Consider the following 111197-nt stretch of genomic DNA (forward strand, 5'->3'; position numbering starts at 1 on the left):
ATGGGAGCTCGATTGTGTAGTATAGCTCATACTGTTCATTGTCTTGCAGTTTTTTCATGACCTGCTCTCTTACTGTAAACACAGCAAATGCTTCACGGCAAACATGTTGAGATAAGATTGCTACCTCTGGTATTTCACGCTTGGCACCTTTACCGTAGATCACTTCCTCAGTTTGAATATCACTAAAGCCATATACTTTAACGACAGAAGCTATATCTTCTGAAGCAAATGCCGGATCATCAATATAGGCTGCTAACAATAAATCAAAATCAACGCCAGCCAATTGAATACCATCACGCGCGAAGGCCACCTGCTGTTTTTTTACGTCAAAAACATATTTTTTCTTTGAAGCATCTTGTAGGTATGCTCGAATACTTTCGGATTGCACAACATCCTCATAGTTAATATAGTAGGCATTTTCTGCATCAACAATCGCTAAGCCCAACTGTGGTGCTGTGTGATAATGGACATTCTCAATTTCCAAATGGATAGCCATGCCATCTTTTAATTGCGTAGCATCTAAATCCGTAACAATTGTATAATTCAACTCTGCCGTCTCTTTTTCTTCAGAAGCATAGTCACTTTTTTCGATTAATGATTTGAAGTCAAGCTCATTCCATAAGGCAAATAACGCATCCATATTTGGTCCATCCCATTGTAAATCATCGATTGATATAGTAATTGGTGCTTCGCAATTTATTGTCGCAAGTACCTTACTCATCTTCGCCTGTTCTTCATTCGCTACAAGTTTTTCTTTTAATTTCCCTTTTTGTGCGTCAATATTTTCATAGACTTCATCGACTGTCGGATAGTTTGTTAACAGCTTAATGGCTGTTTTCTCACCGACACCTGGAACACCCGGAATATTATCAGATGTATCACCCATCAAACCCTTCATATCAACAATTTGCTGTGGTGTTAAGCCATATTTTTCTTTCACATATTGTGGTGTATATTTTTCAATATCTGTCATACCTTTACGTGTGATATAGACCGTTGTATTGTCTGAAGCTAGCTGCGTCAAGTCCTTATCACCAGATACAACAATGACAGGTAATCCTTTAGCATCTGCTTGCTTTACTAAAGTACCAATAATATCATCTGCTTCATACATTTCTAATTCATATTGCTTCATATTATAGGCTTCGACTAGCTTGCGAACATAGGGGAATTGCTCGGATAGTTCTGGTGGTGTTTTTTGACGCCCCCCTTTATATTCTTTGTATGTGCTATGACGGAATGTTACCTTTCCCGCATCAAATGCTACCAGCATATGCGTAGGGTTTTCCTCCGTTAAAATTTTTTGTAACATTGTCGTAAAACCATAGACTGAATTTGTATGGATTCCTTGTTCATTTGTTAGTAGTGGCAAAGCAAAAAAGGCACGATAAGCTAGGCTATTGCCATCTAATAATAGTAATTTTTCTTTTGTCATTCCTTCAACTCCCTAATCGTATATTCATCTATTATAGTTTACCATGCAAAGCGTACTAAATAAAAAAAACGAAATGTTCTCTACGTCATTATGGCGTAAAGTTCATTTCGTTTATCCTTATTTAGATGAATGAAGGGGGCTTCATAAGATGAGTATAACAATGACTTATGAAGCACTTATTATCGAATTGTAAAGCTAGTGTAAATTATTGTTCTTTGGCCAGAGGAATTAATATACGAATTGTCGTTCCTTCACCTTCTTGACTTTTTACGATAATTTTACCATGATGTGCTTCGACTAAATGTTTGACGATGGCTAATCCAAGTCCTGTACCACCTGAGTTACGACTACGCGCACGATCTACGCGGTAAAATCTTTCAAAAACTCGTGGTATTTCAGCTTTCTGAATACCAATCCCTTCATCAATCACTTCCATAACACCATAGTCATTATGTTTAGTTACATTTATATGCACTGTTTTATAGTCCAGTGAATAGGTTACAGCATTAACGATAAGATTGACCGCTACTTGAATCAAACGGTTCGCATCACCGAGGACAATCACTTCTTCATCATCGGTCACCTTTAATGTCATATGTTTTTGTTCAATTGGCATTTTAGCCATTTCAATACTACTTCGTACGATGGCATTTAAAGAAGTTGGAATAATATCAATTTTAAAACCTTCTCGTTCTATTTTTGATAATTCCAATAGGTCTTGCACTAGCATTTGAAGACGATTGCTTTCTTTATACATAATATCTAAAAAGGATAGTAAAGTGTCCTCGTCTTTGTAGGCCCCATCAATCAATGTCTCAGAGAACCCCTTAATCGATGTAATCGGCGTTCTCAGTTCATGCGATACATTAGCGACAAAATCTTTTCTTACTTGCTCAAGTTGCTTCAATTCGGTTATATCATGCATGACGATTACGACACCTAACCAATGACCATGTTCTCCAATAACGGGTGCACCATATACCTCCATATGACGTTTTCGCCCTTCGATACTAATTTCTATTTGTTTACGATAGGGTTGTTCTGTCATAAAAACATAGTCAACAAATTCCTCTAAATTTTCATCGACACCTAAATCACGAAATACATGTTTTTTAACATCTTGATTGCTCTTATTAAACAGCTTTAGAAAAAAACGATTGACGACAGAAATATCGCCTTCTCGCCCAATCATGATTAACGCACTCCCCATATTTTCAATAAGCGTTTTTAATCTTTCCTGTTCCATCTCACGTACCAACATCATATCTTGTAAATTACGCGCTAATGAGTTGATGGATTTACTCAGTTGTGAAGTGGCAACCTCCCCCATTTCATAGGCGCGCGCTCGATAGTTCCCCTTCGCTAATTCCAAGGCGGTATGCGTAACATGTTCTACTGATTTTGTAAGATTTTTTAAGAGGCGATCTGTTATAAAAAGTAATAGTAAAAAGGCAAAAACAAGCGCTACAATTAAAATGAGCCAAAATTGCAATTTAGCAGTCGCTATTTCCTCCAATAAAAAGCTTTTTGGCATTACTTTTTCTAATTCTTGTATTTGTTGCGCTGTTAATACAATATTATTGTCTTTCATAACAGCTACAATATCTTTTTCAGTTTTCATCAAGTTTTCATCAATCGTATTTTCTAAATAAACGGGAAAAAGCTGCCCTAAAATAAAACCAAGGCCAGCTAATATCATGCTATACAAAAAAGAAAAAGCTAATAATAAACGTGTTCTCAATGTTTTCATACGCCCTTCGGCTCCTCAAATTTATAGCCTAACCCACGTATTGTTTTTATATATTTTGGTTTTCTACTATTTTCTTCGATTTGATCGCGCAGATGACTAATATGCACATCGACAATACGCGTATCGCCGGCAAAGTCATAATGCCATACCGCACTCAAAAGTTGATCGCGGGTTAATACTCTATTTTTATTTTCTAATAAATACACCAGCAACTCAAATTCCTTCGGCGTGAATTCCAAATCCTTCTTGTCCAAAGAAGCTTCAAAACGTTCCGGGAAAACTTCTAGTTCGCCAATTTTAAACGTACGTTCTCCCTCAAATCCTTCAACTGAGCCTTTTGTCGTAGCCGGTTCAATAATTTTAGAGCGGCGTAAAACAGCCTTTACTCGAGCATTTACTTCGCGTGGACTAAATGGTTTCGTCATATAATCATCCGCACCAAGTTCTAAACCTAGAACTTTATCAAATTCATCATCTTTCGCAGTTAGCATAATAATCGGTACATTCATTTTTAATAGACGAAGCTCTTTACACACTTCCATACCATCTTTTTTAGGTAACATTAAATCCAATAAAATCAAGTCTGGTTTGTGAGCAATTGCCTTATTTAATCCTTCTTCGCCATCATTCGCGATGAGCACCTCATAACCTGCTTGTTTTAAATTATATTGTAATAACGTCGCGATTGATAATTCATCTTCTACTACTAAAATTGTATTTGTCATTTTTATTGCCTCCGAGTAATGTTTTGAAACCCCCATTTCAAACATTCTTCACCGCGTTTAGTCGATGATCGGCTTTTTCGGTGGTACTACATATATTTCTCCCATTATTACATCAGCACCTTCAGTATTGCGACCTTCTATTTTAATTTGAAGTTCAGATGTTTCAGGTAACTTATTAATAACAGTGAATTTAATTTGGATTGTTTCATAGTGATAGAGAGGCTGCGGGTAACTTAATCGCTGTGACGTGATAAAAGCACCTGGTCCCGGTAAATATTTTGATACGGCTGACGTGACGATACCATTGAGCATAATCGCTGGTACGACCGGTTTTTCATATTTCGTTAAAGCTGCGTAATCATGTTGGATATAGAGTGGATTATTATCATTTGTCAAACCTAAATAGAGCAGCAGATCCTTGTCTTCAATATTTTCTGTAATTTGTAATGAATTACCGATATCGATGTCATCGAATGTCTTACCTAGCTTATAATTTTTGCCCAGTAACACAGGATTCCCCCTTCTGTAAATCAGCTTAATCTCATAGTAACAATATTCACATGAAAAATCGAGTTCTACTTGAGGAAAACTGTAAAATTCTACATTATTTATTGGAATTTTACGCTCAATCATTTTAGTCCTAAAGAAAATGTTTTTTTATTGCTACAAAAATAGGTATTCCGTGGAATAGCTACAATAAAACAAATCAAAATCGTCACCTACTCATCTTTTAGCGTCCTAACTGATGGTGTGGTGCTTTTTTATACGGAAAATACTATAGCTCTCGTGTCCTGTAAAAGATTCGACTAGAAGTGCATTATGTGAAGATCTCAAAAATGATGTAGAAGCTAAAAATCGGCTCTGTGTCAAATGTTGAGGTGAATGAAATTGGATTTTCAATTTCATTCACCTTTTTCATTTAGCCCAGATGTAAACCAACTTCTTTATACTTTAATGTTAGTAAGATCTTCGCTCTCAATCGAGCAAATCTTTTATAACCATATGCATGTCGTTTCATTACTTTCGTTTTGTTATTAATACCTTCTAAAAAGCCATTCGAATTTTTGGCCCAATCAAACCATTTTTTGTATGTGATCATCATGTACTTTCGAAGTAATTGACTGACAAGCTAGACAAATATGTGAACGCTTCGGCATTTCTATAAAAAGAGCATACTTACCCTCAATTTCTTCCATTTTGGTGACTAAAATATCTTTTAATCCTGGGATAGTCATGATAGATTTCATGTAGCACAGCTCACCTTTCTACTGTTACTTATTATGCAGCATTTTAAGTATAGAAGATTGGGTGAACCTGTGCTTTTTTCTGTCTATTTTTAGGTATGTTCATCATGATTAAAAGAAATAGCGAGGACTCCTGCCGAAAAACAAGTAGTAAGCAATCCTTTATTTTCACCTACGGTGAAAATAAATAGTGCGTTACTTGTCGGCGGAAAGCTCTCGCTATTTCTAATTGTCTAAAACATGAATTGTTTTAATACCCCAACATATATAATAGAACCTAAAAATCACCAGCACGACTAACTGGTTTAACACAAAAAACTGCGACCTGTTTAATACTGGTCGCAGTTTCAAGATAATTTTCTTATGTGAGAACGTCCATGACAGCTTTTACCGCTGCTGCTGATTCATCTAACGCTTCTTTTTCAGTGGCAGTTAGTTCTAGCTCATAGATTTTCTCGATTCCACCTGCACCTAATAGTGTAGGTACACCAAGATAAATGGCATCATAACCATATTCACCTTCTAAATAAGCAATCGACGGTAAAATACGTTTTTGATCTTTAATAATCGCTTCTGCCATTTCTACTAATGCTGCTGCAGGTGCGTAATACGCTGAACCATTACCTAGTAGATTAACAATTTCTGCTCCACCTGTACGTGTACGGTTGACAATTTCTTCAAGCCGTTGTGCTTCAATCAAACTTTCTAACGGTATACCACCGGCAAATGAGTAACGTGTTAATGGAACCATTGTATCGCCGTGTCCACCTAAGACGAAGCCAGTAATATCTTTTACCGATACATTTAATTCTTCTGCTACAAATGCACGGAAACGGGCTGTATCGAGAACACCAGATTGACCGATGACGCGATTTTTTGGAAAACCAGTTTCTTTAAATACCGTATAAGTCATGGCATCTACGGGATTCGTTAAGACAATTACCGTAGCATTTGGGGAGTATTTTGCTATTTCCTTTGATACAATCTTCATAATTCCTTGATTGATTTGAACTAAATCATCGCGACTCATGCCTGGCTTTCTTGCGATCCCAGCTGTAATTAATACAATATCTGAATCTGCTGTATCTTCATAGTTTGACGTACCAAAAATCGAGGCGTCAAAACCTTGCACAGGTGAAGCTTCGTACATATCTAGCGCTTTACCCTTCGTGGCATTTTCTGCTTGTGGTACATCTACAAGTACAACGTCCGCCAGTTCTTTTTGTGCCACTAAAAATGCTGCTGTGGCCCCGGTAAAGCCACCACCAATTACTGAGATTTTTTTACGTTTCAAAGTCATATGCAAAACTCTCCTTTAAAAATGTATTTTTTTGTATAAAAAAAGGGAGTAGGGACAAGCCCAACTCCCTTTTAATAATTAACTATTAAAGGTTTTTGATTAATTCATTAGCGAATTCAGAACATTTAACTTCTGTAGCACCGTCCATAAGACGAGCAAAGTCATACGTTACAACTTTAGAAGAAATTGTTGATTCAACTGATGCAGTGATTAAGTTAGCAGCTTCGTTCCAGCCAAGGTGTTCTAACATAAGTACGCCTGAAAGAAGTACTGATGATGGATTCACTTTATCTTGACCTTCATACTTCGGTGCAGTACCGTGAGTAGCTTCGAAGATTGCATGTCCAGAAAGGTAGTTAATGTTTGCGCCTGGTGCGATACCGATACCACCAACTTGAGCAGCTAGTGCATCTGAAACGTAGTCACCATTCAAGTTCATTGTTGCAACAACATCAAACTCTTTAGGACGTGTAAGGATTTGTTGTAAGAAGATATCAGCGATAGAATCTTTAACTAAGATTTTACCAGAAGCTAAAGCATCTGCTTGCGCTTTGTTTGCTGCTTCTTCACCAGATTCAGCTTTGATTGCATCATATTGGTTCCAAGTGAATACTTGATCGCCGTATTCAGCTTCAGCTACTGCGTAACCCCATTTTTTGAATCCACCTTCAGTGAATTTCATGATGTTACCTTTGTGAACTAAAGTAAGAGTTGGACGGTTTTCTTTGATTGCATATTCGATAGCAGCGCGTACTAGACGTTCTGTACCTTCTTTAGAAACTGGTTTGATACCGATACCTGAAGTTTCAGGGAAGCGGATTTTGTTAACACCCATTTCATTTTGTAAGAAATCGATGATTTTTTTATTTTCAGGAGTACCAGCTTCATATTCGATACCAGCATAGATATCTTCCGTGTTTTCACGGAAGATTACCATGTCAACGTCTTCTGGACGTTTAACTGGAGATGGAACACCGTCAAAGTGACGAACTGGACGTAAGCAAACGTAAAGATCTAACTTTTGACGTAAAGCTACGTTTAGTGAAGTAATACCGCCACCGATTGGTGTTGTAAGTGGACCTTTGATTGCGATTAAGTATTCGTTGATTTTATCAAGAGTTTCTTGTGGTAACCATTCGCCAGTGTTGTCGAATGCTTTTTGGCCAGCTAAAACTTCTAACCATTCAATTTTCTTGTCGCCATTGTAAGCTTTGTTTACGGCTGCATCGATTACGCGTGAAGCTGCGTTCCAGATATCAGGACCGATACCGTCACCGATGATGAACGGGATTGTTGGATTGTTAGGTACTTTAAGTACACCATTTTCTACTACGATTTTTTCAGACATGAATATTGCGCCTCCTATAGTCATAATCATGGGGCTAGTGCTATAACAGCCCCGCCCCATGATAGTTTACATTATAACATAATAATTGTGAAGTCGGAATTAACGTTCTTCGATTGCAATATACGTTTGCATTCCAGGTCCAACATACTCAGCACGTGGACGGATTAAACGGTTATTTGCATACTGTTCTAAGATATGAGCTACCCAACCAGAAGTACGTGAAACAGCAAATACTGGCGTAAATAGATCATGTTCGATACCTAATGAGTCATATACTGAAGCTGAGAAGAAATCAACATTAGCTGGAAGACCCTTTTGAGTAACGATCATATCGTGAATTTTAACTGACATATCATAAAGTTCTGGTTTGCCAGTAAGTTTAGTTAATTTTTCAGACATAGCGCGTAAATGAGGTGCACGAGGGTCACCTTTACGATAAACGCGGTGGCCGAATCCCATGATTTTAACTTTATGATCAAGTTTATCTTGGATATATGATTCAACATTATCTACTGAACCAATTTCAGATAACATTTTCATCACTTGCTCATTAGCCCCACCGTGTAATGGACCTTTAAGAGCGCCAATTGCAGCAGTAACACCAGAATAAACATCAGATAGTGTCGCAACACATACACGTGCAGTGAATGTAGAAGCATTTAATTCATGATCCGCGTGTAAAACAAGTGCTTTATCAAAAGCTTCGATTTCGATTGCAGCTGGTTCTTCACCTTTAAGCATGTATAAGAAGTTAGCAGCATAGCCAAGCTCTGCTTTTGGAGCAATTGGTTCTAGACCTTTACGAACACGAGCAAAAGTAGTAACTACTGTAGCGATTTTCGCTTGTAGACGTACTGCTTTACGGTAGTTCGCTTCTGGTTCCATAACGTCTGCTTCATCATCAAATGTACCAAGCATTGATACCGCTGTGCGAAGTGCAGCCATCGGGTGAACTGTATTAAGTGGCATAGACTTGAATAAATCAACAATTGATGCAGGAATAGCCATGTTATCAGCTAATTGTTGTTTTAATTCAGCTAACTCGTCTGCTTTTGGTAGACGTGTGTGCCATAATAAGTAAATAACCTCTTCAAATGATGCGTTTACTGCTAAATCATCGATGTCATAACCTACGTAAGTTAATGTATCATCGATAATAGAACTGATTTTAGTTTCTGCAGCTACGATACCTTCTAAACCTTTAGTTGATGTCATTATATTTCTCTCCTTTAAACATTCTTCTTTGCAGTCAAAACATTGCTGAAATGAACTGCCCCAAAAATAGTATATGAACCTATAAGTAAATCGCTTACATGAACATTATAATCAATTTTGACGGCTTTGTGAATGAAAAGACATCTTTTTATTAAAATAGAACCTTTTATAGTTTATTTTATACACAAAGTAGAAAAACGTTGAGGTATAAAAATCATGTTTTACCCATTTTATGTACATATTAACCATATAACGGAACTTTTTAACGTATTTTATGTCTTTATGCGTCATTAATAGCCATTAAATGGCAACATAAAACCTACCTTCATTATTAAGTTGTTACTTTTTGCTATTTTTTACCGAAAAAACTATATTTTAAACCATTATTTCATTATTTTAAAATAAAAAGATTTTATGCGACATCCTTATTGACGAAGAAAAAAGACGCTAAAAAGATGGTTATGCCCTTTTAATTTTAGATTGCACTTTATATATAGGCGTTACACTACTCGTGTTCAAGCCACAAGTTCATATATATTTAGATGGTTTTATTTGACCTTTTTGCGATTAATAAGCACAACCAGTCCTCAAAAACCCTACGCGAAAGAAACCCACTTTTTCTATTTATTCGTTTCAGACAAATACTTTCCAGCAGGAGTCCTCGTCCTTTACTACACGAATCATTCAGCCTAAATGCAAAGCCATTTCTCGATCCTTCATATTCAATACAAGTGTTGCTCGAAAATGAGCAACGCATCTATATCCAAATACATTGCGTTTTAAAACCTTTTTTTATGATGAATACCTTCTAAAAAACCATTTAAACTCTCTACTTGCCCGTTTTTAAGCATACAAATCAGGGGCATTGTGCTTTTTACGTTAATACCACAAGCTCATGTCCCCTACGGAATTAGTTGAAGCGAGACCCGCAGAAAGCGTCGAGCCGAGATGATCTTGTTTGAAAACACCAACAACTAGTATAGAATCAAAAAAAGAAGCTCGGAATAGGCTTCCGAAACTTCTTTTAATGTTTATACACAACTACATTGCCATTACTATATTTCTTTTTAATCCAGCGATAAATTAGTGGTTTAAATAATTGACGTGTTGGTTTCAAAGCTAATAAAACGCCGATTATATCGGATAAGAAACCTGGTAATATGAGTAACACTCCAGCGATAAATAACAAGACACCATCAATCATTGCTGGGCCAGGTGGCTGTCTATTTGCCATCGCTTTTTGAAGCTGTTGTTTTGCTTTCATACCTTCAAAACGAATAAGGTACACTCCGAGTATACCTGTGACGACGATTAGGACAATCGTCCAAAGAGCGCCGATTATTTTGCCTGACAACAACACGAACACAATTTCCAATAACGGGATTAAAAGAATCAGCAAAAGAATTTTTCGCATTTGCATTCCTCCTCGTAAAGAGCAGCGGATTGCTACAACGATTTATAGGATACTTGAGTAACCTTGATAAATAACGCCAGATGTAGCATCCATCGAAATTTCTTGATCATTTTCAATCAATTTCGTTGCATCCTTCACTCCTACAATAACAGGAATTCCTAGTGATAGTCCAACAACTGCTGCGTGAGAAGTTAATCCACCTTCTTCAGTTATTAAACCAGCACAATTTGTCACGGCTGGCATCATTTCACGATCTGAACCAATCGTTACGATAATGCGGTCTTTGGTATCGATCGCATTTGCTTCTTCAGCATTTTTCACAACGAGTGCACGACCGTTTGCTACTGATTTGCCAATACCTTGACCTTTTGTAAGAATATCGCCAATAACATGAACTTTCATTAAGTTCGTAGTACCCGCTTGTCCAACTGGAACACCCGCAGTAATAACGACAACATCGCCATAAGATACGAAACCATATTTTAAGCTCTCTTGAACAGCTAATTCTAAAATACCATCTGTATTACGAACTTTTTGAGCGACGATTGGCATAACACCCCATACTAATGCAAGACGGCGTGCTGTTAATTCGGACGAAGTGATCGCAATTACAGCTACACCCGGACGATATTTTGCAATGGTTGTCGCTGTATAACCCGACTCAGTTGGTGCTAAAATAGCAGCTACTTGTAGATTAAGCGAAGTATATGCAACTGATTGAGCAATTGAATCTGTCATACTAATTCCTTGCTCTTTTGATTGTGCACGTACAATTGCTTTATGATCTAAAGTATCTTCAATGCGTTCAGCAATTTTCGCCATTGTTGCTACAGATTCTACAGGATATAATCCAGCAGCTGTTTCACCTGATAACATAATTGCATCCGTACCGTCTAAAATTGCATTGGCAACATCAGATGCTTCTGCACGAGTTGGACGTGGATTACGTTGCATTGAATCTAACATTTGAGTAGCTGTAATAACTGGTTTCCCTACTTTATTACATTTTTTAATTAGATTTTTCTGCACGACTGGTACTTCTTCAGCTGGAATTTCAACACCTAAATCTCCACGTGCAACCATTAAACCGTCAGAAACTTTCAAGATATCGTCGATGTTATCAACGCCCTCTTGATTTTCGATTTTCGGAATAATTTGAATATGGACTGCATTGTTCTGTTCTAATAGTTGACGAATTTCTAAGACATCTTTTGCACGACGAACAAATGATGCTGCGATGAAATCAACATTTTGTTCGATACCAAAACGAATATCACTCGCATCTTTATCCGTAATACCTGGTAATTGAACAGATACGCCTGGAACATTGACACCTTTTTTATTTTTTAATGTACCCGCATTTTCAACGATTGTGTGGATTAAACCTTTTGCAGTATCCGTTGAAGTAACACGTAATTCAATCAGACCATCATCCAGTAAAATAATTGAACCTTCTTGTACATCTTCGATTAATTTTTCATAAGAGATTGAGAATACTTCTGGAGTTCCTAATACTTCAGTCATTGAGATTGCAAGCTCTTGACCAGTTACTAGCTCGATTGCATCATTTTGCATTTGATGTGTACGGATTTCAGGACCTTTTGTATCCAACAAGATTGCAACAATTTTATTTAACTCTGCCGATGCTTCACGAATTGTTTTGATACGTTCTGCATGTTCTTCATGACTACCGTGAGAAAAATTTAAACGGGCAACATTCATACCTGCATTGATTAAATTTTTCAGCGTTTCTTTTGATTCACTAGCTGGACCAATTGTACATACAATTTTCGTTTTTCTCATTTCATTACCACTCCAATTTTATTAAATCGATAATTCTTTCGATAACTTATACATTTCTTCGTCAAAATGATGTACACCTTCGAATACTTCGTTGAAATCATAAGCTACGATTTCACGATTTCGAATACCAACAGCTTTACCACCTTGATTTGTACGTAATAATTCCACTGCCTTAGCACCCATTTGAGAGGCTAAAACACGATCGCGGGCAGTTGGTGACCCACCTCTTTGAATATGTCCTAGTACGGATACATGCGTTTCAATATCTGCTTCTTGTAACAATTTCTGCTGTAACTCTTGGCCAGACATGACACCTTCAGCCACGATAATGATACTATGTTTTTTACCACGTAATCTACCGCGTTTTAAACGACCAGCAATTTCTTGAATATCGAATGGATCTTCCGGTACTAATACCGTTTCAGCTCCACCTGCCAAACCTGCCCATAATGCTAAGTCCCCAGCATCTCGTCCCATCACTTCAATGATAAACGAGCGATCATGCGATGTTGCAGTATCGCGAATTTTATCGATTGAATCGATTACTGTATTTAATGCTGTATCAAAACCAATCGTATAATCTGTCCCAGAAATATCGTTATCGATCGTTCCCGGTACACCTACGCATGGATAGCCAAGATTCGTTAATGCTAGTGCACCGCGATATGAACCATCGCCACCAATAACAACTAACCCTTCAATTCCTTGCTTTTTAAGCTGTTCAATCCCTTTTAACTGGCCTTCTTTTTCTTTGAATTCCAAGCAGCGAGCTGAATATAATTTTGTGCCACCACGTTGAATAATATCCCCAACGTCGCCAAGCTCCAACTCTTTAATATTGCCCTCCATCAAACCTTGATAGCCATGAAAAATCCCAGCCACTTGCATATCATGATAAATTGCTTTACGTACAACGGCACGTACGGCTGCATTCATACCTGGTGAATCACCACCACTTGTTAATACACCAATTTTCTTCATGTTTTTCCCTCCTGCAAGTTTATACAATTACACATTATCACGAAAAAAAGTAATTTAATAGCAATGTGTTGAAAGAAATAGGCTGTCATCGGTAAATCGTATTCCCGATGAAACAGCCTTTACATTTCAGTTATACCCTATCATAACCGTTTACTATTACTTTGGAAATATTTTTTGAAAATATTTTATTCAGAAAATGTTCCAATCGCTCTAAATTTATCATAACGCTGTTGCACTAACTGTTCCTGTGACAGCGGATTTAACTCAGCTAATGATTTACGAATAGCCGCTGCGACAAACTCCGCTTCAACTTGTTGGTCTCTATGCGCCCCACCTAAAACTTCCGGAATAATATCATCAATAATATTCATTTCCTTTAAATTTGGTGCTGTAATTCTCATCGCTTCAGCAGCTTGCTGTGCCAGTGATGCATCCTTCCATAAAATAGAAGCCGCTCCTTCTGGTGAAATAACCGAGAATGTTGAATTTTCAAGCATATAAATATGATTGGCCACGCTAATCCCTAAAGCCCCACCACTACCGCCTTCACCAATGACAATCGAAATGACAGGTACCGTTAAACCAGCCATTTCTACTAAATTTCGAGCGATTGCTTCACTTTGACCACGTTCTTCAGCCGCTTTTCCTGGGTATGCGCCCTTTGTATCAACGAAGCAAATAACCGGACGTTGGAATTTTTCAGCTTGCTTCATTAGGCGCATTGCTTTGCGGTATCCTTCTGGATGTGGCATACCAAAATTACGGCGAATATTTTCTTTTGTCGCCTTGCCACGTTGGTGTCCTATGACAGTAACAGCTTGTCCATCTAATTGAGCAATTCCTCCGATTAAAGCTTCATCATCACCATAGTTTCGATCGCCATGAAATTCGATAAAATCAGAAAAAATTTCACCAATATAATCCAAAGTTGTTGGACGTTGTGGATGACGAGCAATTTGCACGCGATTCCAAGGTTCTAAATTCGAGTAAATTTCGACTTGTAATGACTGAAATTTTTCCTCCAATTTGAATATTTCCTCTGTAAAATCAATATTTGCTTCTATTGTCAATTTTTTTAATTCATCAATTTTAGCTTGCAGTTCAATCAGTGGTTTTTCAAAAGGTAAAATATGTTCCATGATTATTGTGCTCCCTTCGTGTGTAAACGTACGATCGTATCCAATGTTTTTTTCATATCTTCACGATGTACGATCTTATCCAGCTGTCCATGTTTTAATAAAAATTCAGCTGTTTGGAAGTCATCCGGTAATTTTTCACGAACGGTTTGCTCAATAACACGGCGACCTGCAAAACCGATTAATGCTTGTGGCTCCGCCATATTAATATCACCTACTGATGCAAAGCTTGCAGAAACGCCACCCGTTGTTGGATGCGTCATAATCGAAACATATAGTAAGCCTTCATTGCTATGGCGTTTTAATGCTACCGATGTTTTTGCCATTTGCATTAATGAAATAGCACCTTCTTGCATTCGAGCACCACCACTTGCTGTAAAGATGATGAAAGGAACTTGCAATTCAGTTGCTTTTTCAATCGCACGTGTGATCTTCTCACCAACAACTGATCCCATTGAACCCATACGGAAAAATGAATCCATAACAGCAATCACCACACGGTTGCCACCAATGTCACCTATACCAGTCAGTACTGCTTCATTTATACCCGTTTTTTTCATATCCGATTCTACTTTTTCAACATAACCCGGGAAGCCGAGTGGATTGACCGTTTTTAAATGGTCATCGATTGACACGAATGTCCCCTCATCAATAATTTGAGCTACGCGCTCAGCCGAAGTGATTTTATGGTGATGTTGACATTTCGGGCAAACAAGCAAATTTTTTTGAAATTCTTTGGTCACCATCACATGTTTACATTCCGTACATTGTGCCATAACGCCTTCTTTTATATCATTTATTTGTTGACTTCTTTTTATTTTATTTGGTTTGTTTTTTACGAACAAATCTTTAATACTCATATTATTCTCTCCCCTTTTTCAACAGTTCCATCCATTCAGCATAAGCCTGAACCGCTTGCGCAGGATTACCTGTTTTTAATTCGCTTAGAAATTTCGCAATAATTGTTTTTTCATCATCTTCAGACAATCCCTTATGCATTGATTTTCCAAATTGGTTTAATAACATCCAAATTTTAAATACGAGACGATTATGTGAAGACACCATCAGTTCTCTTACCAATATTTCACGTTCAATTGAACCATCGATGATTAAGTTATGTAGGAGACTTTCCCAAACAGGCAATTTTCTTAAGTCATCATTCGTGGCAATTTCAATAATTGCATCACGTTCGAGTATTTGTTGGGTATCATGAACATTTTCTACATCTTTTTCTTCTTGTAATATGAATGTCGACAATACTTCAACAAGTTTATGATTTCGATAATCTGCTAAAAAAGTACCGCCACCTCGTTTGGTCTCAATTAGCCCAAGTAGTTCCATACTGCGTAATGCTTCTCTGACAGACGAACGTCCTACGCCTAAGCGCTCAGCTAATACCCTTTCAGATGGTAGTTTGCCACCAGGCTCAATTTCTTCAACTCGAATAATTTCTCGGAGTTCCTTCACTATTTGCACAAACATTTTTGGTGGTGATTTTTCAGCACTCATTGTATCGACTCCTCATTATCCAAAAAGTGGTCTGACCACTTTTTACTAGCATACAAAATTTTATTTCGATAGTAAAGTAAAATCTATAAAAAATTAAAGATCCTCGCTTCTTCTACGTAGCTACTCTCTGAATTTACGTCATAAAAAAGCCGAGAATTCAACTGTTTATAACAGTTTGAATTCTCAGCTTTTATTTTTAAGTGAGTAGTTCTATTTTTTTCACAACAAGCTGTGGTGCATGATTTCGATATTCTATAAAACCTTCTGCGTAGATTAACTGACCTTCTTGCAACATGTCTTCAAAAGGTTGGAATGTTTGAGGAAATAATGTAGCTGATACAGTTCCTTCATCATCTTCCAACTGTAAAAAGGCCATTTGCTCACCTTTTTTTGTACGAATTTTCTTTATTTCTACAATGTTCGCAATGCATTTTAAATAACTGCGCTCTTTAATAGAAGAAACTCTTGCTAAAGAGGTTACCGGGCGCTGTAAATCCGCTTTAATCTTCGTCACTGGGTGTGTTGAAATATAAAAACCTAACACCTCTTTTTCGAAATTAAGTTTGTCTGATTCGCTCAGAATATCGGCCTTCGCATGCTTTGGTACACCATATACTGCTGTGTCATAGAACAACGTACTTTCCTCTGTTGGTGAGTAGAGTGCGGCTAGTTTTTCAGCACGATCAATCGTTGCTAATAACACGCTGCGTTGCTGACCAAAATCATCTAATGCACCCGCTTTTACAAGTGGTTCCACTGCCTTACGTTTAAAATGCAGTGCTGACATTGACAACGCCATATCAAAAATCGTTTTAAACGGTGCACGATTATTCTCTTTACGCAATGCTTGTAATCTAGTCAAAAACGTGTTGGGAACACCTTTAATACTACCTAACGCTAAACGGATTTTACCTTCTTCTACACGGTAACCACGTCCACTTTTGATAATGGAGGGCGGTAATATTTCAATACCGCTTGTTTTTGCTTCACGCAAAATCTGCTGTTGCTTCTCTTTATCACCAAGTGCACTTGTCAAGATGGCCGCGTAGAAATATGGTGCAAAATTGGCTTTCAAGTAGGCCATTTGGTACGTAATCATACTATATGCAACGGCATGGCTTTTTGGAAAACCATAGTTTGCAAATCGCACGATCAAATCATATACCTCATCCGCTACTTGTTGTGAAAACCCTTTTTGTAGTGCACCTGCGACAAAACGTTGACGTTCGGCATCTAGACTCTTTTTATTCTTTTTACTAACAGCTCGACGCAGTAAATCTGCTTCTCCTAATGAAAAACCAGCCATAACAGCTGCGATACGCATGATTTGCTCTTGATAGACGATAACGCCAAAGGTTTCACCTAGAATCGGCTCAAGCACCTTATGGGGCATCTGGACAGGTTCTTGATGATGTTTCCGACGACTATATACAGGGATGAAATCCATCGGTCCTGGACGATAGAGCGCGTTGACAGCGACAATATCAGCAAATGTTGTCGGTTTTATTTCCTTTAAAGCAGCGCGCATACCAGATGATTCTAATTGAAAAACACCTGTCGTATCGCCACTTTGTAGTAATTGAAAGGTTTTAGTATCCTGTAGGGGGATTTTATTGAAATCTAAAAATCGTTTTTCATTGTAGAAAATTAAACTACGGATATGATCTAAAACGGTTAAATTTCGCAGCCCCAGAAAATCCATTTTTAAAAGACCAATTTCTTCAATTTCCTTCATTGGCCATTGTGTAATATACAGATGATCGCCACCTTTTTCTATAGGCGCAATATCTGGCAATGGAATCGGTGACAAGACGACCCCTGCTGCATGGGTAGAAGCATTACGATTTAGCCCCTCTAATTTCAATGCAATCTGCAACCATTTCTGGCGCAGCGGTTCGTCGCCTATCCACTCGGTTAGCTGTGGCATGGCGTCGTGTAACGTTAGTGTATTTCTTCCTTGTAGTAAGCTTGATATTTTTGATAGTTCATCCATTGAAAATCCAAGTACGCGTGCAACATCACGCGCTACCGCTTTTGCAGATAATGTTCCGAATGTAATAATTTGTGTAGCATATTGTATACCATATTTCTCCGCAACATAATCGATGACATCTTGGCGTTTAGCATCTGCAAAATCGACATCAATATCTGGTAATGTCACACGTTGTGGATTTAAAAAACGTTCGAATAATAAATCATAATGCAATGGGTCGACATTGGTAATTTCTAAGCAGTAGGCTACTAAAGAACTTGCTGATGAACCGCGACCCGGTCCTGTTAAAATACGCTTTGAACGTGCAAATTGAATATAATCTGCAACGATGAGAAAATAATCCTCATAGCCCATTTCACTAATTACGGACATCTCATATGCTAAACGTTCCTCATAAGGTACTTGCCCGCTAAAACCACGTTTTTTCAATCCTTCTATACATTGTTCTTGAAATAATACAGCAGATGATTGATCGCTTGTCCCTTTATAAATAGGCATATAATGTTTATCAAAAGCCAAATCTACTTGGCATGATGCAAGCATTTTCTTTTCATTTTCCAACCATTGAGGTTGATCGCGATAACGCGCTACGTAATCATCCATTGTCGGTAAATAGTACATTTGCTGTCTCATCGATAGCGGTTCTCGATCTTCTATACGCATCCCCTGCTGAATCGCTAAAGCTGCCTCATATGCAGCAACATCTTGCTGAGCCATAAACGTTACTTTTTGTGTAGACATAATAGAGATGCCCGCCTGTTCAGCTAGTTGTTGCCAACTAGATTCATATTCGGCAATTTTTCCAGCTACTCGCTCGATACCGATAAAACAGTCTGCTTGAAATAGACTATGAAATTGCAGCATATAGTCTGCATGTGATAGCTGCCACATCTCATCCATAACAGGTAGCATGGCAATTAATCCTTGCTGATAACCTTGTAACCATTTTAGTGGTAGGTCCCCCTGTTCTCTGAGGGCAATAGCAGATGATATTTTAAGTAAATGATGATAACCTTTTTTATTTTTTGCATACAAAATAAGTGGGAGACGAACGTCTTCTTCAAGTGTAACGACTACTGTCAAACCTAGCACAGCATGAATATTATTTTTCGTCATTTCTTTGTAAAATTGTAGAAGACCATAAAGTTTTGGATCAGTAATAGCAACGGAAGATTGCTCATATTGTTGCAATATAGTAGATAGCTCCTCAACGCGCACAATGCTGTCTAACATACTTGCTGATGTAATTATTTGTGAATAATGAGCATGCATAACGTTGCCTCCCTCCTTTTTTAATAATTTGAACAAATCGCTTTCAGTTCAGCGATTAGTTCATCCGCCTCAGCCCAATCGTAAATCGTTGCACCCGAAGCATATGGGTGGCCGCCACCTCGATATTTTTTAGCCAATGTATTAATGACCATACCTTTTGAACGTAAACGAATGCGTATTTGATTCTTTTCTTCGACGAAAATAGCCCAAGCCAAAATACCTTTAACATGCCCGAGTGAACTAACTAAAGCACTTGTCTCACTTGCTGTCACACCAAATTTATTTAGTATATCTAGTGGCAGCTTAATATAGGCTGCACCATGCTCATCCATAACGAAATTTTGATAAATATATCCTTGTAATTGAACAAGTCCCGCACTCAATTCATACATTCCATCAAAAAGGGCTGTGCGATCAAATTTATATTGTACAAGTCGACTAACTGTTGAGAAAGTTTCCTCCGTTGCACTCGGATAAATAAAACGACCTGTATCGCCTACGATTCCAGCAAATAGGAAACGTGCAGCATCTTGATTCATTCGCCAAGACAATTGCAATTCCGCTTCCTCAAAAAGATTAAAAATCATCTCAGAACATGAGCTAGCATCCGTATTTACCCATGTGAGATCTCCATAGGCATCATCGTTTGGATGATGATCAATTTTGATAAGCATTGCACCATTTAAATAACGCTGATCATCGATTCGCTCTTGATTTGCTGTGTCGGTAACAATGACTAACGCACCATTATATACTTCATCTGCAACAATATCTGGTTGGCCTAGATAACTTAATGATGTATCGTGTTGACCCGTACGATATACCTTTTTATGTGGATAATTCAATTCGATTAATGCACCTAAACCCATCTGCGAACCGTATGCATCTTCATCTGGGCGTATATGTCGATGAATAATAATTGTGTCATATTTTTGAATAGCTTCAATAATTGCAGTTTTCATTTGGTGGGCTCCTTTTCATTCACTCGCTTTCACCCCTAAAAACATGTAAAATAAACTTTATATAGAAAGTATGGCATTTATTAGTACATAATAGGAGGAATAGAATGAACATTATTAATATTATTTTAGCAGTTTTTATTATACTTGCGGTTGTTTCTTATTTATATTTCAAAACAAAACAATTCCGTACGGCGCTACCAATTCGCAAAAAATGGTATCAAAATCGCGCCGGTCAGTCATTAGGTGCTTTCGTCATGCTATTTGGCATCAATCAAATAGTACTCTATCAATCAGCCATTACGATAATAGTATGTATTATTTTTATTGCTCTCGGTTCTTTGACGATTGCTCATTATTCAAAGCGAGTAAAACATTACGGTCAATTCATTAAAGAAGAAGCCGCACTAAATCAATAATAAAAGCTATCTCATGCAATGAATGATTCATTCAATTGTAGAGATAGCTTTATTTTTTTATCGCTCTAATAATTGGAAAGTAACTAAGGCCTTACATACGAGTACTTCATCGCTATATACTTCGAAATCTATCTTCACAAACTTGCGACTCATATCTAATATTTTTGGTAATACTTGAATGGTTTTTTCCATTTGTACAGGCTTCATGAAATAAATCGTCATATTTTCGACAACGCTATCTCCACGCTTTGTCTTTTTCAGTGCTTGTGCACCTGACTCGACAAGTAACGTCGTAAAAGCACCATATGAAATAGCACCAAATTGATTGGTCATCTGTGGTGTTACGGTAAATTCTACTGTCGTATCTTCATCGTCGACATCCAACTTCATCTCATTTTTAACGAGATCATCAATTGTTTCACCATGCTGTGGCTGACGTTGTGCCATCTGCATTGCTTTTAAAACATCTTGACGACTGACAACACCTTGTAAAAGCCCATGATCATCTGTAACAGGTAACAAATCGATACCTTCCCAAATCATACGGTGTCCAGCAGTTGCTACACTTGTTTTCATCGTGACAGTAATTGGATTTCTTGTCATCAAACGATCGATGGAATCGACTTCTTGTTTGCCAATCACATCTTTTGATGTCACGATTCCGACGGTTTTCTTTTGTTTGTCAACTACAGGATAACCGCCATGTGTCGTGCGTGAATTTAATTCATTAAACTCACGTACTGTATCTGTCGAGCGCAAATAGGAGGTATCTTCGATTGCCACGACAATATCCTCGATTAAAAGAATTTCTTTTTTTATAAGCTGATCGTATATTGCACGGTTAATCATCGTCGCGACGGTAAACGTATCATAGCTTGAAGAAATAATAGGTAAATCCAATTCATCTGCCAAAGCTTTGGCCTCGTCATCTGCTTCAAAACCACCTGTTAGTAATACCGCTGCACCCGCTTCTAATGCTTTCGCATGTGCATTCGTACGATTTCCGACTATTAATAAACTGCCGGCATCTGTATAGCGCATCATATCGTCTAACTTCATCGCACCAATAACAAATTTCGTTAGCGTTTTATGCAGACCACTTTTACCACCCAATACTTGGCCATCAACAATATTAACGATTTCTGCAAACGTTAAACGTTCAATATTTTCTTTTTTCTTTTTTTCAATACGAATTGTACCTACGCGCTCAATCGTACTTACGAGCCTTCTATTTTCAGCCTCTTTAATCGCTCGATAAGCCGTTCCTTCGCTGACCGACATATCTTTCGCAATTTGGCGTACAGAAATTTTGTCACCAACTGGTAGCGTTTCGATATACTGAATTATCTTTTCATGTTTTGTTGCCAAAAAAATCACCTATTTTCCAACGTCATTGTAACTTTAGTGTACCATATTTCTCATGAATTTGACTTGTTTTTCATGACATAAAGTTATTAATTAGTACAGTTAGTAAGCTTTTTTTTAAAAAAAGTAGCTGTTTTTAAATTTCCAGAGACTGTCCTGGCAACATTATATGCACATCTGCATCTTTTACAAGCTCTTTAAATTTATGTGGATCCTGCTTTATTACAGGAAAAGTATTGTAATGAATTGGTACAACGTTTTTAGGGTGTAAAAATGTCGTTGCTACTGCTGCATCCTCAATCCCCATCGTAAAGTTGTCACCGATTGGTAAAAAGGCAATATCAATCTCATTCATCTCCCCAATCAACTTCATATCTCCGAATAATGCGGTGTCTCCGGCATGATAAACCGTTTTGCCCTCTGCTTTAAATAGAATACCACTAGGCATCCCCGTATAAATCATGTCATTATTCTCCTTTACATAACATGAGCCATGAAATGCTTGCGTTAATTTTACTGTACCAAAATCAAAATTATATGCACCGCCAACACCCATATTATGCACCCGTACACCTTGCCATGATAAATAATCCGCCAATTCATTTGGTGCGACAACTAATGCGTTATTTGCTTTGGCAATTTGCACCGTATCACCTACATGATCATTGTGACCATGCGTCAATAAAATAACATCTGGACTTTGATCTTCCACCTTTAAATCCGTTAAGCTATTACCGGTAATAAAAGGATCAATTAAAATAGTTTTACCTGCTGTTTGAATCTTGACAACAGAGTGGCCATGGTAAGAAATTTTCATTTGTATTCCTCCTCATATATTAATAGTAAACAATATCCGTAAAATTACTCATTTCGGTGAAACTTTGATAAACTGTTCATTGAGTATTACTTGAATTACTAATCAGTAAAGCTTGTTAAACGAAATTTCGAATGTCTCATCTTATTAGTACCATATTTCAGTGAAATATTGAAATGATTTACACGATTCAATCAATTTTCTCTTAAAGACACTACTATGCCAAATTTGAAGACTACCATTCCGTTTTTTAAATTTAAGGAGGCGCTTGAACATGACATCAAAAATTGAAGTTATTCAAAATCATTTAAAAGAACAAAATCTTGAAGCTGCATTTATTACAACACCGGAAAACGTATTTTACTTATCTGGATTTAATAGTGATCCACATGAACGACTATTAGGAATTATGATTTTCAAAGATGCTGCACCATTTATGATTTGCCCTAAAATGGAAGTACCAGATGCTAAGGCTGCTGGCTGGAAATTTGAAGTAATCGGTCATGATGATCAAGAAAATGCTTGGGAACTATTAGCAAACAATGCTGCTAAAACAACTCCAGCTATGACAACTTTAGCAATCGAAAAGTCACATTTAACGGTTGAACGTTTAGAAACATTACAACGTTTTTATCCAAACACAAACTTTACTGGAATCGATCAATTATTAACAGATATGCGTATTGTTAAATCTCAAGATGAACTAGTAAAATTACGTGAAGCAGCTAAACTTGCTGATTTTGCTATCCAAGTAGGGTGTGACGAATTAGCAGAAGGTAAAACAGAACTTGAAGTGTTATCTGCAATCGAAGCTGCCGTTCTGAAAAAGGGCTATTATATGTCGTTTGATACAATGGTATTAACCGGCTTAAATGCTGCTTCTCCACATGGTACACCGGGCAACACGAAAATCAAAAAAGGGGATCTAGTATTATTTGATTTGGGTGTTGTATATGAAGGGTACTGTTCAGATATCACACGTACCGTTGCATTCGGTGAACCTGCAGCTGACCAAAAGGCCGTTTATGAAGCCGTATTAAATGCCAATAAAGCAGCCATCGCATTAGCTAAACCAGGCGTGCGTGCTATGGATCTTGATAAAGCCGCCCGCGATGAAATTTCACAAGCTGGTTTTGGTGACTATTTCACTCACCGCCTTGGGCATGGTTTAGGTATCGGTCTTCATGAAATCCCATCTATTCATGGTACAAATGAATTACCATTGATTGAAGGTATGGTTTTCACAATTGAACCAGGTGTCTATAAATCAGATACCGCCGGCGTTCGCATCGAAGACGATGTTGTCGTAACAGCAGATGGTTTAGAGATTCTGACTACTTTCCCGAAAGAATTACAAATAATCACAGTAAAATAAGAAGACCACACCAACCTGCCAACAAGTATCTTTAACACTTGTTGGCAGGTTTTTATGTGTTTTCTTCACGTTAAATTTACCGATTACACTTGCTAGTAAGTAGGCCATTAAAAAAAGAGTTACTCACAGATTTTCAGCAACCCGATCGGCTTGTGAAAATTCTATAGAGTAACTCTGCGGTGTGAAATTTATGCTTCTACTGCTAGTAGGCTATCTGCTGTTACATAGTTATGTCCTAATGCCTCTGCAACTGCTTCAAATGTTACATGGCCTGCTAAAGTGTTAAGCCCTTTTTTTAGCGCTTCATTCTGCAAGCATGCTTGTACATAACCCTTGTTTGCAATTTGCACTGCATAAGGAACCGTGTTATTTGTTAATGCCATTGTAGAAGTACGTGGCACAGCTCCAGGCATATTTGCCACAGCATAATGAACTACACCATGCTTGATGTATGTAGGATCATCATGTGTTGTGATACGATCTGAAGTGGCAAAAATACCGCCCTGATCAATCGCAATATCCACAACGACAGAACCTGGAGACATGGATTTAATCATATCTTCAGATACTAATTTTGGTGCTTTTGCTCCTGGTATTAATACGGCACCAATTACTAAATCAGAACTTTTTACTGATTCTGCAATATTGTATGGGTTAGAGATTAGTGTCTGAATGCTTGAACCGAATTGATAATCAAGCTCGCGTAAGCGCTCTGGACTCAAGTCGATTACAGTGACTTCTGCACCCATACCTACTGCGATTTGCGCTGCATTTGCACCTGCGATTCCGCCACCAATTACGGTAACTTTACCACGGGAAACACCTGGTACGCCGGCAAGTAGAATCCCTTTGCCGCCCTCTTGTTTTTCTAAATATTGTGCACCGATTTGAGTTGCCATACGACCTGCTACTTCACTCATAGGAGTTAGTAGTGGTAATGAACGATTTGGTAATTGAACCGTCTCATATGCAATTGCAGTAACTTTTTTATCCAGTAAAGCCTGTGTAAGAGCGGCTTCTGGAGCTAAATGTAAATATGTGAATAAAATTAAATCCTCTTTAAAGAAGCCATATTCGGCTGCTACAGGTTCTTTTACTTTCATCACCATGTCGACATGCCAAGCTGCTGCTTGATCGACAATGACTGCGCCTGCTTCAATATATTCTTCATCTGTGAATCCAGAACCAATGCCCGCGCCCTTTTCAACTACTACTTCGTGACCAGAAACTCTAAAGTTTACTACGCCTGCTGGTGTGATGGCTACACGGTTTTCATTATTCTTGATTTCCATTGGAATACCAATTTTCATGATTCATCCTCCTAATAGATAAAAATAGTATCGATTACCAATATGCGGTAATTATAACAACTTGAAACAACTTCATTCTAACAGATTTTAAGTCGTATTTGTGACTTTTCTTTAAATATTTCGAAATAACATTTTAGCGATTCATAGAAAAACTATTTAAACGCAGATATTCGCGTTTTAAAGAGTATCTTAAACAATTAATCGTCAGAATCTTCAGTCTAATAAAATTATATCACCATATTTATTTATCTGTAATTTATTAGTATCGTCATTTTTGTAAACGCTTTAATAGTTGAAGGCGACTCTAGTAAAATTTCACTATTTCTTCTAATTTGATAGAAAATAGAGGGATTATTGGGTATAAGTAGAATGTTATAATAGTGTTAGAAAAATAGAGGAGGAATATATAATGGCAACTTATAATAATATCATCGTAGCAGTAGACGGATCGGCTGAAGCAGAATATGCATTCAATAAAGCAGTTGAGGTGGCGCAACGTAACGATGCTACATTACATTTAGTAAATATTATTGACACTCGCTCATTCTCAGCAATCGAAGCGTATGACCGCTCAATTGCTGAACGTGCACAAAGCTTCGCAGAGGAAAAACTTGCTGAGTATAAAGAAATCGCTTCTAAAGCTGGTCTTGAAAAAGTGAATACTTTAATCGAGTACGGTTCTCCTAAAACTATGATTACAAAAGATATTTCTAAAAAAACAGTTGCAGATTTAATCGTCTGTGGCGCAACAGGACTTAATGCTGTTGAACGTTTCCTAATTGGTAGCGTTTCTGAAAGCATCGTTCGCTCAGCACATTGTGACGTATTAGTTGTACGTACACCAGCTGCTGATTAATCGTATGGACAAATGAGAGAAATCACCACTGTGTTAAACAGTTGGAGATTTCTCTTTTTTATATACCTAAATAAGCTTTTTTCAAAAAAGGATCCTCTGCAAGTTTTGCTGCTTCACCATGTAAAATACATTTACCATTCTCTAATACGAAAGCATAATCAGCAATCGCTAAAGACTGTTTAACATTTTGTTCTACTACTAACAAAGTAACACCACTTTTATTGATACTAATAAGATTTTGTAAGAGATCTCTAATGAGAATAGGTGCTAATCCTAAAGATAGTTCATCTATTATTAATAATTTGGGCTCCGCCATCAAGCCACGTCCAATTGCACACATTTGTTGTTGCCCGCCGCTCATTTCTCCAGCTAAATGATTTTTAAATTCACGTAACATTGGAAAAATTGTATATACTTTTTCAAGATTATTTTTCATATTTTTTCTTGCACGCTTCGCATATGCGCCCAATAGTAAATTCTCTTCGATTGTCATATAGTTAAATAGTTTTCTACCCTCTGGTACTTGTACTAAGCCCAGATCAACGATTTCATTTGGCTCCATTTTAGACAGATCTTTGCCAAATAGCATAATGCTCCCCTTGGTTATTTTATATAGTCCTGATAATGCATTAATCACGCTTGATTTACCAGCTGCATTCGCACCCAGTAAAGCAACAATACTGCCTTCGGGGACAGCGAGTGATACATCCCATAACACTTGTACTTCTCCGTACTGTAAATCAATATTATTCACCTTAAGCAATTGTCATCTCCTCCCCAAAATAGGCCTTGATTACTTCTGGATGATTAGCGACTTCTCGTGGACAGCCTTCAGCAATTTTCTGACCATAATTAATGACCACAATATGATCACAAATCGTCATGACAACCTCCATAATATGTTCAATAATCACAATTGTCATACCTTCATCACGTAAGGTGAGTACCAATGGCAATAACTCCTTAACTTCACTCGTATTCAAACCAGCCATCACCTCATCAAGCAGCAATAATTTTGGTTTTGTCGCGAGTGCTCGTGCAATTTCCATTCTTTTTTTCTCAGCTAAAGTTAAACTACTCCCTATATATGTCGCTTTTTTCTGTAAACCTACCTTTGTCAAAATAGACATCGCGTATTTTAGTACGTCCTCTTTTGACGTGATGGTGTTAAAAGCACCAACCATTACATTTTCTAATACGGAGAGGCTGGCAAATGGCTTTACTACTTGATAGGTTCTTCCAATGCCACTTTTACATAATGTATAGCATTTCATCTTTGTACTATTTCGACCATTAAAATAGATTGCGCCACTATCCGGTTTAAAGCTACCAGAAATCAAATTAAATAATGTCGTTTTGCCTGCTCCATTTGGACCAATGACGCCAAAAATCTGACCTTTTTCAACAGAAAAACTTAACTCATTGACGGCCTTTACACCTTGGAATTGTTTGCAAACATTTTCAATTTTCAACATCTCAATTACCCGCTCCTTTACTGCTATCTTTCACAAAAAACCGCAACCATAGCTTTTTCAAAATGGGGTATAATCCGTTTGGCGTTATTATAATGATGACGATCAGCAAAACGCCATATATAAAATAATTCATACCATGAATTTCTGGGAATGTAGCACGTAAGAGTTCATTTAATGGAATAACAATAAACGCACCTAGTAATGGTCCAAATACGGTCCCCATTCCACCCACAATGGCAATGAGTGCTACTTGAGCTGAAATATTAATATTAAAAACGGATTCTGGTTCGAAAAACAAAATAAATTGTGCATAAAATACGCCAACAATGCCTGTAATGCTAGCACTGAGAATTAAGGCATACATTTTATATTTTGTCGCATTTATACCTAGTGTTTTTGCTGCATCTTCGTCCTCGCGAATCGCTTTTAAATAATAGCCCATCTTATTACGATCAATACAGTATGTAATGAATAGTGTTACTACTAGCAATAGTAAAATTAATAAATAATATGTATCAAATTTTTGGAAAATCATATTTGTAAAACTAGGATCAAATTTAATATTAATTCCGACTGATCCATTTGTCAGCTCACGCCAATAAAGTGCCAGATGCCTTGCAACTTCAGCAAAAGCAATTGTTGCCAGTGTAAAGAATGGTCCCTTTAAACGAAATGTTGGCAATCCAATGATTGCACAAAGAATAATACAAACAGCAACAACAATAATCATGCCTAACCATGGCGAAATCCCATAATTTATATGGAGGATTGTAGCTGTATATGCACCTATACCAAAAAATAAAGCATGCCCTAAAGATAATTGCCCGGCATACCCTCCCAGTAAATTCCATGCTGTAGCAATTGTTGCATACATGAGAATTTGAATGAGTACATTAAGTATAAATTGATCGTCTAATACGATTGGTGACAGGATTAGAATGACTAATAATACGAATAATATCCCGTTGAAAATTTTGAGATTTCTCTTCATAGCCCAACCTCCTCAGACCCTTTTCCTTTACTAAACAAGCCAGCTGGTTTAATCAGCAACACAAGTAAAAAAATTATAAAGTATACGATTTCTTTCACACCGGGAGAAATTAATACCCCGGCGAATGATTCGACCACTCCGATAATCAGCCCACCGTAAAAGGCTCCGAACATATTGCCCATTCCACCTAATACGACAACTACAAAAGCGATTAAGACAAACGAAGCACCGACAGTCGGGAATACAGAGTAAATAGGTAAGAGCATAGAGCCCGCTACTCCAACTAAAGCGGTGCCAATACCAAAAGCCACCATATAAATGCGCTTCACATTGATCCCCATTAAATGGGCAGCTGTTCTCTGCATTGATACGGCTCTTATTGCACGTCCAACCATTGTTTTTTGTAAAAAATAGTAGAGTGCGATGACAACTAATATCGCTACCACAAAAGCGAGAAGCCTAGGTACACTAATCGATAGATTAAAGAGAGTAACAACCGATGTTTGATACGATGTTTTGACAGATAAGTAATTTGCATCAAAGACCATCAATGCTAAATTTTGCAATGCAATAGATAGCCCTAAAGTAGCGAATATTTTTGTTGGCGCAGGCTTATCTATAATCGGTTCGATTAGTAATTTTTGAGTGAGTGCTCCTATAAAAAACAAAATAATAACAATCAAAATCGCAGAAACATAAGGATCCAAATTTCCCCATATGAAAAACAAATAGCTCAAATACATGGCAATCATTAAAAATTCGCCATGCGCAAAGTTAATAATTCTGACAACACCTAAAATCATATTTAAGCCCATACTAATAAGTGCATACATGCCTCCTAATAATAAACCGGCTATTAAAGTTTGGAGAAGTAACAAGTGAATTCCCCCTTTTAGTTAAAATGAAAAGCAAACAAATACATGTTTGCTCCTTGTTCAATTATTTCATCCAAATCATTTCTTGCACTGCAACATCTTTTGGATAAACCGTTAATAATTCCTTATCAATCCACTGCGTAATATAAATATCTGAGCGTGTATTTTGACCTGTTTTCTCATCAAATTTCACACCCCAACCATTCGCAGTTTTTCCTTTAGGTATATCTAACTTCATAGCTGCTTCCCTTACTTTTTTGGGTTCCTTTGACTTCGCATTGGTGATTGCTTCAATTAATACTTTCATACCTACATAATTGGCCATAGAGTGACCAGATTGAGGCTCCGTTCCAAATTTCTTTTTATAGGCATCTATGTATTCTTGTAAACCTTCTGTGAAATCCTTATTTAATTGATACTCTGGTAACACTGTACTGAACACCCCTTGCGCTAAAGGCCCCACTGCTTTTTCATAATCCTTCAATGGATGCCCACCGCCGCCACCTAAAAGAATAGGCATTTTATAACCAAGTTCCTCCGCTTGATTTGTTAATAAAATGGCATCTGCTATATAGGATGTCGCCAAAACGAGTTCGGGTTTTGATTCCTTTAGTTTAATAATAATTGAACTTAAATCATTAGAAGTGGCCGAATAGGGCTGCTCTGAAACAATATTAAAGCCCCGTTTTTTAGCAACACTTAAAAAGATTTCAGCTCCTGTTGTTCCGAAGGCTGAGTCCTCATAGACCATCGCAATTCTTACATCCTTCAATTCTTTTTTCAACTGTTCAGCAATTACTTTTTCCATAAATTCTAACTGAATGATTAGTCCATCAGAACTTCGGGGGTTCACGCGCAATATAGATTGATAACCTCTTTCAGTTACTGCATCTGCGACCGCACCGAATTCCACAAACAACGCACCTTGACGCTCCGCTACTTCAGATGCTGGTAATGAAATACTACTCGAGAATGAACCAATTAATAAATCAATTTTCTCTTTTGTTATTAGCCTTGTAGCTTCCGAAGTCGCCGCATTTGGATCGCCTGCATCTGTGGTGATCAAATCAATTTTTTGACCATCTATCCCCCCTTTAGCATTTACTTCATCTACTGCTACTTGTGCCCCTCTTAGACTCTCCGTACCAAGTAATGCCAATGGTCCAGTTTTAGGATAAAGCGCTCCAATTTTAATGGCTTCTTTTTTACCACCCTCCGATTTTTTAGCGTCGTCTGATTTCCCGCAAGCTACTAAGATCAAAATGCTCATGACAGCTATCGATAACAAAAAAAATTTCTTCATTTCTCAACATACCTCCTCATTATTTAACCCAAATTATTTCAGAAACAGCAACTTCTTTTGGATAAACTGTTAATAATTCACCATCAATCCATTCGGTAATATAAATATCTGAACGTGTATTTTGACCCGTTTTCTCATCAAATTTCACCCCCCAGCCATTCGCAGTTTTCCCTTTGGGTATATCAATTTTCATTGCTGCAGCTCGCACCTTTTTAGCGTCGCTTGATTTTGCTTTTTCTATCGCTTCAAATACCACTTTCATGCCGACATAATTTGCTAGGGAATAACCAGACTGTGCTTCTTTTTTAAATTTTTTTTCATACAATTTTTTAAAGTTTTCTAAACCAACAGTAAAATCTTTATTTAAATTAATCTCAGGTAGCACTGTATTGAACTGGCCATTCGCCAATTCCCCTACAGCTTTTTCATAATCAGGTAGTACAAACCCACCACCTGCCGGGAAAAATAGTGGATAATCATAGCCCAATTCCTTTGCTTGTTTTGTTAGTAATATGGCATCTGCTATATAAGATGTCGCAATAACAACGTCTGGCTTGGATTTTTTCAGATTTAAAATAACGGAACTTAAATCATTTGACGTTGCTGAGTACGATTGATTGGAGACGATATTCAACCCTTCTTTTTTCGCACGTTTTAGAAATAACTCTGTTCCTGTTGTACCAAAAGCTGAATCTTCGTACATTAAACCTAATCTAATATCTTTGAGATGTTTATTTAATTTTTTTGCGATTACTTTTTCTAAAAATTCAAATTGCACAACAATGCCATCTGAACTTCTTGGATTCACTCTCAAGACGGATTCGTATCCTCTTTCTGTAATTGGATCTGCCACTGCACCGAGTTCCACATATAAAGCACCATTTCTTTGCGCAACTTCTGATGCCGGCATAGAGATACTACTCGAAAACGAACCTACTAGTAGCGTAATATTCTCTTTAGTAATTAAACGAGTAGCTTCAATGGAGGCAGCATTTGGATCACCTGCATCCGTACTGACTAACTTAATTTTTTTACCATTTATCCCCCCTTTGGCATTGATTTCATCCACTGCCACTTCGGCCCCTCTCAAACTCTCCGCACCTAATAATGCTAAAGGACCTGTTTTAGGATAAATAGCGCCAATCATTATTTCCTCCTTCTCTTTCGAGGCATTATTATCACATGCTAGTAGTACTAAAATACTGGTGCATAAAAAACAAAGTAAATATAATTTTTTCATCCTCTTTTTCCTCCACTCCATTATTTCCATACGATCTTGGAGACAGCGACTTCTTCAGGAAATACTGTTATTAATTGACCTCCAACCCACTCTGTCAAATAAGGATCTGCCGCTCTATTTTGACCCGTTTTCTCATCAATATCGACTCCCCATCCATTGGCTGTCGTTCCTTTTTCCAATTTAAGTTGAACAGCTGCCTCTCTTACTTTTTTTGGCTCCTCTGATTTCGCATTTTTTAAAGTTTGAAGTACAATTTGCATACTGACATAATTAGATAATGAATGACCTGACTGAGGTTGAGCATTGTACTTTTTCTTGTAAGCTTCAATAAATTTAACTCTCCCTGGTGAGTAAGTGCTATTCATATTAAACTCCGGTAAGCCAACACTAAAGACCCCCTCTGAAAGTTCTCCCACACTTTTTTTATAATCTTGTAATGCATGTCCTCCCCCAGTACCAAGTAAATAAGGTATTTTGTATCCTAGCTCCTCACTTTGCTTACTAAATAAAATCGCATCGTTTATATATGCAGCAGAAATGATTACTTCTGGTTTTTGTTTTAACAAATTGATAATAACGGCATTCAAATCATTTGTTGTTGCCGAATAAGATTGTAGGGATACAATTTGCATATTTTTTTCCTTACCAAGTTCAACAGCGCTATCTGCAATTGTCGTACCATACGAGGAGTCTTCATGCACAATAGCTACTTTGATATCTTTTATATTTTTATTTAGCTTTTTAGCGATGACTTCTTCGATAAAACGAATATGTAGTTTTGAGAATGAAGAGGCCACTGGATTGATTCGAATGATTGATTGATAGCCACGACTTGTAATATTGTCTGCTATCGCTCCTAACTCAAAATAAAGGGCATTATTTCTTTCAACAACCTCACTTGCAGCAAATGAAATCCCACTTGAATAGGAACCAACAAGTAACTTCACTTTTTCTTTAGTGAGAAGTCTGGTGGCTTCACTAGTTGCTTTATCTGGATCCAAAGCATCTGCACCCACCAATTTTATTTTTTTGCCGTTAATCCCTCCAGTTGCATTCACTTCATCCACAGCCAATACGACACCTCTATAACTTTCAATACCTAACAACGCTAATGGGCCTGTTTTAGGAAAGACAGCACCGATTCTTAGTTCGTTACGAGTGTCTGCTTGTTCATTACACGCTGTCAGTAAAACCGCAGCTATGAAAAACCCAAGTAAATAGCTGATTTTTTTCATTGTCTTCTCCTCTCTTTTTTATTCCGAATATTCTGTCTTTAATGGTCGTCATGTTGTTTCAAAGCTATGTATTCTTTCAATCTTGTATGCGTCATCATTATATGTTGTTCTATATTTTTCTGTAATTTCATCGGCTCTTTATTTTTTATGGCTTCTACAATTAAACGATGTTCTTCATTCACTTCATACTGGTTAGTTGAAATAGTATTTGTCGCCATTTTAGTAATAGAAAGATATTCTATTATTTCAAATGTATGTTTCCAGGGACTTTTTTCGAAAATACTCGTATGAAATTCTTTATGTAAACGGTCATATATCTTTTTATCTGTTGCTTTCACCATCTGTTCAAAGAGCAGATCAATCTTTGCTATATCATGAGTCGTCATAAATGGTAGGGCTAATGCAGCAAGCTGGCCTTCAAGATGGCGACGAACGAAAAATAATTCTGATAATTCATCTACATCAATACCGATAACAATCGCTCCTTTATTTGGTATGTTTTTCACCAAACCATCCAACTCTAGTTGTTGAATTGCTTCACGAATGGGCATTCGACTCACATTCAACTTTGTTGCCCACTCTGTTTGAATAATACGCATCCCGCGGTTTAACCTACCAACAATAATCTCATTGCGTAATTTTTCTGTAACAGATACAACTAATTTTCCACTGCTCATTTTACCACCCCTTTCTTAGTTGGATTGAAAACAATATATACTTTGAACTTTCCATGTTCTATCCAACTTATTCTAATACCCATAAATTGTCAAATTTGAATCTTATACTAAAAAAATTAAAAAACCAGCCTTCTTTTAGTCAAATTACCATGTCATCTCTATCAATTTATAGATTGGATTTTTACGGAATGAGCACCCTTACTCTTTAAACAAATTGGCTTTTTTTATACGCTTTATTTAAAAAGTATATTTTCATTTTTCATTCTCAAAAAAAAAAACAAAAAAAAGCCAATCTACTTATTAATACACTGTAGATTGACAATAAAATTATTTTTTTTCTTCGAGTTTCCAGATTTGCACTTGCGCAAAAAAAGATTCCAAAGCTTGTATATTATCTAGTTTAGGTACTTTTGCTAATAGGACATCTTTTACGGCTTTACCACCATCATATTTCTTTTGAAGAATGAATAAACTTTTTGCCATTTCTTGTTTTTTGAAAAGATTTTCAGGTAATTGAATAACTGCTTGAATCCACGCATGTGTCTGTACATATTTATACAGTAATTGAGCTTGTTCTGATTCAAAAATATTATTCGGTACAAGGAAGAACAAGTAGCCACCATCTTTTGTATAATTCATCGACTGCTCGATTATCATATGATGTGCATAGGTCATTCCTTCTTCTACATGAATTTCAAATTTAGCAGCATTTTCTTCATCTGGATAATAACCAATCGGCAGATCACATACTACACCATCAACAGGGTCAATTATTAGATTTTGTAACACATCTTGTCTAAATAATGCCACCGGTTGCTCTTGTAAATCAGCAGACACTGCCGCTAGTTGAATTAGCAAGTCATCAATTTCTACACCAAGTCCTTCTAATTTACCATCCATATGATTCATCACTGTCAGCATTAAATTTCCAGTGCCTACAGCTGGATCTAAAATAGTCAGCTTTCCTTCTTTTTTAAGTTCTTTACTAAAAAATTGGTCGACGAAATAACCAACGAGAAAACCTAATGAATCTGGTGTCATTTGATGATTCGGTTGCACATTTTTACGCATACCTTTTAAAATCGCGAGCTGGGTTGCTTTACGAATATCTTCTTTAGTAACACCCATAATTGCTTCGTGTTCATCTGTATTTAATAGTGTACTTAAAGCTGAACGAACACCGTCTAAATAAGTAACATCAAGTTCCTTGCTTACTTTTTCAGCTTCCGTATCGATAAATGTATAAATCTGTTCTATATTTTCCATTGTACTCTCCTAAAAAGTGAAAGGAACTGTCCCTTAGCATTGTATATCCGTTCTTTTAAGTTCGGGCAAATGCCCTAGCTACTGAGAGTATGGATATTATGCTTATGGGACAGCCCCTTCGCCTATGTTATTGTGCGATTTTATTAAAGTGCTTTAAGTGCTGCTATAGCTGCATCATAATCTGGATGAGTCGTACCTTCAGCAACATATTCTACATACGTTACAGTACCTTCGGCATTCACGATAAAGATTGAGCGTGCAAGCAAACGTAATTCTTTCATACGTACGCCATAGGCATCACCGAACGAAGCATCACGGTGATCTGATAATGTAATAACATTATCGATACCATTAGCACCACACCAACGTTTTTGAGCGAACGGTAAATCCATTGAAATAGTTAATACTACTACGTCATCACCAAAAGAAGCGGCTTCTTCGTTGAAGCGACGAGTTTGAGCATCACATACACCAGTATCAATTGATGGTACTACTGAGATTAGTAATTTTTTTCCTGCGAAATCTTTTAATGTTTTTTCGCCTAGCCCGGTATCCACAACTGTGAAATCTGGTGCCATTGCGCCTACTTTAATTTCTTCGCCTACTAATGTTACAGAATTTCCTTTGAATGTTACTGTTGCCATTTCCAAACGCCTCCTCAAAATATCTACAACTAAGTGTACTAAAGATTCTCTTTATCTTGCAACTGTGAAGGCTCATTTTCTTGCTTTTCTTTCTTTTCATAGCGTTCTTTCATTGATTTTTCATGAAAATCACTACGCTCAATTGTTTTAGGAGAATAATTATTTTCATGAATAACATGTGTATCTGCGATCAAGTCATGTAAACCTTTGTGTTTATTTGTAAAACCAACGATTAAATACGGTACTAAAATAATTGCCGAAAATAATCGACCAATTGCTTCCCTAAAAACAACCGTTGACCAGCTTAGCGCAGAATCATTATCCGATACCACTCTCAAACCAAAAATCATCTTACCGAGCGTCTGACCTAAAAACTTCGTCATGACAACAAAATAAACATAAAACATAATAAAACCAATGATCGTTGACCAACTTAAATAGAAAATAGTGTGATGTTCAAGACCAGAAGCTGAAATAATCGTATGAACAACTAAACCCACAATAACAATGTTAATGATTAATAGATCGACAAGATAGGCGAAAAAACGCACCCAGAACCCTGCGGGCTTTCTTTCAAAGAGCGCTGCTGAGGTTGCCATATCAGATGACTTTAAACTTGCTTCAGACATAGTAACGCCCCCTATTCCGCACCATACATATACATCATACGTGGCGCATTGTTATAGTTTGATAATAACTTAGTTATCGCCTGTGTTTCAGCGGAAGCACCAAATAGTGAAGATACCTTCGTTGAAAATAAGCTTGAAATTGAATCTTGTGTATTATATTCAAAAACTTTTGAGCCTTTCATATCTTTATCTTGTTTCAATGCGGCAATAGCGTCGGCAGTATAACCAAAGTCATCGGCTAATCCGGCTTTTACAGCTTGTGAGCCATTCATAACACGACCATCCGCTACCTTTTTAACAGCAGCCATCGGCAGATCACGACCATCCGCTACAACATTTAAAAAGCGTTTATAGGAATCATCAACCATTGATTGAAGAATTTTACGATCACCTTCAGTCATTTTTCTTGAACCACTCATAATATCTTTATAAGGTCCCGTTTTAATGGTTTCAAATGATACACCATACTTATCTGCAAGTTCACTATAATTGACTGCTTGCATAATAACACCAATCGAACCAGTCAATGTTTCTTCATCAACAAAAATCTTATCGGCTGGTGCTGAGATATAGTAGCCGCCTGAAGCTGCCATTGAGCCCATCGATACATAAATCGGAATTTTTCGTGCATCTTGAATTGCTTTGATTTTTTCATAAACTTGTTTCGATTCAACTACACCACCACCTGGGGAGTTAACCGATAACACGACACCTTTTACATTGGTATCTGCTTTAATATCATCTAATTGTTTTAAAAATTGCTGATGATTATAGCCAGTGTTACTGCCTAAAATTGACGTTGTGTCACCAGTATCTTGAATTGTGCCATCCACTTTTAATAAAGCAATTTGCGATGTATTACTTCCTTCTTCTATCGTTTTTCGCGTCATATTCGACTCTAGTAACGATGTACTCGTCAGTTTTTCAAACTGACCAGCAAAATTTGATTTGCTTAGATTAATCAAAGCACTTATTAAAATGGAACCAAATAATAATACGACTGCCGCACCTAATGCGACCCATCTTTTTGTATTCATTCTGTCATCTCCCTTATTCTGTTTCTAAGATTGCTTTGATTTTTTTTGGTTTTATGAACGTCGATATTGAAAATACAATAATCGCTAACCAAATACAACTAAAGGCTAGTAATTCGATTCCACCAAAGTTTTCTCCGTAAACTACCGCACCAATAAATAATGTCATCGTTGGTGCAATATATTGGAAAAAGCCAACTAAATACAGCGGAATATTTTGTGCACCCACTGCAAATAATATTAATGGAATGGCTGTTATTGCACCTGTTCCAATTAATAATAACGTTGTTTTCGTATCGCTGTGGAACAATGCTGTATCCCCTTGCATAATCAAGTAAATATAATAAATGACCGCAATTGGTAAAATAAACAAGGTTTCGATTGCCAAACCTCTTGTAGCATCTAATTTAATGCGTTTTTTCAATAAGCCGTAGATACCAAATGATAATGCTAAACTTATTGATACATAGGGAAATGAACCATTGGCAATAACGAGCACCATAACGCCTGCAAAAGCGATGATACAAGCCAATACTTGGGCTTTCGATAATTTTTCCTTCAAGAAAACGACACCTAATAACACCGAAATTAATGGATTAATATAATACCCCATACTTGTTTCAATTATATGATCATTATTAACTGCCCAGATGAAAATAAACCAATTAATAGATATTAAATAGGCTGCAGCAAATAATGCCCAAAACGCTTTTTTATTATGCCAAAGATTTTTTAAATCGGTCACCAGTGGCTTACCTTGCCTAATAACAATGACAAATAATACAGTCAAAATAAATGACCACACGATGCGACTTGTAATAATTTCATCGCTCGAAACCATGCCTAACTGCTTCCAATATAATGGGATTACTCCCCAAATAATATACGCCAGTGCGGCCGCTATAATCCCCTTACTTCGTGACTCCACTTTACACCATCTCATTTCTACTCTAATGTTTCTAAGTATAGTAGGACTTACCGGCATTTGTAAACGGCTATTTCTTATCTATTTTTAATCAAATAAAAAAGAAGTGTCAAAACAAGTACGGAGTTGGGTACTTGTCGTCACTTCCATTCTATTTGTACAATCTTTACTGTTGTTCTGCTTCTCGTAATTCAATGCGACGAATTTTACCAGAGGCTGTCTTCGGAAGCTCGTCGACAAATTCGATAGCACGTGGATATTTGTATGGTGCAGTTAATTCTTTAACAAAGTTTTGTAATTCCTTCACAAATCCCGCATCATTTGCACGTTCTTTGTTTCTTAAAATGACAAATGCTTTAACGATCGATCCACGTATTTCATCTGGACTACCAATAACGGCACATTCGGATACATCAGCATGTTTGACTAGTGCATCTTCAACTTCAAACGGTCCGATTGTATAACCCGAGCTAATGATAATATCATCGCTTCTTCCTTCAAACCAAAAGTAGCCGTCCTCATCCATCTTCGCTTGGTCACCGGTCACATAATAATCGCCTCTATACTGCTTTTGTGTACGTTCTGGATCTTTAAAATATTCTTTAAACAAGGCTGGTGTATTGCGATGAATCGCAATATCACCAACAATACCACTGGCGCATACTTGGCCGAACTCATCGATGATTACAACGTCATTCCCTGGTGTTGGTTTCCCCATTGAGCCAAGCTTCACTGCCATACCTTTCATCGTACCGATTAGCAAGGTATTTTCTGTTTGCCCATAACCATCGCGCACTTGAATATCAAATGTATTCTTGAAGCGGTTGATCACTTCAACATTTAGGGGTTCACCAGCTGAAACAGCACTATGTAAACTGCTCAAATCATAGCTTGCTAAATGGTCGACTTTTGCCATTACACGGTATTCTGTCGGTGTACAACAGAGCACATTCACTTTATATTCTTTGATTAACTTCAAATAGGTTTCGGCATCAAAACGACTATTATAAACAAAGCCAGTTGCACCACTGCCTAACACCGATAAGAATGGACTCCAAATCCACTTTTGCCAACCTGGACTCGCTGTCGCCCAAACAATGTCTCCCTCATTAATCCCTAACCAATGGGGAGCAGCTGTACGTAAATGTGCAAATGCCCAAGCATGCGTATGGACAGCTGCTTTGGGATTGCCAGTTGTCCCACTCGTGTAAGACAAAAATGCTGTATCCGTACTCCGTGTGTTGACAATGTCAAATTGCGCATCAACCTCTTCCATCTGTTGAATCAAAGGAATCCATTGTCCATGTGGTTGGCCCTCCCCAATTACAAACTGTGTAATCGTATTTAAATTTTTCACATCATCAAACTGTGATATATATGGTTCGTATGACACAACTGCTTTTGCAGAGCTGTGCTCAATACGGTATTCGATGTCTTTAGTGCGTAACATTTCTGAACTTGGAATGACAACTAAGCCAGACTTAATCGCTGCAATATAGGTAATATACGCTTCAACTAATCGGGGAACCATGACGATCATTACATCGCCCTTTTGCAAGCCATTTAACTTGAAGACATTTGCCATTTTATTCGCTTCGTGGATGAGATCATCATAAGAAATAGTTTTCTTCAATCCCTCTGCATCTAAATACTGTACTGCAGTTTTCCCCTCGCCAGTTGCAAATCGTTCAATTTCGGATACTAGATTATAATGTAATGGTGCTAGTAGATCCTCTCGTTTCATGTTAACTCCCCCTTAAATATGTAATGCTTTTCCTCATTATATCGCTGTAAATAAATAAGTACAACCTATTGCTACCATCTTCTATTAATACTAGGTAATAAGTTTTTGTTAAAATAAACCAATTGATGTTTTTAATACTAGATAAACTATAGCAATAAATAGAATTTAGCTTCTTTAAAGAGAAAAAAGCCCTTAAAAAATATATCAAAATAATTTAAAGGTGATGCGAATAAATTAAAAAAATCTCTAATTTTCTGTTCACATTCTCTTTTTTTGTATTTCCCAAGACCATACCTCTTGTTTTTAATTCAAAAAACGCCCCCAAAAAATTGAGGGCATCCTCTTCAGGTGCCATGTCTAGAAAATATTTAAAGGACATGTCGTATTTAGAACGATCAACAAGATCGGCATCTGATAAGTCATGAATTGCTTTTAGGAGTAAATATTTGAACATACGAATTGGTGGAATCGCATTTCGACCATTATCCAAACAGTATTTTGATTTTAATTCGTCTATAATACATGAAAAATCAACGAGTTCATTTATACAGGATGGTCCGTGACCGGGCGAGACCACATTTTAACCCATGAATAGTACAAGTTGATGGAGTGCAGGCGGCGACTTCTGCGGGAACAGCACGAGCGGAAGCACCCGGACTGAGCGAAGCGAGGGAGAAGGCTGGAGCCGTGCCCGCGAAAAGCGTCCGCCGGAACGGAATCAACGGCTACAAGGAAAAGCGAGGACAGGAACGAAATTCGTTCCTGTCCTCGCTTATCTGTGCATAAGTGGACTTTTTCAGCGCCCTCCAAAAAGGAGGCGTTTCTTTTATAGTAAGTCTTCGAATTCATCCGCAATTTTTTTCTTAGGAAAATCATGAATTTCACGATTTTTCACTGCGCGTTCAATCATTTCATCGAAATCTGTAAATGCTTCATAATAATTCATTTTTTCAACATTAGGCTTCGTTTTAGGATTGGCTGGTGTAAAGACTGTACAGCAATCTTCGAACGGGCGAATAGACGTTTCATATGTGCCGATTTCTTCCGCTATTTTAATAATATCTAATTTATCAAATGTAATCAATGGACGTAATATAGGTGTAGTCGTCACATCGTTTATTGCTGCTAGACTTTCCAATGTTTGACTTGCTACTTGCCCAAGATTTTCACCCGTTACAAGTGCTAGAGCATTTACTTCTTTGCGTACTTGATCTGAAATTTTCATCATCATACGGCGAGTTGATGTCATCGTCACATTTTCTGGAACTGCTTGTTGAATCGTTTGCTGAATCTCTGTAAATGGAATAATATGCAGGCGCACATTGCCACCGAAACCGCTAATAATCTCACATAATTCCATTACTTTGCCAAGTGACTGTTCACTCGTAAATGGTGGGCTAAAGAAGTGGATTGCCTCGATACGAACGCCACGTTTCATCATGTAAAACGCTGCTACAGGACTATCGATACCACCTGATAATAATAATAAGGCCTTACCATTTGAACCGACTGGAAGACCAGCAGCTGCTGGAATAACATCAATCATCATATACGTTGATTCTTCGCGCACTTCAACGCGTAATTCGATGTCAGGATCTTTCATTTGTACCGTCATACCAGGTAATGTTGTTAACACATGAGACGCGATTTCTCGATTTAAATCATATGTTTCTAGTTCAAAACGTTTATACGAACGTTTCACATTGACTTTAAATGTTTTGCCTTCAAAATCAATTGATGACACAATTTCAACTGCTAGTTTTTTCATATCTTCTAATGTTGTCGGACATTCTGCTACCGGACTAAATGATTGAATCCCAAAAACCTTTGGTAAGCGTGCAATTAATTGTTCCATAACTGCTGGATCATTACTACGTAGATACATACGATCGCGCTCCGGATGAATTTTTACATCGGATAAATCTTGGAATGTGTAACGAATATTATCACGTAAACGATTAATAAATTGTTTACGATTTTTCCCTTTTGTCGATATTTCGCCGTAACGAACTAAAATTTCAGACCATTTCATACTTTTTTACCTCTCCCTTAACTTGTTTTAAGACGTTTTCAAAAACATTTTTGAAACTCTCTATATGTTCTTGCGTGGTCATTTGACCAAAACTAATACGAATCACACCGCGAGCATACTCATCTGGAATCCCCATTGCTGTCACGACATGACTCACCTTGGAATCCTTCGAATGGCATGCGCTCGAAGTGGATACAATAATTTGTTGTGACTGCATCGCATTGATCATAACTTCCCCTTTAATATCCGCAACAGAACAACTGACGATATGTGGTGCACCCGCATTCGTAGATAGTGTATACACATCTCTAAATTGCGCTAAAAAAGCATGTAATTCGTCGCGCCAATCCTTGTATTTCTCAACTTGCTGCACTTGCATCTCACTAGCTAAGCGCATCGCTTTTGCTAGTGCTACATTTTGTGGCACTGCTACCGTACCGCTGCGCAGCCCCATCTCTTGTCCACCGCCATGAATCAACGGGTCAATTGTGAAGAGTTTTTTAAAGGCTGCGATACCACTACCTTTAAAAGCATGCAATTTATGACCTGAAATCGAAATAGCGTCCGGTGCGTATTCACCTTGGAAATCAATCGTTAATTTACCAAAGCTTTGTACAGCATCTACATGAAAAAATGCGCGACTTTCCTGATGAATTAACGCAGCGATGGCCTGAATTGGCTGAATTGCACCTACTTCATTATTGACATGCATCACGCTGACAACCACCGTATCTTTTCTTAACTTCTCTTTGAAGTCGTTCATGTCAATGACACCTTGATGGTCTACTTTTACATAGTCAACTTCAAAGCCAGATTCCTCTAGCATACGAGCTGATTCAAGTACAGACGCATGTTCCACTGCTGATACAAGAATATGTTTCCCTCTATGTGTATTGGCATTCGCTAAACCTTTTATAATAAAGTTATTAGATTCCGAGCCACCTGAAGTGAAGACAATTTGCTGCTCCGTCGTTTTCAATAGGTCCGCAATTTGTTGTCTTGAGCGGCTTAACAATGAATTTGACGCAACACCCATTTCATGTAAGGATGCCGGATTTGCATAAAATCGCTCATTGGCTTGTATGAATGTCGTCATGATTGCTTCGCTCGGTTTTGTTGTGGCACTATTATCTAAATAAATCATGTGTTACCCTTCCTTCTATCATCTACATATTTTATTATTATAGCAAAAAATACAGGTCAAAGCGATTGAACAATTAAAAAACTGCTATCTGTAAAATACAGATAGCAGTCCCTCTTTTTTCTATTTTATTACCCTTTTGTCACCGTATCTTTTACTTGAACTTTCATTTTTTTCAATGCGCCAGGTTCCGCAGTCTCTACAGCTGTTGCGACAATTTCCAACGCTCGATTAAAACGTAAATCTCTAAATGCTTCTTCCGCTTCTAATAGACGCTCATTCATACCCGGTTTGACCATGCGATAGCGATTACCATACTGAATTAGCAATTCAATCAAATTAATATTTTCTAACATTTCTTCCACCACTACCTCAATTTCGGTGACATATTGATGGCCTTTTTCAATGTCAGCAACAATTGTCCCCATATTGATTGGAACTTCGTTCAATCCTTTATTGACAACAAATAGTTGTTCTTCTGCTTCACTAATTCGAGCATCGATTTCTTCTGGTGTTCCCGGTGTATTTGCTTTGCTAATTTTACGTTCAACAGCATGCAATCGTTTTTGCAATGCAGTTAGTTGGTCACGTCCCTTATCTTCATTAACACGCAAACTTGACATACGCTCTGCAAACACAGCACGTTTTTCTGCTTCTTGATCCATTAATTTTTGTAGTTCCAATAACTCTTCATGAATGCTTGAATAAGCTGATTGACGTTCTTGTACTTCTACAGCTAATAATTCATAGCGTTGTTTTACGCTATTTAACTGCGCTTTACTTTCAATCGGGATCAGCATTTCTTTTTCAGTCAAATGATAACTCTTTTTCACGATATCTGCTTCTACTTTTAACTCATTAATGTCTTGTATTAATTCTGCTAAGTACAAACCAATTGGCGGAAAATTAGCATCCACATATTGCTTGGCAACAACTTCTTTTTCTAATAGATCATAGAAAGAATCTATATCTGTTTTAATTTGTTCAATCGCTGCAGAAACATCTGTCGTTTCAAGCTTCGTTACCTGTTCTTTATAATGTGGCAACAAATGCTCAATGTCATCTAATTTCTCAGGGATTTCTAAATGTAACAGGAAAAAGGATTGTTCTGTCATTTCAATATGCCCATTTCGAATATCATTTAGATCTGCTGGGATTTTATGCTGAATTTCCGTTAATAAGGTCGGGATTTCATTAATCAATCGGAAAATCTCTACCCCTTGCTGATGTAGATCAATCACGATTTCTTTAGCCTGCATATAATTTCCTTGCACCGTCATGTGATCATATTCTTCAAAAGCAGGTGGGAATGCCTCAAGTCGTTTTTCAAGAGGCTCCCCTGCCGCACCAAAAGCATATTGATGTGCCAATAATGTTTTACGTGCAGAACGGTAATCGTCTTTGAGTTGCTCAATTTCTATACGATTTTGTTGTTCGCTTTCCATCAACTCGTTTAGTTCTTTTAAAATAACTTCCATTTCAGCATCGTAATTTTCAATAAGCTTTTCAATTTCCATTTCAAGAACTGTTGCTTTTTTAAGCTGAAATTTATCAACAAATTCCTCTACTTGAAATAGTAATTCATCAATTTTCGGCATTTCAACATCAATTAATTCCGTCCATTTATTGCGCCAACGTTCGAACATCTCTTCTGCCTGTCCACTCATATTCAAACTCTTCACCTTCGATAACTCTTCTAAGACAGGTTTGTTTTGAATATCTAATTTTTTCTGATCAAGTCTACTAATTTCAGTATGATGTTTTTTGCGGAATACGAATACCCCAACAACAAATACTAATAGTACGATGACTACTGGAATGATATACTCCATCGTAAGCCCCCTTCTCCTATGTCAGGTTATCAGCCTATTATTATTCTTAATATTACCATGTTTTATTTCCAATTGTTGATGATTTACTCGCTTTTCTTAACGTTTTTTTGCACGATAGTACTTTATACATATTTTGGAGGTTATTAATATGATTCGAGATGCCCATATACATTCACCTTTTTGCCCGCACGGTACAACAGACTCATTCGAAAGTTATATCGAAAAAGCGATTTCACATGGTTTAACTGATATTACCTTCACGGAACATGCACCTATGCCAAAAGGCTTTATAGATCCAACGCCCCAAAAAGATAGCGGGATGCGCGAAGAAGATGTTCTACCCTATATCGAAAAAATCCAAGCGTTACAGCAGCAATATAAAGAGCATATTCATATTCGAGTTGGCTTTGAAATAGACTATATAGCCGGTTTCGAACAGCAAACGAAGGAGTGGTTAAATCATTATGGTCCGTTTATAGATGACAGTATTTTATCCGTTCACTTTCTACTGCATGATGATCAATATGTATGCATCGATTATTCAGATGACGTTTTCATCGATTTCGCAAGTAAAATAGGTGGCGTACAAAACATCTATACTCTATACTATAACTCCATCAAAGCTTCAATACTTGCTGACCTAGGTTTTTTTAAACCTAAGCGCATTGGTCACCCTACACTCGTACATAAATTCCAATTGGCTCATAACGAGGCGATTGATGATCGACACGCGGTTGAGGAAGTTCTACACATGATGGCACAACAACAATTGGAGTTGGATGTTAACAGCGCAGGCTATGCTAAAAAATTCTGTAAAGAACCATATCCACCTTTGACTTATTTTAAACTTATTAAAGCATTAAATATTCCAATTATTTTTGGTTCTGATGCCCATCAAGCACAGGATTTACTACAATACAGCGAATATTTACAGCCATATTTCGACTAAGGGAGTGTTTTTATGTTTGAAAACCAAGCATTATCAGGTACAACCGCACAACAATATTCTATGTTAAGTAAACAGCTCGATGCTTTGTTAGAAGGTGAAACAGATGCTATTGCAAACCTAAGCAATGCTTCCGCCCTTCTGAATCAAGGTATGAATACTATTAACTGGTGTGGTTTTTATTTATTAAAAAATGATGAGCTACTACTCGGCCCATTCCAAGGGCTACCCGCTTGTGTTCACATTGCAATCGGACGAGGTGTTTGTGGTACAGCCGCTTCCGAACTAAAAACACAGCGCATTGCGGATGTCCATGCATTCCCAGGACATATCGCCTGCGATGCCGCATCAAGATCTGAGCTTGTGGTACCGATTATTGTAAATGGCGCGTTATATGGCGTCCTAGATATCGATAGCCCATTGACTGATCGCTTCACAGAAGAAGACCAACAAGGTGTTGAACTTTTTGTGAAGACATTGCAAAAACATCTATAAACAATCCGCCCAACGAGCTTGAGGCAAACGTATTTTCAACACAGAAAATCCCGTATGATTTTTCGAAATCATACGGGATTATTCATTTCAATCCATTTCCGCTTCGAAAAACGACTCCTGCGCGTTCAATTGATTTGATGATTCGTATGGGAGACAGACTATCTTTGTTCTGTCCCAGGCTCGTTTTTCCATAAAAATTTTCTACGTCAAATCACGCCACCTTTTCTCTTTGTGCGTTTCGGGCGAATGCTTTTCAGCAGGGTTCCCGTCCTTTACTAAACAACTCATTTATCCTAAATACAAACCCATTTCTTTATACTTCGTATTCAATCAAATCTTCGTTCGAAAAACAGGCGTTTGCTTAGGTAGTGCTATATAAAATGTAATGGCATCACTTATTTTTTCCATCCTTGTGATGATTACATCTTTCAATGCGATGAATGCCCTATTAACATTCATGGTGCACAACTCACCTTTCATTCCTTTTTTCTCAGCAATTCACGTATAAGTGACTCGGTGGCGACGCAAAGAATCAGTTGAAGCGAAGCCCGCGGAAAGCGTCGAGCAGAGGTGGTATTGTTTAAAAACCTCCATATAGAACCATAAAAAAGCCGATCGATCAACGACAATTCGTTAATCGATCGGCAAGAATTACGAAAGTTATTATGTCTCCGTTTCTACCATTTTAACATCGTATATTTGCACTTGATTTTTACCATTGCGTTTTGCAAAATACATCGCAGAATCCGCCTCTTTAAAGATTGTCTTATAATTTGCGTCATTATTTTTTGACCAGCTCGACACACCCACTGAAACAGTCACTGACGGTGAAGGTAATCGTTCGATTGCTTGCCGAATCGCATCGGCAATCGCCACGGCTTCAGCAAGTGGCGTATTGCGGAAATAAACTGCCAACTCTTCACCGCCCCAACGTGCACTTATAGCATTCGAACCAGCACCACCCACAATAACAGCGGCAACATTCTCTAATACACGATCGCCTTCTAAATGACCAAATTGATCATTTACTAGCTTAAAATTATCGATATCAATGAGCGCAAATACCCCACTGTCATCTTTCCCGACAGATTGCTCTACAAATGACCCTAAATAATGACGCGCATATAACTTCGTCAGCTGATCTCGATCCACCATTTCTTGTAATTGTTCACGCAAAATGACATTGGAAATAGCCAAAGATGAATGACGAATGATCGATTGCATGAGTTTGAAGCTATCAAAAGAAAAATAGTAAGAATTTTCGTGTACGACAAGCGCATAACCAAAGACTTTTTCTCGTATCACAATTGGAATGACCATCATAGACGCATATTTCGACGAGCCCCCAATCAGTTCTTGAAAATCTGCGATAAATAATGGATCTGACGTTTTAGTAAAATGATTTTTCACATAGTCTAAATATAGTTGTGCTTCTTTCTTATAAAAATACGCAGAAGTCCCTATCTTCAATTCTGCACCACTGTCTTCAAAGAAAACAAAGGCACTTTCTGATGGTAAAAAAGATTGATTCAATAAGTTTGATAAATAGACCAGCATTTCTTGCTGCGATAAATTCATATTCAGACGATGCGATGACTCATTAATCAATTGTAGATCACCTACTAATCGATGCGATTGATGATATAGCTTAGCATTTTCTAATGCATTCCCAGACGTGTTACCTAAGAAAGTTACTAGTTTTTTATCCTTTTCGGTAAATAAGTATCGTTGCGAAGCAATAAGTTGAATCACACCGTATGTCCCTTGACGCCCACGTATAGGTGCACTAAGTATCGTCCGCTGTAAATCCTCGGCATTTTCAATGACTAAATCGCCTGATACAAATGCTTCTATTGTTGACTTACGCTCATTTAAATAATCAAAAACATGTACTTTAATATTCGGTTTTCTTTCTTGATCATTCGATAGTATTAAATTATGTTCGAGGGTAGGAAAACTTTTACTCGTACCTAAAATAACCGCATCTAAAATTCGTTCAATATCCATCGTTGAATGAAATAGTTCAGTCAGTTCAAGCAGTTCTGCATTTATTTTATTGTCATCCGTATCGATAATACGACTTTTGGATAGCTGCACCGTTTCAAATAATATGTTTATTAATTCATCTAAATATTGCGTACTCGCAAACTCATCCCAAGCCGATGTTGATTCAAACATTAAGAAACCGACAATTTTTTGTTGTTGCTTGTCCTCAATCGTAATGATTTCATTTATATCTGGGTGCAACGCTTTAAATTTCCCTAGCAGAGGGTTTGGGTGTATATGGCGTTGATGAATGAAAGGCATTAATTCGAGCAGTTGGAAGGAATACGGCGTTAATTTACTATCATCTTGTGCGATAGTAAATACAGTATCATGGTCAACGATATAGTAATGAAAGCTCGCTACTTGAAAGTGATTAAATAATAATTTTTCAAATTGCTTATAGTATTCGCTACCGTTCTTATTGTTTGAGTTATTAATAACTATCCAAAGCTCCAGTAATTGACCCTTTAAATCTTCTAATATATGCTTATTTCTCATAATAATATCACCAACTTCCCTTTTCAACTGATTGTTATTGATTTCATTATACACATACAGAGTCTTTTATACTACTCCTTTTATACTAGGTGTTTTTTTCAAAAAAACATATATACATTGTCTCGGTTTAAGAAAAGCTCTTGACATGTTGAGCTACACAATATACAATGAAATTTGTGTAAAATAAACGCAGCGGTTGTATGGTCAGTACAGCTTATTTTATTCCTTCACTTTATTGTGAATGGGGTATTAGTAACTCTTCTCGGCTGCAAGGGCGAGAATACCAGATAATAAAATATCTGTGTGGCTAAATACATCTGGTTTTTATTTTATGCCAAATAAAAAACCAATAGGAGGGACTTTAAATGTCTCGTTATACAGGTCCATCTTGGAAATTATCTCGTCGTTTAGGCATTTCTTTAAGCGGTACTGGTAAAGAAATCGAAAAACGTCCATATGCTCCAGGACAACACGGTCCAACTCAACGTAAGAAATTATCTGAGTATGGTCTTCAATTACAAGAAAAACAAAAACTTCGCCACATGTACGGAATGACTGAACGTCAATTCCACAACGTATTCTTAAAAGCTGGTAAAATGCAAGGGGTTCATGGTGAAAACTTCATGATCCTACTTGAAACTCGCTTAGATAACGTAGTTTACCGTCTTGGTTTAGCTCGCACACGTCGCGGCGCTCGCCAATTAGTAAACCACGGTCACGTTTTGGTTGATGGCAAACGCGTTGATATTCCATCATACAGCGTTAAAGCTGGTCAAACTATTACATTACGTGAAAAATCAATCAACAATGCATCAGTAGTTGAAGCAATCGAAGTTAGCGCGTTCGTACCAGAACACTTAACTTTTGATGCTGATACTAAAGTTGGTACATTCACTCGCCTTCCAGAGCGTTCTGAATTATCTTCTGAAATCAACGAAGCGTACATCGTCGAGTTCTACTCACGTTAATCTGATCACTATTCAGACGGCTTCAAACTACCCCGTAAACGTTGTTAAATCAATGTTTCCGGGGTTTTCTTTATATTTTTTTACTCATTCTTTTGTGGTTCTATTCTATATGTTGGGGTATTAAAACAATTCATGTTTTAGACATTTAGAAATAGCGAGAGCTTTCCACCGACAAGTAACGCACTATTTCTTTTAATCACAAAAGTTGAAGAAATTGAGGGCAAGTATGCTCTTTTTATAGAAATGCCGAAGCGTTCACATATTGTCCAACTTGTCAGTCCATTACTTCGAAAGTACAGGATGATCGCATACAAAAAATGAATCATTTAAAATGGTTTGAACGACTTACGTTTTTGTATTATAAGCGTCGATGCTATGTCTGTTCTTGTGGAAAACGTTTTTCAGAAAAAACTTCTTTTATTGAACGTGATCAACGCTTTTCAAAAGAATGGCATCAAGCGATTCAAATGCTATGCGTTAAATCATCTACATTCCAATCAGTTGCTGAGAAAATGGGGACAGCTAGTTCAACTGTTATTCGGCGTTTTGATCAAGTCGCAGAACAACAATTAGTGTCAGGTGTCACGCTACCAAAAGCGCTCGCAATTGATGCATATAAAAGAGAGACAAATGCAGGTGAATTCCAACTAATCATTGCCAATGCAGAAACACATGAACCGATTGCTATCTTGCCAAATCGTCGAAAAGATACGATAAAATAGTACTTGTAAAAGTTCGGTGATCAAGTAGAAATCGTTGTAATGGATAGGAATCAATGAAACGAAACGCATATGGTTATAAACGATTTAGAGCGAAGATCTTACTAACATTAAAGTATAAAGAAGTTGGTTTACATCTGGGCTAAATGAAAAAGGTGGGGTTCCTTGTTATATCAACGTTAATTTGACCACTATTCAGATGGCTTCAAACTACCCCATAAACGTTGTTAAATCAATGTTTTACGAGTTTTTCTTTTCTATCGTTTATCAAACTTTGTCATAAAAGTGGCGCTATTTTTGAGGCTGTACACGATCGTAATCCAAGTAATGTAAATAAACTGGAAGTCGGCTCTACACCAGATGAGAAAATCTTAGATAACGAACTTCTTCACTTTCTCTTTTATACATATTTCTGACTAGTCTGCAAAAAATCGCCTTTGGAGAATTAACTGTAATAGGGTGACAGCCACTTCCCCTCCAACAAAACACTGGATTGACCAAAACGAAAGCTCATCAATATCTTTACCTACCTATTTTCAGCATGTGAATGAACGGGCTATTATTTGCCTCCAGCAAATAGCATAAAACAAAAAAATCCACAAAAAAACATTTACCTAAATCGCCTGTTTAATGGCGTCACCTAGATAAATGTTTTGATCTACTACCCTTTAATTAAAATAATACTGAAAACAGTAAAACAGCAAAAATAATAACGATTACTACGATTACAAGTGTTGGAATAATCATCGTAAAGAATGCTTTCCATTTTGAAAAATTATGCACTTCTGAAATCATGACAATTGATAAAACAAATGTATAAACACTGGCAATAAATGCTGTTATATACGTAAGTCCCATCATCACCGTCCACAATGCCGATCGCGTTACCTCATTGTCAAAATATGTTGCTGGAGAACCAAATAACCAGATAAGCGTAAATGGTACAACAATGAAATAAGGCATTGATGTAATCATCGAGCCTTTGTATAAATCTTTGTACATCCCTGTCCCTTTGAATAGTTTACCAATAATCCAATAGAAAAAGGCGATAATTGCTGCGCCAACCAATAATCCAAACACGGCTGTCAAGAGTGTCGAAACGAGCGTCATCGCAACCGTTGGATTACTTAAATCATCTAAATTTTGTGATTTTTCCATACCAATCTTATTAACAGATTCGAAAAGTGCTGCTCCCCATGCTCCTAAAAAACTAAGAGCAAAAATAACCCAAAAACTTTTTTTAGATAATAGTGTACGAATCATAATTCGCGGTGAGGTCCATAGTGTTCTATACGGATGTTTGTCTGCGTCCATAAACGTCAACTCCCTTTTGTATTCATCTTAATAAGTGGTTGCATAATAACAGTACATTAAGTTGGTACTATGCTTCTTTATTGAATACCCTTTTTCACTTTTATTAATAACAATAATAGCTATATTTTTTAAGTAATTCGGCATACAAATGATGCTATTCATTAAAGAAACGCAATAAACTGTCTTTTTTTCCACTTATTACAAAACGTTCCTGTTTATTATACTAAAAAAATTGCACTATTTGTAGTAAATAGCACAATTTCCATTTTTATTATTTAGTTTCGCCAGCCCACATCATCATGCCGCCATTCATATTTGTTACATCAAATCCTTGTTGTTCTAAAAATGCTGTTGCTTGACCTGAACGACCACCTGAACGACACACCATAATATAAGGTGTTTTTTTATCTAAATCTTGCATTTTAAATTCGATTAAACCAAGTGAAATATGTTGCGCACCAGGAATTATCCCAGTAGCTACTTCATCTGCTTCACGTACATCGATTAAGTTTAATTTTTCACCTTGTTCTATTAGTTGTTGTACTTCAGTAGTAGTAATTGTTTTCATTTTTTTGCTCTCCCTTTACCGTATGGGGTATACTAAATAGCGGAAAAAGCTATAATAGCCTCTCCAATTAACGACTTTTAACGAGTAAATTCACGGCATCAGAAATAAGCTCTTCCTGTGTTCGATTGTCTTCGTTACCATCGCCTTGAATGCAATTCACCAAGTTAGTACTAACAATCAAACCAATTGTGCGATCAATTGCACTACGAGAAGCTGACAGTTGTGTGATCACTTGCTTACAGTCCTTGCCTTCATCCATCATGCGTAAAATCCCTTGTATTTGTCCATCGATACGTTTTAAACGATTGCGAACTTGTTGGTTGTATTCCACTATTATTCCCCTCCCTTAGTTTTTACTCTATACAGAATATACCCCAATAGGTATTTAGTCAAGTGATACTACTTTTACTATGGTATAATTTTTTCAAAAGAATTTGAAGGAGGGATTTCATTGCGCCTGATCTCCATCTGTCCAAGCAATACCGAATTAGTCGCTTATTTGGGTTTAACGGATCAATTAGTTGGCATCGACGACTTTTCTGATTGGCCTGAGTCAACACAAAATTTGCCGAAGTTGGGTCCTGATTTATCTATTGATATGGACGCTTTACAACAATTGCAACCGGATTTAGTTTTGGCTTCACTTAGTGTACCTGGTATGGAAAAAAATATTACTGCACTGCAACAAAGAAATATTCCTCATATCCTATTTAATGGCAACTCTTTAGAAGAAATAATTGAGGATTTACTCATTTTAGGTCAAGCATGCCATGTAGATGAGCTGGCACGCGAAATTGCTACAGAATATCGAAATTTCATCACCACAATGCACGAAATTGCTGCGACCATTAAACAAAAACCGAGCTATTATTGGGAATGGTGGCCCAATCCCATCTTTACTCCCGGTCATATAAATTGGCTGACAGAGATTAGTGAACTAGCTGGAGGCATTAATACGTTTAGTGACGTAAATCTCGCAAGTGTCATGACCGATGCCCAGGATGTTCGACAAAGAAATCCTGATATGATTTTTCTAAGTTGGGTTGGTGTTCCATACGAGCGTATCAATACAGCTGTTGTCTTAAAGCGCGTTGGTTGGTCGGATATAACAGCCGTACAAAATAACGCAATCTATAAAATGGAAGAATGGCTCTATTGTCGCCCTTCTCCACGTCTGCTTGAAGGTGCTTTAAAACTTGCCAAACAAGTACATCCCGAAGCCTATAAACATGTAGTTTTACCTTCTTTCATCATAAAGCAACAATAATAATTTTTCTACGTCCTTTATTATAAGAGCGGTTCTTTAGTGAAAAAAGTAGGACCTCTTGTAGGATGCATATGCGTACAGTTGATGGTCTATACAAGTAAAAAACTGCCCTATGATTCCAACGAATCACAGGACAGTTTTTAAGTTTCTTCTATATTAGTAGTAATTATGCAAATTTAACCATTGAATATTTTTTCTTACCACGGCGAATAATGCAAAATGCGTCTTCTAAGCGATCTTTCGCATCGATAGTATAATCAAGCTCTTTTACTTTTTCACCGTTGATGGAGATTGCACCATTTGTAACATCTTCACGTGCTTGGCGTTTAGATGGGGCAATACCTGCTTCGATTAAGAGATCAACAATCGCATAATCTACTTTAGCTACTTCAACTGATGGTACACCAGCAAAAGCTACTTTCATTTCATCTGCAGATAATGCTTTTAAATCACCTGAGAATAATGCAGCTGTTATTTTCATCGCTTGCTCTAGACCTTCTTCACCGTGAATCATTTTTGTCATCTCAGCTGCGAGTGTTTTTTGAGCTTCACGTAAATGAGCTGCTTCTTCTACTTTAACTGCCAAAGCTTCAATGTCTGTACGGCTTAAGAATGTGAAAATTTTCAAGTATTTAATGGCATCTGCATCCGCAGTGTTCAGCCAAAACTGGTAAAATTCATATGGAGATGTTTTTTCGCCATCCAACCAAATTGCGCCACCTGCCGTTTTACCGAATTTTGTACCATCGGCTTTTGTAACTAACGGAATTGTAATACCAAATGCTTTCGCTTCTTCATCATGTGTTTTACGAATCATTTCAAGACCAGTCGTAATATTACCCCACTGATCTGAACCGCCTACTTGAATGCGTACATTATGGTGATCATATAAATGTTTAAAATCTAAACCTTGAATTAAAGTGTATGTGAACTCTGTAAATGATAAACCTGAGTCTAAACGAGACGCAATTGTATCTTTACCAAGCATATAGTTAATATTAATTAGTTTACCGTAATCACGTAAAAATTCGATTGTTGACATTTTGCCAAACCAATCAAAATTATTTAATAATTGCGCACCATTTGCATCTGATGAAAAATCAAAAATACGCGCTAATTGTCCTTTAATGCAGTTCACATTATGTTGGATTTGCTCATCTGTTAAAAGATTGCGTTCATCCGAACGACCTGATGGATCTCCAATCATTCCGGTTGCACCACCTACTAATAAAATCGGTTGATGCCCTGCATTTTGGAAGCGACGTAAAGTTAACATAGGTACAATATGCCCAATATGCATAGAATCTGCAGTTGGATCAACACCTACGTATAAAGATACTTTTTCATCATTTAAAACTTTTGCCATACCTTCTGCATCTGTTTGTTGGTAGAGCAGGCCACGCCACTCTAAATCTTGGATTAATTCATTTGTCATTGATAACTACCTCCTTGAGAATATAAAAACGCCCCTGCTATAAATGCAGGGACGTTAAGGACGTAGTTAACGCGGTACCACCCGGCTTGGAGAATCGATAACCCACTCTCCCGCTCAATCGCTATAACGCAGCGGCTGCGTCCATGCTCCCAATGTGTAATTCATCATTCAACTATGTCTGACTTTCACCAACCGTCAGCTCTCTAAACAGGAAGTCAAATAACTACTGCGCATCGTTCATCGCGTGGAATCTATAACTGTTATTGTACTTCATATCATTTTTTTGTCAATATATAAATTGTTCATACATATTTACACCGATTTAATGTAAAATCATATAATGTATACTTTTTAAGACGATGTTTACACATAAAATACTTTAAATAGCGTACACATATATGGAATAATTTTCATGTAAATAGGGTAAAATATTGTATACTATTCTTTATAGTCTGATGCTAAAGTAAATAGGGTCATACATACTATTTAGTATCGATGAAGTGTACCTAAACTGAAAAAACGTCTATAATCTATAACCAGGCAAAAAAAATGTAAGTTGCAGCTATTTTTTAAGCCTGATTTACTTTCGAAGGAGGAAGGCCGTATTTCAACTGAGCAACTTTCACTTTTGTGAGTTTTGGAATCGGTCGTTCAAGTGAATTCATTTAAACAGCGATTGGAAGATTGGGACAATCGATTACAAGCATTTGGTGAGAAAAAATTCATGAAATATTTCCGTATTTCATCCAGTGTACTTTGGAATTTATTCTTATTATTAATCACGCTTGTATTTATTGGGATTATCTTCTTAGGCTCACTTGGAGCAGGCTACTTCGCTTCGTTAGTTAAAGATGAAAAGCTCATGTCTAAACAAGAGATGCGCGATACCATTTTTAACTATGACGAAACAAGTCAGCTATATTTTGCAAACAATCAATATTTAGGTAAGATGCGTACAGATTTAGAACGTACGGAAACAACCTTAAAACAAGTTTCACCAAAATTACTTGATGCCGTATTAGCTACGGAAGATGAGTATTTTTATGAGCATGATGGCATTGTGCCAAAAGCTATTTTTAGAGGTCTTTTACAAGATGTCTCTAACTCCGCTAGTCAATCGGGTGGTTCCACTTTGACACAACAACTTATAAAAAACCAAATTTTAACGAATGAGGTTTCTTATGAGCGCAAAGCAAAAGAGCTGCTATTGGCAAAACGCTTAGAGCATTTTATGACAAAAGACGAAATTTTAGAGGCCTATTTAAATATTATTCCATATGGTCGTAACTCAGCGGGGAGAAACATCGCTGGTGTCGAAACGGCAGCTAAAGGGATTTTCAATAAAAAGGCCTCCGATCTCAATTTAGCACAGGCTGCTTATTTAGCCGGTATCCCACAATCTCCGTTTGCATACACGCCATTTACACAAACGGGCCAACTAAAGGATAAAAAAGCATTAACACTTGGCACTAATCGTATGAAAACCGTTCTTTTCCGTATGCACGAAACAGGTTATATTTCAGATAAGCAATATAAAAAAACATTGAAATATGATATTACAAAAGATTTCCGTAAACGTGAAAAACAAGCGACTGAAAAATACCCATATGTAACATACGAGATTGAAGATCGTGCAAAAAATATTATGGCAAAAATTTTAGCTAAAAAAGATGGCATCGATACAAAACGCCTTGATAAAGAATCAAAAATGAAAGAAAAATACATGATTTTAGCAGATCGTGAATTGCGTTCTAAAGGCTATAAGGTTTATTCAACAATCAATAAAAAAACCTATGACGCGATGCAAAAAGCGAAGGATTCATTCCCTTACTATGGTGCAACCTACAATAAAACAGTTACTGATCCGGATACTGGCGAGACAAAAACAGTTGCCGATCCAGTTCAAGTAGGCTCTGTCCTCATCGAAAATGAAACTGGGAAAATTATTAGTTTTATTGGTGGACGTGACTTTAAAATTGAAGAACTCAATCACGCTACACAAGCAAAACGTTCAAATGGTTCTACGATGAAACCCTTATTAGTCTATGCACCAGCCATTCAATATGGTCGCATAGGAGCAGGTAGTCCAGTAGCCGATGTTAAGTTCAACTATGGTGGATGGTCTCCAAGTAACTATGATGAAAAAGAAGAACGTGGTATTACATCTGCACGTGATGCTTTAAAAGATTCACTTAACTTACCAGCCATTCGTCTTTATGCACAAATTATTGCAAACAGACCAGCTGAAATGTTAAAAAAATTAGGTTTTTCTAATTTAGATGCTGACGATTATACAAACTATGCTGCTTCAATTGGCGCATTAAAATATGGTGTAACCGTTGAAGAAAATACAAATGCATTTGCGGCATTTGCAAATGGTGGTAACTTCGTTGATGCATATGTAATCGATAAAATTGTCGATCGTGATGGCAAGACAATCTTTAAACATAAATCTAAAAAAACACGTGTGTTCTCTGAAGAAACATCTTATATTATTACCGATATGTTACGTGACGTTCTAAAATCAGGAACGGGAACAATCGCCAAGAGCAATTTGAAATTCAATGCTGATTTCGCTGCTAAAACAGGGACATCTCAAGAATTTAAAGATGTTTGGGTGGTCGGCTACAATCCAAAAGTTACATTAGGTGTTTGGATGGGTTATGATCAACCAAAAACATTAAATGCTTATAATGGTGCATACTTCATACCGAGTACACGTATTAATATGCTATGGTCTCGCGTTATGAATTCTGTTTATGATGCCGATCCAAAACTCGCAACAGCAGATGGAAAAACATTCACACGCCCGGCAAATGTTGTGAATCGTTCATTCTGTGCTGATACAGGTGCAAGCTCTGGCTGTGGTAATATGAAGTCCGATTTATTTAATGGACTATTAAGCGTACCAAGTGTCACAACAGAAGATTTATTAAAGCCTTTCGGAGGAACATTACCGAAAGCTAAGGAGAAAAAAACAAAGGAAGCCGCAACGCCAGATCGCGCGACAAACTCGACAACGAGTAATTCGAATAACGCGACAAACAACACGACGTCGAATAACACTAATTCCAACGCAAATGACGTGCCGACAAAACCCAAGCCAACAAAACCGACGTCGCCGACAAAACCCGCGGATGATTCAACAAGTGATGACAGCACAACAAAGCCAAAACCTTCTAATGGAACAGATAATACTAAGGAAGATTCGGACAAGCCTAGCGACTCTGGAGATACTACGACAGATAAAGAGTAGTTAAATTAACTTCATACAGATTTCTTTAGCTGCAGTTAACCACTAATTGGTTAGCTGCAGTTTTTGTTTTATACAAGGAAAGAGCTAGCGCTAGATGTCATAAAGTTGACAACTGCACTAACTCTTTTTTTGTTGGGGGTTTTTCCCCTCCACCTTTTGCTCGACACCCATGATTCACAGATTGAAACGTGTGTAGGTAGCACTGTTTACTAATTTTCGTTTTGATTATTCGAATAGCTTTTCAGAAGATGTCCACCGTAAAACAAACAGATGACAATGAAATGCATATGCCGTTAGAAGCAACTTACGTTCAAGAAGATTATTATGAAAAGATGCGCTTTGTCTGTATTACAGAAGATAGTTTTCATAATTAGGTCGACTACTCCTAAGAAAGAAGATGTACAAAACATTTCATCGATTTTTTTCAGGGTTCGCCACAAAAAACCGAAACCACGCCACAGCGCAATTTCGATTTTTCTTATGCTCAGCTAGGATAGTGTTTTTATACTGATGTCGTAGCTTTTTTCTATTAATCTTCCATCGATGATAGATCACCCGTTGGTAAATTCAATTCCCATGATTTTAAAACACGTCGCATAATTTTACCACTGCGGGTTTTAGGTAGTTTATCTTTAAATTCTATTTCCCTCGGTGCTGCATGTGCAGCTAGTCCTTCTTTTACAAATTTTTTAATATCTGCTTCCAATTCAGCAGTCGCTACGACCCCTTCTTTTAAGGAGATGAATGCTTTAATAATTTCACCACGTATTTCATCCGGTTTACCGATAACACCGGCTTCTAACACAGCGGGATGCTCCAGTAATTTACTCTCTACTTCAAAAGGACCTACTCGTTCACCAGCCGTCATAATGACATCATCGATACGTCCTTGAAACCAAAAATACCCTTCGTCATCCATATAGGCCGAATCTCCTGATACATACCATTCTCCAGCTAAAAAATAAGAGTCAAAACGTGCTTTATTATTCCATATTTCTTTCATCATCGCTGGCCAACCACTTTTAATTGCGAGATTCCCCATCGTATACGGCGGAACTTCTACTCCTCGGTCATCAACAATTGTCGCCACAATTCCTGGAATGGCTTTCCCCATAGAGCCTGGTTTGATTGCCAGCGCTGGATAATTACAAATCATTTGCGCGCCCGTTTCCGTCATCCACCATGTATCGTGAATGCGATGATGTAAGATGTCATTCCCCCATTTTACCACTTCTGGATTCAATGGTTCGCCTACTGACAATACGTGACGTAGAGCGCCTAAATCATAATTAGCTACTAGATGATTCCCCGCTCCCATCAGCATGCGAAAAGCTGTCGGCGCACTATACCACACGCTGATTTTATACTTTTCTAATGTTCCATACCAATTTTGCGGAGAAAAGCGGCCGCCCATAATGACAACGCTCACACCATGTAACAACGGTGCAAAAACACCATAGGCCGTTCCTGTCACCCAACCTGGGTCAGCTGTGCACCAATAGACGTCATCCTCACGTAAATCCAATACCCATTTAGCAGTTTGATATTGCTGAATCATCGCATTTTGCACATGTAATACCCCTTTAGGTTTACCAGTTGAACCAGATGTATAATGCAGGACTAAACCATCTTCTAATCCCAACCACTCTATATCAAAGTCGTCTGAAGCGCTTGCCAATTGTTTATTGAAATCAATTATTCGATCAGTGGCATCAATTTGTTGTCCTACAACAAATACTTTTTTCACTAGTGGTAAACGATGTAATGGAATACGGTCGAGCAACTCCGGTGTTGTGACAATAGCAGTAGCTCCACTATCATGAAGACGATCAAAGACAGCCACTTCCATAAAGGCTTCAAATAACGGTCCAACAATAATTCCTTTTTTTAAAGCCCCAAATAATGAGAAGTAAAGTTCAGGTGTTCTTGGCATAAAAATGAATAACCGATCGCCTTTCTTCAAATCTGAATGTGTTGTAAAAACATTTGCTGCTCGATTCGTCCATTTTTTCATCTCTAAAAAACTATACGATTCTTGTCTCGTTGGATCTTCATAAAATAATGCCGTTTTAAATGCTTTATCAGATTCTGCATGCCGATCTATAGCCTCATACGCCATATTCACCCGCCCATTGTGATACCAGCTAAATTCTTTTTCGACACGATCCCATTTGAAATCTAGTTTTTCCTTATTATAATCAGTTAAATTATAATGCCCACTAACTGCTGGCAATGATGCAATCTTCATTAAACTACCTCCTTCTTTATTTCTTACAAACTATTATATAACAGTTTACACTGTACTATAACTTTAAAGTTTAAATTTAACGAAATATTCTAATGATTAGTGAAATATTGTATTCACCTAGCATTTTTAGTATTTTTCAACAAGACAACTCGTGACTTATATTATTCACAACTACTACTATTTAAACGAAAATCACTCATTCAAGTTATTTATTTGCTACTCTCTGTTGTATAATAAAGAAGATAGTTTGTAGAAGGAGTGGAGAAAATAATGGAGCATATCCGTACATTCTATTCGAATACGGTGCATACTCCTCGAGGAGAGGTTATCGTTGAAGGTCCTATATTATCTTCGGAGCTTGAAACAATGACATTTCACGAAGACTTATGCTCATTTCGTGTTGCTCCTCAGCAATACGAGGCAATTTTAGGCATTTCTAAATTGCCTGAGGGTCGGATTATCGTTTGTAGACAAGATCGCTTAATCGTCGGTTATACGACATTTGTCTACCCAGATCCTTTAGAACGCTGGTCAGAGGGGAAAATGGACAATTTGATTGAATTAGGGGCTATAGAGGTCATTAATGATTTCCGTGGTGCTGGTTTAGGGAAAGAGATGCTGCGACTGTCGATGTTGGATGATGCGATGGAAGACTATATTGTCATCACAACAGAATACTACTGGCATTGGGATTTAAAACGCACAGGTCTATCTGTTTGGGATTACCGAAAAGTGATGGAAAAAATGATGAATGCAGGCGGTTTAGAATATTATGCTACCGACGATCCAGAAATTTGCTCCCACCCCGCTAACTGCTTGATGGCTCGTATTGGTAAACGTGTAGACCAGGAAAGTATTGAACGCTTTGATCGCTTACGTTTTATGAACCGCCTCATGTATTGAATTTCAAGGAGGGCTAAATATGATAGTCGAAAAAATTATGACGACCGCTGTGCAAACCTTGACACCAAGCCACACATTGCTTGATGCAAATCGTATAATGCGCCAGCATAAGATACGTCACTTACCGATTATAAATGACAACGGTGAAGTGGTCGGACTCATCGCTCAACGTGATATTAAAAATGCTATTTCTCGGCTATTTGTAAAAGATGCTGAAGATGTGCTTTTGCAAACGCCGTTACAAGATATAATGATTAAAAATCCATTGATTGGGCATCCACTTGATTTTATTGAAGAAGTTGCGCTTCTATTTTATGAACATCGCATTGGTTGCCTACCAATTGTGAGCCACAATAAACTTGTTGGTATTATTACTGATACCGATTTACTCTACAATTATATCGAATTGACTGGTGCGACACAGCCCAGCTCTCGCATCGATATCCGCATTAAAGATCAAGCAGGTGAACTGCATAATATTACGAAAATTATTTCTAATTTCAACGCAAATATTTTAAGTTTGCTTATTTATAAAGATGATGATCCACAATTCCAGATTATATCAATTCGCTTAAAGAGTATGAACCCCATTCCAATTATTGCAGGATTACGCCAGGAAGGATTTGATGTATTATGGCCAAATATGCCGGGTATGAATCTATAAATCAAGCTGCAGTATTTGTCTATTCACCAGAACAGCTTGAATACAAATTTTCTGAAACACATCCATTCAATCAAAAAAGATTGGAACTGACGATCGACTTATTGATGCAAAGTAAGGCACTTCAACCCGTAGACATTGTTCAACCTCGTGTTGCATCAGATGAGGAATTATTACTAGGACATGATGCAGCCTACATAGATATTGTAAAACGTGCAGGTCATGGCTATTTACGCGATGGAGAAGGCGAACTTTTTGGTATTGGTACAGAGGATACACCTATTTTCACGAATATGCATGAAGCAAGCGCCACGTTTGTTGGGGGTACGCTAACCGCTTGCGACTATGTAATGCAAGGTAAGGCACAACATGCACTGAATTTAGGTGGTGGACTTCATCATGGTTTCAAGGGGAAAGCATCTGGTTTTTGTATATATAATGACAGCACAGTAGCCATTAAATACATGCAGAAAAAATATGGTGCACGCGTACTTTATATCGATACAGATGCCCATCATGGGGATGGTGTACAGTGGAGTTTTTACGATGATCCAGATGTCTGTACATTATCTATCCATGAAACAGGTCGCTATCTATTTCCTGGCACGGGTGCCGTAACAGAACGTGGCAACGGACAAGGTTATGGAACCTCTTTTAATATTCCACTAGATGCTTTTACCGAAGACGATTCTTTTTTAGAAGTATATGAACAATCGATCCGTGAGATTGCTGCTCATTTTAAACCGGATGTTATTTTGACGCAAAACGGAGCGGATGCTCATTACTTAGACCCTTTAACCCATCTCTATGGTACGATGAATCTATACAATGAAATACCTCGTATTGCACATGATATTGCACATGAATTTTGTGAAGGGCGTTGGGTAGCAGTTGGTGGTGGTGGCTACGATATATGGCGTGTTGTACCAAGGGCGTGGGCACTGATTTGGTTGGCAATGACAGACCAAGAAAGCCCAAGTGGTCCTCTGCCTCAAAATTGGCTGGAGAAATGGCAACCCGAAGCGCCTGTTAAATTAATTGAGACATGGGAGGATCCTTCTCCACTTTACGAAGCAATCCCACGCAAAGAAGAAATAACTGAAAAAAATCATCAAGTGCTAGAAAAAGCACTCTATATGATTCGACAAAATTGTCAAGAGTAAAACGCATTAACTATACGTTATAGTTAATTAACTGAATAGTTTGATTAAGATGGAGAAATGGCGAGAACTCCTGCCGAAAAACAAGTAGGAAAGCTTTCGCTATTTCTACCTATCTAAAATAGGAGTTGTTTCGATACCCCAATATATAAGAGAATCTAAAAAATGAGCCCGCCGACTATCGGTAATTGATAGTCGGCGAGCTCGTTTTGCTTCGTTATTTTGTAGACTTTCTTTCTTCCATACGATGAGGAAGTACAACTTGTAAGTGATCAATTTTTTCTTTACTCATAATTTTAGTTAGCAGACGCATCGCTACTGCTCCGATATCATAAAGAGGTAGGACCATACTCGATAATTGTGGACGCACCATACGAGCTAGTTTTGAATTTTCAAAACTAATTACTTCGATATCCTCTGGTACAGACTTACCAACATCTTGAGCTGCGTGGATAATACCAATTGCCAATTCATCAGATCCTGTGAAATAGGCTGTTGGTGGATTTTCTAATTGATTGACATGATCAAAATCTTCTATACCACTGTCATATGAATCTTCAGCAGATAATACAAGATTCTCATCAAATTCAATATGTGCTTCTTCTAATGCATTTTTATAACCAACAAACTTATGATCGCGGTTGATGATTGATGTGAATGGACCTGAGACAAAGGCTATGCGTTTATGTCCATTGTCAATTAGCTTTTTAACCGCTTCGTACGCAGCTTGTGTATAGTCAATATTTACAGAGGGCATCGTATTCGAATGATCAACGGAGCCCGCTAATACGATTGGCGCTGGCGCGTGATTCATTTTCTCTAAGATTTTCTCTGATACATTTTCACTCATAATAACAATGCCATCCACTTGCTTACCATACATTGTATCCAATAATTCAATTTCTTTCTCTTCGTTTTGATCCGAGTTCGATAAAATAATATTGTAGCGATACATTGTAGCAATATCCTCGATACCACGTGCCAATTCCGCATAGAAAACATTTGAAATATCGGGAATAATCACCCCAACTGTTGTTGTTTTCTTACTTGCTAAACCACGTGCTACGGCATTCGGTCGATAATGTAGACGATCGATTACTTCCAATACTTTTTTTCTTGTTGTGGGCTTCACGTTCGGATTGCCATTTACTACTCGTGATACAGTTGCCATCGAAACATTTGCTTCGCGTGCAACATCATAAATTGTTACGGTCACTTAATGACCCTCCTTTTTTTCTTCTCTTCTAATCATAAGCTATAATGTAAGCGATTTTCAATGATTAGAGCAGAAAAAAATGACGATTCAATGTAGATTGAACCGCCACTGCCAAAAATTTGTTTAATTATGCATTAATTTCGTAATTTTTCATAAATTTTTGGATTGTTTCGTAGAAAGCATCAAACGTTGGGAAATCCATTTGTTGTTGGGCATCAGACAATGCTACCGCTGGATCGGGGTGCACTTCAGCCATTACACCATCCGCACCGATTGCGATTGCCGCTTTAGCACAAGGTAATAATAAGTCACGGCGACCAGTTGAATGTGTCACATCAACAAAGACTGGTAAATGTGTCTCTTGTTTTAAGATAGGAACAGCCGATATATCTAATGTGTTACGCGTCGCTTTTTCATATGTGCGAATACCGCGTTCACATAAAATAATTTGGTCGTTCCCTTTCGAGATAATGTATTCAGCCGCATGGATGAATTCATCAATTGTCGCTGCAAGGCCACGTTTTAATAATACCGGTTTATTCGTTTGACCAGCCGCTTTTAATAATTCAAAATTTTGCATATTACGTGCACCAATTTGAATCACATCAATATAATCCAATGCTTCTTCTAAATGAGCTGGTGTTGTAATCTCTGAAATAATTCCGAGGCCATGCTTTTGCCCGACCTCTTTTAAAATTTTCAGTCCTTCTAAGCCAAGCCCTTGGAAATCATATGGTGATGTACGCGGTTTATAGGCGCCACCTCTCATTAATTTCAAGCCTTTTTTAGCAATTTCTGCACCAACTGCTTCCGTTTGTTCAAAAGATTCAACTGCGCAAGGACCAAAGATGAATGATGGTGTGCCATTACCGATTGGTACGCCATTAACATTCACAATCGTATCTTCTGGTTTACGTTTACGCGATACGAGCAATTCTTTTTTCGTATTTGATTGTTGTTGCACTAATGCTTGTTTGAAAATTTCTTTAAAAATATGATTAACAGTCCCTTGTGGAAGTGGACCTTGGTTATTCTCTGTAATAAGATCTAACATATGGCGTTCTCGTAATGGGTCAAATCGGTTAACACCTTGTTTTTCTTTTACTTTACCAATTTCCTCTACTAACTCAGCACGTTTGTTGATCAAACGTAAAATTTCAAGATTTAATTCATCTACTTGGTCGCGAAGACCTTCTAAATTTTGATGATTCATAACCGTTCTCCTCTCATTAATGCATCTCATACTTTCGACTCTCTGAAATATATGATACATTTTTAGTAAGTGAACTACCTTCCATCTAGGTCATATCAGACCAGATTAGTGACGGCTTCTCCATAAATAAGCAAGCAAACACCCTGTTCATAAGGCTTTTTCATTCTTAACGCAATTTGTGACGTACGTGACAACAACTATTTTAAATAGGCGTTAAACGTATTATAAGCATAACAAAGTGAAAAGTCACGAACTTTCTCTTTAACGCTTCAACGCAACGAAGTATTGAGAGGATTTTTATCCAAATTTAAACTGGAGGCTGTACAAAATGACCGAAAAATTATTCGCATTAGACATAGGTACACGTTCTGTAGTCGGTATTATTCTTGAACGACATGAAGACCACTACCATGTCGTGGATCTTATCTCCAAAGAACATAGCGAGCGTGCCATGGTGGATGGACAAATCCATAATGTCGTGTACGTCGCAAACGTCATTTCTTTTATAAAAACGCAGTTGGAAGAAAAACATGGACCATTACATAAGGTTTCAATCGCTGCCGCAGGTCGCTCACTAAAAACAGAACAGGCCGCAACGTCGATTAATATTAAAAATCGTCGCGCATTAACAGAAACAGATATCGACCGTTTAGAATTATCCGCCGTACAAGAAGCACAAGCAAATCTCTTACAACATCAAAAAGACCTCGCAGGTAATCATTATTACTGTGTTGGTTACTCCGTACTTTACTATCGCTTAGATGGAGAAGAAATTGGCAGCCTTATTGACCAACAGGGTACAGAAGCATCCATTGAAGTTATTGCGACATTTTTACCACGTGTTGTCGTAGAATCACTTATTGCCGCTTTAAAGCGTGCTGACCTTGAGATGGATGGCTTAACTTTAGAGCCAATTGCCGCAATCAATGCACTCATTCCAACGACGATGCGTAGACTAAATATCGCTTTAGTCGATATTGGCGCTGGTACTTCGGATATTGCTATAACGGATAAAAGTACGGTCATTGCTTACGGGATGGTCCCGATTGCTGGCGACGAAATAACTGAAGCATTAAGCGATCATTATTTACTCGATTTCCCAGTTGCAGAAACGATTAAAAAGCAGTTGACGGAAAAAACAAGCGTAACCATTTCAGATATTCTCGGTTTCGATGAAGAAATTGAGTCATTAGAGGTTATTAACATTATAAAGCCGGCTATTTTAAATTTAGCAACAAAAATAGCCGATGAAATCCGTATACTTAACTCTAATCAGCCACCTAAGGCTGTTATTCTAATTGGTGGCGGTAGTTTGACTCCAACTATTACAAAGGAGTTAAGTCGCGCTCTAGACCTCACAGAGCAGCGTGTAGCGGTTCGTACAATTGATGCTATTCAAGGTTTAACACGTGAAGCACATGTACCTGCCTCACCTGAACTTGTGACACCAATCGGCATTGCAATTGCTGCACAAAATACACCGATTAAATACATGTCTGTTACTGTCAATGAGCAGACAATTCGTTTATTTGAATTAAAGGAAATGGCTGTCACAGATGCTTTACTCGCTGCCAATATTGTCGCTTCCAAACTATATGGCAAACCTGGATTGGCTATGAGTGTCACGCTGAATAATCGACTACTTCATATTCCTGGTGGCCACGGTAGCCCAACGACCATCCAAGTAAACGGCGTAGAAGCAACGATGAAAACATTAATTAAGAACGGTGACCACATCGAGTTAATCGAAGGTTTAGATGGCATTGGTGCCTCTGCAATGGTCAAAGATTTATTGGATGCTGCTACAGAATTGACGGTGATGGTAAACGATAGCCCCTATACACTTGCTCCTACGATCGCCATAAATGGCATACGAGCAACGCTTGATACTCAACTGAAGGATGGCGACTCGCTTACTATTCATCAGGATGATTGTGTCCGAAGTCTTCTTACCCACATCAACCAAGAGGATGTCGCACAACAATGTGAACCATTTATCGTATATGTGAATGATCAAAAACATGAGAATCCCGCATATTGCTGCCAAATCCAAGTAAATGGTGTACCAAGCTCCCTACACCAAGCTATTGCGAATGGTGACAGCGTGACATGGACGGAGCGAAAAATCGCAACGATTGCTACGATTGCTCAAGATTTACATATTCCCCTCTTCAATCGCTGTAGTCTTGATTTCCAAGGCGTTGAAGTGATTCTAGAAGCAGTTGCAGCAAGAGTTTTATGCAATAATAAAGAAATAGCATTAGATGCAACCGTGACAAATGGTGCGAAATTACAATTTATAACGCTTGATTTGACACAATGGACATATCAAGATGTTTTTAAATATACAACTTGGCAACTTCCTGAGAATTTTAAAGGGACATTTGAATTGCTCAGAAATGGTGAAAAAGCACAATTTGATACCGTTATTTTTGGCGGAGATCAATTAGCTATCCGATTAATTCCTACGACCATATAAAAAATGCGCGAGCTGTTTTTTCAAACAACTCGCGCATTTTTATCTACTATTAGCCATGATGATTTTTTGTTTCATCTGATGTTACATCGGCAACTGTTTTGTCAATTGTATCCATATAGTCTAGTGGTTCTTCCCCTTCATATGAAGCGGTACCATCATCTAATGGTGCTGTTTTATTATTTTTTAATGATTTTACTTTATCAACAACTGGTCCAGCTTGTTCTTGTACTTTTTTTGATAATTTTGCTGATTTTTCGATAGCTTGCGTTGCAAGTTCAGCACTTTTTTCTCTTAATACTTCTGCTTTACCCTTAGCTTGAGAAGTAAGATCAGAACTTTTCTCTTTGAAGTTAGCCGCTTGTACGACTACATCATTGCGAAGGTCTTTTCCTGCTTTTGGTGCTAAAAACAAGGCTGCAGCTGCGCCTACAATACCGCCTACTAATGCACCAATAACAAAATCTTTGCCGTTTAGTGACGATTGATCTGCATATAATGACTCTTGACGCGTCGGATATGTTTCTGGTAAATATTGCAATTCTCTATCATAAGTAAGTTGTTCTCGTACATCATTATAGTTTGGTTTTGATTCTGTCATTAAAATACCCCCATTAATAGAATTGTTATTTTGCTTATTTTTTAGCTTTTACTTTATTACGAATTCCGACTAATGCAGAACCCCATTGCACAACATTGGCGATTTGATCACTATTGCGCCCAACATTATTTTGAATAGATGATGTTACGGATTGTACGCTGCTATTCAAACCACTCACAGAATCACCAAAGCCTTTAACAGCACCTACAAGTGAATTTAATTGTTGTGATTTATGTTGAATATCTTCGGCAAGTACATTTGTTTTTTCTAAAAGGCTCGTCGTCTCAGAAGTAATACCTTTCATCTGACCTTCAATACCTTCCATTGTTTTGGCTACATTATTTAATGTCGTTTTAACTGAACCAAGCGTCATTGCAAGACTGACACAGAGAACTAATACCGCTATTGCAAAAATAAGTGCGGCAATATAAAGAATAACAATCATGTTTTTCCCTCCTACATGTGTATTACTACCAAATTCCACAATTCATGATATTTTAAACATTGTGTTATTTACTATATTCTACTATTTATCGTAAATACCTTCCAATAAAAACACTATGTCACGAGAACTTTAATTTTTTATGTCTTTTTCAGTTCTACATCACATAGCGAAGTGCGCGATTGGGTTATTGCAAATCACATCACTTTTATTTTTTGTTACTCGCTATTCAATAGCCGCTTCGCACGACAAGAATCAGACCATCTAAAATGAAAGCTATTCAAACTCTCTGCCTTGCTCCTTTTCCAGCGTATAACTTGTTGGGATCAAGCAAATATACCACTATAGTTGAAAATTCTCGGCCAATAGATAAAATCCTTTGTCAAAGTATAGTTTGCCGACTCTTTAAAAAATGGTCTACAATTCTTATCATAAGAATCGTAGACCATTTGGGTTGTCATTAAATAACTTCTTTTGTTGGTGCAATAACTTTTTCAAAAGCAGCTTGGAATTTATTAATATCTCCAGCACCCATGAATAAGAATACTGCGTCTTTATGTTGCGTTAATTTTTCAATGTCTGCCACTTGTAAGACATCGCTATTTGGAATTAAGGCTACAAGATCATGAATTGTTAATTCACCTTTATTTTCACGTGCAGAACCAAAAATATCACAAAGATAAACTTGATCTGCTTCGTTTAAACTAGAAGCAAAGTTTTCTAAAAAGGCTTTTGTACGAGAGAATGTATGCGGTTGGAAAACAGCAACTAATTCTTTTTCAGGATATTTTTGACGAGCCGACTGAATTGTCGCAGCAATTTCAGTTGGGTGATGTGCATAATCATCGATTAGAATACGATCACCAATGACTGTTTCAGTGAAACGTCTTTTCACACCGTCATATGATTTTAATTGTTCTTGAATTAATTTAGCAGGAATTCCTTCATATTCACATAGTGAAATGACAGCCAATGTATTTAATACATTATGGTCACCAAAAAGTGGAATATGGAATTGATTATAAAATTCATTACGCACAAAAACATCAAATGTAGTACCCGTTGTATCTTTTACAAGATTGCGTGCTTCGAAATCATTTTCAGAACCGAAACCATAATAAACTACTGGTACATTCGCTTGAATACGTTGTAAATTTTCATCATCACCACAAGCAATAATTGCTTTTTTAACTTGCAATGCCATCGATTGGAAAGCGCTGAATACATCATCAATATCTGTGAAGTAATCCGGGTGATCGAAATCAATATTTAGCATAACGGCATAGTCTGGGTGATACGATAAAAAATGGCGTCGGTATTCACAAGCTTCCATAACAAAGTTCTTAGCTTCTTCTGTACCGCTTCCTGTACCATCACCGATTAAATAGGATGTTGGTTCGTTGCCACTTAAAACATGTGCCATCAAGCCCGTTGTTGATGTTTTACCGTGAGCACCAGTAATGGCTACCGATGTATATTTTTCTAAATATTCGCCGAGGAATTTATGATAGCGTATAACTTCTACGCCCATTTCTTTTGCACGAACGATTTCCGGATGTTCGTCCGGGAATGCGTTTCCTGCAATAACGACCATACCCTCTTGAATATTATTTTCATCAAATGGAAGTACTTTAATGCCTCTGTCATGAAGTGGCGCTTCAGTAAAGAAATATTTTTCAATATCCGAACCTTGCACTTTTTCTCCTGAGTCAAAAAGTATTTGAGCAAGCGAGCTCATTCCTGAGCCTTTAATTCCTGTGAAATGATAAAATGTCATGTTGAAACCTCCTGGGAATGCCTTTGAAATTCATTCTTTTTTCATAAAGATCTGTGATTCCCTAATTCAAATTCAAGTTTTTTTAAAGTTCATTTAAAGTAAATTTAATCGATCTATTATGCTATAAATAAATGGTAAAATCAAAACATCTAATATTATAGCACGAAACAATTGTTTTCAAAAACTTCCATCATTTTTAATTCATTCTACCTACCATTGTTAGCTAAAATTGTTAATTTAAAAGGATAATTGTATGGTTAACTAAAAATTTCATCCGCCTTTTGGGGTGTTAAAAAAACATCCCGCGACTTTGTTCCACGCGCCTCAGATATAAAACCTTGCTTGTCCATCATCTCAACCAATCTTGCTGCTCGATTATAGCCGATGCGATATTTACGTTGCAGAGAGGAAATTGATACTGATTCTTCCTCTGCAATAAAGCGGCATGCTTCTTCAAACAGTTCATCCTGTTCTTCTTGCTGCTCAACTTTATGTACTAATTCCTCTGGTTCAAATGAATAATTTGGTTTGCCTAATGTACGGATATAGGAAGTAATATCTTCTATTTCTTCATCCGTTACAAATGTACCTTGCAAGCGAACTGCTCCAGATTGACCATTTCCAAGATACAGCATGTCGCCCTTACCTAACAAACGCTCCGCCCCTTGCGTATCAAGAATTGTGCGTGAATCAATTTGAGATGATACTGAAAATGCGATACGTGTTGGGATATTCGATTTGATTAGACCCGTGATCACATCTACTGACGGTCTTTGTGTTGCTAAAACCAAATGTATGCCGCATGCACGTGCTTTTTGAGCGATGCGGCAAATCGACTCTTCCACATCAGCAGGAGCCATCATCATTAAATCGGCTAACTCATCAATGACAATAACTAAAAATGGCATTTTTAATGAAAAGCGACGTTGTTCTTCTACAATCTCATTGTAGCGTTTTATATGCCTTACTTTCATATGATGGAATAACTGATAACGTCTTTCCATTTCTTCTACTGCCCATTTCAATGCAGCTGTTGCCGCTTTTACATCTGTAATAACGGGACTTACAAGATGTGGTAATTCATCATAGACAGCTAATTCAACCATTTTAGGATCAATTAACAAGAGTTTTACATCTTGTGGACTTGCTTTCATTAACAAACTTACTAAAATTGAATTAATACATACCGATTTTCCTGATCCCGTCGATCCGGCAATCAAACCATGTGGCATGGCACTCAAATCAAATGTTACTGGTTTTCCTGTCAAATCTAAGCCAAGTGCTACTTCAAGCGGTGATGTGGCATCTTTAAAGTCAGCTGTACCCAAAATTTCAGAGATGCGCACAGGTCTTGCTTTAGCATTTGGAATTTCAATGCCAATAGAACGTTTACCAGGAATTGGTGCTTCAATTCGAATATCTCGCGCAGCTAGAGCCAATTTTAAATTATCTGATAAATTTTTGATTTTACTAATTTTCACACCATGACCCACTCGTATTTCAAATTGTGTCACTGTCGGACCTTGCATAATATGAATGATTTCAGCTTCCACATTAAATTCACTTAACACTTCTACGAGTAATTGCCCTTGAGATTCCATCCATTCATAATCCTCTGTTTGTGCTACAGGTTCACGTAATAATGTCATCGCTTCTGCATAAGATTGCCAGTGAACTGGTTCCTCTTCAACTTCTACGATTGGAGCAAGTTCTGTTTCTACGATTTGAATAGTTACGTTGCTTTTTTCTTCAATAACGCGTTCTTCACTTGCGTTATGGTGATCGTCCATTGGCTGTTCTTCAACAAGTTCACCAAAACAAGTCGCTAGGTTTTCGGTGGGTGACACCTCATCTTGCGCAGCTTCCTCATCTATTTTTGAAACTGGTGTAATTGCTACTGGTTTATACGCTGTCATTACTTTTAATGGATTCTTTTTCCAACCAGGAAATGAAGCATGATTAGGTGCTGTTTTTTCTGTTGCAGCTACTGGATTCAATTTTTCTTTATCCGATTTCAACATCACAACATTAATAGGCGTTTTACTAATCCGTTTATCGACTACTGATACCACAGCTTCTGTTAGTCCTTCAACTTCTACTGTTCCTTCAGCTTCTGTTAATTCTTCAACTTCTACTGACGCCACAACTTCTGCTGGCTTTTCAACTTCTACTGACACCATAGCTTCTGCTGGCTTTTCAATTTCTACTGATCCTTCAGCTTCTGTTGGTTCTTCAATCTCAAATGACTCCACAACTTCTGCTGGCTTTTCAATTTCTACTGACACCATAGCTTCTGTTGGCTCTTCAATTTCTACTGACGCTACAACTTCTGCTGGCTTTTCAATTTCTACTGATCCTTCAGCTTCTGTTGGTTCTTCAATCTCTACTGTTCCTTCAGCTTCTGTTAATTCTTCAACTTCTGCTGGCTTTGCAACTTCTACTGACACCATAGCCTCTGTTGGCTCTTCAACTTCTACTGACACCATAGCTTCTGCTGCTGCGATTACTTCTATTTTCCGTACTGCCTCTGCCAGTTCAACTGAATGACCGTGATCTTGAATATGTTGTTGATGCGCTTCTTTTGTAGCTTTTAAATGTTCCTCGCGCTCTAGACGTTCCTGAACGAGTTGATCAGCAATTGTTCCCGTTCTTCGGATTCTTTCTTTTTCAACTTTTTCTTCAATTAATTGATTGAAAACGGATTGCTTCGGCGGTTTTTGAAAACCAAAGACCGGTGAGGGAACATCCGTTGGAACAAATTTTTTCTTTTGTACGACTTCTTCTTTACTCGTCGTCGAAATTTCTTGTGCTCGTCGTTTTTGTTCTTCAAAATTAGGTGCCTTATTTTTGGATTGTGGCATTATTTTTGGACTTGTAGATATATCGGATCGGTTATTTTTATTGGTTACCTGCGTACGCGGTCTAGCTACGGCTTTAGTTGCAAAAGGATTATAATTTGCACGATCTACTTTTTGAACAATCGCCCTTACACCAGGAGAAGGTTCACCAAACGGCTTATAATTATCTTTTGTTGACGTTACAGTTGTGCGCCTACTAGCGATAGGTCCCGTATAATCTCCAAGCGTTTCTTCCTCTTTTACTGATGGCTGTTCATATTGTTTGGCAACAGGTTCTTCATCATAATCATCGACAAGTGGAAATTTAAACGTTTTTTTGTTCTCTTCTTCATACTCATCTTCATAATATTGCTCATGATCAGTGTACTTTATATCATCATATTGTTCATACTCGTTATCAGTTTGATCTTCTGGATTTTTTTTATTAAATAATTGTTTGAACCAACTCATGTTTTATCACTCATTTCTAAATCATTGCCTTTATTTTATCAGTTACCTTCCCTATGGTGCAATGGCTAGCAAAGGTTTCTACAGGGAAAAGAAGCGATAATTTTATTATTTCCCTAATTGTACTAAATATAGTCCTAAATTACATAAAAAATGCCGGCTAGGTTATATAACCTAGCCGGCATTTGGTTGGACTATGCTTTAAATGCTTCACCAATAACTGCTGAATCATCTAAAACCATAATTCCTTTTACTTGTGGTGCATTTGGAATTTCTAATTCACGGGCAGAACATAACATACCAAAAGAATCTACACCACGTAATGCGGATTCTTTAATCACCATACCTGAAGGCATCACAGCGCCAATTTTAGCTACAACAACTTTTTGGCCCTGCGCTACATTTGGTGCTCCACAAACAATTTGTAGTGGCGTTTCTGTGCCAACATCAATTGTCGTAATATGTAGCTTATCAGCATTTGGGTGATCCGCTAATTCTGTTACATAACCAACAACGAATTTAGGTGAAAAATCGACATGTAAATCGACTACTGCTCCTGACTGCTCTAATGCTTTTTCAAGCTGTTCAACGAAGTCCTTTGTAATCTCAACATTACCAACAATACCATCAAGATTAATATAGTTACTCGCATTAAAAAGGTTGATTCCTTTAATTTCTGAAGTAGATAATTCTTTCAATAATACGACATCGCCATGTCTTTCTAAATCTGTTTGTACAATTTTTTCTGATGATAATTCGATTAATAGAACATCGCCTACTACATGTTCTTTGTTATAAGATACGATCATTTGTTATTGTTGCTCCTTTTTCGCTTTGTTTTTAGCCATGATGAAAATCGGCTCAAGTTTGTTGTCTTCATAAATAAACGATAGTGACGTTACAGGGACAGCGCCGACTGTAAAGAAATGCATCGTCATTTGTGCAAGTATATCATAGCCTTCTTTATTTCTAATATCTCCGATAATTAAAACATCTTGATGTGGAACAGAAACTGTCATCTCACCTTGCACTTTATCTGCCATTTCTTTTAAAAATGACTCATTTAATATACGACTAGCATCGTAACCATCATTTTCATTAAGAAAATAAAAAATATTGCCAGCCACTTCATCCTTTTTAACATTTGTCGGTAAAGAACGCACTTGGAATCGAGCTGCCTCTTTTACTTGCTGTTTCGTTAGATTAAGTGGTGCAAGCATCGACTCGTCTATTAAACGGTATGTTCTGCCAAGATCAAGCGCATAATAAATAGCTGTTTCAGCCGTATGTTGATCAATTAAAAATTTATGACCATCCTGCGATTTTTTAGCGAAAGAGCCAGAACGAATGGCCGGGTAAATTTTTACACCACCACTAAACCCTTCCGTCTGTTCCTTACGCATTGCTTCGAATGTCTCGCGAATAATATAAACAACTTCATCAATTGCTTGTTCTTTGCGCTCATCATACTTTGATAAAACGTCACCAAGCAATAAGTCCATTCCTTTATTTAGCTCGCGGTGTTCAATTCTTAATTTATTGGTTTTTGGATCCAATTTGAATTCATACAGTTCTTCATTCAACTTTTCTTTGAGAACTGTAATTAGTTCCTGTGCTTTCATACGATCACCTCTTTACTATTGTGCTTCAATAAACGCTTCAATTTCAGCTTGGGTTTTGCGCTCTTTTGAAACGAAACGCCCCGTTTCTAAACCGTCCTTAAACGCTACAAAACTAGGAATACCAAAGACATCTAAAGCGATACATAAATCGATGCATTTATCTCGATCTACTAAGATAAATGTGAATTCTGGATATTTTGCTTCGATCGCTGGCATAAATGGTTCAATAAAGCGGCAATCTGGACACCAGTCTGCGGAAAAAACGAAGATGGTTTTATCTTTATTTTTTAAAATATTAAATTGCTCTGTTGATTGTAATTCATTCATCAAATAAAACCTCCTCTATTGTCTATATATCCTATCCATTTTAGCCTGTCTATAACTTTCAAGCAACTCTACTGCTTCAAGTTGTAACGATACTGCCCTAGAAGCATTAAAACTGTATGTTCGAACATTTCACTACGATCAATAAGGCCATCTGTAAAAATGCCGATTGCCCCTGCATGTTGTCGAACATCCTCTTGTTGTGCATAGGCATCCATAATCGGTCCAAGCTCAACGCCCATCAGTAATTGTTGTGTAATATCAAGCGGTAACGGTATTTGAGCTCCAGCAGCTGTAAATACCTGATCCTTCGTGGCAAGTGCTGCCCAATTACATAAATATAATTGCTTACCTTGCCATTTCACACCACCTTCCAAACCAATACCGATTGTCGCATTTCCTTTTTTTAAAGCAGCCTGAGCACGATTAATTGCCCCTAAACATGTTTCCTCATCAGAAAAGGGCTGCGCGCTTACAAGTGATGCTACATCATATGTGACAAAATCTATAGTTTCTTGAAGTTCCGCCCTATTGCATGCTACTTTGACTGCTTGAATCTTTGCTTTATTTTTTGTACCAATTGCTACAAGCATCTATTCATTCCTCCTCCAAAAAAAGAAGCAAGGTCGAAGTACTCAACCTTGCCTTCTTATATAAAAATCCATTTATTAACCGTTATTTTTAATGGTTTCTACTGTCGTACGATCGGCATTTCTCACCAGTTTGACGATTAATTCTTTTGCAGCATCAATATCATCTGTATGAATAATTGAAGCATGTGTGTGGATATAACGTGAACAAATACCAATGACCGAAGAGGGTACACCATCATTTGAAATATGCACATTCCCTGCATCCGTACCACCTGGAGATACAAAGTACTGATAAGGAATATTATTCGATTCAGCTGTATCTAAAATATATTCGCGCATACCTTTATGCGTGACCATTGTACGGTCAAAAATACGTAGTAACGCACCACCACCTAATTGACCGAATTGATTTTTGTCGCCGGTTATATCATTGGCAGGACTAGCATCAAGCGCAAAGAATAGATCTGGTTTAATCATATTAGCTGAAACTTTTGCTCCACGCAAACCAACTTCCTCCATCACATTGGCTCCAGAATATAATGTATTCGGTAATTTTTCATCTTTTAATTCTTTTAATAACTCGATTGCTAATCCGCAGCCATAACGGTTATCCCAAGCTTTTGCCATAATTTTCTTTGGATTTGCCATACGCACAAATTCACTAGCTGGAATAATCGATTGACCCGGCTTAATTCCCATAGATAAAACGTCATCACGATCATCTGCACCGACATCAATTAACATACTTTTAATTTCAGTTGGTTTTTTAGCCATTTCCGGCGTTAATAAATGCGGTGGTACAGACGAGATGACACCTGGTACAATGCCGTGATCGCCATAAACATTTACGCGTTGCGCTAACATCACCTGATTTGACCATCCACCTAGTGTTTGGAAGCGAATCAACCCATTTTCCGTAATTTGCGTGACCATGAATGCTACTTCATCCATATGACCTGCTACGAGAATACGTGGTCCTTGATCATCCCCTTTTTTCACACCAAAAATACCACCTAAATTATCTTGCACAATTTCGTCAGCATATTTTGACAATTCTTGACGCATAAAATCACGAACAGCCTTCTCATTACCAGGTGCACCTGGTAGTTCTGTCAAAGTTTTAAACATATCTAAAGTATCTTGTTGCATAATTATTAGCCCCCTTTTCAATCTTTCATTCCATTTTAGACTCAAAACGGACAAAAAACCACTATAAATTTCGTGAAGCGTAATATATTTATCAACATACTATTTCCAAAAACGCTAAGTCATATGGTACAATTATGACGAAATAAGAAAATGAGGGGGTATTCACTTTATGAAAACGAGTGACTTTTTAATTGGCGTAGTTGCTGGATTAGCTGCTGCTTATGTATTGAAAGAAACAACGAATCGTGTGAGTCCAAATCGCAATCCTAACTCCATTCTAGATGAAATAAAAGATGAATTTAAAAAACAAGGACCAATCGATGGTTCATGGATTTATATGACTCCAGAAACTTTCTACAAAGAAAATATTGCAATCCCGGTTTTTAAAGGTGGTATTTCACGACTTGAAGATGGCGAAAACGTCAACTTTGAATTTGCTGCTGACACGAAGAGCGGGGCAATTGTTGACTTAGTACGCGTTTCTTAATGGTCATAAGTTTAACCAATCCTTGGAGATTTGGTTAAACTTTTTTTTATGGAAGAAATAGTAGAGAACCATAAAAAATACACCTCCAAAGAATAATAGGGAGCTATCCCCGCATTCTTTGCAGATGCTTTTTGTTTTGTCCAACCCAAAGGGGCCAGTCCCAACATATGTGATCTTCCTTTAATTTTTGCTAAGGTTTGACTCCATCCTCTTATCACCTATGCTCTTATTGGATGGATTCTTTACTTGGGCGAGTAGCATTGATTTCTTCAATGACTTCCTTGCCTGTCGCATCCCATTTAATAAGACGTTTTAGTGCATCGTGATAAAAGCTCACATAATGACCTTGGCTTAAAATCTCGTTTACGAGCTTTTCCTTCGCGAAGACAGATGTCATTGGGTAGTCATCATACGCTAATACCCATAATGGGTTTTGATGTGCATGCGTTGGCATAATATCGCCCATATGGATGATTGTTTCACCATTTTGTTCAAGACGAATAATAGCATGCCCTTCGCTATGACCTCCCGTATGAATCATGTGAATACCTGGTACAACCTCTAATGAATCAACATATGTCGTTACCTGATCGACGATTGGCTCCCAATTGTCCTTCCAATATGTATTGGCTGAACGAATATTAGGGTTTTTCATCTCATGCCATTCTACTTCCGTCACAATAATTTGGGCATTTTTAAAAACAGGCACAAACTGGTCACCCTGTGCCTTCGTCAAACCACAGGCATGATCAAAATGAAGATGCGTCATTAAGACGACATCGATATCATCGGCTGTTAGCCCCATTTGCGCAAGGTCTTCATCCAAATGTGATTGATCAACTACACCATAATTCCTTAATTGTTTATCGGTGAACTTTCCATTGCCAACACCAGTATCAATCAAATAATTTTTTCCATCATATTGAATTAAAATTGGGTGGGTTGCCAGTTCAATTTGATTCTTGTCATTAACCGGATATTTCCTAGACCACAACGGTTTTGGTACGACACCAAACATTGCCCCCCCATCTAAAAAAGTTACGCCACCATTCAACCATGTTAATGTCATATCATGAAATGTAAACGAATCCATTTATAGTCCCCCTTTGTCTATTAATACGACACTAGTTTACCATAATTTGGCTCGTATTGATCGTCATATACTTCTTCAGTAACCGAATTACTCATTTTTCTACAATAACGTAAATACGCTTGTGTATCGAAAATTGCTTGTTCTAAACATTTATTAAACGAATTGTTTTGACGAACTTCTTTCATCAATACCTTCACTAACTTCGCCTGTTCTTCTGCTAATTTGCCATCTACAATCACTTCATCATCGCTTAAACGAAAATAATTCGTCGTATGTAAATGCCGATTTAACAAATCTTCTAAGCCATTTTCCTCCATTAAATCACGCTTCCAATTATGCATATAATTCGTTATATAACATGCTGCTATAAAGAATTCTTTACGACTAAAGCGATTTAGTAATTTATAATATTCTTCACTTTTTTCAATTTCATCTAAACACACAATATTGAATGAATGTGTAAATGTCTTTGAAAAATCGATGATTAGCTGTTCTTCATGGCTGATCAATAAAAGCCAATTATTGAAAGTTGCTGCCCATGTATCAATCTTAGTATGCGTAATATTATACTGTGGTTTAACCTGCGTATAAAAAATTCTAAAATAGTTAAACTCTTTTAACAATTGTTCATCAATCATATACAGACTATGGTCTATCGAAAGCTTTGTATCCATGTATAGACCTCCTCTATAACCATTATAATGCTACGGCAATAGTGGAGACTTATCTACTTTATGCATGATTTTTAATATAAATGACATTAATATTAAGAAATTGAAGTCTTTTTGTCATATTGTCATAAAAACAACACTTCCTCGATAATGAAGGAAGTGTTGTCTGATTAACTTATTTTTTTGCGATAAATTGTGCTTCAACACGATAAATCGGTTGGCCTTTGGCAGAGAATTTTTCTTCGTATTCGGTCATAATATTGCCTTCTGGCTCATCTGCATGTAAATCCAATGATAAGAAGTTCAATTTCATCCCATAATCCGTCATACTAATCAGCGAGTATTCAAATAAACCACGGTTATCTGTTTTAAAGTGAATTTCTCCATTATCAATTAGTACCGCTTCATATAATTTCAAGAAGCCTTCATGTGTTAAACGACGTTTTGCATGACGTGATTTTGGCCATGGATCTGAAAAATTCAAATACAGACGATCTACATCATTTTTAGAAAAATATTTTTCTAAATCTGCTCCATCCACTTTTAATAGACGTAAATTGGCAGGTTTTCCTGCTTCGATTACTTTTTCACATGCTTTAAACAACACGCTATCAAAAAGTTCGATTCCAATATAATTAATCTCTGGATTAGCTAATGCCATTCCTGTAACAAATTGACCTTTACCCGTACCTACTTCAATATGCAGGGGATGATCATTATTAAATAGTTCCTGCCATTTACCGCGGTAGTTTTCTGGATTTTGTTCTACTATATCAGGATGCGATGCTAAAAATTCAGGTGCATCTGGATTGTGTCGAAGTCTCAAAAGAATTTCCTCATTTCATTTCAAATAATATTTATTCATCAATGTTCAATTTTAAAGAAACAATTGATTTAGTCAAGTTAATTTGTTGCGACCTGCCATGCTTCTTTTGATACTTTAAAATAAATCGCGCCATCCACGGGGGCATTTCCTATAAATTCTCCGTCTGCATGACCGATAACCGCCGCATGGACAATTACTTGAAACTGCTCGGCAACATGCTGTTTTACCACTTTAAATTTTGTATGTTTACCGAAAAAAACCGTCCCAAAAACAGCAAGAAGTCGCAACTTAGAAATATTGTGAACAATCGTTAATTCAATCAACCCATCATCCATCAATGATGTAGGTGAAATTTTCATACCGCCACCAAAATAAGGCTGATTACTCGCTACAACTAAATAACTATTGCGATATGTATACTTCTGGCCATTGGAAATAACCGTCACATCAAAGGGCTTAAACTTCTTTAGCTCCTTCAGTAAAATAAATGCATAGGCCAATTTACCAAGTCCTAACCGGTTGAGTTGCGCTTTAACAGTTGATTGATTAACGCTATGCGTAACAGCAGCATCAATACCGAAACCAGAGTTATTCATAAACCATTCAGCGCCATTGGTAGATTGCACGATTCCGATATCTTGCTTCCTCGAAAATGGTTTATTCTTTAAAACATAACGCTCGATTTCCTGCGCATTTTTAAAAATCGGAAAAGCTCGTCCAAAATCATTGCCAGAACCACCATTAATGACACCTACAATCATCTTTTCTGAGCCAATAACCCCTTTGATTACCTCGTGAATTGTACCATCTCCACCGACAACAATGATCAATGTTGCGCTATTTTTACTTGAATACGATTGCGCTATAGCCGTTGCATGTCCAATATGCGTCGTAAACTCTGCTTTAAATGGTACTGTCAGCTCTGATATGAGACGATTTCCTCGCTTTTTTGCTAGGCCATGACCGGCCATTTCATTTATGATAATTACGAGCTCCATAATTTACTTTTCCCCTTCACTCCCATACCACTCAGCACGCATGAACGACGTTGTTTGACCGTGAACTAATAATGTTTCTGCTGCTTTAAACTGCATATGTTTCATAGGAGAATGATGTTTTTTTAATTGTTCTAGCCATTGTAAGTAAGTTCTTCGATCGATAAACTCAACGCCAAATGACGAACCTGGATAATCAATATAGCCATTGCGACATAACACAATTTTTTTGCTATTCATATCAACACCCTTTTGTTGAAATAATTGCTTCACTACAAGGTCCATACGATTAAGCGCAATCATTGGATTCAAAACATTTTTTTGTCGTTCTCCAACTCGTTTTTCCCAAAAACGCTCGGTACTTCCGCCAGTAAAAGTTGCACGTTCTTCTGCCTCAATTACTTGAATACAATAACAATCCGTGGGTGAAATAATAATAATTCCTAATTCCACGGGTGCTTTTTTCAATAAAATAATTGGTTCGTACATAACTAAAAATGTGTCGGGTAAATTTTGCAACAACTGTTTTAATAGCTCATCTCTTTGATAGCGCGGTTCAATATTCGATTTTTCCCGAATTGTTGAACTTGCCCATTTCAATTGGAAATTAAATAGTTGGTCCATATACATACGACGTAAATCTTCAATATTTTGTGGGTTATATAACATATTCGCCTCAAATAATAAGCCGCCTTCTTCTGGTTGCTCTTCTTGCTGCGTTTTTTTGACCGGCTCTTCCCCTTGTAAATGCTGCGCTGTTTCTTCAAATAGCTCATCTAAACCATCGTTTTTTTCTTTTCTTTTAAAAGGGTTAAAACGCTGTAGCAAGCTTTTATTCGATAAATCTACTAGCGGCTCATCATCTAAATCTCGCTGCCATGTATTTTCAAAAGGTTCTTCTGATTCCCATTCATTTTTCATACGCGTCCATTGCGTTTGCTTTAGGCGAATAAACTGTGTTGGATATCGTTTTAGATCCATTTCATATCTCGAAATATAATCCTGTAGCTTTATGAGTTGTGCCATCTAAAATCTCTCCCTTATTTCTCGTGCAATGTAACTACTATTTTACCATTAATTTAAAAAAATAGAGAAGAACAATGTCTTCTCTACTTCATCATTATTATACGGAAATAGTGGCAGTTATTTTCTGTTCAAATGCTTGTTGTAATTTCCTCGTCCAAGCACCTGGTGTACCTTCAGCGATCAATTGTTCATCTACTTGAATAATTGGTGTTACCTCTGATGTTGTAGACGTTAAAAATAACTCGTCCATTGCTAAGGCTTGCTCTTTTGTCATCGGCACTTCAACTACAGGTATACCCATTTCTTCGCAACATGCCATTAAAACAATGCGTGTAATCCCGTTCAAAATAAGATTATTGACAGGGTGTGTATACAATACACCATCTTTAATGCCAAAAACATTGGAAGACGCACCTTCAGTAATCGTCTCACCACGATGAAGGATTGCTTCATAACAACCTAACTCATGGGCATCTTGCTTCGCTAAAACGGCTCCTAACAAGTTTAATGATTTAATATCGCAACGTAACCAACGAATATCCTCTCGGAAAATTGTTTTAACACCCTCTTGTAAATTGACTAGTGGACGGCCTGCTGTTTGTGTGTAAGCCACAAACGTAGCTTCCGTTCCCTCATTTGGAAAGAAGTGCGTGCGGGGTGCCACGCCTCGTGTAATTTGCATATAGATATGGCCCGTATCGATTAAATTCTCCTCGACTAGTTCATACAACATTTTATGCATTACATCTTTTGTATACGGAATGACGATGCGTAAATCATCTGCACAGCGATAAAAACGATCGATATGTTCTTTGGCAGTAAAAAGTACACCTTCATATACTTTAATTACTTCATAAATACCGTCCCCAAATTGAAAACCACGATCCTCGATTGAAATTGTCGCCTGTTGTTGATCCAGCAATTGATTGTTCAGCCATAATTTTGTCAAAGCTCCAGCACTTCCTCTTCTATGTTAGTTTGTATATGTATACCCATTTTTCGCAAATGTATATGTGCTTACTGATAATTCACATTATTAATACCATATAGCTCATTATAGTGGATAATTAGCTCTTTGCATTAAAAAACAACGAAAAAACTCGGAAATCCATGAGATTTCCGAGTTTTTAAGTAAAATTGCTTACCAATATTGTTTGAACTGGACCTTCTTAGGGTTCGTATATACTTTATATTTAGCTGAAATTCGTATGAAATACTCATCCAAATCTTTGCCTTTATTCGTTTCTAAAGCCCGCAAGCTAGCCGCAGGTAACTTATCATAAATAATAGCGTATTCTACAGCGTTGACACTATTTTTCCATGGAAAGAACTGCATTGCTCGACCAACATGCGAAAAATCATTATTTTGAAATAACGGTGAATAGGAACCAGATGACAAAATAGCACGTTTTCCTTTATCTTGCCCACCAATATGTTTAAATGTATTTCCTTCAATAATTGGATGATCCCAATTCATTGCACGAATCGCATCATTACGAATATCCTCAAAAATATTATTTCTTATCGTCACACGTGTATGAGGCATTGATTTATAAGCCACCCCTTGAATCACGCCATCTCCAGAATATTTATGCGTACCAATCGCTCGATCTAATGTGATAAATTGACTATTTTGAATGACGATATCCTCTGTAGCTGTACGATCAAAATTACTCCAAGATGAACTAAAACCTTTCGTGGCTAAATCTGGTGTATCGAGATTGATTGCTTCCTTTGTCATATTATCGACTGACACTGAACCGATAAATCGACAATGATCGATCAGCACATCTTTAGAGGCATCCAATTCGATAAAATGACCTGAATTCATATTTTTAAAATCAATATTTTCAAAAGAAATATTTTTCGTATGTGCCATTATCACAGCAAAACTAAAGAATTTTTCTTGCAAATCAATCGTTGCGCGCCCCTCTGAATAGAGTTTAATATTTTGCGAGCCATTAAAACCACCAACGGAACCTTTCACAGAACCTTTTGAAGGTGCTACAAACTGAAAAATAGAGTTGGATGCAGGCATCGTTACTGCACCCGAATCAATTCCTTTATAAAGCGTGACACCATCTTGTAATTCAATCGTGACATTCGAAGGAACGAATAAGGAATTCGTTATGGTATAATCACCTTTTTCTATGACGATTTTACCGCCACCTTGCTCCTCTAATTGTTCCATAATAGAGCGTAATACATAATAGGTTCTCGTTTGATTATTATACGATGGTCGATATGGATATGATTTATTGAGCGGTTCCATATCATCATTAAAGTAATACACATCTTTATTTAAATCCGACATATTCGAAAATTCTACTGTATCACCTGTGTTGTTATAATCACCTGCGGGCAGTATAATTTCATAATTTGTTAATCCCTGCCCCATATTTGATGCTAAATCACGTTTATTCGCTAAAGAGAGTACATTTACCAAAGCATCATTCGCATCAGAAAAAGCTTCAAAAGACAGTGGTTTAGCGCTTGAAATAAAGCGGTTTTTCTTAATCGTTGGATTCGTTACGCCAATGGCGATAATCGTAGCCGCACTTTTTTGACCACTCATTTCAAAGTGGTTATTTTCGATTAAGGGCTTGTACCAATTGACCATACGCAGTGCTTCAGTCCAAATATTTGAAAATTTATTTTGTTGAATTATTACAGATTTTTGCAATTTCCCATCCATATAACTCGCTGTTTGAAGCGCTGCGTATTGATTTTTAAATTTATTATTTATTATTTTAATCGTCGTATTCGGTGTATTGTCATATTCATTCCAACTCACCTTATACGTTGTAGCATTGGCTGCCGCTGTCTCTAATAAAATGGCTGGTATCTTCGTTTTACTTGACGCATCTTCAAAGGTATTATCTGTCACAGTAACGTTTTTTGAACCAGCAATTTGGATAAAACTGCCTGTATTGTTATTTTTAAAATGAATGCCTTGAATTTGAACTGAATTAGCATGTGCCATTATAATACCATGTGATTTTGCACTATTATTCAAATCAATTGTTGCTGTTCCACTACCGATGATTTTAACCTTATGTGCACCATCATATTCAGCTGCTGTTCCTTTTTGAAGTGTCGCTGTATAAATATCGATAATTTGGAATATCGTTTTTGATGGGTTGAAGCTAGCATTGCCTGTTGTTGTACCTTTCACAATATTTACGCCTGTGCTCATTTTAAGCGTTGCAGCCGTTGGGACATACAATGTATTGGAAATAGTATATTTACCTTTTTTCAAGACGAGTGTACCGCCACCATCTTCTTCAATTTTCTCTAAATACGAACGCACTAAATAATAATGCTTCGTATCGTTGTTATAGCTCTTATATTTTGTATAAGTTGTATTTGCTGGTTTTGACGTCGTACTAATCGTGTAGGTTTTCGCGTGCGCTTCTAGCGATGGCTGTATCGTCATTGCAGCAATAATCACTAACAAAATAGTTGTTAAAAAGACTACTATATTCGTCCTCATCTTTACACTCCTCAAATCATTCACAGTAATGGACTACTGAAAACGATATTTTTCATCAATATAGATTTTCTCTGGATTACCGTAATCTTCATACCCTTTATCATTGATTCGAATAAATAGTTCTTCTGTATAATTAAATTCATTTTGTTTTAATGCTTGCTTATTTTTTGTAGACAAACTATTTCGAACTAATGGAAAGCTTTGACCATACCCTTGGTTTTTCCATACAATGAATTGCACACCGCGTGCTACTGTAGAAAATTTATTGTGTGTAATCGTCGGATATTTTGCACCGCTCACTAAAATACCTCGTAAACTTTTAAAATTGTCTTCATCACCGACTGTATCAATTTGATTGCCCGTTATAACCGGTCGATCCCAATTGATCACTCGAATTGCTTCAGAACGGACATTTTTAATCTCATTATTTAATAGATGAATATTTTTATGATATTTACCCATCGAATATTTTCGCGTACCTACTGCACGATCTACTGCTACAAAAATATTATTTTTAATGGTCACATTAGCATTGGGTGTATTATCAAACTTACTCCAGTCATACGTCCAATCCTTTGTTTTTGCATCCGGCGTATCGATGTGAATGGCATTTTTCTCTTCCTGTGCCTCAATCGTTTGGTGACTATTGGCAAATTCCGAATTTTTGATAATAACATTTTTTGATGCTACCATATGTACAAAACTTGCTCCATACGCATTAATAAAATCTAAATTATCAATGGTAATATTTGCATTATGGCCCATAACAATCGCCTTAACATATTTTTTGTACTTCAAATCAACTGTGACATTACCTTTGCCGACTAATTTAATATTTTTTTGACCATTATATTGGCTGTATAAAGCTTTTTTATTTGCTTTAGATGGGGCTAAAAACATGAATAACTCATTTGTCGGTTTTACATATTTTGTATCTGTTGATTTCAGTTTTTCAAGATGTACACCATCTTGAAATTCGATTGTTGTATTTGATGGAATATACAAGGTACGCGCAATTTTATATGTACCCTTCTTTACAATCAGTTTACCCCCTTTATTTTTCTCTATTTTTCTCAAATATCCATCTAATAAATAAAAATGTTTTGTTTTATTAGTGTACTTCTTACTTTTTATTATACCTTTTTGCAGTGGCTTAGATTTTGTTGATATTGTGTAGGTTTTCTGTTTTGACGCAGCCGAACTATCCATTGATAAACCAAACCATATCGGGCATATAAGCACATATAAAACTAGTAGTTTTTTCATAGAATCCTCCCCTAAAAAAAGCTTCTCCAATGAAATTGGAGAAGCTTTTTTTATTCATTCGTAACTTCTCTACTACTGAAAAGTTTATAGTATGGGAACATTATAGTCAATTTTACCCTTTTGTAGCAAGTTCTATTATAGCATCTGCATAAATACCTGCTGCTTTTACAAGATTTTCAATCACCACAAACTCATCTGCTTGGTGAGCACAATCTGGTTCGCCTGGGAATAACATACCAAAGGCAACACCTGTTTTCAGTTCACGTGCATAAGTTCCGCCACCAATTGATAGTAATTCCGCTTTTTCACCAGTATTTCTTTCATATACTTTTGACAGCTTTTGAATAAGTTCTTCTTTTTCGTCAACATAATGAGGTGCAGAATTTTCTGGTACAGTTACTGTGAAGCCAAGTGCCGCTACCGTTGCATCTAAAGCAGCCATTTTTTCATCGAATGGATATGTCACGCTATAACGCATGCTTACTTCCACTTTACCGCCAAGCCCCGCCTCAAATGATACAACACCAGCGTTTAATGTCGTTTCACCAGAAACATCATCTTTAAAGTTCAATTCTAATGCATGACCACGTGATTCATTGGCAAAGCTCTTCACAATAAAGTGACAAAATGCCGTTGATTGTGGTGAAGTTAATACCGTATTTAAAAATTGAGCCAATTTAACGGCTGCATTAACACCTGCATTTGGTTCCATCGCATGCGCTGATTTGCCTTTGATTGATAATTTGACGGACTCGCCTTCTTCTATATAACGTCCTACTAACTTACTGCTCGATAGATAGGCATTAAAAATTAATTCCATTGATTCTGGCGCATCTGCAATAATTGCTTCTGCAAAGTCTGGAACCATATTCGTTCTATGACCTGCATTAAATTTACGCAATTGTTCGCCTTCTGCTGATGCTGCTTGTTGATTGAATTCTAGGACAGCAATCCCTTTTTCTGCATTAATAATGGGAAAATCTGCATCTGGAGCAAAGCCTAGTGTTGGCATTTCATCATTTGCGAAATAATGATCTACACAACGGAATCCCGTCTCCTCATCTGTACCAATAATCATACGGACACGACGATCTAATGTCACGCCAGCATCTTTAACCATTTTCATCGCTAACCAAGCAGCCATAGTTGGTCCCTTGTCATCAATTGACCCACGACCAAATAATTTACCATCTTCAATAACTGCACCAAAAGGAGGGTGGATCCAGTCACTGCCTGCTGGCACTACATCAACATGGCATAAAATACCGACCATTTCGTCGCCTTCACCCATCTCAATATAACCCACTTTATTGGCTAGGTTTTTGGTAGCCATACCTTCTTTTTCACCTTGTGCAAGTAACCAATTTAATGCCTCAAGAGGTCCTTTACCAAAAGGTACTTCCTCTGTCATTGTTGCCTCATCTAATACACTATTAATTTGCACTAATTTTTGTAAATCTTGTAAAAGTTCGTCTTCACGTTTTTTTGCTTCTTCAATCCAGTTCATAGTCAACCTCCTTAGTAATATATAATTAGTGTACACCTTTCCATCAATTTATAGAAAGTAAAATTAAAAATGCGAACAATTAATTAATTAAAACAATAATTGTTCGTATTACTATATGAAGCATATGTTAAAATTGTGTTAAATAGACCGTAAGTATGGAAATTTTTAAAGTAATCCGTTATAATTTAGTTGTCAGATAACAGAATCTGACTAAATCCGAAAAAGGAGATGTCGAAGGCAAAATAATAGTAGCCTAACTTATCGCAATTTCTATCGTCCGCTAGTCTTAAGAATAAAAGATGAAGGAGTGGTTCACCAATGAAACCAACAACTGATCGGATGCTTAATCGGATTAAAGACGTGTATAAATATATCCACGAAAATGGAACAGTTACTACACAGGATTTAGTCGATGAATTCGGCATCACTCCTCGCACCATTCAAAGAGATTTGAATGTGTTAGCCTTTAATGACTTAGTTGAAAGTCCAACTAGAGGTCAATGGACAACGACGCGTAAAAAAGTGAAGATGACATCTTAGAAAGGTCTAGCGAGTAGCATCTCACCGCCACTCGCTAGATGAGAAGCCAACTAGCCCTAAGAATAACATGCTGAGGCCAACTTCTCACTAATTAACAAAAACCTAATGAACTACGTAAAAAAAGAATGACCGTGCTGCGTCGCATGGTCATTCTTTTTGTATAACCCAAAAAATAACATTTATGTACTCACATTTAGACCAACGAAGGATGATATACCTTCTTATTAATGCCTCGCTTCACTACAATAATTTACATACATCCGTATAATCCCACTCAATTCAAATTTGTTAATCACACACTGCGATTATTACCTCTCTCATAAACAGCAAAAATACACATTCACTACTTCTTCATAACTAGATAGGCAAGAGTCAAATTGAAGGAATCAAAGATACGATCAAAGTTTTGCAAACTGTGCTGAGCGTATTTTTATTCATTTACATTAAAAAGAGCCTGAGACAAATGTATTTTCAACAGAGAAAATCCCGTATGATTTTTCGAAATCATACGGGATTATTCATTTCAATCCATTTTCGCTTGGAAAAACACTTTCCGCGGACATGTTGTCACTGCGTTCCTGTGGGGTTTTCTGCGCGTTCAATTGATTTGATGATTCGTATTGGAGACATACTATTTTTGTTCTGTACCAAGCGCTCTAGTATTCACTTAAAATCGTCATTGCCATTGTTCTTATTCTGGCTTTAGTAAAGCAAGTTCTGCTGAAGTTAGTTCACGATAATGCCCTAATTCGATTGTTGGATCTAGCTCTAAAGCACCCATTGACAATCGTTTTAAAAACACTACTTTTTTGTCAACCGCTTCGAACATTCGCTTCACCTGATGAAATTTACCTTCAGAAATTTCTAATTCAATTTCTGATTGTTCACCTGATACGAGTATTTTCAACTTACCAGGTTTTGTATGATAGCCATCCTCTAAAGTGACACCTTGTGAAAAGACTGCAATATCCGCCTCTGTTACGACACCCTCAATTTTTGCATAATACACTTTTGGTACATGTTTTTTGGGAGACAGTAGATTATATGTTAATTGACCATCATTCGTAATCAATAAAAAACCCTCTGTGTCCTTATCTAAACGTCCTACTGGGAAAGGCTCAAAATGTGCATGAAACGGGTCCAATAGATCAATAACTGTCTGATCATATTTATCTTCCGTAGCAGAAATAACACCTTGTGGCTTATTCATCATTAAATAAATGAACTCTTGATAATGAACACGTTCGCCATAAACATTAACAACTTGTAGTTCAGGGTCCACATGCTTTGCAACATCGCGAACAACTTCACCATCAACCGTTACCGCCTTACCTTTCAACAATACTTTTACTTCTTTACGTGAGCCAAAGCCCATATTTGATAATAATTTATCTAAACGCATAATTCCTCCTACATACCGAGCTTATTGGCAATTTTAGTCACTCGACTACCGAGTAATTTTTGAGCTAAACCTAAACGAAGTGCTAAATAGCCGTATACAAGAACACCGACAAGCCCACATATTGCGATATAGACAAGTGCAGATCCACGACCTTCAACAGCGGGTAAAATCAACTCTAAACCTTTGTGCGTTAAGAGTACAACAACAGCCATCACCGCCGTTAAAATAGCAATAAGAATGGTGCGACGGACTAACATTTTAGATTTGTATTGCAAAGCATTTTTCAGCACCAGCATATTGATTGCTATAGATACAATATAACCGAGTGCTGTTGCTAAAATGGCTCCATTCACACCAAATTGCATAACAAGCGGAATATTAATCGATAGTTTTACGAGAATCCCCGTCAATAAACTGAAGATAATCCATTTTTGATAATCGATTCCTTGCAGTAGAGCAGCCGTTACTTGGAAAAAAGCAAAGAGAATGGCAACCGGAGCATAATAAGCTAACACGCTTGCTCCCGCCTTATCTGGCTCATACAACATCGTATACAAATCATACGATAAAATTGAAATACCAATGACTGCAGGCATCGTCACAAATAATAGAATTTGATATGTTTTATCCATTGCATTGATCAACTCTGTACGTTGATTTTTCGTATAAAAACGCGTAATAGCTGGTACAAGTGCCATTGAGAAGCCCGTCGCAAGCATGACAGGAATAATGACAATTTTATGCGTAGTGAAATTCAACATACCTAGTAATGTATCTGAAATTTTTGATAACCCAACATTCGCCATCGCCTGATTAAACGTCAGCATGTCGACAAGTTGGAACAGCGGGTTTGCCACACCAACAAAAACATAGGGAATTGAATACGTAATAACTTCCTTATAAATTTTTGTATAGCTGACCTTACCCGAAGAAACACTCGATTCAAGCTTGAGATCAAACTCTGGCTGCAGTTTCTTCCAATAATAATAGAGGCAGAGCAATCCGCCTAGTGCACCGATAAATGCTGAGAATACAGCAAATGATACTGCTGTTTCTGCTGTACCTGAGAACACATTCATAACTAAGTATGACCCAGCAATCAATACAACTACTCGCACAATTTGCTCAACGAGTTGAGATACTGCAGTTGGTGTCATATGATCGTAACCTTGGAAAAAACCGCGCAGTAAACTCATGAACGGCACCGCAATTAATGCGAAGCTGACCCAACGAATTACACCGGCTATTTGTGCTACAGTGAAAATCTGATCATCATCTTTAATCACTAAATGCGCAATTGGTGTCGCAAGGAAGTACAGTACTAAAAATGACAAAAAACCTGTCGTTAACATAATAAGCAAGCCTGATTTAACCAGCTTACGTCCCGACTCATAATCGCCCATGCTATTGTATTTTGAAACGAATTTAGATACGGCTACTGGCGCACCTGAAATCGCTATTGATAGCATAATTGAATATGGGATATACGCGTATGAATACAACGTAACATTCTCTTGTCCAATAATCGCGTAGAACGGGAATATGTACACAAGGCCTAAAATTTTCGATAAAAACATGCCGATCGTGAGGATGGCAGTGCCCTTCATTAATGATGACATATAATCCTTCCATTCTGTCCAAAACTATAAACTCTAAAGTTTAGTTTACAACTCGTGATACAATTACTCAAATAGTTTCTATGAATCATGTATAATATAATTAAAAAAGAAAGCGAGCTTTGCTACATGTATGATGTAATCGTAATAGGCGGTGGTCCATCTGGACTAATGGCGGCCATCGCAGCTGGGTCAAAAGGTAAGAATGTATTACTAGTAGAAAAAGGGAATAAACTCGGGAAGAAATTGGCCATCTCTGGTGGTGGCCGTTGTAATGTGACAAATCGATTGCCCGTAGAAGAAATTGTTAAACATATTCCAGGAAATGGACGTTTTTTATATAGTCCGTTCACCGTTTTTAATAATGAAGATATTATTGAATTTTTTGAGGGACTTGGCGTGGCTTTAAAAGAAGAAGACCATGGCCGTATGTTCCCTGTTTCCAACCGTGCACAGGATGTTGTAGAAGCTTTGTTAGGCGAATTGGCTCGTCTAAATGTGGAAATCCGCAAGCAGACAGTCGTTGATGATCTCTTGATGGACGATGACAAAATAGTAGGGATTCGTCTACAAAACGGTGAAGAATTACAGGCGAAGGCCGTTGTCGTAGCAGTAGGTGGTAAAGCCGTACCACAAACAGGTTCTACCGGTGATGGCTATCCATGGGCTGAAAAAGCTGGCCATACGGTCACAGAACTCTATCCAACTGAAGTGCCTGTTCTATCAAATGAACCATTTATTCAATCGAAGGAACTGCAAGGTTTTGCATTACGCGATGCAGCAGTATCTGTGTTGAAGAAAAATGGCAAAGTGATTATCACACATCAAATGGATATGCTCTTCACTCACTTTGGGATTAGTGGACCAGCTGTATTGCGCTGCAGCCAATTTGTCGTAAAAGAATTGAAGAAAAATGGTGGCAATCCAGTAACAATACGCATTGCAGCTTTACCTGATGACAATGCTGAATCTACTTTCCAAATGCTTTTCAAAGCAGCGAAGGCTGAGCCTAAAAAAGCTTTAAAAAATGTTTGGAAAGGCATTGTGCCAGAAAGATGGCTCTTATTCCTAATGGCTAAAGCCTCTATAGAAGAAACGTTGACTGGTGCAGACTTACCTGCTGATAAGGCACGCGCGCTCGCATATGACCTTGTATCATTTGAAATGACGGTCTATGGCACACAACCCTTAGATAAAGCTTTTGTAACAGGTGGCGGTGTCTCCACGAAAGAGATCGAACCAAAAACAATGGCGTCTAAAAAGAAAAGTGGTTTATTTTTCTGCGGAGAAATCATTGATATTCATGGCTATACAGGCGGTTACAATATAACATCTGCGCTGGTGACGGGACATATTGCAGGAAGTAATGCTGCAATGCTTTAACTAGTAATGACTGCGCCTGAGACAAACGTATTTTCAACAGAGAAAATCCCGTATGATTTTTCGAAATCATATGGGATTTTTCATTTCAATCAATTCCCGCAGGAGTTGTTTTCTGCGCGTTCAATTGATTTGATGATTCGTATTGGAGACATATTATTTTTGTTCTGTCCCAGGCTCTTTTTTATCCTCTCTGTTATGGACCACTCACAGTGAAATCCCGAACACTAAATAATGCAATAGACCCACCTTTGTAGCCTTATATAATCCATTTAATTCAATTTTATGGTATTATAATTAAACATAAAGGCATATTTGTCTAATCTTACAGAAATAGAGGTGGCACCAATTGCATCACCAAAGTGAGGATCCTGAACTTCCTAGAACAACTACATATGATATTAAAGGTGCAATATTACAATTAAATCTCAATCGATTGCGCTTCGTCTCCACAATGTCCTTACTCATTTTCAGTACCATGTTTGCCGTAAATTTTTACAATCATTTTATTTCACAATCGGATACAACTAATTTCATACTCTATGCCATCCCCTATAGCCTAGCAATCCTCATAAATATGTTAGCTTTTGCTTATACGACTAAACGATTTAATAAGAAATATCCATTCAAAAAAAACGTTGAGACACGAACTTTTTTTCAATATAGCTATTTAATTTTCATGTTACTACTCAGTTCCATTATCTCATTTTTGGATCAAATTTATTTTAATCATATAACGATATTCATTCTCTATCTTGTGCTTTGCTGTTGCGCAATTATCATGCCTATAAAACGCTTTATAGTACCCGTCACGTTATCGTCACTCATTACTATAAGCTCATTAATGATTGATATGAGTCGTTTTTCTTCCACCAAAATGATGATTATATTTATCATTTTTCTTGTCATTATTCTCTTAGTACTTAATCATTTAAATTATAAAATAATTCATAAAACTTTACTACAACAACAATTACTAATGGAAGAAAGACTCCACTCCCAACAACTAACAAAGGAATTACAAACAGCTGCAAACACGGATGAATTGACTAATCTCGCCAATCGTAGAGGTTACTTACATCATATCGCTACCTTTGAAATGAAATTACCTATGCGTATTACGGTATTGATCATTGATATCGATTTTTTCAAGAACTACAATGACTATTATGGTCATGCATATGGCGATATTGTATTAGCAAAAGTTGCCTCGACACTGCATGAAATTAGCAAAGATGATCAGCGTTTTGCAGTACGTTGGGGTGGGGAAGAATTTCTTATTTTACTTGAAGATCATAGCAATGAAGAGATTAAACAATTTTATACTGATTTCATAACGCAGATTGCTCATTTTAATATTGAGCATATGGCATCTGATATTTCTAAAAAATTAACATTTAGTGTTGGCGGTAATTCCATTTATTTAGAAAACCTTGATGAGATAAATGATTGTATTTTACAAGCAGATGATGCTCAATATGTTGTAAAACGCTCTAAAAAGGATGATTTTCTACTGTTGGATGATGGCTTAACCATTTATATTTCTGATGACATTTTAAATCATTGTTAATCGCAACATTTTTCTAGTACAATCGTTAGATAGTATATGAACTAAAGGAGGTCCATGATGCGAAAAACAACTCAGCTCTTACTCGGCGTTTTTATCGCTATCATACTCGTCGTATTTTGTGGCCTACTATTAATCAAGCAATTTATTCCAGATCAAGTGGCTGAAGTGAAAAAACCAGTCGTTTCAGAATATAAATCAACGGAAGATTTCATCAATGAAATTGGTAAAACGGCCGAAAAAGTTGCTTCAAAATATGGTTTATATGCCTCTGTAATGATTGCTCAGGCCACACTAGAAAGTGATTCTGGCAATAGTGAACTTGGCAGTGAGCCTAACTACAACCTATTTGGCATCAAAGGCAAATTTAATGGTCAAAGCGTACTCTACCCTACGCAAGAGGATGATGGCAAAGGCAATATGCGCACGATAAATGCCAATTTCCGACAATATCCTTCCTATGAGGACAGTATGACAGATTATGCCAAACTCCTCGTCAATGGTACTTCGTGGAATAAAACGTATTATAAACAGACATTCAAATCTAATGCTGCCACTTACAAAGAAGCTACAGAAGCACTTACCGGAAGATATGCAACGGACTCCCGCTACGATAAAAAGCTCAATGCGCTCATCAAACAATATCAATTACAACAATACGATCATTAAAAGCCCCGTCACTTATTAGTATGAACTAACCCCCGATTAGAGAACATGCTCATCGGGGGTTTTCAGTTTCCTTCATTTGCTCCATACTTAGTGCCTACCCTACCAATCAGAAAATGGAAAATAGGCATATGTAATGACCATCACACAACACGGTACAAAAAATTCTTGGTAATGGTTTTCATGCATTTAAAAAATATCAATGTCCATTTAGAAATGAATAAGGTACAAGGCATCACTTAAAGTAAAAATAACTTTTTATAGACGCTAGCCCACAATGCCTAATAAAAAAGTCACCCGCTGCAGGAAGCGAGTGACCCATACCTTAATTTATAAAATTTTTACAATAGTTATCGATTTGATGATCAATAATAAATTCTGCCATCGCACGAATTTCATCAATCATTGTTTTATCACTAATTTTTGACTCTTCGAATTCTTCAGCATTTTTCTCCACATGAATCATTCCTTTATATAAGTCCACATGCGCGCATAAATATGTACGATCATCTACTGTTACGACACCTTTTACAAGTTTATTCTCTAAATCAACTATAGGATAATGATACACCACTTTATCTTCAGCGAGATTATCTTTTTTAAAATCAGCCATCGTATCCTCCTATCACTTCAATATGTATGAGTTGTTTATATAGTATAAGATTAATGAAAAAAGTCACAAAAAGCAAATATTAGTCTCTCTATTTACAAAACATAACATACAATAAGCCTAATAATATACCGTAATCTTGCGTTATTTATTTATCAAAACAAAAAGTGATTGACGCTTATAGCGACAATCACCTATTTATTAGCTGAGCATTTTTCTCAAATTGTACACAAAACGCAATAAATTTTGGAATAAGTTAATAAAATCTAAATATAAATTGAGCGCAATCATTGGTACTTCTTCATCCAAAATCGGTTGTTTTGCCACGCGGTTCATATCATACATTGTATAAACGGTGAATAAAATAACGCCTAATCCACTGACAACCACTAATACAAGGGATGAAAAATTCACAAAAATCGCGATGATTGAAAAGACAATCATACCAATTAAGATTATAAATAATATATTGCCCCAGCTACTGAAATCTTTTTTCGAGAAATAACCAATTAATCCAGCGGCTACAAAAATCACTGCTGTTGAACCGAATACTAGTAATACAATTCCACCGCCAAGAGCGCCTAAATAAAAATTAAGTAAACTAAACATCGTAATCCCAGTTAACGTAGCAACAATAATCGAAATCCACTTACTCATTTTTCTCATTGTGCGACTGAACATCATTAACACTAATAATACCAGTGTCACAATACTAATCGGCATAATCAAAGCCGGTGGTAAAAATACACCGATGATTAAACCAATAATCGTAAAGAGCCATAAAATTGTGAAAAAACGTAATACCTTATTAAATTGTCTATTTGCCATGTGCAAAACCCCTATTTTATATGTTAATTAGTGTACGAATTACCGTTATGAAAAGTTTCAAAAAGACCTAAAGTTTTTATATTCTAAACAAACAGTTCATTCAGTGTACAATGAAATCATTAAATGGGAATTGGAGGCGATACAATGACGATCAAAACTGTTTCTCTTATTGGTTTAGGAGCACTTGGCGTATTATATGCGCAGCATCTTCAGGAGCGATTACCTACGGGTAAATTTCATGTAGTAGCTGATACCCAACGTATTAAACGTTATGAAAAAGAAGGCATTTTCTGCAATGGTGAACGCTGTAATTTTACATATGTGGATTCGGCAGATAAATCGATACAAGCTGATCTTATCATCATCGCTACAAAGTTCGACGGTTTACAGGGTGCTATCGAGGCCATTACATCGCAAGTACATGATCAAACAACCATTATTTCATTAATTAATGGCATCATTAGCGAAGATATGATTGAAAAAGCCTTGCCTCAAGCACATGTATTAAACTGCGTGGCTCAAGGAATGGATGCAGGGAAAATAGGAAATAAAATGAACTATGTCAATAAAGGAATTCTCGTGATTGGGGATCGTCAAGCGCACCAAATTAGCCCACAAACCACTCAGCTTGCAGAATTCTTCCACTCGATTGATTTACCCTATGAAATCGAACACAATATGCCCCATAAATTATGGGGGAAATTCATGTTAAATGTAGGTGTCAATCAAACGGTGACAGTAATAGAAGGTCATTTTGCTGATGTTCAAAAAGCAGGCGCTCCACGCAATATGATGATTGCTGCTATGCAAGAAGTTATTTCTATTGCATATGCGGAAGGTATTGAGCTGAGTGATACTGATTTAGTATTTTGGTTAGACGTACTAGCACAACTCAATCCGCAGGGGAAGCCATCCATGGCTCAAGATGCCACAGCACGCCGTATTAGTGAATTACCTCTCTTTGCAGAGACAGTTATTTCGTTTGGCAAGAAGCATACTATCGCGACACCTGTTAACCAACATTTTTTTGATGTGATTTCGGAACGTGAAAAACACTATAGTTAGCACTGCAAACCCCTTACTTTTTCATTCGTAGGGGTTTATTTAGTTGTGTAGGAAACCGTATTTCCACATATGATTCACTTCCTACTATTTTACTATAAAATGTATATAGTTTATTTATATGTCATATTTGGTTATAATTATACATATTTATATTTCAAAAATTCGAATGAAGGAGTTATGTCTATGAATCTTGCAAAAAAAATCCTCACAGCTCTTGCACTCGGCGTAATCGTTGGACTCATTATTAATAATTTCTTCCCCCAATACTTCGAACCACTTGACGGATACTTATTTACTCCGCTTGGTACAATCTTTTTAAATCTTATAAAAATGGTCATTGTTCCTCTCGTCTTCTTTTCAATCGTGAGTGGTGTTGCCAATATAGGTGATCCAAAAAAACTTGGACGCATTGGGGCAAAAACAATGTTGTTTTTCCTTCTTTCAACTGCCATTGCAATCACGATTGGTATCGTATTAGCACTCCTTATTAAACCCGGAATGGTTGGCTCATTTCAAACGGAAAACCTCTCTTATGAAGCAACAGAAGCACCACCCGCTTCTGAAACTTTTTTAGGTATTATTCCGACAAATCCAATAGCAGCAATGGCTTCTGGTGCCATGCTACAAATTATTTTCTTCGCCGTTTTCATCGGATACGCAATTAGCGTACTCGGTAAAAAAGTCGAAACGGTTGCAAAGGTTTTAGAACAAGGAAATCAGATTATGATGTTCTTAGTTAATCTTGTCATGAAATTTGCACCATATGGGACATTTGGTTTAATCGCTTCTGCTATTGGTTCCCTTGGTTGGAATGCTTTAAAAGCCATGTTGCTGTATATGTTGGTCGTTCTTTTAGCATTAGCTATTCACTTTATTTTTGTTTACGGTGGCGCTTTAAAATTTATGGCCAATCGCAATCCCGTAACAGTAATCAAAGCCTTCCTGCCAGCCATGGCTGTATCATTTAGTACTTCAAGTAGTAGCGCAACATTACCTGTCGCAATGGAAATTGCACAAAAGAAATTGCGTGTACCTCGCTCAATTAGTTCCTTTGTCCAGCCATTAGGTGCGACAATTAATATGGATGGTACAGCTATTATGCAAGGTGTTGCAACGATTTTCATCGCGCAAGTATTCGATGTCAATCTATCATTAATTGAACTTGTAACTGTCGTTTTAACCGCAGTTCTTGCAAGTATTGGTACAGCGGCGGTTCCAGGAGCAGGTCTCATCATGCTCGCAATGGTATTAACAGCTGTCGGGCTTCCTGTTGAAGGGATCGCATTAATCATCGGAATCGATAGGCTTCTCGATATGACACGCACAATGGTCAATTCGACTGGTGATTTAACATGTACCTTGTATGTCACAAATAGTGAACAGAAAAAAGGCGAAGTATTTGATGATATTTACGATGATACTTCCGAAAAACCAACTAACTAATACGTAGTTTAAGCATATGCCCCTTATGGGGCATATGCTTTTATAATGGGGCCACAAACTTCAGCTACTATTTCATATAGCTGAAGTTTGACGTTCACTAGAGAAGTAAACTACGATATGACTATTACAAATAAAAGAGGCTACTTATGGATATTCAATTTCTTGATTTTCTACAACAACCAACACTCAACAATGCGCTACTCTGTATTTTTTTACTCATTGCATTATCATTTATACCCTTTATGCCGATGCCAGCTGTTTACAGCGCCATTGCTTTAACATTTCCAATCGGTGTTTCTTTGTCAATTAGCCTCCTTGGCAGCGTTATAGGTGCATTGTGTATGTATATGCTCTGTAAGACCGTCCTCGCGCGCTATTACAGCCGCAAGATAGAGAAATTACACAGTCACTACTTTATTCGTCTAGCGCGTCAGAACGGCTTCTCAGCTATTTTACTAGCACGCCTCATCCCCATTTTCCCATCTGCGGTCATCAATATTATTGCTGGGGTTCTTCAACTACGATTTTGGCCATTTGTCTGTGCCACATTTCTGGGAAAAATCCCAACAATTATTATGTTTACCCTTACAGGCAATCAACTTATGCAACAAAACTATTCGATGCTTTTGTATGCAGGCATCTATCTAGCATTCCTCATCTTAATTGCCAATGGCATCCATAAAAATTGGCGAAAAAAAGATACACGCTAAGACGAAACTTTTTTCACCTATTGTTCGTACACTAATAGGAAGGATGTGAATTAATATGTTTCTTATACCAACAATCGTCGCTTTTTTATATGAATTATTTTTAGCCATTCCATTCGTAGGTGGCGCAACCGTTCTGGCAACAGGCTTTGGCACAGTAACGCTCGCCTTTATAATTCATATAGTTGTTCTCGTAACACGCTTTGCAGTTGGTGGCTCTAAAGCCGTACCCATCATTGCTATTTTTTTAACAATCTTCACTTTTATTCCATTCATCGCATGGTTCTGTCATGCCATCATCGCCATTATGTATTTAGTTGACCTCATTTTCAGTCGACCAAAAGTAAATCAATACACACGCTAATCAAAAATAAAAGGTCCCCGAAAATCCAGATGATTTTCAGGGACCTTTCATTTTTGACCTTTCAGAACTTGTGGAGTAAGCGCCTTAGCAGCTTCCTAGCAATCGATTTAGGCATCTGGTTTATGAATCCAATGACAAGCAAATACTTATATGCCACCATTCTCTTTTTTGCCCAACTGATGATTTTTTTAACACGATAAAAAATTTTACTGATTCTCTACGAACTTCATCCAGTCTAACACGGCTACTTCTATCATTTTTTCATCTCGAAAATTAAATGACCGCTTACATTTTCAACTTTATTACTTCACGTTTTAAATCTGCATACAATTTTTCCAAGCAGTAAACTAGGTCTCTCCTCACCGCTATTAAATATAGCTCTTTTTTCAAAAATAGAAATACATAATTCATCGATCCACTCTTCAGAACCTTTATCTTTAAATCATTTTATCGTTCCAGATCTTCCAGAGGCCATACCATCGCCTCTAATAATAGAATATATTTGTTAATTTATTTTTAAATAATGATAGATAGAGTCCTCTACCATATTTTTCAACTTTATATTCATTGTTACTATTGGCAATGTTTTATTATCATTATTAGTTACCAATTCTTGAATAACTGTATTTTTATCAATCAAACCTGTTCCCAGATAGAAAAAATCGGTACCTTCTGCTCCTTCTTTTTTAATAAAGACATGAAGATCGACATTTTGTGCTTCTGCATCTATTATATTTTTCACTTCTTTTGAATCTAAAGTACGCTGGGATTTTGTATACCATTTTAGTAATTCAGGTGTTAATAACTCATCTGCATAATGAACACTTGAAGTGAGTTCTTCATCCTTATGATATGTGATAAAAATAGGTAAAGTTTTATGTTTAAGACGATACCCATTTATCGTTCCACTTTCATCATTTTCCCAATTTAATAATCTACAAATATCTTTTCGCGAATATTTCTCATGAATAGTTAATGGTGTACGATCATATTTCTGATTTTTCATAACTGCTACTTCTATTACATTTAAAACCTCGGTTTTAAATGACTCTTCTACAAGTAACCTTTTAAAATGATCATTTAATTGATATTCCCCATCAATTAAATTGACCAATGGCTGATTTCCATATTTTTTATAATCATTTGAAACAAAGAAAGAATAATTTAAAAATCGTTCAACAGATTTAATTGTAGCTACATCATGCTTTTCACCCATTGATCTCAATCGATCAACAAATTTTTTCTGCGTTAGCGTTTCATTATTTATCAATGCTTTTAATAAGACTATTTCATGAATTCTCTTGCCATTTAATAGTTCCATCGAAAGCATAAATAAAACTTCATTTGCATAGTTTTTTGGAGATATTGTTGGTTCTTTAATTGCTTCTAAAAATAATGGGTACGTCTTTTTGGAATCTATAATTACCTGTGGATCCACTGAATCATATTTCATAAAGTCAAGCAAACTAGGCTTTCTACCAACTTTACTTTCTAAATTTTTATATGCATCTCGCAAATTTTTCATAGAAGATAAATTTGTATTTTTTATTGATTCAAATATTCTTTGTTTCGCAATCTCCTCAAAATTCACCACTGATATACCCTTAATATAATTTGTTTCTGCAGTATTTTTCTTAGTATTATCTTTATTCAATGTTTGATCTCCTGATAATGCTATGGGAATTAAATAGTTATTTTTATAATTCCCAATAAAATCAATAATTGCTACGTACTCTTTTGATTTATGCTTCCTTAAACCTCTCCCAAGTTGCTGAATGAAGATAATACTAGATTGCGTTTGTCTTAGCATTATAATTTGATTTACCTTCGGAATATCAATACCTTCATTAAAAATATCTACTGTGAAAATATAACTTATTTCGCCATTCTCCAATCGACCAATTTGTATTTCCCGTTCAGCTTGACTATCTTCACCTGTTAATGATGCAGACGCAATACCACGTTCTTCAAAAGAGATTGCCAATTCTCTTGCTTCTTTTTTACTACTACAAAAAACTAATCCTCTTAAAACATCACCTGAATAACCATAATACTCTAATTTATTAATAATATGATTAACTCTTTCATCTTTGACTAAATCTTGTATTGTTGTACCTTCATCAATCATCTTTCCATCTATTTCATAATCAGTAACACCAAAATAATGGAAGGGGCATAACATATCTTCTTCCAAGGCTTCTTGTAAACGAATCTCATATGCGATATTGTAATCAAATAATTTATACACACTAAAATCATCTGTTCTTTCTGGTGTTGCTGTCATGCCTAAAATAAAATCTGGCGTAAAATAATCAATTGTTTTTGTATACGAACTTGCCCCTGCTCTATGTACCTCATCAACTATAATATAGTCAAAATGTTCTTTTGCGAAAGAATTCAATGTTTCATCTTTTGATAAGGACTGTATTGTTGCAAATAAGTACCTAGCCTTTATTTCTTTACTTGTGCCTGACAAGATTCCATATTCAGAGTCTTCTCCACCTAATATATCTTTAAAATCTTGTTGAGCTTTCTTCAATATTTGCTCTCTATGAACTATAAATAATAATTTTTCCGGTTGTACATTTCGAACCTCAAATGCAGAGAGAAATGTTTTTCCTGTTCCAGTTGCCGAAACAATTAATCCACGCTTCGCACCTTTTTTTCGTAATGCTTCAATTTGTTCCAAAGCCTTACTTTGCATCTTATTAGGTAGTATCTCCCGATCATTTTGATTACATGACATGTCAAAGCTTTTCATTTGATTTTTCTGCTGTAGTTGTAGATTATACACTTCTTCGTATTTGTGAATCCATGAAGTAGATAGTTCAACTGCTTCATCCCAAAGTTTTTCATATTGATTATTAAAACTTTGAACCAGTTCTCCATTCTCTAAAGAAGTGAATTTAATATTCCACTCATAGTTTTTCTTCATTGCTGTTTCAGTTAGATTTGAGCTACCGACTAATAATGAAATATAATTCTCTTTTTTAAAAACATAGCCTTTTGCATGAAAGCCACTTATTGATGTTAAGCGTACATCAACATTTCTTAATTTTAATAATTCTTTAAATACTTTAGGATTATTAAACCCTAAATATGTTGAAGTTAGGATTCTACCACGAATTCCTTTTTTATCAAGATCCAGTAAAGCTGTTTTTAACATAGACAACCCACCTTCAGTTATAAAAGCTACCGAAATATAAAAAGCTTTACAATTTATTAGTTCCTCTAACAAGCTAGGTAAAACTTGTTTTCCTTCTCCGTTCACTATTAGTTGTGGGCGATGTATTTCACTTGAATAACGTGTTTGATCTATAAAAGCGCTTTGTAATGATTGTCCAATTATTTTTTCTAATTCAAAAGTTGCTTCTGTCATCTGTAAAATCCCCTAATCCATAGTTTCCATTATTTTTCTCACCGCAGGTATATCTGCTGGTGCCCAATCTAATATCATTAAATCTTTTTTCTTCAACCAAATACTATCAGAGTGTTCAAGGAGATTTAGTTCTCCTTTTTTTATTTCTGCCATATAGGTTTCTAATCTAACAATAAAATTTTCATATTCATAGATTGTATCTTCTACTTTCTCATATACATTAATTAAACAATTAAATTCTTCTTGAATCTCTCTAACTAATGCAATCTTTGATGTTTCACCAATTTCTATTTTACCACCTGGAAATTCCCAATACCCTCCTAATGTCATTTTTAAATTTCTTTGTGCAGCAAATATTTCATTTTTCGAATTTTTAATAATTGCCCCAACAACATGTATTTTTTTTTTCATTTTTATCTCCTTTTCTTTTATATTTTCTATAAAAATATAAACTATCCATATTAGTCAAATATAGAGCGCCAATGAAATTATATTTTACATTTTTAATCATTTTCATACCATTGATATTTGTTAAACTTCCCCCTCATTCAATTCTTATTTGTGTTTGTTCTCTTAGTATATTTTTTGTGTCTACCAATAAAGTTATTAACTTATATATTACATCTTTTGCTGAATTCATCAGTCATATACAATCAACTTTCCCACTTGATTGTACAGTTCCTACAATGCGTCTTGATCGACTAAAATTCTCAACCATAGAATTTACTAAAATGTAGTTTTTTAACTTCTCTATACACTTAATTACTGCTTTTTTCATCTTCATCACAACTATTAATGATAGGAATAGCTCATCAAAGAATTTCATGTCACAAGCTCCTCTTTCTCTCATGAATTCTATTGAATTTTTAAGTTTAATGAATAGTTCATCATTTAACTCTGTTTTTTATTTACCTCAATCAACAATCTCTTAGGTATTTTATACAGATGAATTATATAACATCATATATCTTACACGTATAAACATAGTTTACAATGTAAAAGGTTTTTCTTAACAGTAATATCTATATTTAAAAATCCTTTTATAAACTACTATTTCAGCATTTGATTTTTATCATATTTTTTCTTTAAAGTATGATAGATTAATAAAGAGTAATTGTATCTTCAAGTGCAGAAATATTAAAAAAACTGATTTACTTGACGATAAAATAATAAAAAACATCCGTATGGAGAAGGCCAGTAATGGCTTTTTCCATACGGATATTTTTGAAATGATTTAAAAATCTGTTGTTGGATCGATTGAGCCTGCAATTCCCACAAAAATACCAATGATGATATAAAATACAATCCATACTCCAATTGCGATTAGTCCCCACATAAGAGCTGATTTTGCAGCGATTGGTTTTTCACCTTTCCATACAAAATACATAATGATTCCTAAAAGGGGCATGAAGCAAAAGGTTATAATATTTATACCGATATTGGCTTTATCTTGTACAGGTTGTTGTGCGCTTTTCTCTTCTTGCATTGGTTCTGGTTGAATTGGTTCTTTTGATTGTTCTGGTTCTGAATGGGTCGATGAAGAAAGCGCTGCACCACAGTTCGTACATATTTGTGCATTTTCCTCATTTTTCTCTCCACATGATGAACAATACATAATGAACACTCCTTTTTTAGACAGATTGATAGTCATTATAAAATAGATGACTAAAATCTAATATACCCTAAAATTATCTTATTATACCTTACAAATATTGCTAGAAATAACTACTAATCTTCAAGCCAATCCCATAACCAAATTGCGCTAGATTTACTAGAATATAAATAATGGCAATCCCACCTAAAACGCCTGTTATAAAGCGCCTACTATTTGTACTCTGCCATTTCCCTGCTAATTGTCCGCCACCATCAATCACTATCGGTAAGCCAAGTAAACAACTTGTCACAAGTGATGGTGTACCTACTGTAAAAGGAAGAATGACACATATCAAATAACCAAGTAGCATACCGGTACAACGAGCACATAGTGGAAACTGTTTTCCTTTAAAAAAAAATGATCTTTCCGGCATTTTATGACACATAAAGAGTGTTTGCATATATCTTTCCAACCTATTGTCTCCCTTCCATAGCTATTCTCTTGAATACTATTTCCCTAATTAAACCTATTTGAAATCTTTCGAACAAAAAAAGTACCCCCTTCAAATGAAGAGAGTACCTGAAATCATTATAATCAATTATTTACCAACTGTTTTAACAAGTAATGCTGGATCCATTTCTAATGGATTATGTGTTGGGAGTGATTTTAAGATGGCTAATAGATCTGTTAAATATTGACCGTGGTTGATTTGGAATATATCATCGAAATCGAATTCTGGTGTGAATGTTTCGTCTTCAAAACTCCACTTGATGGCTGCTGCTAAATACTTTTTACCATCATATTTTTTTAATTTTGTTCTATAAAAGTTTGGCTTGAATGTAATATGTGCTTTTGGTAGTTCCATCGTGTCGATGTCTTCTAATTTGCCCATAATGTCAGCAACTGTTTTCAGTTCTGCTTTCGTTGTTTCTAATGCATAGTTTGCGATCCCTGAGTTCGCAATTTCAGTGCCATGAACATGCGCATTTTTAAGGTTTTCTGGTAAGTTAATACCTTTATAAATAACATCTCTCACTTCTTGCTCTGTTAGTGGGAAATCTGTTCTGATTGGACGATTTTTATCTGTTACTTCTACTTCCCAGCCTAATAAAATGGAATTTGAAGGTGTTTTATGGACTTTTTCTGTATAAATCAGTTTTTCAGCTTTCATTTTCTCTTGAACGGCATCCGTTGCTGCTTTAATAATTTCTTTCCAGTTTGTACCGAATAATGCTTCAGCTGTATCTGGTTTTAAGGCTGCTCCAATAAAGTCATTTTCGCCTCGTAATGTTAAAGCAATTTTCACTTCAACTTTTTTAGTTCCGTTGACTCCTTGTAAATAAATAGCTGTTTTTGGTTCGCCAGCACCCATTGTGCGTGTTTTACCAACATGTTCTACTTCAAATACTTCACCTTTATGATTAAATTTACCTTCTTTTTTAAACTTTTCAATAATATGTTGCTCTAAAATTTGATATTCTTTTTCCAAAATAATTCCTCCTAATGGTCTAACTGCTATATCGAATAATGTATTTTGCATATACGTTACTATTTATAATCTACCTCTCATTGTATCAAAATGAGAGGTGGTAGGTCTATGGTTTGTTTTGCCAATAATATAACTGTTGTTTATCAAAATGATTAAAATATATCGTACCATGTAATTATTTTACTTTCCGAAATAGTTTGAATATAATGAGAATTAGATGGAGAAAGGATGAAAATTATGCCACAATTATTAAATCGTAACGAAGTAAATATGGAAGATACTTGGAATTTAGGTGATTTAGTACCTACTGCTTATAAGATTGATGCTCATATGGATCAACTAATTATTGATGCTCAAGTATTTGAAAGGAATTTTTCTAGTAGATTAACTTCTGCTCAAGATGTCATTTCCTGTTTGAAAGTTTATGAAGAGTTATATGAACGTTTTGTCATTTACACTACATATGCACGTTTGCGTTTGGATGAAGATCGCGGTAATGGGAAAGCACAATTACAACAGGCTAAAATCGGGACCGCTGCTGCGTCTGTTATGAGTGCCTTATCCTTTGTCGATAGTGATTTGGCAGCTTTACCAGCAGCTATCTTACAAGAAGCACAACATATGGATTCAACGTATATTACGTTGATTGACAATATTCTACGCAATAAACCTTATCAATTACACCCGGAAGTTGAAAAAGCGTTAGCGACCTTATCGCCAGTACTGGATTCTCCCTATGCAATATACAATACAACGAAATCAGTAGATATGAATTTTCCTGATTTTGAAGTTGCTGGTACAACGTATCCGATGAGTTATGGTGCATTTGAAAATGAATGGGAACTTGAGCCAGATACCGATAAACGTCGTGCAGCATTTACAGCATTCTCTGCTAAGATTGCCGACTATCAACATACGACGGCAAAAGTCTATAATACGCAGCTACAAAAAGAAAAAACGCTTGCATCAATGAAAGGATTCGATTCTGTCATTGATGCATTGCTTCATGTCCAACATGTCGAACGTGATTTATACAATCGACAAATCGATTTGATCATGACTGAACTTGCTCCACATATGCGTCGTTATGCACAACTATTAAAAAAAACCTATGGCCTCGACAAAATGACTTATGCTGATCTAAAAATCGCTTTAGATGCTGATTTTGATCCCCTTGTAACAAAGGCAGAAGCACAAAAATATATTTTACATGCTGTAGAACCAATGGGTGCTGATTATGTTCAAATGGTACAAGAAGCCTTTGATCATCGTTGGATTGATTATGCACCAAATAAAGGGAAGTCCACTGGTGCTTTTTGTTCAAGTCCATATGGTTGCCATCCTTATATTTTGGTATCTTGGCATGATAAAATGAATGATGTTTTTACGTTAGCCCATGAGCTAGGACATGCGGGACATTTTGTCAATGCTCATAAAAAACAGACGATTTTCAATTCGCGCCCTTCAATGTATTTTATAGAGGCTCCATCTACGATGAATGAAATGTTATTGGCGAATCATCTTGCACAGTCGAATGATGATCCACGCTTCAAACGTTGGGTGATTTCAAATATGGTTTCTAAAACATATTTCCATAATTTTGTAACTCATTTACTAGAAGCAGCCTACCAACGAAAAGTCTATACGATGATTGATGAAGGACAATCCGTTAATGCGCCCATTTTAAATGACCTATTCCGCCAGGTTCTCGAAGAATTTTGGGGTGAGGATGTAGACATTACAACTGGGGCAGAGTTGACCTGGATGAGACAACCTCATTATTATATGGGCTTGTATTCATACACATACAGTGCTGGTTTGACAATTTCTACTCAGGTATCACAACGTATTATTAATGGTGATGATACAGTGATTGCAGATTGGTTGGAAGTTTTACAAACAGGTGGTACGAAAACACCAGCTGAATTGGCCTTGATGGCAGGGGTGGATGTGTCGACCGATGAACCACTACGTCAAACAATTGCTCATATCGGCAATCTTATTACAGAATTAGAACAATTGACCGCTGTGTTAGAGCAGTAACAACTCGTCCTATGCATGATTCGTTCTCCTTCCTTCGGGATGTAGAGCTGTCATGCATTTTTTTATGATTCAATGCTATACTATTTTACAAAAAGGAGTGATTAGGTCATGAAACAATCCATCGTCCACATAGCACTTGTTGTAAATGATTATGATGAAGCCATTGATTTTTATACAAAACGACTACATTTTACACTACTAGAAGATACGTATCAGGAAGAACAGGACAAGCGTTGGGTAGTTGTAGCCCCTCCTGGTTCAAATGGCACAGCAATTTTATTGGCTAAAGCATCAAAAGAACATCAAACAGATTTTATTGGTAATCAAGCCGGTGGACGCGTGTTTCTATTTTTAGCGACGGATCATTTTGATAGAGACTATCATAATATGGTGGCTAACCATATAGAGTTTATCCGTCCACCTAAACGTGCTGACTATGGGACCGTTGCCGTTTTTAAAGATTTATACGGTAATTTATGGGATTTAATCGAGTTTACAGAAGGTCACCCGATGTCGGCTCGCTTAAAAAAAGACACCGATTAATCGGAGGGCACTGAAAAACTTACGTTTTTTATGACGAGTTGATTTTTTAGATAAAAATAAGGCACTTTCTGTTCGATTTGAACAGAAAGTGCCTTATTTCATTGTCTATTTCTTACTCTTTTTCATTTA

Annotated in this window: 95 protein-coding genes, 3 pseudogenes and 1 other annotated feature (1 of these 99 cut by a window edge); of the genes and pseudogenes, 25 read left to right on the plus strand and 73 right to left on the minus strand. The window is 36.9% G+C overall.

Features of this window, described 5'->3' with window-relative positions; all coding sequences use genetic code 11:
* From polA to DEX24_RS04550, 17 genes and pseudogenes are all read right to left on the minus strand, one after another.
* On the minus strand, positions 1 to 1435 hold the 5' portion of the coding sequence (gene polA / locus DEX24_RS04475) for a DNA polymerase I (protein ID WP_109305209.1). 1190 nt of this gene lie to the left of the window's left edge; the window shows 1435 of its 2625 coding nt (coding positions 1-1435); the start codon lies at positions 1433 to 1435; its stop codon lies off the left edge, out of view.
* A gap of 205 nt (positions 1436 to 1640) precedes the next feature.
* A complete protein-coding gene (gene pnpS / locus DEX24_RS04480; protein ID WP_109305210.1) occupies positions 1641 to 3185 on the minus strand; it encodes a two-component system histidine kinase PnpS in 1545 nt (514 codons plus the stop codon).
* Positions 3182 to 3910, minus strand: coding sequence for a response regulator transcription factor (locus DEX24_RS04485; RefSeq protein WP_109305211.1), 729 nt, complete (start codon positions 3908 to 3910; stop codon positions 3182 to 3184). Before DEX24_RS04485 ends, pnpS begins: the two co-directional genes overlap by 4 nt.
* A 57-nt stretch (positions 3911 to 3967) precedes the next feature.
* A complete protein-coding gene (locus tag DEX24_RS04490) occupies positions 3968 to 4420 on the minus strand; it encodes a MaoC/PaaZ C-terminal domain-containing protein (protein ID WP_246131560.1) in 453 nt (150 codons plus the stop codon).
* A 409-nt stretch (positions 4421 to 4829) separates the two neighbouring features.
* Positions 4830 to 4970: pseudogene (locus DEX24_RS04495) on the minus strand (transposase); the annotation flags it as partial.
* 13 nt (positions 4971 to 4983) lie between these two features.
* Positions 4984 to 5157: a hypothetical protein gene (locus DEX24_RS17125; protein ID WP_170112845.1), complete on the minus strand. Its 174-nt coding sequence runs from the start codon at positions 5155 to 5157 to the stop codon at positions 4984 to 4986.
* A gap of 358 nt (positions 5158 to 5515) precedes the next feature.
* Complete coding sequence (gene mdh, locus DEX24_RS04500; protein WP_109305214.1) at positions 5516 to 6454, minus strand: malate dehydrogenase; 939 nt, start codon at positions 6452 to 6454, stop codon at positions 5516 to 5518.
* Positions 6455 to 6539: 85 nt separating this feature from the next.
* Positions 6540 to 7802, minus strand: coding sequence for an NADP-dependent isocitrate dehydrogenase (gene icd / locus DEX24_RS04505; RefSeq protein WP_109305215.1), 1263 nt, complete (start codon positions 7800 to 7802; stop codon positions 6540 to 6542).
* 99 nt (positions 7803 to 7901) lie between these two features.
* Positions 7902 to 9017, minus strand: coding sequence for a citrate synthase (citZ, locus tag DEX24_RS04510; protein WP_109305216.1), 1116 nt, complete (start codon positions 9015 to 9017; stop codon positions 7902 to 7904).
* Between the two features lie 1024 nt (positions 9018 to 10041).
* Positions 10042 to 10431, minus strand: coding sequence for an FxsA family protein (locus tag DEX24_RS04515; protein ID WP_170112846.1), 390 nt, complete (start codon positions 10429 to 10431; stop codon positions 10042 to 10044).
* A gap of 42 nt (positions 10432 to 10473) precedes the next feature.
* Entirely contained in the window at positions 10474 to 12234 is a 1761-nt protein-coding gene (gene pyk / locus DEX24_RS04520; RefSeq protein WP_109305218.1) for a pyruvate kinase, read from the minus strand.
* A 21-nt stretch (positions 12235 to 12255) separates the two neighbouring features.
* Positions 12256 to 13215 carry a 6-phosphofructokinase gene (gene pfkA / locus DEX24_RS04525; RefSeq protein WP_109305219.1) on the minus strand — a complete coding sequence of 320 codons (960 nt, stop codon included), beginning with the start codon at positions 13213 to 13215 and terminating at the stop codon, positions 12256 to 12258.
* Positions 13216 to 13400: 185 nt separating this feature from the next.
* Positions 13401 to 14354: an acetyl-CoA carboxylase carboxyl transferase subunit alpha gene (gene accA, locus DEX24_RS04530; RefSeq protein ID WP_109305220.1), complete on the minus strand. Its 954-nt coding sequence runs from the start codon at positions 14352 to 14354 to the stop codon at positions 13401 to 13403.
* 2 nt (positions 14355 to 14356) lie between these two features.
* Positions 14357 to 15211, minus strand: coding sequence for an acetyl-CoA carboxylase, carboxyltransferase subunit beta (gene accD / locus DEX24_RS04535; RefSeq protein WP_109305221.1), 855 nt, complete (start codon positions 15209 to 15211; stop codon positions 14357 to 14359).
* Between the two features lies 1 nt (position 15212).
* The gene (locus DEX24_RS04540) at positions 15213 to 15860 is read right to left on the minus strand and encodes a FadR/GntR family transcriptional regulator (RefSeq protein WP_109305222.1); all 648 of its coding nucleotides are present in this window, start codon (positions 15858 to 15860) and stop codon (positions 15213 to 15215) included.
* Between the two features lie 196 nt (positions 15861 to 16056).
* A complete protein-coding gene (gene dnaE, locus DEX24_RS04545) occupies positions 16057 to 19125 on the minus strand; it encodes a DNA polymerase III subunit alpha (RefSeq protein ID WP_109305223.1) in 3069 nt (1022 codons plus the stop codon).
* A gap of 20 nt (positions 19126 to 19145) precedes the next feature.
* On the minus strand, positions 19146 to 20087 hold the full coding sequence (locus tag DEX24_RS04550; protein ID WP_109305224.1) for a DHH family phosphoesterase: 942 nt from the start codon (positions 20085 to 20087) through the stop codon (positions 19146 to 19148).
* Positions 20088 to 20191: 104 nt separating this feature from the next.
* Here DEX24_RS04550 and DEX24_RS04555 point away from each other — a divergent pair, with 104 nt between their 5' ends.
* Complete coding sequence (locus DEX24_RS04555) at positions 20192 to 20503, plus strand: YtpI family protein (protein ID WP_109305225.1); 312 nt, start codon at positions 20192 to 20194, stop codon at positions 20501 to 20503.
* 57 nt (positions 20504 to 20560) lie between these two features.
* Here the strand turns inward: DEX24_RS04555 and DEX24_RS04560 are convergent, their stop codons facing one another.
* Both DEX24_RS04560 and DEX24_RS04565 read right to left on the minus strand, forming a co-directional pair.
* Complete coding sequence (locus DEX24_RS04560; RefSeq protein ID WP_109305226.1) at positions 20561 to 21871, minus strand: DRTGG domain-containing protein; 1311 nt, start codon at positions 21869 to 21871, stop codon at positions 20561 to 20563.
* Between the two features lie 133 nt (positions 21872 to 22004).
* A complete protein-coding gene (locus DEX24_RS04565; RefSeq protein ID WP_109305227.1) occupies positions 22005 to 22685 on the minus strand; it encodes a metal-dependent hydrolase in 681 nt (226 codons plus the stop codon).
* Positions 22686 to 22956: 271 nt separating this feature from the next.
* Between DEX24_RS04565 and DEX24_RS04570 the strand changes: the two genes are divergently transcribed.
* Entirely contained in the window at positions 22957 to 24057 is a 1101-nt protein-coding gene (locus tag DEX24_RS04570) for a M24 family metallopeptidase (protein WP_109305228.1), read from the plus strand.
* A 188-nt stretch (positions 24058 to 24245) separates the two neighbouring features.
* Here DEX24_RS04570 and ald read toward each other — a convergent pair whose 3' ends face one another.
* Positions 24246 to 25367 (minus strand): alanine dehydrogenase, encoded by a 1122-nt coding sequence (gene ald, locus DEX24_RS04575; RefSeq protein WP_109305229.1) that lies wholly within the window; start codon positions 25365 to 25367, stop codon positions 24246 to 24248.
* A 409-nt stretch (positions 25368 to 25776) separates the two neighbouring features.
* Here ald and DEX24_RS04580 point away from each other — a divergent pair, with 409 nt between their 5' ends.
* On the plus strand, positions 25777 to 26223 hold the full coding sequence (locus DEX24_RS04580; RefSeq protein ID WP_109305230.1) for a universal stress protein: 447 nt from the start codon (positions 25777 to 25779) through the stop codon (positions 26221 to 26223).
* 58 nt (positions 26224 to 26281) lie between these two features.
* Here DEX24_RS04580 and DEX24_RS04585 read toward each other — a convergent pair whose 3' ends face one another.
* From DEX24_RS04585 to DEX24_RS04675, 18 genes and pseudogenes are all read right to left on the minus strand, one after another.
* Positions 26282 to 26977, minus strand: a complete 696-nt coding sequence (locus DEX24_RS04585) for an ABC transporter ATP-binding protein (RefSeq protein ID WP_246131487.1) — start codon at positions 26975 to 26977, stop codon at positions 26282 to 26284.
* Between the two features lies 1 nt (position 26978).
* On the minus strand, positions 26979 to 27698 hold the full coding sequence (locus DEX24_RS04590; RefSeq protein ID WP_109305232.1) for an ABC transporter ATP-binding protein: 720 nt from the start codon (positions 27696 to 27698) through the stop codon (positions 26979 to 26981).
* Position 27699: 1 nt separating this feature from the next.
* Positions 27700 to 28689 (minus strand): branched-chain amino acid ABC transporter permease, encoded by a 990-nt coding sequence (locus DEX24_RS04595; protein WP_109305233.1) that lies wholly within the window; start codon positions 28687 to 28689, stop codon positions 27700 to 27702.
* Positions 28686 to 29567, minus strand: coding sequence for a branched-chain amino acid ABC transporter permease (locus DEX24_RS04600; protein WP_246131485.1), 882 nt, complete (start codon positions 29565 to 29567; stop codon positions 28686 to 28688). Before DEX24_RS04600 ends, DEX24_RS04595 begins: the two co-directional genes overlap by 4 nt.
* Positions 29568 to 29628: 61 nt before the next feature.
* Entirely contained in the window at positions 29629 to 30867 is a 1239-nt protein-coding gene (locus tag DEX24_RS04605) for an ABC transporter substrate-binding protein (RefSeq protein WP_109305234.1), read from the minus strand.
* Positions 30868 to 30886: 19 nt separating this feature from the next.
* Entirely contained in the window at positions 30887 to 32107 is a 1221-nt protein-coding gene (locus DEX24_RS04610) for an ABC transporter substrate-binding protein (protein WP_170112847.1), read from the minus strand.
* Positions 32108 to 32127: 20 nt separating this feature from the next.
* On the minus strand, positions 32128 to 33342 hold the full coding sequence (locus tag DEX24_RS04615; RefSeq protein WP_109305236.1) for an ABC transporter substrate-binding protein: 1215 nt from the start codon (positions 33340 to 33342) through the stop codon (positions 32128 to 32130).
* A 38-nt stretch (positions 33343 to 33380) separates the two neighbouring features.
* A complete protein-coding gene (locus tag DEX24_RS04620) occupies positions 33381 to 34019 on the minus strand; it encodes a GntR family transcriptional regulator (RefSeq protein WP_109305237.1) in 639 nt (212 codons plus the stop codon).
* Positions 34020 to 34346: 327 nt separating this feature from the next.
* Positions 34347 to 35285, minus strand: a complete 939-nt coding sequence (locus DEX24_RS04625; RefSeq protein ID WP_109305238.1) for a class I SAM-dependent methyltransferase — start codon at positions 35283 to 35285, stop codon at positions 34347 to 34349.
* 143 nt (positions 35286 to 35428) lie between these two features.
* The gene (gene tpx / locus DEX24_RS04630; protein ID WP_109305239.1) at positions 35429 to 35929 is read right to left on the minus strand and encodes a thiol peroxidase; all 501 of its coding nucleotides are present in this window, start codon (positions 35927 to 35929) and stop codon (positions 35429 to 35431) included.
* A gap of 38 nt (positions 35930 to 35967) precedes the next feature.
* The gene (locus tag DEX24_RS04635) at positions 35968 to 36558 is read right to left on the minus strand and encodes an RDD family protein (RefSeq protein WP_109305240.1); all 591 of its coding nucleotides are present in this window, start codon (positions 36556 to 36558) and stop codon (positions 35968 to 35970) included.
* Positions 36559 to 36569: 11 nt separating this feature from the next.
* A complete protein-coding gene (gene sppA / locus DEX24_RS04640) occupies positions 36570 to 37595 on the minus strand; it encodes a signal peptide peptidase SppA (protein WP_109305241.1) in 1026 nt (341 codons plus the stop codon).
* 13 nt (positions 37596 to 37608) lie between these two features.
* Positions 37609 to 38520, minus strand: coding sequence for an EamA family transporter RarD (gene rarD / locus DEX24_RS04645; protein WP_109305242.1), 912 nt, complete (start codon positions 38518 to 38520; stop codon positions 37609 to 37611).
* 163 nt (positions 38521 to 38683) lie between these two features.
* Complete coding sequence (gene mbcS, locus DEX24_RS04650; protein WP_109305243.1) at positions 38684 to 40261, minus strand: acyl-CoA synthetase MbcS; 1578 nt, start codon at positions 40259 to 40261, stop codon at positions 38684 to 38686.
* Positions 40262 to 40589: 328 nt separating this feature from the next.
* Positions 40590 to 40808 (minus strand): annotated as a pseudogene (locus DEX24_RS04655) (transposase); the annotation flags it as partial.
* Positions 40809 to 41087: 279 nt separating this feature from the next.
* Entirely contained in the window at positions 41088 to 42293 is a 1206-nt protein-coding gene (gene thiI, locus DEX24_RS04665; RefSeq protein ID WP_109305245.1) for a tRNA uracil 4-sulfurtransferase ThiI, read from the minus strand.
* Complete coding sequence (locus tag DEX24_RS04670) at positions 42280 to 43437, minus strand: cysteine desulfurase family protein (RefSeq protein WP_109305246.1); 1158 nt, start codon at positions 43435 to 43437, stop codon at positions 42280 to 42282. The genes thiI and DEX24_RS04670 overlap by 14 nt, the downstream gene beginning before the upstream one ends.
* Positions 43438 to 43565: 128 nt before the next feature.
* Positions 43566 to 45266: a septation ring formation regulator EzrA gene (locus DEX24_RS04675; protein ID WP_109305247.1), complete on the minus strand. Its 1701-nt coding sequence runs from the start codon at positions 45264 to 45266 to the stop codon at positions 43566 to 43568.
* A 148-nt stretch (positions 45267 to 45414) separates the two neighbouring features.
* Here DEX24_RS04675 and hisJ point away from each other — a divergent pair, with 148 nt between their 5' ends.
* Together hisJ and DEX24_RS04685 are read left to right on the plus strand one after the other, a co-directional pair.
* Positions 45415 to 46215: a histidinol-phosphatase HisJ gene (gene hisJ, locus DEX24_RS04680; RefSeq protein WP_109305248.1), complete on the plus strand. Its 801-nt coding sequence runs from the start codon at positions 45415 to 45417 to the stop codon at positions 46213 to 46215.
* Positions 46216 to 46227: 12 nt separating this feature from the next.
* Complete coding sequence (locus tag DEX24_RS04685) at positions 46228 to 46707, plus strand: GAF domain-containing protein (RefSeq protein ID WP_109305249.1); 480 nt, start codon at positions 46228 to 46230, stop codon at positions 46705 to 46707.
* 663 nt (positions 46708 to 47370) lie between these two features.
* On the opposite strand, the gene DEX24_RS04690 is transcribed toward DEX24_RS04685, so the two are convergent.
* Positions 47371 to 49251, minus strand: a complete 1881-nt coding sequence (locus DEX24_RS04690) for a sensor domain-containing diguanylate cyclase (protein ID WP_146192965.1) — start codon at positions 49249 to 49251, stop codon at positions 47371 to 47373.
* Between the two features lie 365 nt (positions 49252 to 49616).
* On the opposite strand from DEX24_RS04690, the gene rpsD reads away from it, so the two are divergent.
* From rpsD to DEX24_RS04700, 3 genes and pseudogenes are all read left to right on the plus strand, one after another.
* The gene (gene rpsD, locus DEX24_RS04695) at positions 49617 to 50219 is read left to right on the plus strand and encodes a 30S ribosomal protein S4 (protein WP_109305251.1); all 603 of its coding nucleotides are present in this window, start codon (positions 49617 to 49619) and stop codon (positions 50217 to 50219) included.
* A gap of 275 nt (positions 50220 to 50494) precedes the next feature.
* A pseudogene (locus DEX24_RS17755) lies at positions 50495 to 50596 on the plus strand (hypothetical protein); the annotation flags it as partial.
* On the plus strand, positions 50573 to 50941 hold the full coding sequence (locus tag DEX24_RS04700) for a helix-turn-helix domain-containing protein (protein WP_346214622.1): 369 nt from the start codon (positions 50573 to 50575) through the stop codon (positions 50939 to 50941). The pseudogene DEX24_RS17755 and the gene DEX24_RS04700, both read left to right, overlap by 24 nt.
* Before the next feature lie 669 nt (positions 50942 to 51610).
* On the opposite strand, the gene DEX24_RS04705 is transcribed toward DEX24_RS04700, so the two are convergent.
* From DEX24_RS04705 to DEX24_RS04715, 3 genes are all read right to left on the minus strand, one after another.
* Entirely contained in the window at positions 51611 to 52252 is a 642-nt protein-coding gene (locus DEX24_RS04705) for a YIP1 family protein (RefSeq protein ID WP_109305253.1), read from the minus strand.
* Positions 52253 to 52523: 271 nt separating this feature from the next.
* Positions 52524 to 52820 (minus strand): rhodanese-like domain-containing protein, encoded by a 297-nt coding sequence (locus DEX24_RS04710; protein ID WP_109305254.1) that lies wholly within the window; start codon positions 52818 to 52820, stop codon positions 52524 to 52526.
* 67 nt (positions 52821 to 52887) lie between these two features.
* The gene (locus DEX24_RS04715; protein WP_109305255.1) at positions 52888 to 53151 is read right to left on the minus strand and encodes a metal-sensitive transcriptional regulator; all 264 of its coding nucleotides are present in this window, start codon (positions 53149 to 53151) and stop codon (positions 52888 to 52890) included.
* Between the two features lie 120 nt (positions 53152 to 53271).
* On the opposite strand from DEX24_RS04715, the gene DEX24_RS04720 reads away from it, so the two are divergent.
* Positions 53272 to 54087 carry a cobalamin-binding protein gene (locus DEX24_RS04720; RefSeq protein ID WP_109305256.1) on the plus strand — a complete coding sequence of 272 codons (816 nt, stop codon included), beginning with the start codon at positions 53272 to 53274 and terminating at the stop codon, positions 54085 to 54087.
* A 166-nt stretch (positions 54088 to 54253) separates the two neighbouring features.
* Here the strand turns inward: DEX24_RS04720 and tyrS are convergent, their stop codons facing one another.
* Entirely contained in the window at positions 54254 to 55522 is a 1269-nt protein-coding gene (gene tyrS, locus DEX24_RS04725) for a tyrosine--tRNA ligase (RefSeq protein ID WP_109305257.1), read from the minus strand.
* A gap of 44 nt (positions 55523 to 55566) precedes the next feature.
* Positions 55567 to 55772, minus strand: a binding site (T-box leader).
* A 474-nt stretch (positions 55773 to 56246) separates the two neighbouring features.
* Here tyrS and DEX24_RS04730 point away from each other — a divergent pair.
* Entirely contained in the window at positions 56247 to 58778 is a 2532-nt protein-coding gene (locus tag DEX24_RS04730) for a transglycosylase domain-containing protein (protein WP_109305307.1), read from the plus strand.
* A 529-nt stretch (positions 58779 to 59307) separates the two neighbouring features.
* Here DEX24_RS04730 and acsA read toward each other — a convergent pair.
* Entirely contained in the window at positions 59308 to 61026 is a 1719-nt protein-coding gene (gene acsA, locus DEX24_RS04735; protein WP_109305258.1) for an acetate--CoA ligase, read from the minus strand.
* 270 nt (positions 61027 to 61296) lie between these two features.
* Between acsA and DEX24_RS04740 the strand changes: the two genes are divergently transcribed.
* From DEX24_RS04740 to DEX24_RS04750, 3 genes are read left to right on the plus strand one after another with little or no spacing between them, the layout of a single operon-like run.
* Entirely contained in the window at positions 61297 to 61929 is a 633-nt protein-coding gene (locus tag DEX24_RS04740) for an N-acetyltransferase (protein WP_109305259.1), read from the plus strand.
* Positions 61930 to 61948: 19 nt separating this feature from the next.
* Complete coding sequence (locus DEX24_RS04745) at positions 61949 to 62593, plus strand: CBS and ACT domain-containing protein (RefSeq protein ID WP_109305260.1); 645 nt, start codon at positions 61949 to 61951, stop codon at positions 62591 to 62593.
* The gene (locus DEX24_RS04750; protein WP_109305261.1) at positions 62563 to 63753 is read left to right on the plus strand and encodes an acetoin utilization protein AcuC; all 1191 of its coding nucleotides are present in this window, start codon (positions 62563 to 62565) and stop codon (positions 63751 to 63753) included. The genes DEX24_RS04745 and DEX24_RS04750 overlap by 31 nt, the downstream gene beginning before the upstream one ends.
* A gap of 214 nt (positions 63754 to 63967) precedes the next feature.
* Here DEX24_RS04750 and ccpA read toward each other — a convergent pair whose 3' ends face one another.
* Entirely contained in the window at positions 63968 to 64966 is a 999-nt protein-coding gene (gene ccpA / locus DEX24_RS04755; RefSeq protein ID WP_109305262.1) for a catabolite control protein A, read from the minus strand.
* Between the two features lie 127 nt (positions 64967 to 65093).
* Entirely contained in the window at positions 65094 to 66179 is a 1086-nt protein-coding gene (locus DEX24_RS04760; protein WP_109305263.1) for a bifunctional 3-deoxy-7-phosphoheptulonate synthase/chorismate mutase, read from the minus strand.
* 328 nt (positions 66180 to 66507) lie between these two features.
* Here DEX24_RS04760 and DEX24_RS04765 point away from each other — a divergent pair, with 328 nt between their 5' ends.
* Positions 66508 to 68658: a cell division FtsA domain-containing protein gene (locus DEX24_RS04765; RefSeq protein ID WP_109305264.1), complete on the plus strand. Its 2151-nt coding sequence runs from the start codon at positions 66508 to 66510 to the stop codon at positions 68656 to 68658.
* 49 nt (positions 68659 to 68707) lie between these two features.
* Here the strand turns inward: DEX24_RS04765 and DEX24_RS04770 are convergent, their stop codons facing one another.
* From DEX24_RS04770 to DEX24_RS04810, 9 genes are all read right to left on the minus strand, one after another.
* Positions 68708 to 69256, minus strand: coding sequence for a YtxH domain-containing protein (locus DEX24_RS04770; RefSeq protein ID WP_109305265.1), 549 nt, complete (start codon positions 69254 to 69256; stop codon positions 68708 to 68710).
* A gap of 34 nt (positions 69257 to 69290) precedes the next feature.
* On the minus strand, positions 69291 to 69701 hold the full coding sequence (locus DEX24_RS04775; RefSeq protein ID WP_109305266.1) for a DUF948 domain-containing protein: 411 nt from the start codon (positions 69699 to 69701) through the stop codon (positions 69291 to 69293).
* A 457-nt stretch (positions 69702 to 70158) separates the two neighbouring features.
* Complete coding sequence (gene murC, locus DEX24_RS04780; RefSeq protein WP_109305267.1) at positions 70159 to 71475, minus strand: UDP-N-acetylmuramate--L-alanine ligase; 1317 nt, start codon at positions 71473 to 71475, stop codon at positions 70159 to 70161.
* A 257-nt stretch (positions 71476 to 71732) separates the two neighbouring features.
* Positions 71733 to 74783 carry a DNA translocase FtsK gene (locus tag DEX24_RS04785; protein ID WP_249033882.1) on the minus strand — a complete coding sequence of 1017 codons (3051 nt, stop codon included), beginning with the start codon at positions 74781 to 74783 and terminating at the stop codon, positions 71733 to 71735.
* Positions 74784 to 74974: 191 nt separating this feature from the next.
* Entirely contained in the window at positions 74975 to 75589 is a 615-nt protein-coding gene (ytpR, locus tag DEX24_RS04790) for a YtpR family tRNA-binding protein (protein ID WP_109305268.1), read from the minus strand.
* A gap of 3 nt (positions 75590 to 75592) precedes the next feature.
* Entirely contained in the window at positions 75593 to 76402 is an 810-nt protein-coding gene (locus tag DEX24_RS04795) for a DUF1444 family protein (RefSeq protein WP_109305269.1), read from the minus strand.
* A 15-nt stretch (positions 76403 to 76417) separates the two neighbouring features.
* A complete protein-coding gene (locus tag DEX24_RS04800; RefSeq protein ID WP_109305270.1) occupies positions 76418 to 76729 on the minus strand; it encodes a thioredoxin family protein in 312 nt (103 codons plus the stop codon).
* Positions 76730 to 76797: 68 nt separating this feature from the next.
* A complete protein-coding gene (locus DEX24_RS04805) occupies positions 76798 to 77319 on the minus strand; it encodes a DUF84 family protein (RefSeq protein ID WP_109305271.1) in 522 nt (173 codons plus the stop codon).
* A gap of 75 nt (positions 77320 to 77394) precedes the next feature.
* Entirely contained in the window at positions 77395 to 78468 is a 1074-nt protein-coding gene (locus DEX24_RS04810; protein ID WP_109305272.1) for a M42 family metallopeptidase, read from the minus strand.
* A 169-nt stretch (positions 78469 to 78637) separates the two neighbouring features.
* On the opposite strand from DEX24_RS04810, the gene DEX24_RS04815 reads away from it, so the two are divergent.
* Positions 78638 to 78955, plus strand: a complete 318-nt coding sequence (locus tag DEX24_RS04815) for a hypothetical protein (RefSeq protein WP_109305273.1) — start codon at positions 78638 to 78640, stop codon at positions 78953 to 78955.
* A gap of 226 nt (positions 78956 to 79181) precedes the next feature.
* Here DEX24_RS04815 and DEX24_RS04820 read toward each other — a convergent pair whose 3' ends face one another.
* The 9 genes from DEX24_RS04820 to pepV form a co-directional block, all read right to left on the minus strand.
* The gene (locus DEX24_RS04820) at positions 79182 to 80048 is read right to left on the minus strand and encodes a YtnP family quorum-quenching lactonase (RefSeq protein WP_109305274.1); all 867 of its coding nucleotides are present in this window, start codon (positions 80046 to 80048) and stop codon (positions 79182 to 79184) included.
* Positions 80049 to 80068: 20 nt separating this feature from the next.
* The gene (locus DEX24_RS04825; protein WP_109305275.1) at positions 80069 to 80722 is read right to left on the minus strand and encodes a hypothetical protein; all 654 of its coding nucleotides are present in this window, start codon (positions 80720 to 80722) and stop codon (positions 80069 to 80071) included.
* Between the two features lie 172 nt (positions 80723 to 80894).
* Complete coding sequence (trmB, locus tag DEX24_RS04830) at positions 80895 to 81545, minus strand: tRNA (guanosine(46)-N7)-methyltransferase TrmB (RefSeq protein ID WP_109305276.1); 651 nt, start codon at positions 81543 to 81545, stop codon at positions 80895 to 80897.
* 77 nt (positions 81546 to 81622) lie between these two features.
* Positions 81623 to 82543, minus strand: a complete 921-nt coding sequence (locus tag DEX24_RS04835) for a diacylglycerol/lipid kinase family protein (RefSeq protein ID WP_109305277.1) — start codon at positions 82541 to 82543, stop codon at positions 81623 to 81625.
* A gap of 3 nt (positions 82544 to 82546) precedes the next feature.
* Positions 82547 to 83566 (minus strand): NERD domain-containing protein, encoded by a 1020-nt coding sequence (locus DEX24_RS04840; protein WP_109305278.1) that lies wholly within the window; start codon positions 83564 to 83566, stop codon positions 82547 to 82549.
* A gap of 97 nt (positions 83567 to 83663) precedes the next feature.
* The gene (gene dat, locus DEX24_RS04845) at positions 83664 to 84515 is read right to left on the minus strand and encodes a D-amino-acid transaminase (protein ID WP_109305279.1); all 852 of its coding nucleotides are present in this window, start codon (positions 84513 to 84515) and stop codon (positions 83664 to 83666) included.
* 192 nt (positions 84516 to 84707) lie between these two features.
* On the minus strand, positions 84708 to 87059 hold the full coding sequence (locus DEX24_RS04850) for a glycoside hydrolase family protein (protein ID WP_109305280.1): 2352 nt from the start codon (positions 87057 to 87059) through the stop codon (positions 84708 to 84710).
* Between the two features lie 33 nt (positions 87060 to 87092).
* The gene (locus DEX24_RS04855; protein WP_109305281.1) at positions 87093 to 88325 is read right to left on the minus strand and encodes a right-handed parallel beta-helix repeat-containing protein; all 1233 of its coding nucleotides are present in this window, start codon (positions 88323 to 88325) and stop codon (positions 87093 to 87095) included.
* Positions 88326 to 88437: 112 nt separating this feature from the next.
* On the minus strand, positions 88438 to 89832 hold the full coding sequence (pepV, locus tag DEX24_RS04860) for a dipeptidase PepV (protein WP_109305282.1): 1395 nt from the start codon (positions 89830 to 89832) through the stop codon (positions 88438 to 88440).
* Between the two features lie 318 nt (positions 89833 to 90150).
* Here pepV and DEX24_RS04865 point away from each other — a divergent pair, with 318 nt between their 5' ends.
* Positions 90151 to 90372 carry a DeoR family transcriptional regulator gene (locus tag DEX24_RS04865; protein WP_109305283.1) on the plus strand — a complete coding sequence of 74 codons (222 nt, stop codon included), beginning with the start codon at positions 90151 to 90153 and terminating at the stop codon, positions 90370 to 90372.
* Between the two features lie 691 nt (positions 90373 to 91063).
* Here DEX24_RS04865 and DEX24_RS04870 read toward each other — a convergent pair.
* Both DEX24_RS04870 and DEX24_RS04875 read right to left on the minus strand, forming a co-directional pair.
* Positions 91064 to 91774: a pseudouridine synthase gene (locus DEX24_RS04870; RefSeq protein WP_109305284.1), complete on the minus strand. Its 711-nt coding sequence runs from the start codon at positions 91772 to 91774 to the stop codon at positions 91064 to 91066.
* 8 nt (positions 91775 to 91782) lie between these two features.
* Positions 91783 to 93393: a putative polysaccharide biosynthesis protein gene (locus tag DEX24_RS04875; protein WP_109305285.1), complete on the minus strand. Its 1611-nt coding sequence runs from the start codon at positions 93391 to 93393 to the stop codon at positions 91783 to 91785.
* A gap of 126 nt (positions 93394 to 93519) precedes the next feature.
* Here DEX24_RS04875 and DEX24_RS04880 point away from each other — a divergent pair, with 126 nt between their 5' ends.
* From DEX24_RS04880 to DEX24_RS04890, 3 genes are all read left to right on the plus strand, one after another.
* A complete protein-coding gene (locus DEX24_RS04880) occupies positions 93520 to 94773 on the plus strand; it encodes a BaiN/RdsA family NAD(P)/FAD-dependent oxidoreductase (RefSeq protein WP_109305286.1) in 1254 nt (417 codons plus the stop codon).
* A gap of 346 nt (positions 94774 to 95119) precedes the next feature.
* Complete coding sequence (locus DEX24_RS04885; RefSeq protein ID WP_109305287.1) at positions 95120 to 96340, plus strand: diguanylate cyclase domain-containing protein; 1221 nt, start codon at positions 95120 to 95122, stop codon at positions 96338 to 96340.
* A gap of 57 nt (positions 96341 to 96397) precedes the next feature.
* Positions 96398 to 97006, plus strand: coding sequence for a glucosaminidase domain-containing protein (locus DEX24_RS04890; protein WP_281288180.1), 609 nt, complete (start codon positions 96398 to 96400; stop codon positions 97004 to 97006).
* Positions 97007 to 97328: 322 nt separating this feature from the next.
* On the opposite strand, the gene DEX24_RS04895 is transcribed toward DEX24_RS04890, so the two are convergent.
* The gene (locus DEX24_RS04895; protein ID WP_109305289.1) at positions 97329 to 97616 is read right to left on the minus strand and encodes a hypothetical protein; all 288 of its coding nucleotides are present in this window, start codon (positions 97614 to 97616) and stop codon (positions 97329 to 97331) included.
* A gap of 198 nt (positions 97617 to 97814) precedes the next feature.
* A complete protein-coding gene (locus tag DEX24_RS04900) occupies positions 97815 to 98441 on the minus strand; it encodes a Bax inhibitor-1/YccA family protein (protein WP_109305290.1) in 627 nt (208 codons plus the stop codon).
* Between the two features lie 144 nt (positions 98442 to 98585).
* On the opposite strand from DEX24_RS04900, the gene DEX24_RS04905 reads away from it, so the two are divergent.
* From DEX24_RS04905 to DEX24_RS04920, 4 genes are all read left to right on the plus strand, one after another.
* Positions 98586 to 99506, plus strand: a complete 921-nt coding sequence (locus tag DEX24_RS04905) for a ketopantoate reductase family protein (RefSeq protein WP_109305291.1) — start codon at positions 98586 to 98588, stop codon at positions 99504 to 99506.
* A 183-nt stretch (positions 99507 to 99689) separates the two neighbouring features.
* Positions 99690 to 100949 (plus strand): dicarboxylate/amino acid:cation symporter, encoded by a 1260-nt coding sequence (locus tag DEX24_RS04910; RefSeq protein ID WP_109305292.1) that lies wholly within the window; start codon positions 99690 to 99692, stop codon positions 100947 to 100949.
* A gap of 146 nt (positions 100950 to 101095) precedes the next feature.
* Positions 101096 to 101659 carry a TVP38/TMEM64 family protein gene (locus DEX24_RS04915; RefSeq protein WP_109305293.1) on the plus strand — a complete coding sequence of 188 codons (564 nt, stop codon included), beginning with the start codon at positions 101096 to 101098 and terminating at the stop codon, positions 101657 to 101659.
* Between the two features lie 55 nt (positions 101660 to 101714).
* The gene (locus DEX24_RS04920) at positions 101715 to 102020 is read left to right on the plus strand and encodes a hypothetical protein (RefSeq protein ID WP_109305294.1); all 306 of its coding nucleotides are present in this window, start codon (positions 101715 to 101717) and stop codon (positions 102018 to 102020) included.
* Positions 102021 to 102525: 505 nt separating this feature from the next.
* Here DEX24_RS04920 and DEX24_RS04925 read toward each other — a convergent pair.
* From DEX24_RS04925 to DEX24_RS04950, 5 genes are all read right to left on the minus strand, one after another.
* Positions 102526 to 105399 carry a DEAD/DEAH box helicase gene (locus DEX24_RS04925; RefSeq protein WP_109305295.1) on the minus strand — a complete coding sequence of 958 codons (2874 nt, stop codon included), beginning with the start codon at positions 105397 to 105399 and terminating at the stop codon, positions 102526 to 102528.
* A 12-nt stretch (positions 105400 to 105411) separates the two neighbouring features.
* Complete coding sequence (locus tag DEX24_RS04930; RefSeq protein WP_109305296.1) at positions 105412 to 105810, minus strand: (deoxy)nucleoside triphosphate pyrophosphohydrolase; 399 nt, start codon at positions 105808 to 105810, stop codon at positions 105412 to 105414.
* Between the two features lie 823 nt (positions 105811 to 106633).
* Positions 106634 to 107014 carry a zinc-ribbon domain-containing protein gene (locus tag DEX24_RS04940; protein ID WP_109305298.1) on the minus strand — a complete coding sequence of 127 codons (381 nt, stop codon included), beginning with the start codon at positions 107012 to 107014 and terminating at the stop codon, positions 106634 to 106636.
* Between the two features lie 100 nt (positions 107015 to 107114).
* On the minus strand, positions 107115 to 107465 hold the full coding sequence (locus DEX24_RS04945; protein WP_109305299.1) for a DUF2085 domain-containing protein: 351 nt from the start codon (positions 107463 to 107465) through the stop codon (positions 107115 to 107117).
* A gap of 126 nt (positions 107466 to 107591) precedes the next feature.
* Complete coding sequence (locus tag DEX24_RS04950) at positions 107592 to 108482, minus strand: hypothetical protein (RefSeq protein ID WP_109305300.1); 891 nt, start codon at positions 108480 to 108482, stop codon at positions 107592 to 107594.
* 228 nt (positions 108483 to 108710) lie between these two features.
* On the opposite strand from DEX24_RS04950, the gene pepF reads away from it, so the two are divergent.
* On the plus strand, positions 108711 to 110525 hold the full coding sequence (gene pepF / locus DEX24_RS04955; RefSeq protein WP_109305301.1) for an oligoendopeptidase F: 1815 nt from the start codon (positions 108711 to 108713) through the stop codon (positions 110523 to 110525).
* Between the two features lie 108 nt (positions 110526 to 110633).
* The gene (locus tag DEX24_RS04960; protein WP_109305302.1) at positions 110634 to 111068 is read left to right on the plus strand and encodes a VOC family protein; all 435 of its coding nucleotides are present in this window, start codon (positions 110634 to 110636) and stop codon (positions 111066 to 111068) included.
* The last annotated feature ends 129 nt before the right edge of the window (positions 111069 to 111197 follow it).

It is taken from the genome of Kurthia sibirica, from assembly GCF_003143975.1.
In the GTDB taxonomy this organism is placed as follows: domain Bacteria; phylum Bacillota; class Bacilli; order Bacillales_A; family Planococcaceae; genus Kurthia; species Kurthia sibirica.

Coding starts and splice junctions, on each gene's coding strand:
- pnpS (WP_109305210.1), bottom strand. CDS start 3,185: ATGAAAACATTGAGAACACGTTTATTATTAGCTTTTTCTTTTTTGTAT.
- DEX24_RS04485 (WP_109305211.1), bottom strand. CDS start 3,910: ATGACAAATACAATTTTAGTAGTAGAAGATGAATTATCAATCGCGACG.
- DEX24_RS17125 (WP_170112845.1), bottom strand. CDS start 5,157: ATGAAATCTATCATGACTATCCCAGGATTAAAAGATATTTTAGTCACC.
- mdh (WP_109305214.1), bottom strand. CDS start 6,454: ATGACTTTGAAACGTAAAAAAATCTCAGTAATTGGTGGTGGCTTTACC.
- icd (WP_109305215.1), bottom strand. CDS start 7,802: ATGTCTGAAAAAATCGTAGTAGAAAATGGTGTACTTAAAGTACCTAAC.
- citZ (WP_109305216.1), bottom strand. CDS start 9,017: ATGACATCAACTAAAGGTTTAGAAGGTATCGTAGCTGCAGAAACTAAA.
- DEX24_RS04515 (WP_170112846.1), bottom strand. CDS start 10,431: ATGCGAAAAATTCTTTTGCTGATTCTTTTAATCCCGTTATTGGAAATT.
- pyk (WP_109305218.1), bottom strand. CDS start 12,234: ATGAGAAAAACGAAAATTGTATGTACAATTGGTCCAGCTAGTGAATCA.
- pfkA (WP_109305219.1), bottom strand. CDS start 13,215: ATGAAGAAAATTGGTGTATTAACAAGTGGTGGTGATTCACCAGGTATG.
- accA (WP_109305220.1), bottom strand. CDS start 14,354: ATGGAACATATTTTACCTTTTGAAAAACCACTGATTGAACTGCAAGCT.
- accD (WP_109305221.1), bottom strand. CDS start 15,211: ATGAGTATTAAAGATTTGTTCGTAAAAAACAAACCAAATAAAATAAAA.
- DEX24_RS04540 (WP_109305222.1), bottom strand. CDS start 15,860: ATGAGTGCTGAAAAATCACCACCAAAAATGTTTGTGCAAATAGTGAAG.
- dnaE (WP_109305223.1), bottom strand. CDS start 19,125: ATGCATGCTCATTATTCACAAATAATTACATCAGCAAGTATGTTAGAC.
- DEX24_RS04550 (WP_109305224.1), bottom strand. CDS start 20,087: ATGAAAACTGCAATTATTGAAGCTATTCAAAAATATGACACAATTATT.
- DEX24_RS04555 (WP_109305225.1), top strand. CDS start 20,192: ATGAACATTATTAATATTATTTTAGCAGTTTTTATTATACTTGCGGTT.
- DEX24_RS04565 (WP_109305227.1), bottom strand. CDS start 22,685: ATGAAAATTTCTTACCATGGCCACTCTGTTGTCAAGATTCAAACAGCA.
- DEX24_RS04570 (WP_109305228.1), top strand. CDS start 22,957: ATGACATCAAAAATTGAAGTTATTCAAAATCATTTAAAAGAACAAAAT.
- ald (WP_109305229.1), bottom strand. CDS start 25,367: ATGAAAATTGGTATTCCAATGGAAATCAAGAATAATGAAAACCGTGTA.
- DEX24_RS04580 (WP_109305230.1), top strand. CDS start 25,777: ATGGCAACTTATAATAATATCATCGTAGCAGTAGACGGATCGGCTGAA.
- DEX24_RS04590 (WP_109305232.1), bottom strand. CDS start 27,698: ATGTTGAAAATTGAAAATGTTTGCAAACAATTCCAAGGTGTAAAGGCC.
- DEX24_RS04595 (WP_109305233.1), bottom strand. CDS start 28,689: ATGAAGAGAAATCTCAAAATTTTCAACGGGATATTATTCGTATTATTA.
- DEX24_RS04605 (WP_109305234.1), bottom strand. CDS start 30,867: ATGAAGAAATTTTTTTTGTTATCGATAGCTGTCATGAGCATTTTGATC.
- DEX24_RS04610 (WP_170112847.1), bottom strand. CDS start 32,107: ATGAAAAAATTATATTTACTTTGTTTTTTATGCACCAGTATTTTAGTA.
- DEX24_RS04615 (WP_109305236.1), bottom strand. CDS start 33,342: ATGAAAAAAATCAGCTATTTACTTGGGTTTTTCATAGCTGCGGTTTTA.
- DEX24_RS04620 (WP_109305237.1), bottom strand. CDS start 34,019: ATGAGCAGTGGAAAATTAGTTGTATCTGTTACAGAAAAATTACGCAAT.
- DEX24_RS04625 (WP_109305238.1), bottom strand. CDS start 35,285: ATGGAAAATATAGAACAGATTTATACATTTATCGATACGGAAGCTGAA.
- tpx (WP_109305239.1), bottom strand. CDS start 35,929: ATGGCAACAGTAACATTCAAAGGAAATTCTGTAACATTAGTAGGCGAA.
- DEX24_RS04635 (WP_109305240.1), bottom strand. CDS start 36,558: ATGTCTGAAGCAAGTTTAAAGTCATCTGATATGGCAACCTCAGCAGCG.
- sppA (WP_109305241.1), bottom strand. CDS start 37,595: ATGAATACAAAAAGATGGGTCGCATTAGGTGCGGCAGTCGTATTATTA.
- mbcS (WP_109305243.1), bottom strand. CDS start 40,261: ATGAAACGAGAGGATCTACTAGCACCATTACATTATAATCTAGTATCC.
- thiI (WP_109305245.1), bottom strand. CDS start 42,293: ATGAAATGGTCTGAAATTTTAGTTCGTTACGGCGAAATATCGACAAAA.
- DEX24_RS04670 (WP_109305246.1), bottom strand. CDS start 43,437: ATGATTTATTTAGATAATAGTGCCACAACAAAACCGAGCGAAGCAATC.
- DEX24_RS04675 (WP_109305247.1), bottom strand. CDS start 45,266: ATGGAGTATATCATTCCAGTAGTCATCGTACTATTAGTATTTGTTGTT.
- hisJ (WP_109305248.1), top strand. CDS start 45,415: ATGATTCGAGATGCCCATATACATTCACCTTTTTGCCCGCACGGTACA.
- DEX24_RS04685 (WP_109305249.1), top strand. CDS start 46,228: ATGTTTGAAAACCAAGCATTATCAGGTACAACCGCACAACAATATTCT.
- DEX24_RS04690 (WP_146192965.1), bottom strand. CDS start 49,251: ATGAGAAATAAGCATATATTAGAAGATTTAAAGGGTCAATTACTGGAG.
- rpsD (WP_109305251.1), top strand. CDS start 49,617: ATGTCTCGTTATACAGGTCCATCTTGGAAATTATCTCGTCGTTTAGGC.
- DEX24_RS04705 (WP_109305253.1), bottom strand. CDS start 52,252: ATGGACGCAGACAAACATCCGTATAGAACACTATGGACCTCACCGCGA.
- DEX24_RS04710 (WP_109305254.1), bottom strand. CDS start 52,820: ATGAAAACAATTACTACTACTGAAGTACAACAACTAATAGAACAAGGT.
- tyrS (WP_109305257.1), bottom strand. CDS start 55,522: ATGACAAATGAATTAATCCAAGATTTAGAGTGGCGTGGCCTGCTCTAC.
- DEX24_RS04730 (WP_109305307.1), top strand. CDS start 56,247: ATGAAATATTTCCGTATTTCATCCAGTGTACTTTGGAATTTATTCTTA.
- acsA (WP_109305258.1), bottom strand. CDS start 61,026: ATGAAGATTGCATCATTGCCAGCAGTTAGTGGGCATTATAATTTAACT.
- DEX24_RS04740 (WP_109305259.1), top strand. CDS start 61,297: ATGGAGCATATCCGTACATTCTATTCGAATACGGTGCATACTCCTCGA.
- DEX24_RS04745 (WP_109305260.1), top strand. CDS start 61,949: ATGATAGTCGAAAAAATTATGACGACCGCTGTGCAAACCTTGACACCA.
- DEX24_RS04750 (WP_109305261.1), top strand. CDS start 62,563: ATGGCCAAATATGCCGGGTATGAATCTATAAATCAAGCTGCAGTATTT.
- DEX24_RS04760 (WP_109305263.1), bottom strand. CDS start 66,179: ATGAATCATCAAAATTTAGAAGGTCTTCGCGACCAAGTAGATGAATTA.
- DEX24_RS04765 (WP_109305264.1), top strand. CDS start 66,508: ATGACCGAAAAATTATTCGCATTAGACATAGGTACACGTTCTGTAGTC.
- DEX24_RS04770 (WP_109305265.1), bottom strand. CDS start 69,256: ATGACAGAATCAAAACCAAACTATAATGATGTACGAGAACAACTTACT.
- DEX24_RS04775 (WP_109305266.1), bottom strand. CDS start 69,701: ATGATTGTTATTCTTTATATTGCCGCACTTATTTTTGCAATAGCGGTA.
- murC (WP_109305267.1), bottom strand. CDS start 71,475: ATGACATTTTATCATTTCACAGGAATTAAAGGCTCAGGAATGAGCTCG.
- DEX24_RS04785 (WP_249033882.1), bottom strand. CDS start 74,783: ATGAGTTGGTTCAAACAATTATTTAATAAAAAAAATCCAGAAGATCAA.
- ytpR (WP_109305268.1), bottom strand. CDS start 75,589: ATGATCGTATCTTATAACAAAGAACATGTAGTAGGCGATGTTCTATTA.
- DEX24_RS04795 (WP_109305269.1), bottom strand. CDS start 76,402: ATGAAAGCACAGGAACTAATTACAGTTCTCAAAGAAAAGTTGAATGAA.
- DEX24_RS04800 (WP_109305270.1), bottom strand. CDS start 76,729: ATGAATGAATTACAATCAACAGAGCAATTTAATATTTTAAAAAATAAA.
- DEX24_RS04805 (WP_109305271.1), bottom strand. CDS start 77,319: ATGCTTGTAGCAATTGGTACAAAAAATAAAGCAAAGATTCAAGCAGTC.
- DEX24_RS04810 (WP_109305272.1), bottom strand. CDS start 78,468: ATGCAACAAGATACTTTAGATATGTTTAAAACTTTGACAGAACTACCA.
- DEX24_RS04815 (WP_109305273.1), top strand. CDS start 78,638: ATGAAAACGAGTGACTTTTTAATTGGCGTAGTTGCTGGATTAGCTGCT.
- DEX24_RS04820 (WP_109305274.1), bottom strand. CDS start 80,048: ATGGATTCGTTTACATTTCATGATATGACATTAACATGGTTGAATGGT.
- DEX24_RS04825 (WP_109305275.1), bottom strand. CDS start 80,722: ATGGATACAAAGCTTTCGATAGACCATAGTCTGTATATGATTGATGAA.
- DEX24_RS04835 (WP_109305277.1), bottom strand. CDS start 82,543: ATGGAGCTCGTAATTATCATAAATGAAATGGCCGGTCATGGCCTAGCA.
- DEX24_RS04840 (WP_109305278.1), bottom strand. CDS start 83,566: ATGGCACAACTCATAAAGCTACAGGATTATATTTCGAGATATGAAATG.
- DEX24_RS04850 (WP_109305280.1), bottom strand. CDS start 87,059: ATGAGGACGAATATAGTAGTCTTTTTAACAACTATTTTGTTAGTGATT.
- DEX24_RS04855 (WP_109305281.1), bottom strand. CDS start 88,325: ATGAAAAAACTACTAGTTTTATATGTGCTTATATGCCCGATATGGTTT.
- pepV (WP_109305282.1), bottom strand. CDS start 89,832: ATGAACTGGATTGAAGAAGCAAAAAAACGTGAAGACGAACTTTTACAA.
- DEX24_RS04865 (WP_109305283.1), top strand. CDS start 90,151: ATGAAACCAACAACTGATCGGATGCTTAATCGGATTAAAGACGTGTAT.
- DEX24_RS04870 (WP_109305284.1), bottom strand. CDS start 91,774: ATGCGTTTAGATAAATTATTATCAAATATGGGCTTTGGCTCACGTAAA.
- DEX24_RS04875 (WP_109305285.1), bottom strand. CDS start 93,393: ATGTCATCATTAATGAAGGGCACTGCCATCCTCACGATCGGCATGTTT.
- DEX24_RS04880 (WP_109305286.1), top strand. CDS start 93,520: ATGTATGATGTAATCGTAATAGGCGGTGGTCCATCTGGACTAATGGCG.
- DEX24_RS04890 (WP_281288180.1), top strand. CDS start 96,398: ATGCGAAAAACAACTCAGCTCTTACTCGGCGTTTTTATCGCTATCATA.
- DEX24_RS04895 (WP_109305289.1), bottom strand. CDS start 97,616: ATGGCTGATTTTAAAAAAGATAATCTCGCTGAAGATAAAGTGGTGTAT.
- DEX24_RS04900 (WP_109305290.1), bottom strand. CDS start 98,441: ATGGCAAATAGACAATTTAATAAGGTATTACGTTTTTTCACAATTTTA.
- DEX24_RS04905 (WP_109305291.1), top strand. CDS start 98,586: ATGACGATCAAAACTGTTTCTCTTATTGGTTTAGGAGCACTTGGCGTA.
- DEX24_RS04910 (WP_109305292.1), top strand. CDS start 99,690: ATGAATCTTGCAAAAAAAATCCTCACAGCTCTTGCACTCGGCGTAATC.
- DEX24_RS04915 (WP_109305293.1), top strand. CDS start 101,096: ATGGATATTCAATTTCTTGATTTTCTACAACAACCAACACTCAACAAT.
- DEX24_RS04920 (WP_109305294.1), top strand. CDS start 101,715: ATGTTTCTTATACCAACAATCGTCGCTTTTTTATATGAATTATTTTTA.
- DEX24_RS04925 (WP_109305295.1), bottom strand. CDS start 105,399: ATGACAGAAGCAACTTTTGAATTAGAAAAAATAATTGGACAATCATTA.
- DEX24_RS04930 (WP_109305296.1), bottom strand. CDS start 105,810: ATGAAAAAAAAAATACATGTTGTTGGGGCAATTATTAAAAATTCGAAA.
- DEX24_RS04940 (WP_109305298.1), bottom strand. CDS start 107,014: ATGTATTGTTCATCATGTGGAGAGAAAAATGAGGAAAATGCACAAATA.
- pepF (WP_109305301.1), top strand. CDS start 108,711: ATGAAAATTATGCCACAATTATTAAATCGTAACGAAGTAAATATGGAA.
- DEX24_RS04960 (WP_109305302.1), top strand. CDS start 110,634: ATGAAACAATCCATCGTCCACATAGCACTTGTTGTAAATGATTATGAT.